Below are 115,343 nucleotides of genomic sequence, written 5' to 3' on the forward strand. Positions count from 1 at the left end.
TCCTCTCTGCCATGATCCTTGCCCCTACGCGGCCGCCCCCTTCGGGCCCGCCCTCGGACAAGGATTCTCGGACTCAACCGTACGCGTTCGGCTAACTTCAAGAGGAAAGGCAAAGTGTTCGGATCAACTTGCTAATCAACTCTCCCCTCATACGGCTTCTCAAAGCCTTTAAAAGCCGTTGAAATTGTTGGTGCCGTACCGTGGTTATGGTACAATTTTCCAGTTGCCGTCCCGCCATCCGGCCGTCGCTAAGCGACCTTGGCCGAGGCGGCCCGCGACGGCTGCGCCGCCCGTGCCCGTCCCGCGCGGGACCGCGGCGCGTCCTCACGAAAATACGCACTGAAAAAGGAGCATGTCAGTGGCAAACAAACCTGACCATTACGACGGTTCCGACATCCAGGTCCTCGAGGGCCTGGAGGCGGTCCGCAAGCGTCCGGGCATGTACATCGGCTCGACGGGCCCACGCGGCCTGCATCACCTGGTGTACGAGGTCGTGGACAACGCAGTCGACGAGGCGCTCGCCGGCTACTGCGACACCATCGAGGTGTGGATCCACCCCGACAACTCCATCACGGTCGACGACAACGGGCGCGGCATCCCCGTGGACAAGCACCCCAAGGAGAAGATCCCCACGGTGGAGGTCGTCCTCACCATCCTGCATGCCGGCGGCAAGTTCGGCGGCGAGGGCTACAAGGTGTCCGGCGGCCTGCACGGCGTGGGCGTGTCGGTGGTGAACGCGCTGTCCTCGCGCGTGGAGGTGAGCGTGTTCAAGGAGGGCGTGCAGTACGACATCTCCTTCGACCACGGCAAGACGGCCGAGAAGCTGCGCGAGGTGGGCAAGGTGCGCCGCGGCAACGGCACCACGGTGACGTTCTGGCCCGACCCCACCATCTTCACCGACACCACGGTGTACGACTACGACACGCTGGCCAGCCGCTTCCGCGAGATGGCGTTCTTGAACAAGGGCCTGAAGATCATCCTGCACGACGAGCGCGCGAACCCCGGCAGCACGCTGTCCGACCTCGCGCCCGAGCCGCGCACCGAGGTGTTCCAGTACGCCGGCGGCATCGTGGACTTCGTGAAGTTCCTGAACGAGGGCAAGGAGACGCTGAACAAGCCCATCTACTTCGAGGCCGAGAACGACGACGGCACGGTGGAGGTGGCCATGCAGTGGTCGTCTTCCTATTCCACGAACTCCGTCATGGCCTTCGCTAACAACATCAACACGCACGAGGGCGGCACGCACCTCGACGGCTTCAAGCAGGCCGTCACGCGCACCATCAACGAGTACGCCCGCGCGAAGGGCATCCTCAAGGAGAAGGACTCGAACCTCTCCGGCGACGACACGCGCGAGGGCTGCGCGGCCATCATCTCGGTAAAGCTGCACGACCCGCAGTTCGAGGGCCAGACGAAGACGAAGCTCGGCAACACCGAGATCCGCCCGCTCGTGCAGAACGCGGTGACCCAGGGGCTCGCCGAGTACCTTGAGGAGAACCCGAAGCCGGCCAAGCGCATCATCGACAAGGCCACACAGGCGCTCAAGGCCCGCGAGGCCGCCCGCAAGGCCCGCGAGATGACGCGCCGCAAGGGAGTGCTCGACTCGTTCGCGCTGCCGGGCAAGCTGGCCGACTGCTCGTCCAAGACCCCGGCCGATTCCGAGATATTCATCGTAGAGGGCGACTCCGCAGGCGGCTCGGCCAAGCAGGCCCGCGACCGCAAGACGCAGGCCATCTTGCCCCTGCGCGGCAAGATCTTGAACGTGGAGCGCGCCGGCCTGCACCGCTCGCTCTCCAGCGACACCATCAGCTCGCTCATCACGGCCATCGGCACGAACATCGGCGACGACTTCGACGCCGACCAAGCGCGTTACCACCGCATCATCATCATGACCGATGCCGACGTCGACGGTGCGCATATCCGCTGCCTTCTGCTCACGTTCTTCTACCGCTACATGCCGGAGCTCATCAACCGCGGCTACATCTACATCGCGCAGCCGCCCATCTTCGGCTTGAAGAAGAAGAACTCGCGCAGCCCCAAGATCGAGCGCTACATCTATGACGAGAGCGCGCTCGGATCGGTGCTCGTCGAGTACGACAATCCGGACAAGTTCGACGTCCAGCGCTACAAGGGCCTTGGCGAGATGGACCCCGACCAGCTGTGGGAGACCACGATGGAGCCCGAGACGCGCACGCTTCTGCAGGTGAACATCGACGATGCGGCCGAGGCCGAGCGTGTGGTGAGCGAGCTCATGGGCGACCAGGTGGAGCCCCGCAAGGAGTTCATCCAGAAGCACGCCCGCGACGTCCGGTTCCTGGACATTTAAGGAGAATCTAAGTGGCAGACAACAACGATTCTTTCGACGAGTTCCTCAACCGCGCCGAGGAGGACTTCGACGCGGCGAACGGCGGCGGGGAAGAGGACGACCTGGAAGGCGCCCTCGCCGACGCGGAGGACGCCGAGGCCGACGACGATGCCCCGCGCGGCCCCGGCTCGGTGATCTCCGACGAGATGCGCGCCAAGGCGCTCATCAAGGACGACCTGCCGAGCGCCCATGGCGAGATCGTGGAGGGAGCCAACGGCGGCAACGGCACCATCGTGCGCACGGCGTACCTGGGCAAGGAGATGCAGACGTCGTTCCTGGAGTATTCCATGAGCGTCATCGTGGCCCGCGCCCTGCCGGACGTGCGCGACGGCCTGAAGCCGGTGCACCGCCGCATCCTCTACGCCATGAACGAGAGCGGTTACACGCCCTCGCGCCCGCACATGAAGTCGGCCCGTACCGTGGGCGACGTCATCGGCAAGTACCACCCGCACGGCGACTCGGCGGTGTACGACACCATGGTGCGCCTGGCCCAGCCGTTCTCTATGCGCGTGCCCCTGATCGACGGCCATGGCAACTTCGGCTCCATCGACGGCGACGGCGCGGCGGCCATGCGCTACACCGAGGCGCGCCTCGACAAGGCGGCCATGGAACTGCTCTCTGACCTGGACAAGGAGACGGTCGACTTCCAGCCGAACTACGACGAGAGCCTGGAAGAGCCCGTCGTGCTGCCGGCCCGCTTCCCGAACCTGCTGGTGAACGGCTCGCAGGGCATCGCCGTGGGTATGGCCACGAACATCCCGCCGCACAACCTGCGGGAGACCATCGACGCCACGTGCCTCATGCTCGACAACCCCGACGTCACCACCGAGGAGCTCATGAAGGCGCTCCCCGGCCCCGACTTCCCCACGGGCGGCATCATCATGGGCAAGAAGGGCATCATCGACGCCTACGAGACGGGCCGCGGCTCGCTCACCGTGCGCGCCCGCTGCGAGGTTGAGGAGAAGAAGAACGGCCGCAGCTCCATCATCGTGAAGGAAATCCCCTACATGGTGAACCGCCAGCGCCTGCTTGAGAAGCTGGGCGAGCTCGTGCGCGACAAGAAGCTGCCCGAGATCTCGAACATCCACGACGGCGCCGACCGCCACGGCATCGACATCATCATCGACCTCAAGCAGAACGCCATTCCGCAGGTGGTGCTCAACAAGCTGTACAAGCACACGCAGCTGCAGGTGGGCTTCGGCGCCATCATGCTGTCGCTCGTGGACGGCGTGCCGCGCGTGCTCTCGCTCAAGGAGATGCTGCACTACTACATCGCGCACCAGGAAGACGTCATCGTGCGCCGGACGCGCTACGAGCTGGCGAAGGCCGAGGAACGCGCGCACATCCTCGAGGGCTTGGTGGTCGCACTCGACAATATCGACGAGGTCATCACCATCATTCGCTCCTCGCAGACCGACGCCGAGGCGGCCTCTCGCCTCACCGAGCGCTTCGGGCTGTCGAAGAAGCAGACCGACGCCATCTTGGAGATGAAGCTGCGCCGCCTGACCGGCTTGGAGCGCGGCAAGATCGAGGACGAGCTGGCCGCCCTGCGCGAGAAGATCGACTACTACAAGCGCGTCCTGGGCGACATGACGCTCGTGCGCGAGATCATCAAGGACGAGCTGCAGGAGATCAAGAAGAAGTTCGGCACGCCGCGCAAGACGCTTCTCTCGGCCGACGCCAAGGACATCGACGTGGAGGACCTCATCGCCGACGAGAACATGGTGGTGACGGTGACGAAGGCCGGCTACGTGAAGCGCCTGCCCGTGGCCACCTACCGCCAGCAGAAGCGCGGCGGCAAGGGAATGCAGGGCGTGAACCTGAAGGACAACGACTACGTGGAGCACCTGTTCGTGGCGTCGACGCACGCGTACATGCTGTTCTTCTCCACGGCCGGCAAGGTGTACCGCCTGAAGGTGTACGAGCTTCCCGAGGCATCGCGCCACGCACGCGGCACGGCCATCGTGAACCTGTTGCCGCTGGCGAAGGGGGAGACCATCTCCGCCGTCATTGCCACGAAGGACTTCCCGGCTGACGAGTTCCTCATGTTCGCCACGTCGCACGGCATGGTGAAGAAGACGTCCATGGAGCTGTACGACCGCACGCGCCGCGACGGCCTCATCGCCATCAACCTGAAGGATAACGACGAGCTCATCTCGGTGAAGCGCGTCGCGCCCGGCGAGAAGGTCATCATGGTGTCGAGCGCCGGCAAGGCCATCAAGTGGGACGAGGGCGAGGTGCGCGGCATGGGCCGTGACACCATGGGCGTGCGCGGCATGAACGTGCCGCCTATCGCGCGGGTGCTGGGCATGGAGATTGCCAAGCCCAGGACCGAGTTGTTCGTCATCACCGAGAAGGGCTTCGGCAAGCGCACCCCCGTGAGCGACTACCCCGACCACCATCGCGGCGGCCAGGGCGTGTTCACCATCACCATGACGGAGAAGAAGGGCCTCTTGGCCGCCATGAAGATCGTGGCGCCCGACGAGGAGATCATGATCATGTCCGAGGAGGGCGTGGTCGTGCGCACCCCGGTGTCCGGCATCTCCGAGCTCGGCCGCTCCACGCAGGGCGTCTGCGTGATGAAGGTGGGCGACGGCGACCGTGTGACGGCCGTGGCCATCTCGAGCCGCGCCAAGAAGAAGCGTCCCTCCGGCGAGAAGCCCGGCAACGAGGACGAGGCGACGCTCGACTTGCTGGAAGAGGAGTCCGAGGAGGGCGGCCTCTCCGAGAACGAGATCGACGAGGCTTAAAACCGAGCGATTGATCGTCCGGCGACCTGCAGCCGCGCCCCGCGCGCTTGCAGGCGCCGACCCAGCCGACGGGCCCGCAAGGGCCCGTCGGTCGTTCTTGCTCTGCGGTTCCCCGTTTCCTTCGCTACTCGATTATACTGTCGCTCCATTCCTCATCCTCTTGATCATCCCCTCCCTCCCCCTCCGAATCGTTTTTTCATTCCCCTTATCAGTTCGTCCTCCTAGCAACGCGATTCAATTTATCGAGCACCAACTCCAACTCTCTATTTCGCTTCCCGTATTCTCATCCGTTTCTTTTGTCGCTCATGTTTCAGTCCTTCCTTCCTTCGCGAGGCTCCTCGCTGATCAGGTTCTCGATTTTTCGTTCTCCGCCCTCCCTTTCTGCCTTTTTGCAAAATGTTTCACGTGAAACATTTGGTTATTAATTCAATCAACAAATAACTTTTTGAACTTCGTGAATTAGCGAACGTTCGTACTCATGAATGCGGAAATAATGGATGGGTCAAGTGCCCGTCATGCGGGTGTTGACGTGCCGTATACTGCACGCCTCGTGAATGTGAACACGTCTGCTGGAAGGCAGGCGCTTCGTATGAAAGGGGGGCGGAGAAGCCCATGTCCATTACCGCATTGGCCCAAGGGGCGCGTGGTCGCGCACAGGGAGCCTGGGGGAACGCACAGAACGCGCGACGGCGTGCCGGGGATGCGCGGAGGGCCCGCGCTGGGCGCGCACCGGCCGAGAAGACCTCGTCGGCCGACGTGTTCGTGCTGTCCGTCCCGCTGTTCATCGAGCTGTTCATGCAGATCATGGTAGGCAACGTGAACCAGATGATGCTGGCCCCGCACGGCACCGACCCGGTCGCCGCCGTGGGCAACGCGCTGCAGATACTCAACATCATCACGATCGCGCTGTCGGCCATGGGCACGGCGTCCACCGTGCTGGTCACGCGCGTGCTGGGGAACGCCTCGTCCAAGCGCACGATATCGGAGATCGCCACCGTCGCGCTCGTGGTGAACATGGCCTTGGGCGCCCTCATGACGGCGGTGCTGTTCGCGTTCTGGCCGCAGTTCTTCAGCTGGCTGCACATCGATGCCACGCTGTGGGGCATGGGCTCGTCGTTTTTGCTTATCGTGGGCTCCACCACCATCCTGCAGGGCGCGTTCTTCGCCATCACGGCGCTTCTGCGCAGCTTTGCGCGCGTGGGCGACGTCATGGGGGCCAGCCTGGCCATGAACGCGGTGAACGTCGGCGTGGGCCTTGTGCTGGTGAACGGCCTGGGCGGCGTGCCGGCGCTCGGCGTAGAGGGCACTGCGGCCGCCAACGTGGCGGCACGCGTCGTGGGCCTGGGGCTGGCGGCGTTCATGCTGCTGCGCCACACCGACGTCCGACCGTCGCCGCGGCTGCTGCGCCCGTTCCCGAAAAAGACGCTCAAGAACATGCTGGGCGTGGGCATCCCCTCGTCGGGCGAGCAGATGAACTACGACCTGGCTCAGATCGTCATCCTGTCGTTCATCAACGTGCTCGGTACGACGGTGGTCACGGTGAAGGTGTACTGCTCCATGCTGGCGAGCATCGCCTACCTGTACTCCATAGCGCTGTCGCAGGCGACGCAGATCGTGCTGGGCTACCTGTTCGGCGCAGGTAAGTTCGACATCGTGCGCAGGCGCGTGTGGATGGCCGACCTCATAGCCGCCGTGCTCACCACGGCCGTGTCGCTCACGCTGTGGTGGAACTTCGACGCTGTGGTGGGGCTGCTCACCGCCGACCCGGTCGTGCACGAGCTGGGCCGCCAGATCATGCTGGTGGAAGTGTTTCTGGGAATAGGCCGCAGCCTGAACATTGTCATGGTGCGCGCCCTCATCGCGCTCGGCGACGTGCGCACGCCGGTGACGGTGAACGTGGCGTTCTCGTGGGTGTTCGCAGTGGGCGGCGGCTGGCTGCTGGGCATCGGCTGGGGCTGGGGCCTCGTGGGCATGTGGATAGCCATGTGCATCGACGAGTGGCTGCGCGCCGGCTTCCTCATTGCCACGTTCGCACGCGGCGGTTGGAAGCGGCGGGCGCTCGGCTCCGTCGAAGGGGGAGGGGTAGAGCATACGGGCCCCCGTCGGGAGCGTCCGGCGCCGATCGGTTCCAGCGAGGTTGGCGCGCGCGTGTCTGCGGCTTCCGAGAAGCCCGAACTGCCCCCGACCGAGCCAACGTTCGGCCCTTTCGCGCCGACGCGGGTGAAGCAGGGCGAGATCGTGGGGGTAAACGTCCCGTCGTTCGTGGTGACCACGGCGCTCGACGGCAGCAACTCGGCGTCCGTTCTCGATGACATCGCCTCGTCGTTCTGGTAGGCGAGGCGATGTCGGGTCCCTCCGCCCGCCGTCGGACTGCTACCGCTCGCCCCTTCGGGGCAGCCGTCGGCAGGTCGGCGTTGGGGAGCTACCCTTCGAAATCCTCCGGGGCCAGCTCTTCCAGGAACGTGCGGAAATCGGCGAGCTCGTCTTCCGCGTCCGGCGCGTTCTTGAACACGTAGGGGAACGACGCCCGTTCGAGCACGTCCTCCTCGATGAAGATGGGCGCCTGCTGGCGCAGCGCGAGGGCGATGGCATCGGACGGGCGCGCATCCAGGTCGATCAGACGGTCGTGCTGCTTGAGCGTGAGCCGCGCGAAGAACATGGCGCCCTTCACGTCGTTGATGACCACGTGGTCGACGCGCGCGTCGAGGTTCGTGAGCGCATCGAGGAACAGGTCGTGCGTCATGGGCCGTGCCAAGCGGGCTTTCTCCAAGGCTATCCCCAGTTGGGTGGCCTCGTTCATGCCAACCCAGATGGGAACGATGCGGTACTTTCCGGGCTGCGACGGCTCTTCGATGGGCTGCAGCACGAGAATGGAGGGAGCCGGCGCGGCCGACACGATCAGGGTTTGCACGTTGACGGGTTTCATCGCAGCTCCTCGTTGGCTCGGGTTCGCCGGTACGTCGATCGCCCTCGATTATACCGCGCGCTTGCGATATCGACGGTTGACGAGGAAGGCGTTTTCCTCGCGTGACGGGCCCGTGGCAAACCGTCCGCACGCCGTCGATGCAAGCTGCGTCGACCCTGGCGCCCCGATGGTCTGGACGGGCAGGGAAGATAGCGCCGCCGTGGGCTCCTTCGGCTTTCGGGAAGTTCAAACGAGCGCATCGCCAGGGCAACCTTTTGAAATTCCTTGCGAAAAGTGCTTGACCAAACCGTTGATTCTGGGTTACAGTATCCAGGCACTTTTTTACGGGCCCGTAGCTCAGTTGGTTAGAGCGCACGCCTGATAAGCGTGAGGTCGCTGGTTCAAATCCATTCGGGCCCACCACTTTTTGCGATAAACGCTCCACCGTGAGCCGAGTTAGCCGGTGGAGCGTTTATTATTTTCCGAAGAAAGTGCCGTTTCCCTTTTCGCCAAGGCTCGTTCCGAGGCGGCAGGCGCGAGACGAAGAACGGGGCATTAGCTCAGCTGGGAGAGCGACGGCTTTGCAAGCCGTAGGTCAGGGGTTCGATCCCCCTATGCTCCACCATAACATCCAACGGCCGCGAGGCCGTTTCTTTTTTTTCCTCAACCGAACACCAGCAGGTGGACCATGCCCAGCACGGCGATATGGGCCGGGTAGTAGGCGTAGAAGAACCATTTCATGGGAAGGCCGCGCCGTCCGCGGTAAGAGTAGAGCAGCGGGATGGTTGCAGGACAGCCAACGAGCGGGTAGAGGACGAAGGGGAGCAGCGACCAGTCGCCGCCTGCCGCAACGGCGCTCGCAAGCTTGCCGAGCAGGGGAAGGCCCTCGGCCACGGCAACCAGCAGAACCGGTGCGGCAACGGCGCCGAGCGGCGTGCGCAGCAAGGCGGGCACCGCGTCGTCGGCAGTCTGGTAGGTCGCGCGGGAGGAACCTGCATCGGCAGGTGCGGCCGCGCTGGGAGCTGCACCGGGTGCCGAGTCCGCCTGGGCGGATCGGCACCCGCGCAGGCACGGGCCGGCGCCGAGCTTCTTGAACAGCACGATCACAACCACGCCGACGAAGCCCCAATCGCACGCCAGGCTGGCCAGCGCTCCCGCTGCGGTTACGGCCCAGAACGCGCCGCGACTGCGCACATGCTCGTCGGCGTACAGCACGCCCAGGCCTATGAGCAGCGTGAACAGCACGTTGATGTTGTCATCGAGGAACAGGCCGTAGGGGATCTGGGATACCAATGCGAACGCCCCGAGCCGGAACGCGTACCGCTTGACGTTGGACGTGCGGCGGTATCCCTCGACCAGCAGGAAGGCCATGACGGGAAACGTGAGGCCGCCCAATCCGATGAGCACGCATGACGCCCAGAAAGGAAGCTCGTTGGCGAAGAGATAGCCCGCATGGTTCGCGGTCATGCCGACGATGGCAACCGCCTTGAGCGCGAACGACGACAACCCGCCGGTTCCGGCACATGCCGCCCCTCGTTCGCTGCCTGCCATCGGTTCGCCTCCGTCTCCGCGGCTGTTTCGCGCACCTGCCGGTGCAGGGCATCGATTATACTGCATCCCATGAACCTGCCCGCCTTACGCCGCCGTCATCTTCTTGCGTACATCGTCGTCTCCTGTGCGTTGGCCGTCGCGTGCCTGAACGTCGTGCCCGGCGGCTCGTTGGGCGCCGTTGTCGTGCAGACGGCCGCAGCCGGAGTCGCCGTTATCGTGGTGCTCGCGCTGTTCGATCCGGCGGCCTTGAAAAGCAGGCATCCCGTACCGAGAAACGCTCGCGGCGCCTTCCTCATGTGCGCCGGTGTACTGGCCATCGCCCTTGCGGCGGGGCTTGCGACGGTCGGCCTTGCAGGGGCGGAGGCCGGGATAAAGCCTCCCGGTTCTGCGGATATCGCCTTGTTCCTGATCCTTTGCCTGCTCACCGGTGTGTTCGAGGAGGCGTTGTTCCGTGGCGTCCTGTTCCGCAGCTTCGCGGAGGTGCTGGAAGGGACGGGAACCTACCGCCCGCTGCTCGTCGCAGCAGCGGCATCGGCGGCGATTTTCGGCATCCTGCATGTTTCAGGAACCGCCGCTCCGCCAGTCGATGCCGTCTCCCTCGTCCAGCTTGCGGGCAAACCGGTGCAGGCGGCCTTGTTCGGCGTCATCATGGCGGGCGTGTACGCGCAGTCGGGAAACCTGTGGTTGGCCGTAGGCGCGCATGCGGCGCTCAATGCCCTGTCCGAGCTGCCGTCGTTCGCGACGAGCGGCCTGCTGGTGGAAACCTATGTGACGGGCAGCCCCGCCGACCTGGCCGTGCTGCTGGGAACGATCGCACTGTTCGTTCCGCTTGCCGCCGTTGCAGCGCGCGGCCTGGCACGAGCCGGTCGGCTGGCTTGACCCTGCCGCAAACCTTCGCCCGCGTGCATTCTGTGACGCCCCTTGCCGCGCCCCGGCTTCTCATGCCGACGTGGTACTATACTTCTTCGGCAAACGAACGCGCGAGCAGCGCGCCATCACGATTCTGCGGGGAGTTATGAACCGGACGGAAGCACTGCGCATCTTGGGACTCGACGAGGATGCCACCCTCGCCGACATCAAGACGGCATACAAGGAGACGGCGCAGATCCTGCATCCCGACCGCTTCGCCACGAACAAGAAGCTCCAGGACCGCGCCACCGAGCAGTTCAAGAACCTCCAAGAGGCATACGAGTACCTGACCAGCGGGAAAGGCTCGCGAACGAAGGCCGGTCGCGCCGCCTCCGCAACGCGCGCCTATGGGCCGGGCGGCCAGGCCGAGGCGCGCCTCGCCGGCATCGCCGCAGCCCGCACGCAGCTGGTGCACCAGCGCGACGTCGTGTACGACGAGCGCCGCAACGGTCTGGTCATGGCGGGGATCGGCGCGGTGGTGGCCATCCTCTTCCGCAAACCGGGGCCGCTGCTCATCTTGGCCACGGCAGGCGTGACGGCCGTGATGTGGGGAATCATCCAGGCTGTCGGCGCCCAGCGCACCATCGGCACGCTCAACGAGCACATCGACGAGCTCAAGGCAGAGCAGCGCCGCCTGGAAAGCGAGCTTGAGGACTTGGAGTAGCCTCGCCGCCTGCCTGCTCTGCGTCGATACGTCGTCGCTCGGCGCACCTGCAAGGGAACCATCGCGGCCCCGCGCCGCGCAACCGATACCGAGAGAAGAAGGAACAGCGTGAAACAAGAGAACCTCCGCAACATCGCCATCATCGCCCACGTCGACCACGGCAAGACCACGCTCGTGGACCGGCTGCTGTACACGAGCGGCGTTTTCCGCGAGAACCAGCAGGTGGACGAGCGCGTGCTCGACAGCAACGACCAGGAGCGCGAGCGCGGCATCACCATCCTGTCGAAGAACATCTCCGTCACCTACAACGGCGTGAAGATCAACGTCATCGACACGCCGGGCCACGCCGACTTCGGCGGCGAGGTGGAGCGCGTGCTCAACATGGCCGACGGTGCCCTGCTCATCGTGGACGCGTTCGAGGGCCCCATGCCCCAGACGCGGTTCGTGCTGAAGCACGCGCTGTCGCTCGGCCTGCGCATCGTGCTCGTGGTGAACAAGATCGACCGCCCCGGCGCCCGTCCCGAGGAAGTGGTGGACGAGGTGTTCGACCTCATGGTGGAGCTCGAGGCGTCCGACGAGCAGCTCGACTTCCCCATCATCTACGCCAGCGCCGTGAACGGCTACGCGCGCTTCGCCCCTGACGACGACAACATGGACATGCTGCCCTTGCTGGAGACCATCCTGAAGGAGATCCCGGCACCCGACTGCGAGCCGAACGGCCCGGTGGCGCTGCAGATCTGCACGGTCGACCACTCGAGCTTCGTCGGCCGCATCGGCGTGGGCCGCCTGTTCAGCGGCACTATCCACAAGAACGAGCAGGCGCTGGTCATCAAGAACGACAACACGCGCTACAACACCGTCATCAAGGACGTGTTCACGTTCGAGGAGCTGGGCAAGAAGAAACAGCAGGAAGTGCACGCGGGCGACATCGTGGCCGTGGTGGGCGTGGAGGACGCCGACATCGGCGACATGGTCACGAGCCGCGAGAACCCGGTGCGCCTCGACCCCATCGAGGTCGAGGAGCCCACGATGGCCGTCGTGTTCGAGGCGTCCACCAGCCCGCTCATCGGCCGCGAGGGAGACATCGTGGGCGCGCGCCAGCTGAAGGAGCGCCTCATGCGCGAGGCGGAGAGCAACATCTCCATGCGCATCGAGGAGCTGGAGGACAAGTCCGGCGTGGAGGTGGCCGGGCGCGGCGTGCTGCACCTGTCCGTGCTCATGGAGACGATGCGCCGCGAGGGCTTCGAGTTCCAGGTGGGTCGCCCGCGCGTGCTCATCAAGAAGGACGAGCAGGGCCGCAAGCTCGAGCCCATCGAGGAGGCCACGGTCGACGTGCCCAGCGAGTACGCGGGCAAGGCCATCGAGGTGTTCGGCAGCGCCGGCGGCGAGATGGCCGACATGTTCCAGCGCGGCGACCAGACGCACCTCGTGTTCAAGATCCCCACGCGCGGCACCATGGGCCTGCGCACCCGCCTTTTGAACGTCACGCGTGGCGAGGCAACCATGTTCCACCACTTCAGCGAGTACGGCGCCTACCGCGGCGACTTCAACGGCCGCAAGAACGGCTCCATGATCAGCATGTCCACCGAAAAATCGGTGGCCTATGCGCTCGACACGCTGCAGGAGCGCGGCAAGCTGTTCGTGGGCCCGGGCGAGGACTGCTACGAGGGCATGATCGTGGGCGAGAGCGCGAAGGAAGGCGACATGGTCGTCAACATCGCGAAGTCGAAGCAGCTGGGCAACCAGCGCTCGAGCGGCGCCGACAAGGCCATCCAGCTCACGCCGCCGCAGACGTTCACCTTGGAGGAGGCGCTGGAGTACATCGAGGACGACGAGCTGGTGGAGGTCACGCCGAAGAGCATCCGCCTGCGCAAGCGCATCCTGAGCTCCATCGAGCGCAAGAAGGCCAACAAGAACTAGCAGGCTTCCGCAGGTTCTGTATTTGCCTCGGCAAGAAGCACCTCCGCGTCAGCGTCGGGGGTGCTTCTTCATATAGAGCCTCGTCCATGCTTCGTGAAGCGAAAGTGGGTATATTGTGCATCGCTGCGGTGGCAATTGCCGCGTGTGCGAAAATACCGCTCAGTAACTTACATCATGCACGGCAGCAGCGGCAGCCGGCATGTCGAGGGAAGGGTCCTATGAAGACTGCTAACATCATGAAGGCCGTGTGCGTTGCCGGGTTGGCAGCCACGTGCGTATGGGGCCTGGCGGCCTGTGCGGACGGCGCCTCCGCTTCCGGCACGAAGACCTACACCGGCGGCGTGGCGGCCACGGTCAACGGCACGGAGATTCCCGAGGACGAGGTCACGGGCATGGTCGAGAGCATCCGCTCCCAGATGAGCATGACCGATGCCGATACCTGGGGCCAGTGGCTCGCCGACAACGCCATGACGCCCGAGTCCGTCCGCGAGGAGATGATCGATTCGTTCGCGCAGCAGGAGCTCATCAAGCAGGGCGCGAAGGAGAAGAACATCAGCGTCGAGAGCTCCGAGATCGACGACATCGTGAACAAGACGAAGGCGAACTACGAGGACGACGAGAAGTGGAAGGCCGCCCTCGAGCAGGCCGGCTTCACCGAGGAGAAGTACCGCGAGAACGTTGAGAGCCAGCTCTTGCAGAAGAAGCTGACCGAGTCGTTTGCCTCCGACGAGGAGCCCAGCCAGGAGGACCTGCTGAAGTACGCGCAGATGTACGCCTCCGCCTACGACGGAGCGAAGCGTTCCTCGCACATCCTGTTCGACAGCGGCGACGAGGCCACGGCCCAGAGCGTGCTCGACCAGATCAACAGCGGCCAGCTGGACTTCGCCGAGGCTGCCAAGCAGTACTCCAAGGACAACGCGGAAGGCACCGGCGGCAGCGCCGCGAAGGGCGGCGACGTGGGCTGGGACAAGCTGAGCAGCTTCGTGACCGAGTACACGGATGCCTTGGCCGGCCTTGAGAAGGATCAGGTCAGCGGCTTGGTTACGAGCCAGTACGGCATCCATATCATCAAGTGCACCGACGTGTTCAACGCGCCGAAGGTCGTCGGCGAGGACGGCACCGAGACGGTGGAGCTCACGAGCACCGACCAGATCCCCGTCGAGTTCCTTGACAGCGTGAAGGAATCCCTCAAGCAGCAGAACCAGAGCACGGCGGTCCAGGAGTGGTTCAACGAGTACAAGGAGAATGCCGACATCCAGATCAACCCGATGCCGGAGGGCCTGCCCTACGCCGTCGACATGTCGAAGTACACGCCGGCCGAGGGGTCGACGGGCGCCGAGCAGAACGCTGCCGGCGACAATGCCGACGGCAGCGCCGAGGGCACGACGGACGGTTCCGCCGACAACGGCAGTTCGGCCGATGCTGCCGATGGGAGCGATGCGGCGGGCAACGCCGACGGCTCTGCCGACAATGCGGCCGGCGACCAGCCCGCAGAAGGCGGTGACGGCGCGAGCCAGCAGCCTGCCGAGGCGGCATAGCAGCCCGGCTGCACGGTGCAGGTGCGCAAACCATTATCAACGGCGGGAGCCCTGCGGGGCGCCCGCCGTTTCTCTTTCCCGGTCCCATCTTCCTTGCGTGGTATTCGCGGTATTCCCGCCTCGAGCGCCCCTCCGGTTGCCCCACCGGATATCCACCCTCGGCCACTTCGGCAGTGTTTCACGTGAAACACTGCTTCTGAACAGGAGCGATAAAACGAACATGAGCCTCACCCCGCCCCCTTTCCTTCAACTGCGCAACGCCGTCGTGCGCCGAGCCGGGCGCGTCATCCTGACGGTCGACGCGTTCGAGCTCGCGTGCGGCGAGAACATCGCCCTGCTCGGGCCGAACGGGTCGGGCAAGTCGACGTTCGTGAAGCTTGTCACGCGCGAGATGCTGCCGCTGCACCGCGACGAGCCGCCCGTGCTCTTCAAAGGTTGCGACCGCGCAACGCTCGCCGAAGTAAAGCGCAGCCTGGGCGTGGTGTCGTCTACCATGCAGGAGCAGATGACCGTGCACCTGCCGGCCGTGGACATCGTGGCCGGCGGCCTGTACGGCGCCCTCGGCATCCCGCAGGCCGTTGTCGCTGCCGACGCCGACGCCGCCCGCGACCGGGCGCTCGCTACCATGGGGCTGCTCGGCATCGCCGACCTTGCCGCCCGCGACGCCATGACGCTCTCCACCGGCCAGGCGCGCCGCGCGCTCATCGCCCGCGCGCTCGTGCGCGATCCCGAGGCCCTCGTTCTCGACGAGCCCTGCACCGGCCTCGACCCCGAGGGCATGTTCTACGTGCGCCGCAGCATGCGCGCGCTGGCCCAGGCGGGGAAGTCCATCGTTCTGGTGACGCACTATCCCGAGGACGTCATCCCCGAGATCACCCGCCTCGTGCTCGTGAAGGACGGCGCCGTGTTCGCCGATGGCCCGAAGGAGCACCTGCTCTCCGACGATACTATGAGCGCGCTGTTCGGCGTTCCCCTGCGCGTGAAGCGCACGGCGGTCCCCGCCCTCGCGAAAAATGCCGAAGAGGATGCCTATTTCTCGCTTGTGAGCGCCTATTAGCTGTTGTATACTACGTAGCTGCTGCACGTCCGCGCCCAGCGCGAGCATGCATGTTTCGGACGAGCGGAGAGATGACCGAGAGGCCGAAGGTGCACGATTGGAAATCGTGTGTGCGCCAAAAGCGTACCTAGGGTTCGAATCCCTATCTCTCCGCCAGCTTATTCCCGCGCCCCTGAGGCGCGTTTCATACGGGGCCAGGCCCCGCACCCCAAAGCGGAGGGGTGGCAGAGTGGTTGAATGCGGCGGTCTCGAAAACCGTTTTACCCGTAACCCGGGTAACGAGGGTTCGAATCCCTCCTCCTCCGCCAGTTTTCCAGATGAAGCGCCTCCGGGCGCTTTTTTCATCTCCTCGTGCACGTCCCCCTTAACGTCTTCTTAACGTTGCGCGCCGCTCCTTAACGGCGCGCTAATCCGCGCAACCTTATCGTTTTCCTAGTTTGCAAAGGTGCCGCTGCGGCGGCCTGGAAACGAGGAAGGAAGACGATGGACTACGTAACCGCCGTCGTTGGAGGGTTGAGCGTCATCGTGGCGTTCTACCTGTTCTACGTTCTGCTTCGAGGGGGTGACGAGCGGTGATGGACGAGTTGCTGGAATACGGCATCTACCTTGCCCTGCTCGTGGCGCTCGCCATCCCGCTGTCGGGCTATATCAACAAGGTCATGGCCGGCGAGAGGGTGGCCGTGCTCTCGCGCGTGCTCGTGCCGGTGGAGAACGTGGTGTACCGGTGCATCCGCGTCGACCGTGCCGACGTCATGGGCTGGAAACGCTACCTGATAAGCGCCCTGGTGTTCTCGGCGCTCTCGTTGGCAGGCCTGTTCGCCATCCTCATGCTGCAGGGCGTGCTGCCGGGCAATCCCGAGGGGTTGCCCGGCCTCACATGGGATCTCGCGTTCAACACGGCGGCCAGCTTCGTGACGAACACGAACTGGCAGGCCTATAGCGGCGAGAGCGCACTCAGCTACTTCTCCCAGGCCATCGGCCTGACCGTGCAGAACTTCGTCACGCCGGCCGTGGGCATGGCCGTGCTGTTCGCGTTGTTCCGCGGGTTGGTGAGCGAAGGAGGCCCTGGCTTGGGCAACTTCTTCGTCGACGCGACGCGCGCCGTGCTGTTCGTGCTCATCCCGCTCGCGCTCGTCGTGACCGTGGTGGACGTGTGGCAGGGCTCGCCGCAGAACGTGTCCGAGTATCAGGAGGTTCAGCTGCTGGAACCGGTTGGCATCGATTCGGAGGGCGAGGTGGTAGAAGCCGACGATCCGGCAGCCGTGCAGGTGATCGACGAGGGCGTGGTTCCCATGGGCCCGCAGGCCAGCCAGGTTGCCATCAAGCAGCTCGGCACGAACGGCGGAGGCTATAACGGCGTGAACTCGGCAAGCGCCCTGGAGAACCCCACGCCCCTCACGAACCTGGTGCAGTGCATCTCGCTTTTGCTCATCCCGTTCGCGCTCGTGTTCAGCTTCGGCCGTTTCGTGGCCGATCGGCGGCAGGGGCGGGCTATCTTCGCGGCCATGTTCATAGTGCTGGTGGCAAGCTTGGCGGTGATAGCCTTCTTCGAGCAGGTTGGAACGCCTCAGCTTGCGGCCGACGGCTCGGTGTACATGGGCACGTACGACCAGTCCGGCGGCAACATGGAGGGCAAGGAGGCACGTTTCGGCGTGACCGATTCCTCCCTCTGGGCCGCATTCACCACAGCCGCATCGAACGGCTCGGTCAACTCCATGCATGACAGCTACACGCCCATCGGCGGCATGGTGCCCATCATCCTCATGGGATTGGGCGAGATCATCGGCGGCGGTATCGGCTGCGGCTTGTACGGCATGATCGGTTTCGTCATCCTCACCGTGTTCATCGCGGGGCTGATGGTGGGCCGCACGCCCGAGTACCTGGGCAAGAAGATCGGGCCCAGGGAAATGCGCATGGCCACCATCCTGTGCATCACCACGCCCATGGTCCTTCTTATAGGTGCGGCCGTCATGTGCCTCGATCCGGCGACGGTGGATAGCCTGAACAACTCGGGCGCCCATGGGTTCTCTGAAGTTCTTTACGCCGCCACGTCGGCGGGCGGAAACAACGGATCGGCTTTCGCGGGCTTCAACGGCAACACGCCGATGATCAACGTCGTGCTGGGTTTTGAAATGCTGGCGAACCGCTTCATCCCGCTTGCGGCCACGCTCGTGCTGGCCGGCAGCTTGTGCACGCGGCCGAAGGTGGCGGTGAGCGCGGGCACGCTCTCCACGAGCAATGCGATGTTCGTGTTCCTGCTGATTCTCATCGTGCTGCTGGTCGGCGCCCTGTCGATGTTCCCGGCGCTGGCGCTGGGTCCGATAGCCGAGCAGCTTCACATGGTGCTTTAGGGAAGGCGGGCGAAAAAGAAATGACAACGGCAACTATGAGGAACAATGAAATGAACCATTTGGCGAAGCGCGCCGTGCGCGACTCCTTCGTGAAGCTTGCCCCCCGCGAGCAGGCGAAGAACCCCGTTATGCTCATGGTGTACCTGTCGGCCATCCTGACGCTCGCCCTGTTCGTGCTGTCGCTGTTCGGCATCACGGACTCGCAGCCCGGCTTCATCATTTCCATCTCGGCGGTGCTCTGGCTCACGGTGCTGTTCGCGAACTTCGCGGAGGCGCTCGCCGAGGGCCGCGGCAAGGCGCAGGCCGACTCGCTGCGCGCCGCCAAGCGCGATGTGCCCGCGCACAAGCTCAACGAGGGCCTGGTGGCGAAGGGCCATCACGTGGACGATCCGGCTGAGTTCTTCCGCCTGCAGGCCGACGAGGTGAGTTCGGCGGTTCTGAAGAAGAAGGACCTGTTCTACGTGGCGGCAGGCGAGCAGATCCCCGCCGATGGCGAGATCGTCATGGGCGCCGCATCGGTGGACGAGAGCGCCATCACCGGCGAGTCGGCCCCGGTCATCCGCGAGTCCGGCGGCGACCGCTCCGCCGTCACGGGAGGCACCACCGTGCTTTCCGACTGGCTGGTGGTGCGCGTGACCGCCGACGCGGGCCATAGCTTCCTCGACCAGATGATCGCCATGGTGGAGTCGGCCACCCGCAAGAAGACCCCGAACGAGATCGCGCTCGAGATACTGCTCGTGGCGCTGACCATCGTGTTCCTGATCGTGTCGGTGTCGCTGTTCGCGTTCAGCGGCTTCAGCGCCAACCAGGAGGGCATTGCGAACCCCACCACCATCACCTCGCTCGTGGCGCTGTTCGTGTGCCTGGCGCCCACCACCATCGGCGCGCTGCTGTCGGCTATCGGCATAGCCGGCATGAGCCGCCTGAACCGGGCGAACGTGCTGGCCATGAGCGGCCGCGCCGTGGAGGCCGCGGGTGACGTGGACGTGCTTTTGCTGGACAAGACGGGCACCATCACGCTGGGCAACCGGCAGGCCGCCGAGTTCATACCGGTGGACGGTGCCGCCGAGCACGACCTGGCCGATGCCGCGCAGCTGGCCAGCCTTACCGACGAGACGCCCGAGGGCCGCAGCGTCGTGGTGCTGGCGAAGGAGCGCTTCGGCATCCGCGGCCGCGAGCTCGAGGGCTCGGGCATGGTCAGCATCCCGTTCACCGCGCAGACGCGCATGAGCGGCGTAGATTTCGAGGGCCACGAGATCCGGAAGGGGGCGGCCGATGCCGTCAAGGATTATGTGGAGTCGCACGGCGGCACGTACAGCAGCGAATGCGCCGCAGTCGTTGCGGATGTCTCGCGCGCAGGCGGCACTCCGCTACTTGTTGCTCGCGATCATCGTATTCTGGGCGTCATCCATCTGAAGGACATCGTGAAGCAGGGCATCAAGGAGAACTTCGCCGACCTGCGCACCATGGGCATCAAGACCGTCATGATAACGGGCGACAACCCCATGACGGCCGCCGCCATCGCGGCCGAGGCCGGCGTGGACGACTTCATCGCCGAGGCCACGCCCGAGACGAAGCTGGCCGCCATCCGCCAGTACCAGGCCGAGGGGCATATGGTGGCCATGACGGGCGACGGCACGAACGACGCGCCGGCGCTCGCGCAGGCCGATGTGGCCGTGGCCATGAACAGCGGCACCCAGGCGGCGAAGGAGGCCGGCAACATGGTCGACCTTGATTCCTCGCCCACGAAGCTCATCGACGTCGTGCGCATCGGCAAGCAGCTGCTCATGACGCGCGGTTCGTTGACCACGTTTTCTATAGCGAACGACCTGGCGAAGTACTTCGCCATCGTGCCCGCGCTGTTCGTGCCGCTGTATCCTCAGCTCGAGGCGCTGAACATCATGCACCTCACGAACCCCTACACGGCTATCATGGCGGCCATCATCTACAACGCTCTCATCATCGTGGCGCTCATCCCGTTGGCGCTCAAGGGGGTGAAGTACCGCGAGGCATCGTCGCAAAGCCTGCTTTCCCGCAACCTGCTGGTATACGGACTGGGCGGCATCGTCCTCCCCTTCGTTGCTATCAAGCTGCTCGACATGATGTTGACGGCTTTGGGCGTGGCGTAAGGCAACGAATGCCCGGCCGCGTTTCGAGCGCAATGAAAAAACGGTTGCCGTTATTGAGATGCACTCTCGGTAACGGCAACCAAAAAACGACTGAACGACCATGCGAAAAACGAGCTTCGGAATGAAGAAAGGATGCGAAGCAATGAGGCAAGCGAAAATCTGGGGAAGCGCAGCGCTCTTCTTCCTCGTAACAACCATATTGTGCGGCGTGGTTTACACGGCTGTGTGCACGGGTGTCGCGCAGCTCTTCTTCCCTTATCAGGCAAACGGTTCCATCATAGAAGTCGATGGGACGAAATACGGCAGCGAGCTTGTTGGCCAGGAGTTCCATGACCAGAATCATATGTGGGGCCGGCTCACGAACGCGAACGTCTCCACGTTTACCGACGACGAGGGAAACCCCGTCATGTGGTACGGCCCGTCGAGCCTTAGTCCCGCGAGCGACGATTTCGCCGCTACGGTGCAGGCCCGCATCGACGAGATCCACGCAGCCCATCCCGAGAAGGGCGACGAGCCCATCCCCAGCGACCTCGTCACGAACTCCGGCAGCGGCTTCGACCCCCATATCTCCCCGGCTGCCGCCGAGTACCAGGTGGAGCGGTTGGCGAAGAACACCGGCAAGACGCCTTCCGAGATCCGCGCCATCATCGAGCAGTGCACCGAGCAGCCCCAGTTCGGCATTCTCGGCGATGCCCGCGTGAACGTCCTCAAGGTGAACCTCATGCTCGACGGCATCCTGCAGTAGCCGCTTTCCCCGCCCTGCAACCGGCCAAGTTGTCCGGATGTTTCACGTGAAACATCCGGAGGCGGGAAACGTCCTGAATAACGGCCGCGTATCAATATTTGAAGATACGCCGAATAACCCGCCGTCCGCGAGCGAGGGCTCGTCGGGAAGCCCTACACTGGACGGCAACGGAAAAAGCAAGGGCCGTAAGCGGGCCGCCTGCACGAGCAGGCAGGCAGCGGCGGCCGGTTGAAAGGACGAGGCCATGCCCGATCGCGTAGTGGAGAGCTCGGACGTAGAAGTGCCCGAGATTCCCGAGATCCTGGAAAAGGTGCTGCTCTTCTCGCTGGAAGAGGCGAAGGAGAAGATGACGCAGGGAGCCGACGTGGTGCCGTTCACCGCGCTCGTGGTGAAGGAGAACCTGTTCTTGGAGAACCACCCGGGCGAGTCGGCGGACGAATGCTTCGCCTTCGCGCGCCACACGGTGGAGAATGCCCGCGGCGCCGAGGCGTACGCGCTGTGCTATGACGGCTACGTCGAGGTCGACGACGAGACGAAGGACGCGCTCATCGCCGAGGGCGGCATTCCCGGCGAGGACGAGGGCATGGCCGTTGGCTTCCTCTACACGATGAGCGAAGACGGCGAGCCCACGTTCGAGGAGGAGCCGGCCTACATCGGCGAGGCGCCTAACTTCATGAGCGGCCTCAAGGAGGCCGACCAGTACGACGAGGACGAGATCGACGAGAAGTATCTCGACGACGAAGAGGACCTCGAGGAAGAGGCCGAGTAACTCTGCAGGGCCAAGCAGCTGCGGCCGCTAGAGAAACGCCGCAAAAGAGACGGAAAACGAGCCGGCTGTGTTCCACGTGGAACGTAGCCGGCTCTCAATTTTTTCATTCGGCCATTTCCCAACGTTGCAGTCACTTCCAAGAAAGAAGCGGTTGCCTGTATTCGCGAACTTCCATCCCTTAAGCTTGTGGCCAGGGCTTTCGAATTTCGGCGGCAGTCGTGTCAGATGCGCGCGGCATCCGTGCAAGGGTTGCGCGGCGAGCGTGCAAGGTCCGTGCGGCATCCGGGCCAGATCCGCATCAGCTTCCGGCGACTCCGTGACGGTGGAATTACGGTCGGCCGGCAAGGTCGCGTTGCTATACTTCCCCCAGAGAAGTTCAGCGGACAAGCGGGAGGCATGCCGCGCAAACATGGTGAAAGCATGTGCGCGCTGGTAAGGAAGAAAGTTTTCCTTGTGGCCCATGAGGCCCTTTGCTAGAATAGGCAAGCTAATCCTGCTCCGGGTTAACTGCCTTCACCAGCCCCGGAGCCGCTAAAGACCAAAGGAGGTGAGCTGATGAAGGCTTATGAATTGCTGTTTTTTGTCGCTCCGTCTATCGACGAAGAATCCCGTGCCGCTGTTATGAAGCGTATTGAGACCACGATCGCCGAGGGCGAGGGTACGGTTGACAACGTCGACAACTGGGGCAAGCGCAAACTCGCTTACGAGATCGACGGTCTGACCGACGGTGACTACACTCTCATCGATTTCCATGCCGATCCCGCTAACGTTGCTGAACTCGATCGCGTTCTTCGCATCAATGACGCCGTTGTGCGCCATATGATCGTCAAGCGTACCGATCGCGATTAAGAGCACGTGGCGTTGGGCGCCCCCGGCGCCCCAGCATGAGAAGAAGAGGTGGGTATCATGAGCATCAACCGAGTTATCATCAGCGGAAACCTGACGCGCGACCCCGAGCTGCGCTCCACGGCGAGCGGTTTGCCGGTGCTCGGCTTCGGCGTTGCCGTGAACGACCGCCGGAAGAACCAGCAGACGGGCGAGTGGGAGGACTATCCCAACTTCATCGACTGCACCATGTTCGGTGCGCGCGCCGAGAGCCTGAACCGCTACCTCAACAAGGGCACGAAGGTGTCCATTGAGGGAAAGCTCCGCTGGAGCCAGTGGGAGCGCGACGGCCAGAAGCGCAGCAAGATCGAGGTGATCGTCGACGAGCTCGAGTTCATGTCGAGCCGCAACAGCGATTCGTCCTCATACGGCGGAAACCAGTCGTATGGCGGCAACGCAGGCGGCTATTCCCCGGCTCCGGCCGCAGCCCCCATGGCTGCCCCGGTGGTCGATGCCTCTTCTTCGGTCTACGATGAAGACATCCCGTTTTAAGCGAAACGAAAGAGGTTTGTGAAATGTCCGATTACGCGAAGCAGCCGCGTCGCAAGTTCTGCCAGTTCTGCAAGGACGAGGCGAACTACGTCGACTACAAAGACACGCAAATGCTGCGCAAATACGTTACCGATCGCGGAAAGATCAAGCCGCGCCGGGTGACGGGTGCCTGCACCCAGCACCAGCGCGACATCGCGAACGCCGTCAAGCGTGCCCGCGAGATGGCTTTGATGCCGTACGCGGTGCCCGCCGTCAGCGGTCGCGGCGATCGTCGCAGCCGCTAGGCGCAAGGAGGGTTCCATGAAAGTCATCCTGCTTCAAGAATTGAAGGGCAAGGGCGGTGAAGGCGACGTCGTAGACGTGGCCCCCGGCTTCGCCAACAACTACCTGCTTCCCCAGAAGCTCGCCATCCTGGCGACGAAGGGGAACCTCAAGCAGCTCGAGCAGCGCAAGCACAACATCGCGAAGCGCGAGGAGAACCGCATCGCCGACGCCGAGAAGATGAAGGCCGCCCTCGAGGGCGCCACCGTCAAGGTCGAGGCGAAGGTCGGCGAGGAGGGCCAGCTGTTCGGCTCCGTCACCGCCGTCATGGTCGCCGACGCCATCAAGGCCGCCACCGACCTTGAGGTGGACAAGCGCCGCCTCGAGCTCGGCCACGCCATCAAGACGGCTGGCGAGCATGAAGTGGTCTACGGCATCTACCGCGACATCAAGGTGTCCGTGAAGCTCCTGGTGGGCAATATCGACGAGCAGGCCGAGGCCGAGGTCGTCGAGGAGACCGTGGAGGTTGTCGAGGAGGCCGAGGCTCCCGCCGAGGCTGCCGAGACGGCTACCGAGGAATAAATACTTTTCCACAGGATTGATTTGTGGAAACGGGGGAAAACCCCCTTTGCCCCGATGACGGGTGAAGGGGGTTTTCCGTTGCATGTGGATAACGCATTCCGTGGTTTTTCGGGAAGAAAAATACACATGACCTGCGGCAATCATGCGGTACTATAGCGGGAAACAAGGCAGCGGACACCCGAAGGAGCGAGAAGGACCACCATGTCGGAAGCGTACCAAGCCAGCGCAAGGAACAGCGACTTCAACGAGGGGTCGGCTCCCAAGAACAAGCCGATGCCGCAGAACATCGAGGCCGAGAAGTCGGTTCTGGCGGCCTGCATGCTGAACGCCGAGGCGGTGGAGGAGCTTATCCTGAAGCTCAAGCCGGAGTCGTTCTACCGCCCGGCGCACCGCATCATCTTCGAGTCCATCTGCGAGCTGAATACGCGCCGCATTCCCATCGACCAGATATCGCTCGCCGACAACCTGAACGCCACGGGCCAGCTGGAGGCCGTGGGCGGCAAGCCGTACCTGGTCGATCTGGCCGACAACACGTTTGCGCTCACGAACTGGCAGAACCACGCCGAGATCGTGAAGCGCACGGCCATCCTCCGCGAGCTCATCTACGCCGCCGCCTCCATCAACGCGCTCGCCTACGACGCGCCCGACAACCTGGACGAGGTGGTGGAGGACGCCGAGAAGACGCTCTTCGGCGTGACCGAGAAGCGCGTGTCGTCCACGTTCTCCAAGATGGACTCCCTGCTCACCGAGGCGTTCGAGGAGATCACGAAGCTCGCCGAGCAGCAGAACCACATGGCCGGCGTGCCCACCGGCTTCAAGGACGCCGACGACCTGTTCCACGGCTTCCGCGGAGGCGACCTGGTCATCCTGGCCGCCCGTCCCGGCGTGGGCAAGACGTCGTTCGCGCTGAACCTGGCCGTGAACGCCGCCAAGTCGGGCGCGGCCGTGGCCTTCTTCTCGCTGGAAATGAGCGCGGGCCAGCTGGTCCAGCGTATCCTGTGCGCCGAGGCGCGCGTCAGCCTGTCGAAGATCCGCGCGGGCTTCATATCGGAAGGCGACTGGGGCGCCATCGCCGACGCGTCGAACACGCTTTCGAAGCTGGAACTGTACATCGACGACTCGCCGGGCCTGTCCATCTTGGAGGCGCGCGCCAAGGCACGCCGCGAGCTGCGCCGCACCGAGGGCAAGGGTCTCATCATCGTGGACTACCTGCAGCTCATGCAGCCGCCCTCCACGCGCCGCGACGGCAACCGCGCCGTGGAGGTGGGCGAGATCTCGCGAGGCCTGAAGGTGCTCGCGAAGGAGATGGACATGCCCGTGATCGCGCTGTCGCAGCTGTCCCGTGCCGTGGAGATGCGAGGAAAGAAGCGCCCGATGCTCTCCGACCTGCGCGAATCCGGCTCTATCGAGCAGGACGCCGACATCGTCATGTTCATCGACCGAAGCATGGACGAGACGGAGGCGGAGAGCGAGGACCGCCCCGACTTGGGCACGGCGCAGCTCATCGTGGCGAAGCACCGCAACGGCCCCACCCGCGACATCGACCTGGCGTTCAACCCGGAGTACACGCGCTTCATGGATTTCATCGACGATTCGCGCGCGGGCGGCTTCTAACCGGCCCGCGCAGGCCGCGCACGCGCTACACTGGTGCCCATGCGAAAGCGAATCACATTCATCCATGCGGCCGACCTGCATCTCGGCGCGCCGTTCCGCGGCCTGAGGGCGCTCTCGGAAGCGTGGGCGAACCGCCTGCTCACGGCTATCCCCGAAGCCTACGACCGCGTGGTGGACGCCGCGCTGGCCCGCCAGGTCGACTTCGTGGTCATCGCGGGCGATATCTTCGACAGCGCTCGCGCGTCTTACGGCGATTACCTGCATTTCTTCGAGGGCCTGCGCCGACTGGACAAGGCTGGCATCCCCGTGTACCTGTGCACCGGCAACCACGACCCGTTCACGTCATGGAGCCGCGACTTCTTCGCGTTCCCGCCGAACGCCGTCATGCTGCCGGCCGACAAGCCTGGCTTCGCGGCCTATCGGAAAGGCGGCGAGACGCTGGCCCTTATCGGCGGGCGCGGCTACTACAACCAAACGTGGCCGTCCGACGAGGATATCGCTGCCGGCGTGACGCGTGCAGCGGCCGAGCAGGCATTGGCCGATGCCGTGCCCGATGCCGCGCAGGCGCCCTTCGCCGTGGGCCTTCTGCACACGGGATTGGACCTCGACCCGGTGAAGGCTCCCACGAACCCGGCCCGCCTCCTGCGGGCGGGCATGGACTACTGGGCGCTCGGGCATATACATATGAAGTACGCCCATCCCTCTTTCGACGATCCGCGGCTCGTGTTCTCGGGCTGCATCCAAGGCCGCGACATCAAGGAGACGGGCGAGCGCGGCTGCTTCGCCGTGACGTTGGAGGAAGGCGCGCGCCCTGCGCTCGAGTTCGTTCCCACGGCCAGCGTGGTATGGCAGCGCATGGACGTGGACGTGGCCGACTGCGCGAACGTGGCCGAGGTCACCGACAAGATCATGCGCGAGCTGTTCCGCGTGAACGGGAAGGCCCACTGCGAGGAGATGTGCGTGCGCATCACGCTCACGGGCACCACGCCGCTGCATGCGGTGTTCGCGCGCCCCGGCGTGCTGGAGGATCTGCGCAAGCACATCAACGACGGCTACCCGTCGTTTTACTGCGACGCGCTCGTCGATGCCACGCTGCGACCGTACGACAAGGAAGCGCTGCGCCGCGAGGGCCTGTTCCCAGCCGTGTTCCTGCAAGTGGCCGACGCCCTGCGCGCCGACCGCGAAGACGAGATAGCCTATATCCAGGAGGAGTTCCTGCTCAAGAACATCCAGCTGCCCAGCGCCTACACGCGCCGCATCGACGAGCTGGCGGCCGACGCCGAGGACCTGGTGCTCGACCTGCTGAACCGAGGCGACGAATGACGGCCGAGCGTGGCGGCGCGCCGTACCTCAAGCGCATGAAGATCACGAGCTTCGGCGCGTTCGCCAACAAGGTGGCGGGCCCGTTCACGCCGCACCTCAACGTGGTGTTCGGCGAGAACGAGGCCGGCAAGTCCACGCTGGCCTCGTTCGCAGGCGGCGTGCTGTTCGGGTGGGAGGAGGCGCGCGGCGTCCGCAACACCTACAAGCCGCGCAATGCCGAGCGCGCCGGCTCGCTGTTCTTCGCCCCGCGTCCGGAAGAGGGGGACGCGTTGCCCGACGAAGGCGCTCCCGTGCCCGCACCCGCCTCGGGGGCCGAATCCGGCGCGCCCGCATCCGAGCCCGCATCCGACCCCGACAACGAGCTCGTGCTCTCGCGCGTGCGCAACGCCGACGGCCTGCAAGGCCCCGCCGAGCTCGTGGACGACATCGACCGCGAGACGTTCCAGACCATGTTCTCCCTCACGGCCGACGAGCTGCGCAGCCTGCGCAACACCACCGACATGACCGCGAAGCTGCTCACGGCCGGCTCCGGCACGGGCGCGAGCCCCGCCCATGCGCTCGTCGAGGTGCAGGCCCGCCTAGCCGAATACACCTCGAAGGCCGCCGGCATCGAGCACTCCATCACGCGCCTGACCGCCGAGCAGGACGACCTGCGCGCCCAGATGGCCCAAGCCGCGGACGAGACGGAGCGCTATAAGGCCCAGGACAAGGAATTCCACGAGCTGGCGCCGCAGCGCGCGCAGCTGCTGGCGCGCCTGGACGCGCTCAACGCATCCATCGAGGAGCTTGCCGCGCAGCGCGCCAGCCTGGAGAAGCTGGACGCCCAGCGCGACCAGCTGCGCCGCCAACGCGACTCCCTGCGCGAGGACGAGGCCGCCCTGGCCGCCGAGCATCGTGTGCGCGAGCAGGCCTTGGACCCGGCGCTCGTGGCCCTGGGCGCCGCCGACGAGCGCGCCCTGCGCGACCGCATCGACGCGCTGGCCGAGGAGCAGGCGAAATGCGCGCACAGCGTGGACCTGGCCAAGGAGAACTGCGCAACGTCCACCGCCGCCTACGAGGCGCTGCTCGAAACCGAGGACGTGCATCAGGTGCACGAGAGGCGCCGTCGCCAGCGCAGCGTGCAGGTGGGGCTGTCCATCGCGCTGCCCCTCGTGTTCGTGGCGGCCGGCGTGCCGCTGTTCATGCACGGCCGCGAGATCACGAGCCTGTCGTTCACCGCGCTCGGCATAGGCCTGGTGGTGTTCGCCCTCATGCTGGCCGCCGCCGCGCTGGTCATGCTGTTCCGCCCCGACAAGGCCGCCGAGGCACAGGAAGCCCGCAAGCAGGATGCCCAGTGGGTCATGCTGCAAGACAAGAAGAAGCTCGAGGCGTGCCTGTCCGCGCAGGAGCAGCTGGCTGCGCGCATCCGTGCCCAGTTTGACGCCGCGGGCCTCTCGGCAGCGCAGGGCTCCCTCCGCAGCGCGCGCTCGCTTCTGTCCGAGGCGAAGGACGCCCGCGCCGAGGCGGGCTTGTTCCAGCAGCGCCAGCAGGCGCTGGTCTCGCGCCTGTCCGCCGTGGAGGATAACCTGGCCGACATCGAGCGCCAGCGCGCCCGCGCCGTCGAGCGCGCCGGCCTGCGCGACGGCGCCACCGTGGAGGACGTGGACGCCGCCATCGACCAGCGCACCAGGCAGCGCGTCGGCCTGTTGGAGACCAGCGAGAGCCTGAACCGCCGCTACGGCGAGCTGAAGCAAGAGCTCTCCCAAGCCAAGCACGCGCACCGATTCGACGAGCTGAAGCTGCGCTACCAACAGGTGCGCACGCGCCAAGACGAGAGCGCCCAGGACTACGCCCGCCTGCTCCTGGCGAAGCGCATGCTGGAGGCCGCCATCGCCGCATGGGAATCGAAGAGCCAGCCCGAGGTGTACCGCCAGGCCAGCCGCCTGCTCTCGCTCATGACCGACGGGCGCTGGGTCAAGGTGGCCATGACGCCCGAGGGCCGGCTGCAGGTGATGGATGCGGTGAAGACGGAACGCGAGCCCGTGCACCTGTCGCTGGGAACGTGCCAGCAGCTCTACCTGGCGCTGCGCATCGCCCTGCTCATAACGGCCGACAACGTGGGCCGCTCCATCCCCATTCTGGCCGACGATATCCTGGTGAACTTCGATGCCCGGCGCCGCGTCGGCGCCGCCCGCGCGCTCGCCGAGCTGGCCCGCACGCGCCAGGTGATCCTGTTCACCTGCCATGAAGAAATAGTAGAGTCCATGCGCTCGGCCGATCCGGCGCTGAACGTTGTGGAACTGTAATATAATCATGAATCTGCGGATAGGTTGACGGCCCGGCGCGCAGGCGCGGGCGCGAAAGGATGCGAACCATATGCCCAGCACGGTACTCGTCGGCGCCCAATGGGGAGACGAAGGCAAAGGCAAGATAACCGACCTGATCGCACGCGAATACGATTTCGTCGTGCGCTACCAAGGCGGCAACAACGCCGGCCACACGGTCATCCACGGCGATAAGAAGCTCGCGCTGCACCTCATGCCCTCCGGCGTCATGTACGACCACGCGGTGCCGGTCATCGGCAACGGCGTGGTGGTGGACCCCGGCGTGCTCATCAAGGAGATGGCCATGCTGGAGGCCGAGGGCATCTCCTGCAAGAACCTCAAGATCAGCTGCGACGCGCACGTCATCATGCCCTACCACAAGGATTTCGACGGCGCGGACGAGAAGCGCCTGGGCGAGAACAAGATCGGCACCACGAAGCGCGGCATCGGCCCGTGCTACCAGGACAAGGCCGCCCGCAAGGGCATCCGCATCCAGGATCTGCTGGACGAGAAGATCTTCCGCCTGAAGCTGGAGACGGCGCTGGCGCAGAAGAACCCCGTGCTGCAGAAGATCTACGGCCTGCACACCTACACGGTCGACGAGATCTGCGAGGAGTACCTGCCCTACGCGCGCATCCTCAAGCCCTACATGGCCGAGACGGCCCAGCTGCTGAACGAGGGCCTGCGCGCCGGCAAGTCGATACTCTTCGAGGGCGCGCAGGGCACGCTCTTGGACATCGACCACGGCACATACCCCTACGTCACCAGCTCGTCGTGCTGCGCCGGCGGCGCCGCTACGGGCTCGGGCGTGGGGCCCACGGCCATCGAGCGCGTGCTGGGCATCCAGAAGGCCTACATCACGCGCGTGGGCGAGGGCCCGTTCCCCACGGAGCAGCGCTTCCCCGAGGACGGGGGCGTTGACGAGGAGGCCGAGGTCGGCGAGACGCTGTGCGCGGTGGGCCACGAGTTCGGCGTGACCACGGGGCGCAAGCGCCGCTGCGGCTGGTTCGACGCCGTCATCGCGCGTTACGCCGCCGAGGTCAACGGCCTCACCGACGTGGCGCTCACGAAGCTCGACGTGCTCTCCGCCTTCGACACCATCAAGGTGTGCACGGCCTACGAGTGCGAGGGCAAGGTGTACGACTACTTCCCCATGCAGCAGAGCGTGCTGTTCCACGCGAAGCCCGTGTACGAGGAGCTGCCCGGCTGGAAGGGCGTCGACATCACCGAATGCCGCACCTTCGAGGAGCTGCCCGAGAACGCGCAGCGCTACGTGGAGTATCTGGAGAAGATCACCGGCGTGCCGGTCAGCATCATCGCCGTGGGCCCCGATCGCGATCAAACCATCATGCGAGGGTGGGATCGCTAGCGCGCAACCGAATCGACGGAAAAATGTTTCACGTGAAACAACGCTGGTTTTGAAAGGAACGGCAATGAACATCTTGGTGTTGGGCGGCGGCGGCCGCGAGCATGCCATCGCGTGGTCGCTTGCGAAGTCCCCGCGCACGGACAAGCTCTACGTGGCCCCCGGCAACGGCGGCACGGCGGATATCGCGCGCAACGTGCCCGATCTTGCCGTCGAGGACGGCCGCGCGGTGCTGGCGTTCGTGGAGGAGCACGACGTGCAGCTCGTGGTCATCGGCCCCGAGGCGCCGCTCGTCGCGGGCGTGGCCGACGAGCTGCGCGAGGCCGGCATCGCCGTGTTCGGCCCCGATGCCCAGGGCGCCCAGCTTGAGGGAAGCAAGACGTTCAGCAAGCGCTTCATGGATGCCCACGGCATTCCCACCGCGCGCTACGGCAGCTTCGACGACCTCGAGGCGGCGCTGGGCTACCTGTCCGCGCTGGAGGCCCCGGTCGTGGTGAAGGCCGATGGCCTGGCGGCGGGCAAGGGCGTCATCGTGGCCGAGGACAAGGAGACGGCGGAAGAAGCCGTGCGCTCCTGCTTCGATGGCGCGTTCGGCCAGGCCGGCTCCACCGTGGTCATAGAGGAATGCCTCACCGGCCCCGAGTGCTCGCTGCTCGCGTTCGTGAGCGGCGGCAAGGCCCACTGCATGGCCACGGCCCAAGACCACAAGCGCGCCTTCGACGGCGACCGCGGCCCGAACACGGGCGGCATGGGCGTGTACTCGCCGGTGCCCATCGTGACGGCCGACGAGCTGGCCGCCATGCATGAGATCATGGAGCAGTCCGCGGCCGCCACGGCCACCGACTTCGCCAACGATTACCGCGGCGTGCTGTACGGAGGCTTCATGCTCACGCCCGAAGGCCCGAAGGTGCTGGAGTTCAACGCGCGCTTCGGCGATCCCGAGACGCAGGTCGTGCTGCCGCGCCTGGAGGCCGACCTCGTGGACATCGTGCTGGCCGTTGCGGAAGGCCGCCCCGACGACATCGAGCTGCGCTGGAGCGAGCAGTGGGCCGTGTGCGTGGTGCTGGCCAGCGAGGGCTACCCCGGCGCTTACGAGAAGGGCAAGGTCATCCTCGGCATCGAGGAGGCCGAGGAGCTGGAGGGCGTGACGGTGTTCCATGCCGGCACGGCCCGCAACGCCGACGGCGAGCTGGTCACGGCCGGCGGCCGCGTGCTCAACGTGGTGGCGCTGGGCGACTCGTTCGACGACGCCCGGGAGAAGGCCTACGAGGCCTGCAACCTCATCAACTTCGAGGGCAAGCAGTACCGCACCGACATCGGCAAGAAGGCCGCCGCCGGCCGCGAGGCTTGGAACTAACGACATCGGGGGTGTCCTTCGGGTCGCCCCCGCGTTTTTTGCGTCAAACGAGAAGAGGTCTTCGCATTGCTATCTGAACGTATGCTCACGGCGGTCGTCCGCCAGTGCACGAAAAGCTATCTGAAGCTGAACCCCACCGACGACGCACGGGTTCCCGCGCCGAAGCCGGGGCAGAAGTACATGCTGTACATGCACGTGCCGTTCTGCGAGCGGCTGTGCCCGTACTGCTCGTTCAACCGCTTCCCGTTCGCGGAGGATCGTGCGCGGCCGTACTTCGCCAGCATGCGCAAAGAGATGATGATGCTGAAGGAGCTGGGCTACGATTTCGAGAGCCTGTACGTGGGCGGCGGCACGCCCACCATCATGATCGACGAGCTGTGCGACACCATCGATCTGGCGAAGGAGACATTCTCCATCGCGGAAGTCTCGAGCGAGACGAACCCGAACCACCTCATACCGGCGTATCTTGACAAGCTGCAGGGCCGCGTGCAGCGCCTCTCCGTGGGCGTGCAGAGCTTCGACGACGGCCTGCTCAAGCAGATGGATCGCTACGACAAGTACGGCAGCGGCGCGGAGATCCTCGAGCGCATCGGCGAGGCCAGCCCCTATTTCACCTCGCTGAACGTGGATATGATCTTCAACTTCCCCGCGCAGACCGAGGACATCCTCATCAACGACATCGAGCGCGTGGTGGAGAGCGGCACGAGCCAGACGACGTTCTACCCGCTCATGGCCTCACCCAGCGTGGCGCGCCAGCTCGCCCGCACCGTGGGCCGCGTGGACTACACCCGCGAGCGCACGTACTACGAGATCATCAGCGAGCTCTTGGCCGGCGGCCCCGACCCCCTGTTCGAGCACGGCAGCGCCTGGACGTTCAACAAGCGCGGCACCGGCGCGGCCGGCGAGGACGCCATGATCGACGAGTACGTGGTGGACTACGAGGAGTACCCTGCCATCGGAAGCGGCGGCATCACGTACCTGGGCGACAACCTGTTCGTGAACACGTTCTCCGTGAACGACTACAACGCAGCCATCGCGGCCGGCCGCATGTCGCTCATGGGGAAGACCACGTTCAGCTTGCGCGATCGCATGCGCTACCGCTTCATGATGCAGCTGTTCGGCCTGCGCCTGGACAAGCGCCAGTTCGAGCGCGATTTCGGCTGCACCGTGGAGGCCGGCCTGCCCGTGGAGATGGCCTTCATGAAGGCATCGGGCGCCTTCGACCGCGACACTCGCGACGAGCTCACCCTCACCCCCAAGGGCCGCTACCTCATGGTGGTCATGATGCGCCAGTTCTTCATCGGCGTGAACAACCTGCGCGACCAAGCCCGCGCCGCCCTGGTAGGCGAGGAGAGGGAGCTGATATTCGGGTAGGCTCCTTCGTCCGCCGCTGCCTTTTCTCAATCGTGAATTGACCGTTTAGGAAACTTCCATTGATGGTAAGATGAAAGTTATCTTGCGGATCTGGCAAAAGCGGAAGCGAGGAAGAATCGGCAGATGGCGCGCCAGAAGCATACCGAGGGGTTCACGGTAGCCGAGCTGCTGACCGTCGTGGCTATCCTCGCCATCCTCGCGGCTATCGTGGGAGTGTCGGTGGCCAACTATCTGCGCAACCTCACGCTCACCGAATACGACAATGCCGCGAAGTCGATCTATATTGCCGCGCAGAACAACCTTGCCGACCTGCAGGCGTCGGGCGAATGGGACGCGAACAAGAACGGTGTGTATACCGGTAAGGCAGAGGTTGCCGGCGAGAAGGCCGCCGAGCCAACGGCGCAGCGCACCGATGACAATAATGAAACCCAAGATGACGGATTGCATTATTTCTACGTGACTGCCGAGTTCGCCCGAGAAAGCGGGATGCTCCCTCAAGGAACCGTTGATGCCGATGTTTGGAATCAGGATTTCATCATCGAATATTGCTACGAAACCGCCACGGTTTACGGCGTGTTCTATACCGAGGAGTCCCCGACGTCTCTGAACGGGTTTTACGAAAAGGGCAAGCAGGATATCGATATTCGCAGCAAAGAAGAACGTAAGAAATCGGGAAGTGTTCTTGTCGGCTACTACGGAGGAGCCGCGGCTCGCAATCTCGATCACGTCGAGCTGAAAGCTCCCTCGCTTGCCGTGATGAACGGCCATATTCTGGTTACCGATTCCAATTTGGACAAACACCTTCTCGACTGGGGCACTTATCAGATTCTCACCATAGTTGGGGAGAAGGAAACGATTATGCTGCGTCTGTCGGCCCCTACTTTCAACGAAGCCAAAGTCGACGTCTACCGCAAAGCGGGCAGCACCTTCACTCGGGTTGAGGTAGCCGCTGACGCAAGCTTCTGCACGTTGAGGGAGAGCCCTTCGAACGAGGGTTTTCTTCCGAAGAACACCTACAGCGTTGATATCGCTGCCTTGCAAGCTGCGATTGAGGGCGTGGTTGGTCAAGATCCTTTGGGGTTCGCATCCAACGAGATCGTCGATTTGAAGTCGAAAGGCAGCAGCAACAAGGTGCTTTGCCGTTCGGTATACGGCTATGCCCAAGGCACCTGGGCCGCCGCATCGGAGGACCTTATCTTCACTTCGAACATCATGGCCGATTGGCAGACGGAAGCGACTATCGACGCGTATGTGACCGACGATGATTACAAAGTGTCCGACCAGAAAGGCAACAAAACCGGGTGCGATGTGGAGATATCTCTAAGCAACTTCTACGATGACGATACCGTGTCCGACAATAAGCTTTGCTACTCCCTATTGATGTGGGGCAGCGGCACATGGGGGTATGTCCCCGAGGTCGCCGTACATGAAGGAAACAACGGCCAAGGCGAGGGACAGGGAAGCCCGGTAAACCCCCAGGATGGTTACTATTATTTTAAAAACACGTCCGACACCCAGTACCTCACTTTGACGCTCCCTTGGGCAGATCTTGCAAAAGCGAAAGAAGGAGTAACGTACAAAGTTCTTATAACGGCGTATAAGGTGGATAGTCGTGGCCAGATGGCCACGCCTAAAAAGACGCTATCCATAACCATCAACGTTCACAAAAGCGATTATTCCAACTACTACTACGTGACCGATTCCCCCGGTTCGCTCTACGCGGAAGTGACCATGCTCGTTGGCGTTGTCTCTTCTCCGGACATTACCTGTCCGGCTGGGGTATACCCTGACGCCTCGAGCCTTTTGAAGATTGAGAAGAAAAGCACGAATACCTATCACATAGCTGATCGGCTCCCTGATCAGAGCAGTTATTCCATCAAGTTCTTCAAAGCCAACCCCTCTGAAGATTATTCTAAAGACAAGAATGCTTTTGACAGTTCGGCATCAGGCATCGCAGTTCATGAAGGTGCTCTCTGACATGTCAGCCGAGAGAACATACTCAAACTATTTCCGGCCAGCCTTGTTGGTTGTGCTTATCCTCGGAGCCGTCTTTGCCCTTGCTTCTACCCTGGCGTTTTCTAGCGTTTCTGCCCGTGCCGATGACGGCCGGTTTGCTGGTGGAACCGGCACGGCAAACGATCCGTACCAGATAGCCACGGCGGCCCAACTTGAGAATCTGGCTAATTGGGTCAACGATGGGAAATCGTCAAACAAAGATCACTATGTGCTCGTTGCCAATATTGATCTAAAGGGAAGTTCATATTCGGCAAACAATACCGTCATTGGCTATGCGGACTCGTTCAAGGATGCAAGCACGCATGGCTTCAAGGGAACGTTCGATGGCAATGGCTACACCATCAAGAACCTGAATGTGGACCTGTCGAAGGTGACGGCCAAGGGCGGAACGGTGACCGTGGGGCTTTTCGGAGCGGTTCAAAACGCCACCATCAAGAACCTCAATCTCCAGGATGTCGTATTCGTGGGTGCGGTGCCCAACGCGGTGTCTTACGATATTGCGGTAGGGTGCTTGGCGGGCGCGGTTTTCGGTAAGACCGTCATAGATCATTGCAGCGTCATGAACGGCTCCATAACCGAGAACACAACCGGAGCAGGAACGGCCACGAAGCTCTACTCGTTCGGCGGCTTGTTGGGCGATGCCTACACGACGGGCGAGACGGCTTTCGCTTCGGTGACGAACTGTAGCATCGATTGCGAAATCACAGCGTTCGGTGGGCACAGTAGCCAGTCCTATGTGGGCGGCATTGTCGGTCGGGGGCGCGTGAACAGCAACGACAACCGATGGCGTGCAGTCGAAGTCGGATTGAGTGCCTTCACGGGAACACTAAAAGGCAACGGTTACAATGCCCCGATAATCGCAGGTGTACGCCGCGGAGCAAGCGAGAGCGCCGCGACGGGGACGGCTATCGCCCGAGCGGTAGACTTCAACAAGTGCTTCTATCGGTTCTCCGCTTACGACCTTGAGGGCAAGAGCCCCAATCCTGCCTACAACCCAACCGAAAGCGACGCCCCCGACGCAAAGAACGTTGTCCAGGCAGACCCTGGCGACTCGGGCGAAGACACTTCGCCGGCGTTTGGGAACTCGACCGAAGGCGGCGAATCCGTATCCGTCGATCCCGAAGCAGAAAACCCAGCCTCCGAGGATGCCATGGCCGACGGCCTTCAATCCGGCAATCAATCACCGGATGCCGAGGCGGGCAGTTCTCCGTCCGGGGCCTCCAACGGCGATGCTCGAAGTGCCGACGGCGGCACGGCTTCCGGAAACGCCGCCGCCAGCCCATCTTCCAGTGATTCGTCAGCCGGCAGTCGTGCGCTGACCGGCGGTGCGGCAGAGGAATTCGTGTACAACAAGGATGGTTCTTACGTATGGGGAGACGCGCGTGAAAGCGCCTACTACGATGACGCCTCCCACGAATCTGCCCGCGCCGCACTTGAAGACAGTGGAAAGGCAAAATGGCGTTCGGTGTCCAAAAACAACAGCCAAGTGCTCGTGCTCGATATGAGAACCCCCGGGATCTCGCTCGGTGAGCCGCACGATGGCTATTACTACCTTGTTGAAGGATTCTTCGGGCTTTACAACGGAGAGACGAACGGTGCGTTGGAAAACCCTGTTTGGAGCTCCAACGTTATTAAAGAGCCAAGTCCGCACGTTGGCCTTTCGACTGCCGAGAGCGTGGTGACGCTCACCTACGGTCCGGTAGACAGTCGCAAAATGGTATCGTGCACCATACCTGCCCTGAGCGGAGTATCTGTATCCGTTCACCGGGTTGAGGACGATCAGGGAAAGGTGATCCGTCTTAACGCAAGCGTAGAAGGCGGGGAGAGCTGGGGTCTTGCGGAAGGCGATTTTGCCTACACGTGGTATAAGGGCGATTCGGCTGAAGGGAAGAGCGTCGGCCAGGGAAGCTCGTTGGATGTCGCGGGTTTCACTGACAAGGCGAACTTCACCGTGAAGGCGGTTCTTACGGCGAACAACGAGGTTGCCTATACGGCCACCGGCTCGAACTACGGACGTACCGTATACGTCGACGAGAACAAGGGGGACGATATCGCCAACGGCAAAACCCCGGGTACTGCCGTAAAAACCATCTCGCAAGCCTACGAGCTGCTTGACGAACAGGGCACTGCCGAATCGAACGTCATCGTTGTCATCGGCAAGTATACCGACAATAGCTACGGCGTTGAGCCAGCGCACAATGGACAGCCGAATGCCTTCTACAAGCCGGCCACCATCACCGGATACGACGCGCTCAACCCAACCCTCAACACAGGTCAGAGTGCTTTCAGTGGCGATGACGCCCGATTCAACGATTATGCTGTCTTGTCTTGGGGAAACAGCGAAACGGTTGGCCAAAGGGGCAAGTTCCTTTACGCAGAGACTATCGTGAAGGATATTGTTTTGTCAGGTGGCACTTATGAGCTCGGTTACGTGTACTGCCAGGGAAACGACCTCACTATCGAGCAGAACGTCAAGATGTCTGGCTATGGCGAGGCAAGCATAGAAGGTTTCGGTCTCCTTTCCAAAACCAAAGTGCCAAACTTTCATGTGGTCGGCGGTTATCTTGACAAGAAAGATCGGGCTACCGGGCAGAACCCCGACGATGTGTGCGATATCACCATCAGGGGCGGTTGCTATGCCCGCATCCTTGCCGGTAGCCGCAACACCCAGGTAAACGAAGGCAGCCGCAACACGTTCGGGACCGAAGGCGACTACTTCAAGTCGAATATCGTCGTCGATATCCAGCAAACGTCACGCGGTACGTACAATTGCGATGTGGGCATGCTGTGCGGAGGGCAGACGGACGGTTCGCTGTACGCGGCGTCGAAGGTCACTTTGAATGCCGGCTATGCAAAGCTGCTCCTTGGGTCGAGCATCGGCTTCAACCGTTCGACCGGCGATGCGGCCTTCCCCAACAACGACTTCATCGGCTTGGTCGATGTCACGGTCAACGGGGGTTCGGTCGACCAGCTGTACGGAGGTTGCCTCGGGCGCTGGCGCGATACGGCGGATCAAAAGCTGGGCATCGACTCTGCATTCAAGCGCTCCGACGCCATCCGCAGAACCGAGCACCTGTCCGAGACGCAGGCCGATATTCGCATCACCGTAAACGGCGGTGTGATCAACCCTGGTGCAGGTGCGGCTGGGGCGGTGTTCGCTTGCGGCGCGGGAGGCACAACAGGCACCCTTCTCGACCCGGTTGCAACAGCGATCGAGGTCAACGGTGGCACTGTCAAGGGCTCGGTGTACGGCGGTGGCGACGGCAAAACCACCACAGGCGACCAATACAAAGCCTCTGCAACGGCAGGGACCCTTTTCGGGGAAACGCGCGTGGCAGTCAACGGCGGTGTTATCGAAGGAAGCGTCTACGGCGGAGGGGCCGGCACGTCGGCATATCTCGGCAATGCCGAGAAACGTGCCCTCGCCCAGGTTTTCGGAAACACCGAGGTTGCGGTGTCCGGAGGAACCGTGACGGACAGCGTGTTCGGCGGCGGCAGCGGTATCGAAAGCGAGGATGCGCCTCATATGGCGCGCGTCACTGGCACTACCCGCGTGCTGGTATCAGGGGGCTCCATAGGGGGAGACGTGTACGGCGGAGGCAGCCTGGGCGCCGTGGGCGAAGGATCGGCAACCGGCACCGGAATGCTTCCCTACGCCGTTACCTCCCCTGGTTCCACCACGGTCATAGTAAGCGACGGCTCGGTGTCGGGCAGCGTCTTCGGCGGCGGAAAGGGCTTCGGGCAAGGAACACTCGATCAGGCTTTGGTCAAAGGCGCCCTGTTCGGCTGGTCGACCGTCAAGGTGTACGGTGGTTCCATAGGCAATGACGTGTTCGGCGGCGGCAACGAGAGCAGGACCTATGCTCCCATCTCCAACGGAGTGGCGCAGCGAGCCGCCACGGTTATCGTCAACAGCACCAATGGGAAGATCATTGTGCAAGGGGAGTCGGACGAGGCGAACGCTGGCAAGGTTGTAGCGGAAGAGGGCGAGGGCACTCGCGTCGAAGACGACCTCGTGGGCATCGATACGTCTTCCCATACCATGCGTACGGTCGATTTGGGCGGATCGGTGTTCGGCGGCGGCAACCGCAGCAAGCTTTCCGGTTCCCAGCAGGCAAACGATTACACGGTGTACGGCGATACCAACGTGTTCATCAAAGGCTCGGGTGTGGGTTTCGTCGGGGAGAGCGGCGGTGTGTACGGCGACGGTAACGTGAGCAAGACTTACGGCACGCGGCGCATCACGCTCATCGACTTCAAGAACGAGGGCGCGAATGCCGACCCTCTGAAAGTGTTCTATTCGCTGCAACGTGCCGACCGGGTTGTTATGAGCAATTCCAAGGTGTATACAAGGGGTGCGCTCGATAGGGTGAACGCCGTCGATACAGCCCAGTATGCCGTTAACCGCGTACAGGCCCTCAAACTCTATGATGGGTCGACCGTCCAGCTCGATACTGTGGTCAACGGCTTGGGTTCGATATGGAGCGATGTCGAGAGCGGGCGCAATTTCCGCAGCGAGAGCTGGAGGAAGGACGAGCTGGAGGAGTATCGCAAAGCCTGTGAAAACGGGGAACCGTGGACCAGCCGCAACCCCGACGGGTCTGGCGGTACCACCTACCCGTCCCTGAACGCGATAGTCTTGAACAACGGAAAACAGCTCGATGTTGCCTATACCGACGACGAGTTGCCTTCAACTGGGAAGTATGGCCAGGTAACCGGCCTGTTTACGCTGTCGTTGCTGACACCTGCCTTTGACGAGGGCGGAGCATTCGTGCTGGGCGCAACCGGTTCGGAAACGCGGTACACCAGCTCCGATAGCACCGGTCACTTCGCTTGCGTGACGAAAGATGCCGAAAACGGCTCCTACCTCGATTTGCTCACCGAGCAGAAGAAAGATTATCGCCTCTGGTATATAAAGGGACACGATTATCAGTACGACGTCACCCTCAAAGGATACACCACCGGCAACACCACGGTATCGGCGCAGGTGTGGTTGCCGGTAGATCGCGTCGAGGATGATGATGAGGCGTATCTGATGTTCGACACAAGCGACGGTCGGCAGATCAGCATTCCCGATACTCTGAACCTCAGAGAAGAAGGGGCTATACTCGACAAGAATCAGATGCAATTGCGTGTGGACGTGAATGCCGATACGGACGATTCGGATAATTCTCCTTACTACTTTACCAAGGCAGGCGAAGCTCCTAACAGCGAGTTCGAATATGAGAACGATGACACGCTCGTGCCGGTGACGTTGAGCATGACCCTGGGCCCCACTATGAAGGCTTCCAACGGAAGCGTGGTTTCGTTCTGGCTCAAAGACGCGAACGATGAGGGGAACAGCTACAAGTTCACGGTTCGCATCATCATTGAGCTCCCCGCCTCGGACGGCTATGCCATCAAGCGCTACGATAAGATCTACGGCGATGTTCCGTTTGGGAGCGACGTGGCTATTACGAGCCGAAGCGCGTACACCACCGAATTCGTCAGCACCTACAGCCCCGCAGCCTATTCGGACAAGTCCTGGTCGATCATCCCGTATTGGGACGGACGCATTGCCGAGAAGGCAGTGGCCCAAGATCAGCGTACCTTCCGAAAGGGCCTCAAGATAACCATGGTCGATTTGACTAACGCGGGCGCCCCGCAATATTACTATTATCAGTGCACCAACAACGTGAAAGAGATCAACCTTGATGACTTCATCAAGATGGACGAAAGTGGCGGAAAGTTCAGTGCCACCAAAACCGGCAATACCGTGGTACGCGAGAAACTCGTATTCATCGTCGATTATGAAGAAGCGAATACAGACTGGGATAACAAGGTCCAGCATCTCATGCTCAAGCACTCCTACAACCACGGTGCAAACGACATCCTCCGCTACACCGAATACAACGACGACGGCAACGTGTCCGCCGAGCACTATGCACCTGCCGTGCAGCAGGAGATTGTGACAGAGGAAAATGGCGCAGCAACGGGCATAGCGCAGGGAGCTTCCCTTAAGCTCTTGGACAAGGGGACGTCATCTGACTATCTCTATGATGTCTATCGCTTCAAGTTCACTTTCTCTCTCCGCACCGATGTCGTGAACACCCGCCTCGAGGCAAACGATTACTCCTTGCTTCTTTGGCTTCAGAAAGAGATCAATTTCCCGTTGGGCAGCAGCATTGTTGTCTCCGATGTTCAAGGTAATCAGGTTGAAACACGATATGTGCGTCTAAAGCCCGCTGAAGAAAAAGAACGTGCCTGCGTGATTGCAAATATTCAATCGAGTGGCAGCTATACAATCCAGCTGAATCTTTCTCGCTATCTCTCATATGGTCGTATGCTTGACAGCCAAAACTACGAGGCTTTGCGCGCCAGCCTGTATTCTTCAAGCGACGGGCTCTCAAAACCGAGTACAATCTCAAACTGGACAGTATTGATGCCCAAGGTAACGTGGTCACCGTCAGCTTGACTGCTTCCAAGGAAAGCGCAAAACACTCAGAAGACCTCGCGCCAAACAACGGCCTTGTTGCGATGCGTCAGGTCAAGGGCGATCCCTCCAGTTCTGTTGAGGTAAGCGATAAAGTGAGTCCAAGCAAGGGCAACGAGAGCAAGGCAACCACCTTCACGCTCACCGACACCGTTCCGGCGCCGGGGACCTATGAGTACACGTTCCTCTATGGAACTACCTTCGAGACCAAGACGGTGACGGTTAGCTAGCATGAGGTCGTATGCGTCTACATACCGTGCTTTGGACGAACGCGGCGCGTCCATCCTCATTGCGCTGCTGTTCTTCCTCGTGTGCGCCTTGGTGGGCGGCGTGGTGCTCACGGCTGCCTCGGTGGGCACGGGGCAGCTGGTGGACTATGAGAAAAGCCAGCAGGCCTATTACTCCACCACGTCGGCGGCGGAGCTGCTGCGCGACGAGATCGTCGATGGCACCTGCACCATCTCGGGCGACGTTTACGAGTGCTCGCTTGCCGACGGGAACGCTAGCATGCAAGAGTACCTTGCCGGAGCGGTGAAGGCGGTCAACATTGCATTGCCCGCAGCTGCTCTGTCGACGCCCCAGCCTTCGGCCTCTGCGCAGTTCAAGGTGAACGCCCCCGTTGGTGCGGCCGATATGGTTGCCGTGTCCGCCCAGTTCACCATGGGGGGCGAAAAGGCCAACAACCCCTTCGACATCCGCATAGCGTTCTCGCCCGCTTCCTATGATGGTGCCGTGGGCAACTACCAAGTGGTGCTCACCATTCCCGCGTCGTGCCTTTACGATGAAACAGGCACCACGCTCCAAAAAGTTACCTGGAAAGACGCCATGATAACCAAGACCGAGCGCACCAAGGTGGACGGGTAACATGGGCTGCCGCAAGCGCATAATCGCCACCCTACGCTCCACTGCCGGCGAAACCATCACCGAGGTGCTGGTGGGCGTTCTGATAGTGGGCCTGGCAACCGTGGTTCTGGCAACGATGATAAACGTTGCCACGCAGGTGTCGCTCACCAGCACCGCCGCGCTGCAAGGTGCCTATGAGCAGACGGGCGGCATCGACGCCGCCACGGGCTCCGCTTCGGCGGCTTCCCGGGCGCAGGTGGTCGGCACGAGTTCCAGCTGGGACGGGTCGCTCTCTTGGGAGCCGCAGGTGCAGCTGATCACTTCCAACGACAGCGACGCCAACGGTTATTCGTTCCAGCGCTACGAGCTGCCCGAACCGGCCCAAGGAGGGAACTAGCATGCGCGCGCCGCGTACCGCGAGGGCGCTGCGGGCAGACGATGGCTTCACCCTCGGCGAGGTGCTGGTCACGGTGCTGCTGGTGGGGCTGCTTACCTTGGCCGTGGCGGCGGGCATCGGCGTGGCCGTGAAAGCATGCGGCAGCATCAAGCAGGCCACCGAGGCGAACGCGCTCATGGGCAATGCCGTCACGGCCGTGCAGGACGAGTTGCGCTTCGCCTACGATGTTGAGGCAGTGAGCGGCGCGAGCTCGGGCGTCGGCCCTGTCTACGCTTTCGACAGCTCGGTGCGCGGATACCGCCTCTACTTGGCGAACGACGCGAACACCATAACGGTGAATGGCGTGAATGCCGCCAACCCTGAAGGCACGGCAGACCCCTTACCTGGCACCGTGGATACCGTAGCCGCTCTGCCCCTCTTGAACACCGACACCTCCGGCACGGGCGCATCAGTCCAGCTCGATTCGCTCACTTGGAACCCCGACCCGGCAGGCGGAGGCCTCTGGGCGTTCTCCCTCACCGTCTCCAACGGCGACTACGAAGCTCAATCGAAAACGATAACCGTGCGAACCGTCAACAACTGGTAGGAAAGGACCCACCTGCATGGCGTACAAGCGACTGGGGGACATGCTCCTCGACAGCGGCTACATCACCACCGATCAGCTCACCACGGCCCTGTCGCTGCAGAAGGACAGCGGCATGCGCCTGGGCGAGACGCTCATCGACGCGGGCTACATCACCGAGAAGGAGCTCATCGACGTCCTGTGCATGCAGCTGGGCATCGACTTCATCGACCTCACGAACGTCATCCTTCCCACCGACCTCACGCAGACCATCCCCAAGAACATGGCGAAGAAGTACAACATGGTACCGGTGAAGGCCACGCCCGACGAGGTGTTCGTGGCCATGAGCGACCCCATGAACTTCATCGCCCAGGAGGAGGCGCGCACGGCCACGCGGCGGCGTATCGTGCCCATGGTGTCCACGAAGCTCGCCATCGAACGTGCCATCATGCAGCTCTACGGCAACGAGGGCGCCGCCCGCGCCATCGAGGACATGCGCACCGAGGCTGCCAACTCCACGGCCACCGGCACCGATGCCACCGACGTGCGCTTCGCCGGCACCACGCTCGACGCCGAGGACGAGGCGCAGAGCGCGCCCACCATCCGCCTGGTGAACTCCATCATCGAGCGCGCCGCCACCGAGCGCGCCTCCGACGTGCACTTGGAGCCGCGCGAAGGCGACCTGCAGGTGCGTATGCGCATCGACGGCATCATGCGCAACGTGCTCACCGTGCCGCGCGACCTGCAAAGCAGCGTCATCTCGCGCCTGAAGATCATGGGCGGCATGAACATAGCCGAACGCCGCGTGCCGCAGGACGGCCGTGCCAACGTGCGCATCAAGAGCCGCGACATCGACCTGCGCCTGTCCACCTTGCCCACCATCTACGGTGAATCGGTGGTCGTGCGCCTGTTGGACAAGAGCTCGCAGCTGCTCGACCCGAAGGGCATCGGCCTCTACGGCGAGAACCTGGACAAGTACCATCGCCTCATCCACTCCAACAACGGCGTGCTGCTCATCGCGGGCCCCACGGGCTCGGGCAAATCGTCCACCATGTACACCATGATCCGCGAGCTCAACACCGAGCAGGTGAAGCTCATCACCTTGGAAGACCCGGTTGAGTACAACATCGACGGCATCAACCAGGTGCAGATCAACGAGAAGACGGGCCTCACGTTCTCCAGCGGCCTGCGCTCCATCCTGCGCCAGGACCCTGATATCGTGGCCGTGGGCGAGATCCGCGACGGCGAGACGGCCGAGATAGCCATGCGCGCCGCCATCACCGGCCACCTGGTGCTGTCCACCATCCACACCTACGACTCGCTGTCCACCATCGACCGTCTGCTGGACATCGGTGTGGAGCCGTACCTCATCTCGTCCGGCCTGCGCGGCATCGTGAGCCAGCGCCTCGTGCGCCGCATCTGCCCGCACTGCCGCGAGGAATACCAGCCCTCCGCTGACGACCTGGACCTGCTGGGCCTTTCCGCAGCCAGCGGCGAGAAGTTCTACCACGGCAAGGGCTGCCCGCTGTGTTTCCACACCGGCTATCGCGGCCGCACGGGCGTGTTCGAGATTTTGGTGATCGACCGCGAGCTGCGCCGCGCCATCGCCGAGAATGCCGGCCGCGATGCCATTCGCATGCTGCTGGAGCGCGCCGACTTCGCCACGCTTTCCGCCAGTGTTATAAAGCTCGTGCATGATGGCGTGACCACCGTCGAGGAAGCCACCCGCACCATCAACACCTTGGAGTAGGAGAACCGCCCATGTTGAAATCGGCCGAAGAACTGGTAGCGCAGGCTCACGAGGCTGGAGCTTCCGACATCCACCTGGTGTGCGACCTGCCGCCCAAGTACCGCATCGACGGCAGGCTCGAAACCATGCCGGGCTGCGAGCCCCTCACGCACAAGCAGTGCGAGATGTACGCGCAGGAGCTGTCCGGCAAAGGATACGACTCCATCAAGGATTGCGGCGAGCTCGACCTGGCGCACACCATCGCCGGCGTGCGCGTGCGCATCAACCTCTTCCGCCAGAAGGGGAGCGTGAGCGCGGCGCTGCGCCTGTTGTCCGACGTCATCCCGCCGCTCGACGAGCTGGGCCTTTCCCCGGCGGTGTTGGACTTCCCCCGCCTGCAGCGCGGCATCATCCTGGTGACGGGCGAGACGGGCTCCGGCAAGTCCACCACCATGGCGGCGCTGCTCGACCAGATCAACCACACGCGCACCGACCATATCATCACGCTGGAAGATCCCGTGGAGTACGTGCACACGCCCGACCAGTGCGTCATCAACCAGCGCGAGATAGGCACCGACACCGCCAGCTATGCCGATGCCCTGCGTGCCGTGCTGCGCGAGGACCCCGATGTCATCCTCATCGGCGAGATGCGCGACCTGAACACCATCGAGACCGCGCTCACTGCCGCCGAGACCGGCCACCTGGTGCTGGCCACGTTGCATACGAACTCGGCGGCCGACTCCATCGACCGCATGGTGGACGTGTTCCCCGAGGGCCTTCAGCGCCAGATTCGCATGCAGGTGTCCACGTGCCTTCATGCCGTGCTGAGCCAGCAGCTGGTGCGCAGGCGCGGCGGCGGGCGCGTGCTGGCGGCGGAACTCATGATCGTGACGCCTGCCATCCGCAACCTCATCCGCGAGGGCAAAACGCCCCAGATAGCCAACGCGCTGGCCACGTCGGCATCGGTGGGGTCCATCACCATGGACAACGCGCTGATCAACCTGTTCAAGCGCAATTTTATCGATGCTCAAACCGCCATTGACGCGGCGCACGACGTGGAGTACGTCACCAAGAGCACGAGCCGTTTCTAGGAAGGCAGAACCGTGGCCGTTTTCAAATACGAGGGGATGTCGGCGTCCGGGCAACGTGTTTCCGGCGTGGTGGAGGCGTTCGACGAGTTCGAGGCGCTGGAGAAGGCGAAGGCGTCGTGCCGCGTGGTGAGCAAGGTGGCGCAGGTGAAGGAGCGCCCGAACTTCCTGACGATGGAACTAGGCTCCGGCAAGATCAAGCCGAAGGTCATCGCCATCATGTGCTCGCAGTTCTCCATCATCGTCGGCACCGGCATGGGCATGGCCAAGAGCGTGAGCTTGGTGGCCGAGCAGACGTCCGACAAGGGGCTGAAGGCCATCCTGCAGGAGGTGGCCGAGGATGTGGCGGCCGGCCACAGCCTGGCGAACAGCTTCGAGAGCAAGGGCGGCGCCAAGCTGCCCGTCCTGTTCTACGAGACCATCCGCGCCGGCGAGCAGGCGGGCACGCTCGACCGGAGCTTCGACACGCTGCACAAATACTACGACAAGCACAGCAAGACGAAGGCGAAGGTGGCCCAGGCCGTCACCTATCCTATTTTCGTCATCATCATAGCCATCGTGGTGGTGGCGGTGCTCATGGTTATGGTCATCCCCACGTTCAAGGATATCCTGTCCAGCTACGACACGGAAATGCCGTTGGCAACGCAGATACTCATCAACGCGAGCGACTTCATGGCGGCGAACATCCTGTGGATCATCCTGGTGCTGGCGGCGGCGGTCATCGGCGTGAAGCTGTGGACCAAGACGGAAAAGGGCCGCGCGATGTGGGCCACGTTCAAGCTGAAGCTGCCGGCCGTGGGCAAGGTGGCGCAGCTGTCGAACGCCGCGCAGTACGCCAACACCATGTCCACGCTGCTCACGTCCGGCCTGCAGATGACCCATGCCGTTGATATCACGGCGAAGGTGTTGGACAACTACGTGATAAGCCAAGGTGTTGGTAAGATGACGGCGAAGCTGGAGGAGGGCAAGCAGCTGGGCGAGTGCATGGAGGACGTGCCGTTCATGCCGCGTCCGCTGGTTGAGATGGCGGTGGTGGGCGAGGAGACGGGCGCGCTGGAGGAGACGCTGGCCACCATGGGCGCGTTCTACGACGACGAGACCGACCGCGCCACGCAGAAAGCGCTCTCGAAGCTGGAGCCGGGCATCCTGATATTCATCGCGTTATTTGCAGGTTACATAGTCATTGCGCTATACTTGGCGATGTTCTCGATCTACTCGGGAATGTAGGTTTGAAATGGGATTTCATAGTGTTTTCGTGGGGTAATGGGCGCCGAGAAGTCGCCGCTGGGGCAGTGAGGACGGCCGCAAAGAGCGGCCTCAACAAGAAGCTCGAACGAGCTTCGAGAAGGAGAGAATTATGAAGCAGATGATTCAACGCATGCGGGAGGAGAAAGGCGGCTTCACCCTCGCCGAGCTGCTCATCGTAGTCGCCATCGTGGCCGTGCTGGTCGCTATTGCGATCCCGGTGTTTACTGGGCAATTAGCTGAGGCTCAAAAGCAGACGGATGCTGCCAATATACGAGGCGGGTATGCAACAGTATCGGTTGAGGTTTTGGACGATAACCTTACTGCGGACACTTGGTATGGATTGAACGCAGATGGCTCCGTGGTTGAGAAAGCTGATGGCGACTTTGCGTGTCAAGGCGAAAGTGGCACAGGTGGAATGAGCGTGGGCGGCTCGACTGTGACTTGGGAAAAAGGCAACAAGATTTATTACACTTACAGTGCTGCAAATGAAAAAATCACCCCTTCGACCAGTCATTCTTAGGCATAATTTTAATATTTATACATTTTTGCAATAAATAAAGGGCCGTTTTCTAAGCGGCCCTTTATTTCATTAAGGATCTCGTTGAGTTGCTTATTTCACCATGACCCCCCTCACCAACACCCAAGGCCTCTCTCGTATCGAAACCGTCTCCATCGTCGGTATCGCTTGCTTCGCCGTGGTGCTGCTACTGGCGCTCGGCTCGTACATGCTCTCGCTCATGCAGCAGGGCAACGATGCCAACGCGCTCAACACGGCCCAGGGAGTTGCCGCCGTCGAGGCGGCCGGCGGCTGCCTCGTGCCCGGGTGTTCCGGCGGAAATGACGCCGCCCATCGCAAGCATCTGCAACCCGACGGCGCCAACGTCGCCTACTACGCCAAGGGTGCGAACACGCTCGTGGCCGACCCGCCCGCCGGCTACAACGAGGGCGACACCCTCGTGGTCGACGGCAAGGAGCAGCACGTCGAGCGCGGCACCATGATCATCGAGGCCACCGCAAGGGACGGCCAGGCCGTCTGTGCCTGGGTTGCCGCCCCCGAGCGCGGCTAGCGTGGCGAAAGGCCCTCCATGCAACTAACCGACCTCGCAATTCTCTCTCCCGTATGGCCTATCTTCTTCCTGCTGGTAGCTGGGCTGCTGGGCGCGTGCCTGGGCAGTTTCGTCAACTGCCTGGCGTGGCGGCTCGTGCACGGCGAGAGCGTGTGGAAGGGCCGCAGCCACTGCGCCGTGTGCAACCACCCCCTTGCACCGCTCGACTTGGTGCCCGTGCTCAGCTGGCTCTTCCTCAGGGGCCGCTGCCGTTACTGCGGCGAGCGCATCGCGGCGCGCTATATGGCGGCCGAGCTCCTCTGCGGCCTCTTCTTCATGAGCATGGTGGCCGTCTACGGACTGACCGTCCACGCGCTCGCGTTGTGCGCGCTCGGCTGCATCCTTCTGGGCCTGTCGCTCGTGGACCTGGAGACCTACACCATTCCCAACGGCTTCATCATCGCCGGCATCGCGGCGTGGGCCGTCTCGTTCGCCTTTTACGGCGTGGACCTCTCCGCCATGGGCTTGGGCTCGCTCATGCTGGCGTTCGCCGGCTCGCCGCTTGCGGCCGTGCTGCTGGACGGCTTGCTGGGCGCGTTCGTGGTGGCCGGCTGCCTGCTTGCGCTGTCGCTCGTGTTCGACAAGGTCATGGGGCGGCGCAGCCTGGGCGGCGGCGATGTCAAGCTCGTGTTCATGGTGGGGCTGTTCCTGGGCCTTGCGGGCAGCGTGCTCAACCTCATCGTCGCCTGCGTGGTGGGCATCGTGTTCGCCTACGCCACCCAGAAGCGCCGCCAAGATACCAACGACCCGCAGGCGTTCCCCTTCGGCCCCTCCATCGCGCTGGCCACCTGGTTCACCCTCGCCCTCGGCCCGCAGCTTATCGCATGGTACCTGGGGCTGTTTTAACGTCTATCTGGTTTGATAACTTGCCCTTACCCGCTTATTGCGCTCGCTGTGCGGTGCCCCCTGCTTTATAATGGGCCATCGAGGGAAAGAGGCGCGCATGGCTAAGGCATACACCGGTGTCGACATCGGAACCGGGCACTTGAAGCTGGCGGTCTGCGACGGCAAGGCGGTTTCGCAGATAGCCATCGAGGAAGTGCCTGACAACCTGGTGAAAGACGGGCGTATAACGTCGCTTGAAACCATGTCCGAGCTGCTGCGCGATGCGGTGCGCAAGCATAGGATAACCGCCAAGAACTGCGCGCTCGTCTTGCACGCGCGCGACGTGTATACGCGCCGGATATCCCTGCCCGCCATGACGGTGGACGAGTTGAAGCTCAACCTGCCATTCGAGTTCAGAGATTACATCGCCGACGGCAAGGACAAGTACCGGTTCGACTACGCCATCTTGGGCACGAGCAGCGACGAGGCGGGCAACCTGCAGGATATGGACGTGCTGGCCGTGGCAACCCCTGTCGAGACGATCGATGCCTACGGCGACATGCTGCGCCGCGCGGGGCTCAAGCTGCGGATTGCAGCTCCAGACATCATGGCCTATGCCAACATCATCTCGCAGTATGTGCGCCGCCATGCGGCGGGAGGCGACGGTATGCCGGCGGTGTCGGCAGATCAGGATTTCTGCTTCTTGGACATCGGCAGCGCAAACACGAAGGTGTACCTGTTCCCCGAGGGGAAGTACGAGGTCACGCGCTCTATCGAGTTCGGAGCGCTCTCGCTGGCGTCTGCGGTGGCAGACCACTTCGGCGTCGATTTCAACCTGGCGAAGGCTTACTTGGCCAACGACTACGAGGGGGCGCAGACTATTCAGCCATGCCTCGACCTGTACGAGCGCATTGGCATCGAGCTGGCCCGTATCGTCAGCTTCTTCAATTTCAACTATCCGAACAGCCAGCTGAACACGGTGCATTACTGCGGAAGCGGGTCGGGTATCGCCCCCTTGCTTCATGCTCTCGACGAGCACCTTGCCATCGATTTGGTGGATATCGGCGCGATGATGCCCTATTCGCCTGCCGTGGCCGATCAGGTGCGCATCTGTCCTGCTGCCGTTGGCATCGCGCTGCAGTAAGGAGAAGCAATGGCCCTCGAGATGACGCTCAAGCGGAGCAAGAAGCCTGTTTATCCCACGAAGACCACCATCAACTTGGCGGTAGATGACAAGGGCGAGAACAAGATGGCGCGCAACCTCGTGTTGTTCGCCGTGGCGTTGGTGCTGATAGCGCTGTTCGCGAAATTCGCGGTTGTCGATGTCATGGCAGCCGCCTCGGCGGCCTCGGGGAAGGTCGCTGCCGCCCAATCCCAGCTGTCCGCTCTCGAGGCGGCGAACGCCGACTACGACGAGCTACAGGAGCGGTACGCCGCTTTCACGGTGAACAGCCTGTCCGATGTGGAGAAGGCCCTGGCCGATCGCGGGGCGATACTCGACTTGCTGCAGGGAACGGTGGCCAACATGGCCGAGCTCCAGTCGGTTAACGTGACGGGCAACACCGTTATGCTGCAATTCGCGAACACCTCGCTGCAGGACGTGTCGCGCGTGGTGGCGTCGCTCGAGGGCAGCGACCTCGTGGCGAACGTTTCGATGAGCACGGCGAAAACAGACCGAAACGACGAGGTTGTTTCAACGATCACCGTGACGCTGGCCGGGGCTGATATGTTGGCGGCCGCCAAGGAAGCTGCCGCTTCGAATGCCTCGTCTGGCGCCAACGGGACGGGGGCGTAGGATGAACCGTTCTTTTACCACGTGCGAGAAGGCCCTGATGCTCATCTTGGCAGTGCTCCTTCTTGGCTGCTGCTACTATCTGCTGGTGCTGAAACCCTCTTTGGACTCTATTGCAGCGTCCGAGGCGAAATTGAGCGAGCTGGATAGCGAGATTACCATCCAACAGGCAGTTTCCGCCAAGAAAACCCAGCTGGAGCAGCAGATTGCTGAAGTGGAGGCGTCTGGCACCCCGCAGAAGACGCTGCCGGCCTACGACAACACGAAGAACGAGATCAACGAGTTGAATGCCATCCTGGCCGATGCGACCAGCTACAACATCAACTTCTCGGAAGCCGATCTGACCGACGCGGTTGTGCGCAGAGTGGTGGACATCTCGTTTACCTGCGACTCGTACCATGCAGCGCACCGCGTGCTTGTGAGCTTGGTCAACTGCAAGTACTCGTGCCTCGTCACCGATATCGCCATAACCGGCAGCGGACTGGGACAGTCCTCTTCGTCCGGCAAGGTATCGGCCAGTGCATCCATCACGTTCTTCGAGAAGCTGGGCTAGCTAATCGGGCTCTGGCCTTCCTTTGCCTTCTCCAGCACGAAGCGGTCCTTGCCGTCGGCTTTGGCGCGGTAGAGGATGCTGTCTGCTTGCTGGTAGGCATCGCGGTACGACAGGGGAGTGCCGGATATCTCGATGCCGCCTATGCTCAAGGTGATGAGGCGCTTGATGCCGTCCTGGTCGCTGAATTCCACTCCCTGCTCAACAAGGAGGCTGCAACGCTCGACCAGCTGGCTGTGCTCGATGGACCCGCAGATGCACACGGCGAACTCGTCGCCCCCCAAGCGGTCGATAAGGTCATGCGAGCGGAATGCGTTGCGCAGCACCGTTGCCGTTTGGCGCAGCGCGGCGTCTCCTGCCAAGTGCCCGTAGGTGTCGTTGACGCTTTTGAAGTCGTCCGTGTCGATGACGAGCAAGGCGCCGCAGGTGCCCGTTTCCAGCTGCTGCTCGGCCCGCTCGCGGAACGTCGCCCAATTCAGCAAGCCGGTGAGGCCGTCGTGCTGGGCGCGCTTCGACAGGTCCATCTTCTCGCGCACCTCTTCGTCTACGCGGGTGATCTTCCCAATGACCGATATGGGTCGGCCCTCGTCGTTCGTTACCAGATGGGACACGATGCGAATCCAGTGCGCATCCCCCGGATCAGGTTCGTACTGCAGCTCGCTGAAGGGCTTGCTGGGCGAGGTGAGCGCATCGAGAAGCTCGGGGTCGGATTTCTCCGCTATCAAGGCGTGGGCGTGGTGGATGATGTAGTGCGACCGGTCCTCGGACAGCTCTCCCGCTTCGACGTCCACCAGGTTCTTGAGGCCGGAGGGGTTCGACATGATGAGCGTGTCGGTTCCCATGGAGTACTCGAAAAGCTGCTCGTTCGTCAGGCTGTACAGCTTTTGGAAACGCAGGTTTTCCTCGCGCACACGCCGGTTCGACAGCACACGGGTGCGCAGGTAAAGCACCAGCAGCATGATGATCAGCATGAGCACCGCAATGGCGCCGATGGCGAACTCCAGCAAGTGGCTTGAGATGAACGCGCCCACATGCTCGTCGGGGTCGATGAGCGCGTTTTCGTAGACGATGGAGTCGAGCTCTTCGGTGGACAGGCCGCGGATGGTCTTGTCTATCACGGAGAGCAGTTCGGGCTCTACCGGCTGCACGATGCCGAAGCTGATTCCGATGGTTTGCGTGGAGGTGGGCAAGGTGAGCAGGTTGCTTAGCCCGTCGATGTTCGAATAGTACGGGGTGGTGTACGACGTGCCGTACGTGTAATCCGCGCGCCCCTCGTTTACGGCTTTGAAGCAGTCCTCTATGGAGTCGCAGATGATGAAGTCGCTCCCGGCGGGGGCGGTGTTCGTCATGTCCCACGGTAGGGCCAGCGTGCGGCTCTCGAGGTTGTCGGGATCGACGTGGCGGTTGTACACAAGCAGCAGGCTCGTCGTCATATAGGGTGCGGTCAGCGAAAGATCGAGCGTCGAGGCTGCCGCATCGTTGGACTCAACGCCGGCCACGATCTCAACGTCGGCCGTGCGAACGGCGTCGAGCAGGTTGTCGCTGCGATCGATGGGCACTATCTCGAACGTGAGGCCCGTCTGCTTCTCCACGTAGTCCAGCATGCCGCGCGATACGCCTTTGAGCTCGCCGGTTTTCTTGTCGAACGACTGAAGGGGCGCTTTTTCGGAAATAACCCCCACGCGCAGCGTGTCGTGATTGCGGGCGAACGCAAGCTCCTCGGCGTTAAGCGCAAAACTCGCGCTGGTCTTGCCGAAATATTTCTCGTACAAGTTGCTCTGCAGCTGGGGGTTGCTTTCGTTGATGCGCTCGATGGTCCGGTCGATCTCGTCGATGATCGTGCGGTCGCCCTTCGGCGCCGCGAAGAAGAACGGCCGCCCGGCGAACGAGGTGACCACGTGGAACCCTTCGACAGGGCTGATGTCGATGCTGAGGAAGGCGTCGGCCTCCCCCGATCTCACCTTCTGCGCCAGCTCGCTGTTGGAGGCGCATTCGACGGTGGTGTAGGCGAGGTTGTTCTTCTCGCAGAAATAGTCGAGCTCTTCACGGCGCTGCTTCGCCGAGCTTAGGATGGCAATGTGCAGCGGTCCTTCGGTGAAAAGGTTGGTCGCGGTTATCCCGGCATTCTCGTTGGGGACGAACAGCGAGGTGTGCGCGGTGCCGTAGCTGTTCCGGGGGTACTCGTACGTGTCGTCGAGCGCCGGGCTGTACGTCATGCCGCTTTCGAGGTCTATCCGCCCGTCCTCGAGCATGTTCATCAGGTCGATAGCCTGCTCGTTGGAGGTTTCGCCCTCGGCTTTCACGAACTCGTACGTCCAGCCGGTGAACTGGGCGATGCGCTGCAGGTAATCGTAGGTGTAGCCTTCGAGGCTGCCGTCGGCGTTGCGGCTGATCATGCCAGGGATATCCATGTACCCTACCCTGACCACGCGTTGGCCGGAGTCGGTGGAAGAAGAGCTCGATGCCTTCGGTGCCGTTTCGGCGAACGCCTTGCCCGCCGAGACGCCGGCGTCAAAAGGCGAGAGAGGTACGAGCGCGCAGGCGAGCAGCACAACGAGGGCAACTTTCGCTGCAATGGCGAATCGCGCTATCCGTGATGCTCCCACGTCAACATTCCCCTCTCTGCATGTGCTGCCATTGTAACCCCAATGGGACGTTTGAGCGTGCGAGAACGACAACCGGTAAGAAGGGTTCACCATGAGGTTTCGGCTTCGGTGTTGGTCATGGGTTCACGTTTCGAAAATCCGGAAGGAAATGCCTCGTGATCGCTTGACCCGGGAACGTGCGACCGGTACAATATCGTTCCACGTCCTCACGGACGCTGTATGTGGTCGGGTAGCTCAGTTGGTAGAGCAGCGGACTGAAAATCCGCGTGCCGAGGGTTCAAGTCCCCCTCCGACCACCACGATGATGACAGTGCCCCGAATCCTCGCGATTCGGGGCACTTTTTGGTGTGCGGCTAAAAAACGAGCACCTTTGCTCCGCTGTCCAGAGGGGAGGCTATGCCGTCTGGGTGTCGTCTTCCACGCGGCCGCGGATCTTCTTGACGGTGCGGCCCAGCATGCCGCCCAGCTTGGGCAGGTTCTTGGGGCCGAAGATGACGAGCACGACCACGAGGATCAGGATCAGCTCGGGCAGTCCCATGCCGAATATTTTCATTGTCCGCCCCTTTCGCGGTCTGGCTTGCCGATGCATCGGCCAGTATAGCAGCCTTAATTTTATAGTGACTATAAAATTGTGGTAAATAAAGAAAGGCCTCGCAAAACTTCCGTATAATGCAAGGCGTCGAGCGGGCAAAACGGTAGGGAGGAGCGGACATGGAGAAGCCGAGTGCCGAGGGCTTGCGTGAGCGCAAGCGCCGCGAGACGCGCGCGGCTATCGAGCGTGCGGCTATCTCGCTGGTAGACGAGCTGGGCTACGACAACGTGACCGTGGCCATGATCAGCGAGCGAGCCGTGGTGTCGCAAGGCACGTTCTTCAACTACTTTCCCACGAAAGACGCCGCCATCGTAGGGCTGGGCCGGGTCGACCTCGATGCCGGAGTCGTCCACGCCGCCTACGACCGCATCGAGGGCACGCCGTACCACGCCACGCTCACGCTGTTCCTGAAGGTGGTGCGCGACCTGGACTGGACGAGCGAGATCGCCGCCATGCGGGCGCGGTTGGTGGCCCAGACGCCGGCACTCATGAAGCTGTTCTTGGACGGCACGTTCGGCTTCGTATCCGACTTCCGCGGCATTTTGGCCGCCTACCTGGAGCGGCATCCCGAGCGGCGCAGCTGTCCGGACGAGCTGACGCCCTCCGAGGAGGCGGGTCTCGTGGTGGCCGAGGCGCTTGAGGCGGCGAAGTTCGCGCTGGCCCGCGCCACGGCCGATCCCGACGCGTCGCTTCCCGATGCGGCCGAGGTGGAGGCCGTCGTCAGGCGGATCGTCGGGTAAGGGCGCGCCGCCCGCCGTCTGCCCCGCGCTGCGCGCGAGGGCGGGGCCGGTCGATGGAAAAGCGGCGCATGAGCGGGCGCGCGCTTTCCGAAACCCCTACAATAGCAGGTGCGAACAACACGAGCGCCGCCGCGTCAGGCGGCGCCGAACGAAGGAGGCCACATGTCCTGCGAGAACAACAATCCGGTCGTCGGCATCATCATGGGTTCCGAGAGCGACATGCCCGCCATGGAGCCGTGCATGAAGCAGCTCGACGAGTTCGGCATCCCCTACGAGGTGAAGGTGGCAAGCGCCCACCGCAAGCCGGCCGAGGTGCACGAGTGGGCCAGCACGGCGCACGAGCGCGGCATCCGCGTGATCGTGGCGGCCGCCGGCAAGGCCGCGCACCTGGGAGGCGTCGTTGCGGCCTACACGCCGAACCCGGTGATCACCGTGCCCATGAAGACGAGCGACCTGGGCGGCCTCGACTCGCTGCTGTCCATGGTGCAGATGCCCTCCGGCGTGCCGGTGGCCTGCGTGGCCATCAACGGCGCGAAGAACGCGGCCATCCTGGCCGTGCAGATCCTCGGCACCGGTTGCGACACCGCCCGTCAGAAGATCATCGACTTCAAGCAGGGCATGGCCGAGGCCTAGGCGGCAGCGCCTGCCGGCTTGCAGAGGCGATCCTCGGGCGGGGGGGGCTGCGAGGGAGTGCGCTGTGCCGGCTGGGTCTGATCCGGTGAATGAAAAAACGAGTTGCGAGGGATGGGTCCATGGGCGCATCCCTTCTCTTTTTAGGACGTCGGCGGCGCCTCGCCCGGATGCGCGCGCAGGGGGGCCTCCGGTTTGCTATCATGGGATTCGTGAAAGTCCAGGCATGGGACGCCGAATGTTTCACGTGAAACATTTGTACGGATAGTCGGCGGCGCATCCCTTCCGTTGCCGTCCTGGCAGCGACCAACGAGTACCGAAGCAGGCGAAACGCATATGACGAAGAAACTTCTGATGGGGAACGAGGCGTTCGCGCACGCGGCGCTCGAGGCGGGCGTGCGCGTGGTGGCGGGGTATCCCGGCACGCCGTCGTCCGAGCTGATAGAGACGGTGGCGAAGCTGCACGCGTCCGGCGCGGCGCGAGGCGTGCACGTGGAATGGTCCACGAACGAGAAAGCGGCGCTCGAACTGCTGGCCGGCGCCTCCTATGCCGGCGCGCGCTGCCTGTTCACCTGCAAGCAGGTGGGGCTCAACGTGGCGTCCGACCCGCTCATGAGCCTGAACTACGTGGGCGTGAAGGGCGGCCTCGTGCTGTTCGTGGCCGACGACCCCGGCCCCATCTCGTCGCAGACCGAGCAGGACACGCGCCGCTTCGCCGCCTTCGCGAAGATGCCCGTGCTCGATCCGTCCACGCCCGACGAGGGCTTCGCCATGATGAAGGAGGCGTTCGACCTGTCCGAGCGCTACCATACGCCCGTCATCGTGCGGCCCACCACGCGCATCAACCACGCATCCACGTTCTTCGACGTGGCCGACGCCACCGACGCGCGCTCCGTGCCCCCCGAGGGTTTCGAGCGCGACCCCAAGTGGATCATCTTCCCGCGCCGCGCCTACGAGGCGCATGGCGAGATCAACGAGCGCCTGCGCGCCATCGTCTGCGACTTCGCCGCCGAGCCCGCGCTCGCCGCGTTCAATCCGATATTCGACGCCGGAAAAGGGCCGAAGGAAACGGAGAAGGCCTGCGCAGCTTCTGCCCCCGCCCTCGGAGGCTCCCTCGCGGGGGATTCAAAAAAGCAAACAAGTGTTTCACGTGAAACATTTGATGACGGAAACGGTAATGCTTGTACCCCGCTCCGCGGCATCGTGGCGGGCGGCGTGTCGGCGGCCTATGCGCGCGAGGCGTTGCGCATGCTGGAGCAGCGCGCTGCCGAGCAGGGCTCCGAGTTGCCCGCCTATCGTTTCTGGCAGGTAGGGACGCCTTACCCGTTCCCCGAGAAAACGGCCGCACGGTTCACGGAAGGCCTCGACGAGGTGCTCGTCGTGGAGGAGCTCGACCACGTGCTGGAAGACGAGCTCCTGCGCTTTGCCGGCCGCACGCATGCGGCTTTCGCGGTGCGCGGCAAGCTCACCGGCGACGCGCGCGACCGCGGCGAGAACGACGTGGACGACCTTGCCGCCCGCATTGCAAGATTCCTCGACATCGCCGAAAAACAAACAGATGTTTCACGTGAAACATCTTCGCCCGAATCCCCATCTGCTCCCGCGACGGCCCCGGCGAGTACCCCGCTCTCCTACGATGCTCCCGCCGACGACCCGCTGCCCGTGCGCCCGCCCGTGCTCTGCGCCGGTTGCCCGCACCGCGGCAGCTTCTACGCCGTGAAGCGTGCGCTGGGGAAGGCACCGGCCGTGCTGTGCGGCGACATCGGCTGCTACACGCTGGGAAACGCCAAGCCGCTCGATGCCGTGGACACGTGCCTGTGCATGGGCGCGGGCATCACCATGGCGCAGGGCTTCGCCGTGGCCGAACCGGGCAAGAAACACGTGGCGTTCGTGGGCGATTCCACGTTTTTCGCCAGCGGCCTGCCCGGCATCGTGAACGCCGTCTACAACGGCCACGACGTGACCGTGTGTGTGCTCGACAACGCCACCACCGCCATGACCGGCTCGCAGCCGCACCCCGGCACGGGCGTCACGCTCATGGGGCCGAAGCGCACGCCCGTCTCCATCGAGCGCGTGCTCCAGGCCGTGGGCTTCGAGTGCATCGTGCACGCCGACCCGCTCGACCTGGACGCCTCCGTTGCCGCCTCGGCCGAGGCGCTGGCGTTCGAGGGCCCCAGCGCCATCCTGTTCGAATCGCCGTGCGTCCAGCTGGTGAGGCCGGGCGCGCCCGCGGCGGTGGATGCGGATGCGTGCACCGGCTGCAAGAAGTGCATCACCGAGATAGGATGTCCCGGCATCGGCTTCGACGGCGACGCGCGCGGCCCGAAGAGCAAGGAGCGCGGCCAGGCGTTCGTTGATGCGAGCCTCTGCAACGGCTGCGGCCTGTGCACGCAGGTGTGCCCCTTCGGCGCGCTGGGCGTTCCTCCGGCTGGTCAGTTGGCGGATGCGGATGCGGCTGAAAATCCTGCCGCAGTGTCACATGAAACAGAGGCTCCGGCGGAAGGAGGCCCCCATGCGTAACGTTCTGTTGGCGGGCGTGGGCGGCCAGGGCACGGTGCTGGCCGCGAAGGTGCTGGCCCAGGCCGCGCAGGAGAAGGGCTGGCAGGTGCGCACGGCCGAGACCATCGGCATGGCGCAGCGCGGCGGCAACGTGGTGTCGCACGTGCGCATGGGCGATGGTGGGGAAGAGGTGCTGGCGCCACTGCTGGCGCACGGCACGGCCGACCTCGTGGTGGCGTTCGAGCCGGCGGAGGCCGCGCGCGTGGTACCGTTCCTGGCTCCCGGCGGCACGCTGGTCACGGCCACGACAGCGCTCCAGCCCGTCACGGCGGCGCTGTCGAAGACCCCCTACCGTGCGGCTGCCGTGGTCGCGCGCCTGCAGGAGCAGCTGGCCGATGCGGCCACGTTCGTGGCCGTGGACGATGCGGCGCTGTGCGCGCAGGCGGGCAGCCGCAAGGTGCTGAACACGCTGCTTCTGGCCAGCGCGCTGAAGACGGGCTGCCTCCCGCTCGATGTGGACGACTTGCGCCGCGCCATCTCCTCCTGCGTGAAGCCGCGCTTCGTCGACCTCAACCTGGCCGCCATCGACGCGGTGGCGGCCAGGTAGGCCCGTCGCCCGCCGCCTGGTTTTCGGCCCTCTTCCGGTCTGGGCGCTGCCTCCCCGGCGCGTCCGACACGCCCCGGCACGGCCGGCTTCGCTCGCTGGCCGCGCATTCTTTTTCGGCCGCTCTTCCTCGTGAAAAAACAAGGGGGTGTCGAGTACCCTGCTATACTAAAAGTTGAAGCGCGCGACCACGCCGCTTTCAAACCGTACCGGAACGAGGGCGAAATGGGCGAGACGATGGAACGGGTATGGCTTGACGAGGCCATCGAGCTGGCCAAGGCGCTCTGGCGCGCCTATGTTCTGGAACCCACCGAAGAAGGGGGCCGGTTCATCTTCGACTCGCTCTTCCAAAGCGATTTCTCGCTCATCGGCACGGGCAAGCACGAGATGTATCCCAATCTGCCGGCGTTCATGGGCGGCCTCGGGCGCGACCAGGAAGAGGCCGAGGGCATAACCTTCGAGATACTCGACGACTATTACGAGGCCCGGCCGTTCGGCGAGGGCTGCTGCCTCGTATTCGGCACGTTGTGGGTGCGCGAGAGGCCGAGCGAGCCCAAGTCGCTCCTGGTGGAGATGGACACGCGTTTCAGCATGGTGTTCCGGCGCGAGGGCGACCGCTGGCTCCTCGCCCACCTGCACCACTCCACGCCCAACGTCGACCAGCACCGCGACGAATACTATCCCAAAACGGTGACGGAGCAGGCGAACGCCGCGCTCGCGTACTCCAAGGCACTTGAGCGCCGCGCCGAACTCGACCCGATGACCGGCCTGTTCAACCATGTGGCCTTCGAGGGCCACGTGTGCGAGGCCCTGGCGCGCGGCGCCTCGGGCGGCACGTTCTTCATGATCGATCTGGACGACTTCAAGCTGGTGAACGACACGCTCGGGCATCCCGAGGGCGACCGCGTCATCGTGGAGTTCGCCGATGTGCTCTCCGACGTTTTCGCGCAGGACGCCTACGTTGGGCGCATGGGCGGCGACGAGTTCGCCGCGTTCGTCGAATGCCCGCTCTCTGTCGCGCAGGCCGAGGCGAAGGCGCGTACGCTCGTCGAGCGCTGGACGGCGTGCTCGGACGGGCGCGTGAGGCTGGGGTGCTCCGTCGGCCTGGCGTCCGTTGCGCGCGACCAGACGTTCTTCGACCTGTACCATGCCGCCGACAAGGCGCTCTATGCCAGCAAGCGCAACGGCAAGGGACGCTTCAGCTGGTAGGGAAAGGGAGCACGCCGCACCCGGCCCGCACACCCGGTCCCGCACGAAAAAACGGCTTTGCATTCCGCGGCCGTTCGCCTAGAATACCAAGCATGGTAATCGCGAACGACATCTTCTCCCTCCCAGCCGTGGTTTCGGCTGGTCGATGGCTCTAGCTTCAAGCACCGCCGTGGGCGGGCTTGAAGCGACCCCTGCGACCCCGCAAGCCATCCAACGAAACGAGGACCTCCCATGCAGTTGACCACCGACCAGTTCGCGCTCGTCAAGGAGCAGTTCAAGACCCTGAAGGCGCGCTCGCCGTTCTACGCCATGAAGTTCGAGGGCATTGACCTGTCCGACGTGCAATCCCAGGAAGATTTCGAGAAGCTGCCGTTCTCCGAGAAGGACGATCTGCGCCGCGTGTACCCGCTGGGCCTGCAGGCCGTGCCCGACGAGGAGGTCGTGCGCATCCATTCGTCGTCCGGCACCACGGGCACGCCCGTCATCGTGCCCTACACGCAGCAGGACGTGACCGACTGGGCCATCCAGTTCGCGCGCTGCTACGAGACGGCGGGCATCACGAACACCGACCGCATCCAGATCACCCCCGGCTACGGCCTGTGGACGGCTGGCATCGGCTTCCAGCTGGGCGCCGAGCACCTGGGCGCCATGGCCATCCCCATGGGCCCCGGCAACACCGAGAAGCAGCTGCGCATGATGCAGGACTTGAAGTCCACCGTACTCTGCGCCACCAGTTCCTACGCGCTCCTGCTGGCGGAGGAGATTGCCGAGCGCGGCATCCGCGACAAGCTCTGCCTGCGCAAGGGCGTCATCGGCTCCGAGCGCTGGGGCGACAAGATGCGCGCGCGCATCGCCAGCGAGCTGGGCGTGGAGATCTACGACATATACGGCCTGACCGAGGTGTACGGCCCCGGCATCGGCATCTCGTGCGACGCGCACCACGGCATGCACGTGTGGGACGACTACGTGTACGTGGAGATCGTCGACCCTGCGACGGGCGCCCCCGTGCCCGACGGCGAGGTGGGCGAGCTGGTGCTCACCACGCTGCGCAAGCAGGGCGCGCCGCTCATCCGCTACCGCACGCACGACCTCACGCGCATCATCCCCGGCGACTGCACCTGCGGCTTCGGGCATCGTCACCCGCGCATCGACACGTTGACCGGCCGCACCGACGACATGTTCAAGGTGAAGGGGTGCAACATCTTCCCCGCGCAGGTGGAGGAGGTCATCGCCGCCACCGACGGCACGAGCTCGGAGTACCAGGTGATGATAGAGAACATCAGCGGCAAGGACGTGCTCACCGTGCTGTTCGAGACCCCGCTCGACGGCGAGGCAAAACAGCGTGCCGAGGAGGAGCTGGCCCTCATCTTCAAGGCGAAGTGCGGCTGCACCCCCGACGCGAAGGGCGTCCCCATGGGCGAGCTGCCCCGCTCGGAGAAGAAGACCAAGCGCATCTTCGACAGCCGCTATTAGTTCCGTTTGCCTCCGGCAAACGGAACCAGCCGACGCTGCGGCCGGCTGAGGCACCCGATCTTCGCGCGATCCCGGAGGCGACGCGTACCAAAGTACGCGTCGCCTCCGCGATCCCACGAATCTCGGGCACCTCAGCCGCCCTCGCTGACTCACTACGCCAACCTGCGCGGCCGTTATGCGGCCTCCGGCCGCATGGCCGGGGCACGCCCCGGCCAACCAACCTGCGCGGCCGTTTTCGCGCCTGCGGCGCGAAGGCCGCCCTGCGGGCGGCCGGCGGCGGCTCTCCCGTGGTTTTCGCGCCTGCCGGCGCGAAAGGGCGCTCTGGCGAGCGCCCTGCCCAACCTGCGAGCCCGTTATGTGCCCTCCGGGCGCATGGGCGGATCGCTTCGCTCCCGCCCGATCAACCCGTGCGCCCCGAATGTTTCACGTGAAACATTTGTTCGCTAGCGAGAGAATCGAGGCGGCCCGTTCACTTTTTCGCTCGCCGAGGCGCTCCACTGTGGTAGAGTATGCGCATGCATTCTGCGAGGGGACATATCGTCGTCGACGAACGCTGGCGTTTCGAGCTGGCCGTCGCGGCTGCATGCCGCGCCTTCGCACCGCGCGCTTCCGAATGCCTCGCACCGTCTGCCTTGCAGCGCACGGTGGCTCAGCAGGACGACGGAGCCTACCGCGCCCTTCCTTATTATTCCTATCGATACCTCTAGCACATGGGTTTGCCCGTGGTGCTGCGACGTGTCGGAACCCGGCGCGGCGCGCCCGCAGCCGGCAAGGTCATGTGCGCCACTGCGCGGGCTCCTTTCCAGCGCGCTGTTTCACGTGAAACATTTGTACGATCATCTGATGATGCGGCAAGGGTCTCCCGTGAAACAAGCTGGAGCAACGGCCCGCACTCCAACGGAAAGCGAACGCGGGCGGGGCAGCCCGCATGAGACGATAGGGAACTACCAATGATCGAAAAGATATGCATGGTGCTCATTTTCGTGGGCGTGGCAGTGGGCGTGGGCATCTACTGCCGACGCCACGCCGGCACCGTCGACGGGTTCATCCTGGGCGGGCGCAACGTGGGGCCGTGGCTCTCGGCGTTCGCGTTCGGCACGAGCTACTTCTCCGCCGTCATCTTCGTGGGCTACGCGGGGCAGTTCGGCTGGAAGTACGGCATCGCCGCCACGTGGATCGGCATCGGCAACGCCATCCTGGGCAGCCTTTTGGCCTGGTGGGTGCTCGGCCCGCGCACGCGCGAGATGACGCACCGCCTGGGCGCGTCCACGATGCCCGAGTTCTTCGGCGCTCGCTTCCAGTCGAAGGGTTTGCGCATCGCGGCCGCGGCCATCATCTTCGTGTTCCTCATCCCGTACACGGCGAGCGTCTACAACGGCCTGTCGCGGCTGTTCGGCATGGCGTTCGGCCTGCCGTATGAGTGGTGCGTCATCGGCATGGCGGTTATCACCTGCATCTACGTGGTGCTGGGCGGCTACATGGCCACCGTCATGAACGACTTCATCCAGGGCATCGTCATGCTGCTGGGCATCGTGGCGGTCATCGTGGCGGTGTTGGTGAACAACGGCGGTTTCACCGAGGCCATCACCACGCTCTCTCTCATCCCGGCCGAGGGCAGCGAAATGGCCGGCCCGTTCGTCAGCTTCTTCGGGCCGAATCTGCCCGACCTCATCGGCGTCATCATCCTCACCAGCCTGGGCACGTGGGGCCTGCCGCAGATGGTGCAGAAGTTCTACGCCATCAAGAGCGGCCCGGCCATCAAGCAGGGCGCCATCATTTCCACGGTGTTCGCCATGATCGTGGCGGGCGGCAGCTACTTCCTGGGCGGGTTCGGCCGCCTGTACGGCGGGCAGGTGGAGATGACGGCCGCCGGCACGCCGGTGTACGACTCCATCATCCCCACCATGCTGTCCACGTTGCCCGACCTGCTCATCGGCATCGTAATCGTGCTGGTGCTGAGCGCGTCCATGTCCACGCTGTCGTCGCTCGTGCTCACCTCGTCGTCCACGCTCACGCTCGACCTCATCAAGGACAACCTGGTGAAGAACATGAGCGAGAAGAAGCAGCTGTCGTACATGCGCGTGCTGCTGGTGGTGTTCATCGTCATCTCGGCGGTGCTGGCGCTCGTGCAGTACAACTCGTCCATCACGTTCATCGCGCAGCTCATGTCCATCAGCTGGGGCGCGCTGGCCGGATCGTTCCTCGGCCCGTTCTTCTGGGGGCTGTTCTCCAAGCGCATCTCGCGCCCGGCCGTGTGGGCCAGCTTCATCGTGGGCGTGGGCCTGACCACGGGCAACATGATCGCCGGGTTCGTGGGCACGGCGTTCATCGCCAGCCCCATCAACTGCGGCGCCATCGCCATGGTGCTGTCGCTGATCATCGTGCCGCTGGTAAGCCTGTTCACGAAGCGCGTGGACTTCGAGGTGGACCCGCCGCGCGTGGAAGGCGCCATCGACCGCGAGTACGAGCAGGAGCTGGAAGGGGAAGGGGAGTAGCGCCGCCGGAAACCGAGCGTACGGAATTCCGCTTGCGTTTCACTTGCTCGCCATTTGCTTCGCGGGGCCCGTTTTGGGCCCCGCAGCTGCTTTCGAAGGCTGTCCAACGAATCGATACTCATCTGATCAGGCAATTCAGTTAAACTTCATCAGGCCTCTTTTCAAAATCTCATTTGCTTCTCACTTGCTCGTCATTTGCTTTTCATTTGCTTCGCTGATATAGTGCAGTTTGATAACACGGCTGAAGGAACACTCATGCAAAACATCGGCGCGCTCATCGAGAATCTCAGGCAGCTTTCCAACGAAACCGAGTACGTGGAATTCAAGAAGGACTTCTCCGAGCCGGAGAAAGAGGCGAAAGACATCTGCGCGCTTGCCAATGCCGCTGCGTTTCATGACGCATCGGCGGCTTACAAAGTATGGGGTATCGAAGACAAGACCCATGAAGTAGTCGGCACATCATTCAATCCCAAAGCTTGCAAGAAGGGTAACCAGGAACTTGAGATATGGCTGCGCCAGCATTTGAGCGCCAACGCACATTTCGAATTTATCGAACATGTCCACCAGGGTGCTTCCGTTGTCGTGCTGAAGATCTGGCCTGCCTACCACCAGCCGGTGCAGTACGACAACGTTGTCTACATCCGCACGGGAAGCTGTACCCAGAAGCTTGCACACGGCTCGACGCGCGAGTCGGAGCTATGGAAGAAGATACAGAAAGAGGTGTTCGAAGATCAACTTGCTATTGAAGATTTGTCTGGTCAGGAAGTCTTCGAGCTTCTGGACATAAACGCGTATTTCCGGCTGTCTGGAACCACTGCGCCGGAAAGCCTCGAAGCGCAGCTGCACTACTTTCTCGAAGAGGGCATGCTTGAGCGGCAGGACAACGGCATGCTTGCCATTACGAACCTGGGTGCAGTCCTCTTCTCGAAAAGTCTCGAAGCCTTTCCTACCGTCAAGCGGAAGGCGGTGCGCGTTATGCTCTACAGCGGCCGAGGGCGAATCGATATGCTGAAGGAAAGGACTTTCGACCAAGGATATGCCGTGTGCATGGAAGCATTGTTCGACTACGTCATGACGCTCGTTCCTGCTCGTGAGACTATCCAAGGAGCGCTTCGGACAACGGTTACGGCGTATCCTGCCATTGCCGTTCGTGAGCTCGTTGCCAATGCGCTCATCCATCAAGACTTCACGGTGACAGGGGCGGCGCCGCTCATCGAGCTTTTCGACCATCGCATCGAGTTCACGAATCCGGGTAGCCCGCTTGTTGAAGTGGATCGCATTGTGAATGATCCTCCACGTTCCCGCAACGAGAAGCTGGCCTCCCTCATGCGACGTCTGCATATGTGCGAGGAAGCGGGAAGCGGTTGGGACAAGATCATCAGCGCATGCGAACACTTCCGCATGCCGGCCCCGAAAATTGAGATCAGGGAGGAACGGAGTATGCGCGTATCGCTGCGACAGGCCGTTCCGTACAAAAACCTCAGCCCACAAGAACGATTGGAAGCGTGCTACTGGCATGCGTGCATCTGCTATGCACAGGGTGATTACGCTACGAATCAAAGCCTTCGCGAACGTTTCGATTTAAAGCCTTCGAACGCTTCGCAGATATCGCGCTTGATCAAAGAGGCGGCGGAAGGAGGGCTTATCAAGCCTGTGGACCCCAATACCTCGCCGCGGTACATGAAGTACGAACCGGCATGGGCATAAGCTTCACTTGCTCGCCATTTGCTTCGCGGGGCCCGTTTTGGGCCCCGCAGCTGCTTTCGAAGGCCGTCCAACGAATCGACACTCGTCTGATCAGGCAATTCTATTAGGCGCCGTCACGCCCCCTTGCTAAATCTCACTTGCTTCTCACTTGCTCGCCATTTGCTTTTCGCTGGTCGCGCTCGGTTAGCCATGCCCGAAAAGAACAATTTGGCGACGGCGGCGCAACGAACGCTATACTATCGAGTACTCGTGCTGTCCCTCCGCAACCGACGAAGGTCCCTCCATGCTGCTCACGCTGCTGCTCATATACTTCCCCGCGCTGGTGTTCGGGTTCCTGTTCGTCAAGAACTACCGCAAGGAGCCGCGCCAGTTCCGCAACGCCTTGTACTTCCTGCTGCTGTGCCTGTTCTCATTCTACGGCTTGTCCATCCAATTCGAGCTGCCGTGGCTCGTGCTCATCGGGTTCGCCGCTATCCCTTTCGGCACGGTGGCGCTCGTCGTGTTTCTGACGGCGAACACGTTCGTGGTGGTCAAGCGGGAGGGGCTTAGCCTGTCGCACCTGCTGCCGGGGCTGCTGGCGTTCGGTATCGTGGCGGCCTGCGTCGGCGGGCCGGTGCTGCTGCTTGTCCAGGCGCCTCCGCTGCTGTTGGCGCTCTATCTGCTCGTGCTGATGGAGGGCTCGTACGTGGCATTCACGTTCGCGGCGCTGCTGCTGTATTCGTGGCTGTACCGACGGCTGCCGAAGCGCCGCGATTACGACTACATCGTCGTGCACGGCGCGGGCTTGTCGGGCACGAAGCCCACGCCGCTCCTGGCCGCGCGCCTCGACAAGGGCGTGGAGCTGTGGGAGGCCGGCGCCCGCCGCGCCATCATCATTGCTTCGGGCGGGCAAGGAGCCGACGAGGAGGTTCCCGAAGCCCAGGCCATGCGCGCGTACCTCATGGAGGAGCGCGGCGTGCCCGTCGACGCCATCATCGAGGAGGACCGCTCGACCACCACGATGGAGAACCTGCGCAACTCGAAGGCCATCATGGACGCGCGCTCGGGCGCCGGCCAGTACCGCGCTGCCGTGGTGACCAGCGACTATCATGTGTTTCGCACCGCCGAGTACGCACACAAGATTGGGCTTGCCGCCGACGGCGTGGGCAGCAAGACGGCGCGTTACTTCTGGCCCACGGCGTTCATCCGCGAGTTCGTGGCCGTGAGCAACGCCCACCGCTGGCCCTTCGTCGTCATCTTCGCGCTCTGGCTCCCCTTCGCGGCCATCGTGCTGCTCCAGCTCTAAGCCGTCCCAGCCGCCCCCCCAAGCCGCCGCAAGCCGCCGCGATCGATCGCCGCCGTGCGGGCGTGAAAGCGGTATTCGCGCTGCTCGCGGCGCTTTCATATCGTATACTAGGGCGCATCGTTGCGCATCCGCGCGGGCGTCCGCAGCACGACCTTCGCGCGAATGCGTTCCGCCTAGGAGAAGGGGACGCATATGGAAGGCTTCGACCTTATCAGCACAGGGGTGTGGTCCATCATCCCGCCCATCTTGGCGCTGGCGCTGGCGCTCATCACGAAGGAGGTGTACTCCTCGCTCGCCATCGGCGTGTTCACCGGCATGGTGATCTACCAGTTCAGCCTGAACGGCGCCGGGTTCGAGCAGCTCGTGGACTCGTTCACCATGGTTCCGCAGATGATGGCCGAGCAGATAGCCGGCAACGGGGCGCTGCTCTTGTTCCTCGCGTTGCTGGGCGCGCTCGTGGTGGTCATAGCCGGCGCGGGCGGCTCGCGCGCGTACGGCGAGTGGGTGGCCACGCATATCAAAAACGCGAAGATGGCGCAGATTCTCACGGCGGTGCTGGGCATCATCATCTTCGTGGACGACTACTTCAACTGCCTCACGGTGGGCGCCGTCATGCGTCCCGTCACCGACCGCTTCAAGATCAGCCACGAGAAGCTGGCCTGGATCATCGATTCCACGGCAGCGCCCATCTGCATCATCGCACCGGTGTCGTCGTGGGCGGTGGCCGTGGGCGGCTACCTGGGCGAGGGCGGCTTCACCACGTTCGTGCAGTCCATCCCGTACAACTTCTACGCGCTGCTCACCATCGTGTTCGTGTTCTTCATGTGCGCCACGAACAAGGACTTCGGCCCCATGCGCGTGGCCGAGGCCGAGTACCAGCACGAGGGTTCCAAGCAGGATATCCCGCCGAAGGACAGCGCGCTCGAGGCCATGGCGACCGTCGGCCTGTCCGACCGCGAGGCCGCCGACACGCTGCCTCCGTTCAACATGGAGACGGTGGTGGCCGAGCGCGACGAGCTGGACGAGGCGGCGCAGACGGCGGTGGAGGAGTTCAAGGGAATCGCCATCTCCGAGAAGGGCCGCGTGTTCGACCTCATCGTGCCCATCGTGGTGCTCATCATCTTCTCCATCTTGGGCATGCTGTACGCGGGCGGGTTCTTCAAGGGCGTCGACTTCGCCACCGCCGTGGGCGAGAACCCCGTGTTCGGCCTGTGCATCGGCGTGTGCGTGTCGCTGGTGGTGGCCGCCATCATGTTCCTGCCGCGCAAGCTCATGACGCTGTCGGGCTACATGGAGGGCATCTCCGAGGGTGTGCGCTCCATGGTGGGCGCCATCATGATCCTCGTGCTGGCATGGAGCCTGGGCGGCACGTGCCGCTACCTCTTGGGCACGGGCGAGTTCGTGAGCGGCTTTTTGAACAGCATCGGCGTGGGGCTCGCGCTGCTGCCGGCCGTCATCTTCGTGGTGGCCGCGTTCATCGGCTTCGCCATGGGCACGTCGTGGGGCACCATCGCGCTCATCCTGCCCATAGTGATCGGCGTGTTCCCCGCCGACAACCCGCTGTTCCTGGTGGCCATCGGCGCGACGCTCGGCGGCGCGGTGTATGGCGACCATGTGTCGCCCATATCGGACACCACCATCCTGTCGTCGGCCGGCGCGCAGTGCAACCACCTGCGCCACGTGGCCACGCAGCTGCCGTACGCGTCGGTGGTGGCCGTGATCTGCCTGGTAGGCTATCTCATCGCCGGCTTTTCGGGCAACCCGTGGATCTCGCTCGTCGTGGGCGCCGTGCTCATGGTGGCGGCCGTGCTGGTGCTGAACAAGTCCCGGTACGGGGCTTTGAAGGACTAGCGCGCTCCTGCCGCGCGCTTGCTTTTGTCGGGCCGTGCGCCGCGAACGGGGGCGCACGGCCCGTTTTCCGCATGCCGCCCGTCTACGCGCCCCGTCTAGGCGTGGACGATGCGCGCGAGGGGGCGGTCGTGCGGTTCGCAGGGCACGGCCGGCACCCGCTGCTCGTCGAAGGCCACGCCCACGACGAGCGCGTCGGCGCGGAGCCGGGGGAGCAGGCGGTCGTAGTTGCCGCCGCCGTAGCCCAGCCGGTTGCCCTCGTCGTCGAACGCCACGAGCGGTACCGCCACCGCGTCGAGGTCGGCCGGGGCCGCTTCCTCGTAGCCCGCATCGGCCAGCGCGGCGCAGGGCAAACAGCGCAGCGGGTGGTCCAGGAACGCTGCACGCGCATGGTCAAGACGCGCGCCGGGCACGCGGTAGAACGCCATGCGGCCCGGCCCCTGCCCGTCCGCCTCGTCGCGCACCATGCAGGGGAAGCACACGTCCCACCCGCGCGCGAAGGCGCTTTCCGCGAACGCCTGCAGGTCCACCTCGCTGCGCATGGCGGCGTACACGGCAACGCACGGCGGGCGGCCGAGGTTCCGATATGCCCGAACCCCATGCGCCGGTCCCAGCCGGTCCGCTTCCGCGGAATTCCCGTCGGGCGAGCATGCTCCGCACGCACCGGCGTCCGGCGCGCAGGCTTCCTCAACCAACCGTTCAAGCTCGCGGCAAATCGCCGCGGACTTGCGTGCCCGCGTTTCCGCATCCAGCGCGTCGCGCCTTCCGAGCACGTCCGCGCGCATGTTTTTCTTCTCGTCCATGTCGCCAGTATAACACCGCGGCAACGCCGGTAAGGGAGGCGCGCATTCGATGGCCCAGATAGTTAACGATAGTCGATAACTGCAGGTCAAGATTGCGTAGACGTAACCGTTTCCATTCGATTTGCTATGCAATCGGCTCAATGACCTTGCTATAATCGTTCTGCATTCGGTACACTCGAATCGTCCCGGATCGCCCTGTTGGTCTTCGGAGCGGAAATGCCTGAAAGACGCTGTTTTACGGCGTCTTTTGTGTTATTCGGGACATGTTTGAGCATTTAGCGTATATATATGAAAGTCGCTTATAGCAGGCACCTCAGCCTACCGAAAGCAGCGGCGAGTTAGGAGACATCGTGCAATTCAAGGCATCGACGGACTATGGCATGCGCGCCATCCTGTACCTGGCCGCACAGGGTACCACGTGCTCCTCCAAAGATATCGCGCAGGACATGTCCATACCGCGGGACTATCTCATCCAACTGGCCCAGCTGCTGCGCAACGCGGGCCTCATCGAGGCGCGGCCGGGCAAGCACGGCGGCTACCGGCTGGCCAAGGAGCCGTCCGACATCACCGTGCTGCAGATCATGAAGGCGCTCGAGGAGGATGCGAAGGCCTCCACCCGCGCCAAGCGCTCGTCGCGCAAGGGCGGCGCCATGGTGCAGGGCGTGAAGCAGACCTACCAGCTTATCGAAGAGAGCTTCGACGCTTATCTGGACAGCCTGACCATCGAGATGCTGCTCGAAAGCGTGAAGAACGGCGACAACCGCCGCCTCTTCCTGGCCGAGCGCCTTGAGGACGAGGGCAAGCGCCTCGCCGAGAACGCCTAGCACCTAAGAGACGCGCTCCGCACCTGCCGGCCGTCCGCGCCGCCTGCCAGCGTGCCCCCAGGCTACCCGATGCCCAGCACCTGCATGACCAGCAGCGCCGCCGTGAGCACGGTGACGATGCCCACGGTCAGCCAGATGAGCACGCGCGAAACCAGGCGCGTGCGGTACGCGCCCATAACGCGCTTGTCGGCGGAGATGATGGCCATGAACACCAGCAGCACCGGTAGGATGAGGCCGTTCACGAACTGCGCCGTGAGCATAACGCCCATGAGGTCGATCCCCGGGATGAGCACCACGATGGCCGAGAACGCGATCACGAACGTGAAGATGCTCTTGAACAGCGGCGCCTCCCGCCACTTGAACGACACGCCCGCCTCCCAGCCGAACGCCTCGCAGATAACGAACGACGTGGTGAGCGGCAACACGCACGCAGCCAGAAACGACGCGGCGATGAGCCCGATGGCGAACAGCGCCTCGGCGTAGTGCCCCGCGAACGGCGCCAGCGCGGACGCGGCGTCGGCGGCCGACTCTATCTCGATCCCCTGCGGGAACAGCACGGCGCCCGTGGTCACGATGATGAACCACGCCACGAGGCACGCGGCGATGGTTCCGGCGATCACGTCCACCTTCTGCGAGAAGAAGTCCTTCACGCCCACGCCCTTCTCCACCACGTTGCTCTGGGCGAAGAACATCATCCACGGCGCTATGGTCGTGCCGATCATGGCGATGACGAGCGAGACGAAGCTCGTGTCGTTCACCACATGCGGCACCACGGTGCTGGCCAGCGCGTCGTCCCAGTTGGGCTGCGCCATGAACGCCGCCACGATGTACGTGACGAACACCAGCGACAGCACGAGGAACACCTTCTCCACGCGCTTGTAGCTGCCGCCCACCACCAAGAGCCACACGGCCACGGCCGCCACCGGCACGGCCAGGTACTTCGACACGCCGAACATCTCCATGCCGCTTGCGATGCCCGCGAACTCGGAGAACGTGGTGGCCACGTTGCCCACGAGCAGCGCCAGCATGGCCAGCGCCGTGAGGCGGATGCCGAACCGCTCGCGGATGAGCGCGGCGAAGCCCTTGCCCGTGACGGCGCCCATGCGCGCCGCCGTCATCTGAACCACGATGAGCAGCACGCACATGATGGGTATGACCCAGAGCGTCGCGTAGCCGAACTTCGCCCCAACGGTCGAGTACGTGGAGATGCCGCCGGCATCGTTGCCGGCCATGGCCGTGACCACGCCGGGGCCCAGGGCTGCCAGCAGCAGCCACAGCTTGTTCGGCTTCTTCTCGGCCAGCTCCTCGCCGTCTGCGGCGTCCTGCGCGGTCGCGAGGGCGGCGTCCGCCGCTCCGGTCGTGGGAGCCTTCCCCGCGCGCTCGGCCTTCCGGTCTCGTTTCACCATCATGGCCTTACCTCCCGGTGTAGCCGATGACCTGCAGCAGCACCAGCGTGTACAGCCCCAGGAACAGCAGGGAGGCCAGCACGATGCCCACGACCTTGAGGGCCGTGGCCTTCGTCTTGTCGCCGCTCACGTCCTCCTCGATGGCATCCCAGGCGTCGTCGACGGTGACGATGCCCAGCAGCATGTTGTGCTCGTCCACCACGGGCATGGCGGGCAGCTCGTACTTGAAGATGTCGGCCGCCACGTCCTCCTCCGTCTCGTCGGGCGGCACGGAGATCACGTCCTCGTACATGACGTCGCCCACGGGCTTGGCGTCGTCGGTGAGCACGAGGGTGCGCAGGCTGAGCACGCCCTCGAACTCGTCGTACTCGTCGAGCACGTACACGTAGTGGACGGTGGGGTGGTCCTCGGGAAGCTCGCGCAGCACCTCGATGACCTCGCCGACGGTGTCGGTGGCGTGCACGGACACGAACTGCGTGGTCATCATGCCGCCGGCGGTGCCGTCCTTGTAGCCCAGCAGGCGGCGGATCTCGGTGGCGTCCTCCACGCCCATGAGGCGCAGCAGTGTCTCGGCCTTCTCGTAGGACAGGTCGCGCACGATGTCGGCCGCGTCGTCCGGGTCCATGCTGCCCAAGAGGCCGGCGGCGCGGGCGTCGTCCAGATCCTCGATGAAGTCGGCCTGGTACTCGTCCTCCATCTCGGAGATGGCCTCGGTGGCCTGCGCGTCGTCCAGGTGCTGGAAGACGTTCGCGCGCTGCTGGGGGTCCAGCTGCTCAAGGATGTCGGCCACGTCGGCGGGATGCAGCTCGTCCAGGCGCTTGTGCGTCACGGACAGCTGCACCTCGGACAGGTCGCGGTCGAGCAGGTCCATGTAGTTCCAGGCGATGATCTGCTCGTCGATGCGGCGGCCGAACACCTTCGCCACGGCCACCACGGCGCGTTCGAGCCATGGTGCCAGGCCGCGCAGGATGCCGCGCGCGCCCACCTCGGCGCCCAAAAGGCGCAGCTGCGTGCCCGAGATGGAGAGCTTCAGGTCGTTCACGCGCACGACCTTCATGCCCTGCGTGTCCACGATCTGGCGGTTCAACAGGTCGCGCGCCAGCAGGATCTCCTCGGGCTGCAGGTAGCTGAAGCGGATGTCGTGCGCCGGCACGGACAGCCTGATGCCGTCCTCGTCGAACTCCTCGACGTACTTGCGCCACGAGATCATGAACGGGACCTTGCCCGGCCCCTGGAAGGCCAGGCTGGTGATGCGGGGGAACACCTCGCCGGTGGAGATGGCCAGGTCGGAGATCGTGCCGATCTTCTCGCCGGTCGCATCGACGACGGGCTTTCCCATCATTTGAGAGAGATAGAGCATGTGAATTCCCTTACGTGTTTGCTCGCAGGCAGTCGTCCTTCGACCGCCGATGTAAGGGAATCGAAGGAGGACTACTTACTGTGAGGTTTCGATTTTCGAACCTTCAACAAAGTCCCTTTCGCTCGACCAATAAAAAAACCGCACGTGCTGCTGCCAGTCGTTGCGGAATGAAAGTGCTGAAATGGTGCGCCGTGAGGGATTCGAACCCCCGACGTACTGATTCGTAGTCAGTCCCTCTATCCAGCTGAGGTAACGGCGCACGTCGAAACAGCAAAAGCTATTATGGCGGTAACGACCATCTCTGTCAACGGCTATTTTCAAGAAGTTTGAGAAATATTTCTCGTACCGCGCCGGCCGCCCGGCGTGGGCACGGCGCTGCCCGCATCAGGCGTGCGCGATGCGGGCAGCGGGAATGCAGGGCGTGCCTTGGCTGCCTACCTGGCTTCGGGCCAGTCCTCGATGATCTTGGCGGATTCCTTGTTGCCCACATCGATGACATCGATCTCGTCGGGCGTCTCGATGACTTCCAAGACCTCCTCGTTGCTGGGGAGGACGATCTTTTCCTCGGAGCCGTTTTCCTCGGTCGCTTCGGGCGTCTTCTTGTCGGACATGGTTTTCCCATCTTTCGGACGAACGGTACGCTGCCCCCAATCGTAAGGCGCCGGCGCGGCGAGCAAGCTCGGCAGGGGCATCGTTTACGCGCGCGTAGCGGAATGTTTGGGGGCGTGACAAAGGGACGGGGATAATGTCACACTCTCGGGATACTGCCTTCGAGCACAGCGGGGAGTGTGACATTATCCCCGTCCCTTTGTCACGCTAGCGGGCGTACACGCTCTGCTTGCGCGAGACCAGCCGGTTGACGAACTCGGTGGCGGGGGCGCGCAGGATCTCCTCGGGCGGGGCGAACTGCACGGCGCGGCCGGCTTCCATGACCAGCACCCGGTCGCCCAAATCAAGCGCCTCGTCGATGTCGTGCGTCACGAACAGCACGGTGATGCCCGTCTGTTCATGGATGCGCTTGATCTCGTCCTGCAGGCTTGCGCGCGTGATGGCGTCCACGGCGCTGAACGGCTCGTCGGCCAGCAGGATGTCGGGGCTCGCCGCCAGCGCGCGGGCGATGCCCACGCGCTGCGCCTGGCCGCCCGACAGCTCGGCGGGGTAGCGGTCCATGATGTCGCGCGGCAGCCCGATGATGTCCATCCACTTCTTTACGGCCGCCTCGGTGCGGTCCTCGTCGCCGCTGTTCAGCAGCGTGGGCACGTACGCGATGTTCTGCTCCACGGTGAGATGGGGGAACAGCACGCTGCCCTGGATGGCGTAGCCGATGTTGCGGCGCAGCCCGATGGGGTCGGCGTTCGACGTGGCGCGCCCGTGCACGAGCACTTCGCCCTCGTCGGGCATCACGAGCGCGTTCACCATCTTCAACAGCGTGGTCTTGCCGCAGCCGGAGCTGCCGATGATGGTAACGAACATACCCTCCGCGATGGCGAGGTTCACGTCGTCCACGGCGTTGGCGTCCCCGAACCGCTTGGACACGTGCTCGAACGCCACGGCGGCCGCGCCGCCCTTCTCCCTGCCGTCCATGCTACATCAGCCCCTTCTCGGCCAGGAACGCGTCGGCCACCGCTTTCGGTTCCTGCCCCTGCGTTTCCACGGCATTGTTCATGCGCGCCATGTCGATATCGGTGATGGTGCCTTGCAGCTTCAACAGCTCGTCGCGCAGCTCGGGGTGCCTTTCCAGCGCATCCTGGCGCACCACGTTCCCGCAGAGGTACGAAGGGTAGAAGTGCCGGTCGTCCTCGAGCACCGCAAGGCGCTCGTCGGCCACCTGCCCGTCGGTGGTCGACACCACGATGGCATCCACCTGGCCCTCGAAAAGCGCCTGGTACTTCAAGCTGATGTCCATGTCCCGCGTGGCGCCGAAGGCCATGCCGTAGGCATCTTGCAGACCGGGGTAGCCGTCCTGCCGATCGTAGAAGTCGGGCTCCGCGCCAAGCGTGAGCTCGCTCGCAACCCCGGCCAGGTCCGAATACGTGCGCAGGTCGTAACGTTCGGCCACGTCCTTGCTCACGGCCAGTCCGTACGTGTTGTTGAAGCCGTACATCCCCACCCAGGTGAGGCCAAGCTGTGACTCGTATTCCTGCTGCATCGCGTCGAACATCGACTCGTCGTAGGTGTCATCGTGCTTCAGCACGGCGTTCCATCCCGTTCCCGTGTACTCGGGATAGAGGTCGAAGTCACCCTTCTCCATGCCCGGCTCGATGTTCGACGTGCCGCCGCCCACACCCTGCGTCAGCTCCACGTTGAGGTCGGTGTCGTGCTCGATCAGCGTGTTCAGCATCTCGCCGAGGATGTACTGCTCGGTCATGGGCTTCGTTGCGATGTTCACCACGTTGTCGCCGCCGTCGCGGTTCGCGAACGCGAAGGCTCCGCCCGCGATCAGGACCACGGCCGCGCCAACGGCTGCGACGGTGCCTGCGCGCCGCTGCATGCCCCGCCTCCGCCCTGCGCCCCTCCGCGTTCCCGCCCGCTTCCGGCGCCGTGCGTCCGACGGCTCGAGGTGGCGCCGCGTCGACTTCTCGGCCAGGCCCAGCAGCAGGTCCACCGCGATGGCCAAGAGCGCGATGAGCACGCTGCCCGCCAGCGTCATGGCCATGTTGTTCGTGGTGATGCCGCGGTAGATGGCCACGCCCAGGCCGCCTGCGCCGATGAACGATGCGATGCCGGCCAGCGCGATGGTCATGGTGGCCATGTTGCGGATGCCGCTCATGATGACGGGCGCGGCCAGCGGCAGCTCTATGCGGTAGAGCAGTTGGCGGTCCGTGGAGCCCATGCCGCGCGCCGCCTCGATGATGGCGGGGTCGATGGTGGTGAGGCCGGTGTACGTGTTGCGCACCATGGGAAGCAGCGCGTACACGGTGAGCGCCACGACGGCCGTGAGGTCGCCGATGCCCGTGACGGGGATGAGGAAGCCGAACAGCGCGATGGACGGGATGGTGTACACGAAGTTCACCAGCGCGAGCACGGGTTTCGCCCCGCGCCGCCATGCGGCGATGGCAATGCCCAGCGACAGCCCGATGAGGGCCGCCAGCGCGATGGATATGAACGAGATGCCGATATGCTGGAGGAGCAGGTCGAAAAACCAAGCGCGCTTCTCGACGAGCAGCTGGAACAGGGAGGAGAGCATGGACGCCTCGTTTCCACTGGATGGGCACCGTGTCGTGCCGGCCATTCTAAGCGTTCCGCCCCGGCGCCAGCGCCTGCCCTGCCGTCCGCATACGAACCGTCACTCGCCCGTCACCGCCATACCGTGCGCGCACCCATCGCTTCCAGCCGGATGGCGGCGGGTCCTTTTCGTGCTCCGCTGACCTTCCGCATGAAGATTCCCTCTGTTATTCGCCGGAAAGTGCTGTGAAGGCGCATCCTAAGGCTTTATCATACTAAAGCACGAACGGACGACCATCCGATTTCCCCGCCATTCGCTTCGCATTGCGCCCGGTTTCGCCGGGTCTCGGGCAATGCACGGCGGGAGCGGGGCCGTCCATGACGCAGGGAGGTTTGCATGCAAGAAGAAGAGAAGAAGATCGCTCTCTACGAGAATTTCAAGACCATCAACTCCATCGACCCCGCCTACTACGAGCAGTACGACGTGAAGCGCGGCCTGCGCAATGCGGACGGCACCGGCGTGGTGGCCGGCCTTACGAACATCGCGAACGTGCATGGCTACGTGGTGTCGGACAACGAGAAGATCGCCGACGAGGGCCATCTGCGCTATCGTGGCTACGATGTGTACGACCTTCTGGGCGACCAGTCCGCCGAGCACCGTTTCAACTTCGAGGAGGTCTCGTACCTGCTGCTCATGGGCGAGCTGCCCACGCGCGAGCAGCTCGACCGCTTCATCGAGGTCCTCGACGGCCAGCGCGAGCTGCCGGACGGGTTCACCGCGTCCATGATCATGCGCGACACGCCGCCCGACATCATGAATGTGCTGGCGCGCACCATCCTGCTGCTGTACGCCTACGACCCCGACGCGGAGGACCGTTCGGCGCACCATGAGATCCACACGGCCATCTCGCTCATCTCGCGCCTGCCGCGCATCATGGTGCTCACGTACTACGCCAAGCGCGCCCGCTACAACAACGAGTCCATGATCATGCACCGCTTCATTCCCGGCCAGTCCACGGCCGAGACCATCCTGTCCATGCTGCGCCCCGACCGCCAGTTCACGCTGGAAGAGGCGCGTATGCTCGACGTCATGCTGTGCCTGCATGCCGAGCACGGCGGCGGCAACAACTCCACGTTCACCACGCGCGTGCTGACCTCGGCCGACACCGACCCGTACTCCACGTACGCCGGTGCCATCGGCTCGCTGAAGGGCTGGAAGCACGGCGGCGCGAACCACCAGGTGCTGGCCATGCAGCAGGAGATCAAGGAGCACGTGGCCGACTGGTCCGACGAGGGCCAGGTGGCTGACTACCTGGCGAAGATCGTGCGCAAGGAGGCCTTCGACAAAACGGGCCTCGTGTACGGCATGGGCCACGCGGTGTACACGAAGAGCGACCCGCGCGCCATCATCTGCAAGCAGTTCGCCGAGGGCCTGGCCGTGGGCACGGAGTTCGAGGCCGAGTTCAACCTGCTGAAGTCCATCGAGCGCTTGGCTCCCGAGGTCATCCTGCGCGAGAAGGGCACGGCCAAGGACATGTGCGCGAACATCGACATGTACTCCGGCTTCGTGTACTCTATGATGGGCATCCCCGAGGACCTGTTCACGCCGCTGTTCGCGTGCGCGCGCATGTCCGGTTGGGCCGCGCACCGCTTCGAGGAGATCGTGAGCGGCAAGCGCATCATCCGCCCCGCCTACAAGTCCACCCGCAGCGGCAAGCGCGATTACGTGACCATGGACGAGCGGTAGGCAGGAGGTAGGCAGCCGGGAGCTTTTCGTAGAGGGCAATGCCGAGCCGCAGTAAAAGCGCCCGGAGCCGCTGGCTTCCGGGCGCGTTTCGTTCTGGCGGAGGAAGTAGGATTCGAACCCACGGACGCGTGAACGTCAACAGTTTTCAAGACTGCCGCCTTCAACCACTCGGCCATTCCTCCGCGATAGGGTGATGCGGCGCATGCTGCCCGCAAGCGTCGCACGCTCCGCACGGCGATGTTTCACGTGAAACATTCGTTCGCCGCATGCGCTTTTCGGAAAGAGGTTCCGAAAAGCAAGCAAAGGATACCATATAATAATCCGCATGAACGACGAAGACAACAGAGCCGATGCCCCTCGCCGCGAACCTGCGGCCCCTGCGTCCCGAACGCGCAGGTTGGAGGATGCGCTGGCGCCGAGCGGCTTGACGGCAGGGGAGGCGGCCCGCGTTTCCGCTCATTGGCAGCCGCGCCTTTCCGACGAGGGCTATATGCGCCTGGCTATCGACGAGGCGCGCCGCGCCGAAGAGCTGGGCGAGGTGCCCATCGGGGCCGTGGTGGTGTACGAGCCCATCGATCCCGCAACCCGCCGCCCCCTGGCCGAGCCGCAGGTGATCGCGCGCGCCGGCAACCTGCGCGAGACGACGCAGGACCCGGCGGGACACGCCGAGTTCCTGGCCATGAAGCAGGCGTCGGCCGCCCTCGGCGCGTGGCGGCTTGCCGGCTGCACCGTGTACGTGACGCTGGAGCCGTGCATCATGTGCGCTGGCCTCATGCACCAGGCGCGCGTCGACCGTTGCGTGTACGGCGCACCCGATCCGAAGGCCGGAGCGCTGGGAACGCTGTACCGCATCAACGAGGACGAGCGCCTCAACCACAACTTCACCGCAACGCCCGGCGTGCTCGGCAACGAGTGCGCGGAGATGCTGCGCGCGTTCTTCGCGCGCAGGAGAAGGAAATGAACGGAGCCCGTGATGGCCAAGCCAAATGAAGAGAACCTGATCGCCGCCCAAGAGCCCGACGCTCCCGAAGAGACAGCATCTAGCTGCTCTGACCTGCGCGGGCGGTCTGCCGGTGCAGGTCCGCAGCATCCTGCAGCCGGCGCACGCGCACGCGACCCGCACGCGGTTGACATGCTGGCGGCGGCGCGTGCCGCGCAGAAGGTCGACGAGGCGGCGTTCGGCGGTCCGGGAGCCGTCAAGGTCATCGCGCCTGCCAAGGTGAACCTGTTCCTGGGCATCGGGGATCGGCGCCCCGACGGCTACCACGAGGCCTTGAGCGTCATGCACGCGCTCACCATGCACGACGTGCTGCGCATGCGCCTTGCGCCCGCAGGGTCCGACGGCTCCGGCAGCCTCTCCGTCGCCCTCGACTGCCGCGTGGCCGAGGGGCTTCCCCCGCTTGACGTGCCGCCCGAGGACAACATCGTGAGCAGGGCGATCCGCCGGCTCGCAGAGGCCGTCGGTCGCAACGAGGACGAGCAGGTGTCCGTGCTGCTGGAGAAGCGCATCCCCGCCGAGGCGGGGCTGGGCGGCGGCTCGTCCGACGCCGCGGCCGCGCTCGTGGGCTTGGCGCAGCTGTGGGGGTTGCCCGCCGACGACCCGCGCATCGAGGAGGTTGCGCGCACGCTGGGCGCCGACGTGCCGTTCTTCCTGCACGGGGGATGCGCCGTCCTGGACGGCGCGGGCGACGCGCTCGTGCGCGAGCTTGCGCCCATGGGCTCGCCCGTGGTGCTGGTGAAGCCTGCGGGAGGCGTGTCGACGGCCGCCGCGTACCGGGCGTTCGACGAGCACCCGGTGCCCGTGGACCCGCGCGACCGCGATGCGGCGCTTGCGGCCGCGAGCGCCCAGGACGTGCCCCTCTGCAACAACCTGGCAGCGGCGTCCGAATCGCTGCTGCCCGCCCTGGCCGACGTGCGCGCATGGGCCGAGGTCTGTCCCGAGGTGCGGCAGGCCCTCATGTCGGGCAGCGGGTCGGCCGTGTTCGCGCTTTGCGATACGTTCGAGGCTGCCGGCCGCGCTGCCGCCCAGGCCCGCATGCGCGGCTGGTGGGCCCATGCCACGATGTTCGGCCGTGCTCGCGCTGCCGCCGTCCCCTCCCGTTGAGGGCGGGCGCGGGGAATCGCGTCATCAGACCCGCTTCGCCGGTCCTCGCCGCGTCCCGCCGACGTCGCCGACGCAATATGGCGACGGGGCAAGGACCGCACGCGCGCTAAAGGAGAACTTGCTGGGTTACAGATTCAATCTGTATCGTCCGCTCACGCTGGGAGATGTTAAAATCCCAGTTACGTAATAGCAAAGGAGGGCTTATGAGCATCGCACTGATCGTCATCCTCGTCATAGTCGTTGTTCTGGTCGTTGCGGTTATCGGCCTGTACAACAACCTGGTGAAGCTGCGCAACATGGTGGACAACGCCTGGGCGCAGATCGACGTGCAGCTGCAGCGCCGCCTGGATCTCATCCCGAACCTCGTGGAGACGGTCAAGGGCTACGCCTCGCACGAGCGCGGGACGCTCGAGGAGGTCACGCAGGCGCGCACCGCTGTGATGAACGCGCCCACGCCCGAGGGTAAGATGCAGGCCGACGGCATTCTCACCGGCGCCCTGAAGAACCTGTTCGCCGTAGCCGAGGCGTACCCCGACCTCAAGGCCAATGCGAACTTCCAGCAGCTCCAGGCCGAACTGTCCAACACGGAGGACAAGATCAGCTACATGCGCCAGAGCTACAACGACACGGTCATGAAGTTCAACACGGCCATCCAGACGTTCCCGGCGGTGCTGTTCGCCGGGATGATGGGCTTCAAGCAGCGCGACAGCTTCGATGCCGCTGCCGGGGCGGACGTCGCCCCCAAGGTCCAATTCTAACAGCGATCATCGCGCCCGCCCGAACCAACGAGGCGGGCGTTCCCTTTCTAGTCAAGATTCGTCCGCGTGCCCACGTCGACGGCGCCCACGTCGAACGGCGCGGTTGCGCGGACGGGTACGCCCGAGGGGCCCTGACCCCATGGGGCGCGCTTGTCGGAGACAACAGGTCGGAAGTGGTTGTATGACGCATGATTTCCGCTGCCATCGGATGCTCGGCCTCGATCGGCTCGCGCGGGCGCTCGACACCCGCATGCTTTCGTTCGCAATGACGCTCGTCCTTGTTGCGCTGCTGATCGTGTTCTATACGGTGACGATGGTGAACATGAGCGCCATCTCCGGCCGCATCGATGAGATAAACGCGCATCCCTACCCGGTGACCGTGGCCGCAGGCGAGGTGGAAACCAACCTGGTGCAGCTGCGCACACTGTCGGACCGACTCGTGTACGTGAGGACGCCGGAGGCCGTGGATGCCGTCGAGGACGAGTACGCGAGCATCGACCAGGCGATAGCGGATCCGCTGGCCACCATTGCCAGCCAATGCCGGTCGTCCCCCGAGAAGGCGGCCGCGCTCTCGGCCGACTATGAAACGCTGAAAGCCGAGCAGCGGCAGCTCATCGACGAGTGCCGCGATCCTGCCGCCACCGACGCCGAGGTGCAGCGTCTGGTCAGCGAGCAGGTGGACCCGCTGATCGGGGCGATGCTCGCACGCAATTCCGAGATCATCGGGAGCTCGCACCAATCGTTCGGCGCCCTGTTCGAGCTGGCGGTCAAGGCCTGTGCGGAAACCGCGCTGTATGCCACCGTGCTCATGGCGGGCGTGTTGGCCGTGCTCGCCATCTTCCTGATTACGCTCAAGCGCCGCAACGCCGAGCGCGACCGGCTCCAGAAGAACCTCGAGGCAGCGCTCGAGACGGCTCGCCACGCCAGCCAGGCGAAGTCTCAGTTCCTTGCCAGCGTGTCGCACGACATACGCACGCCGTGCTCGGCCATCGTCGGGCTGACGGAGATCGCCGAGCGCCATGTGGGCGAGACGGACTGGGTTGAGGAGTGCCTGTCGAAGATCACGCTTTCGTCACACCACCTGATAAGCCTGATCAACGATGTTCTGGAGATGAGCAAGATCGAAAGCGGGCGCTTCCTGCTGAATGACGAAACGTTCAGCCTGGAAGAGCTCGTGTCCCTGGTCGACGTTATCGCCCAGCAGCAGGCGCGCACGAAGCAGCTCGCGTTCCGCATGGAGGCGGGCGACGTTTCCGGCGTCTACGTGCGCGGCGATTCACTGCGCTTGCGACAGGTGCTGCTGAACCTAATCGGCAATGCCGTGAAGTACACCGAGCCCGGCGGGGAAGTTCGTCTGCGCGTGCGGTTGGAGCGTGCGGGTTGCGTGTCGCCCGAGCAGGCGCCCTGCGCCGACGAGACCCTGATGCTGGGTGAGTGCCGACGCGGCGTCGACTTCCCCGAAACGCCCTGCGGTGGAGAAGGGGCGTGCGGCTGCGCGCTGTACCGGTTCGAGATCGAGGACAACGGCATAGGCATGACGCCCGAGTTCGTGGGGCGTATCTTCGAGCCCTTCGAGCGGGAGCGCACCAGCGAGACGCGCGGTATCGAGGGAACCGGGCTGGGCATGTCCATCACGAAAAGCATCGTCGACCAGATGGGCGGCACCATCACCGTGAAGAGCGAGCGCCATCATGGCACGACGTTCACGGTCGACCTCCCGCTCTGCCTGGAGAACGCCGATGTCGCCAAACCCCTGCCTGCCGAAGACGCGGCGCCCACGCTGCCAAAGCGCGTGGATTTCTCGGGCGTGCGCGTGCTGGTGGCGGAAGACGATGAGATCAACGCCGAGATAGCCTGCGACATCGTGGGCCGCACGCATGCCGAGGTCGTCTGGGCGCACGATGGCGCCGAGGCGGTAGAGACGGTGCTGCAGGCACCCGACGGCTGGTTCGACCTCGTGTTCATGGACGTGGAGATGCCGAACATGGACGGCTTGGAGGCTTCGCGCACCCTGCGGGACGCCTGCCGTCGCGAGGGGCGGACTCAGCTCGTTATCGTGGCCATGACGGCGAACGCGTACGTGGAGGACCGTCGCCGTGCGTTCGATGCCGGCATGGACGACTATCTGGTGAAGCCTTTCGGCTTCGCCGACGTATGCGACGTGATGGATCTGCGCCTGCCGGCCCGCAGCGAATCGGATGGGCAGCATGAGGCAAACGAGTCGGCGGAGCCCGCCTTGTCTTTGGTATGATGGTGGCAAAGGAACGTTGGCGGGAACGGCGTCGAAGGGAGTGGACCGATGGTAGCAAGGCTTTCGCGTATCGTGCCGCTGCTCATCGTGTTGGCCGTTATCGCGGGCATCGTGTACCTGGTGGCCGCATGGCGCTACTCGCCGAACCGCGGCAAGGAGATACTCATCAAGCTGTTCACGTGGCTGACGGGGATTCTCTTGGTCGCGTTCCTGCTCATAAGCCTGTACGCGCTGCTTGACGGCAATGCCCTCATCCTGGACTTGGGCTTGAGCTTCCTCGTGGCCGCGCTCATCGGCCTGGGCGTTACGCGCATCTGCCGCGCCGTCTTCGTGCGCAATCACCCCGGCTGGAAGCAGAAGCCCGTGCGGACGACGCGCCCGGACGACCATCCGCGGCGCCCGTTCACGCCGCCGTGGAAGCGGTAGGGAATCCGTGCAAAGCTGCCGGAAAAGAAAGCATCCCCGAGCGGGGATGCGGAAAGTGCTTCGGTGGCGGAGAAGCAGGGATTCGAACCCTGGATACCCTTGTGGGGTATACTCACTTAGCAGGCGAGCACCTTCGGCCTCTCGGTCACTTCTCCGCGCTATAATAGGTGCGATTCGCTATGATACCGTGACCATCTCGAACTTGCAAGGAGATTAACCGTGCAAACCACGAGTGATCCTCATAATAACGGGGTGCGCACTGCAATAGCCGCCCTAAACCCCGCTGCAACAGCCGCCCCTGCACGTCCTGTGGGCCCCGCCGTTGCCGACGCCCGGGCCGTGCGCCGTCCTGTTGCGGCGCGTCTCGCACTGCTGGCGGCCGCGCTCGTCCTGGCCGCCGTCGCGCTGCTGGCCGTCGCGCCGGGCGAGGCGTTCGCGAAGTCCTACGACATGACGAAGGTCGACATAACGGCGCAAGCCGAGACGGACGGGTCGCTGCATGCGGTGGAGCAGCGCACGTTTGACTTCAACGGCTACTTCACGGCGGTGTGGTGGACGTTCGAGGGGCTGCCTTCGAACGCGGAGCTGAAGGTGAACTCCATGCGCATGGCGCGCGTGGACGGGGACGGCAACGTGGTGGGCGAGTGGGAGACGCTGCCCAGCGTGCCGTTCGTGCTGGGCTGGCGCGATGCGGGCGGCCCTGGAACGGATGCGTATTCGGTCGATGCGCCGATGAACACGGTGTACGCCTTCTTCGACGTCTCGGATGAGAAGGCGGTCATCGAGCTGGACTACACCGTGGTGAACGGCGTGCAGGCCTACAAGGACGTGGCCGAAGTGAACTGGAAGTACGTGGGCGACCAGTGGGAGGAATCGTCCGCCGACGTCACCATGACGCTGGCGCTGCCGGTGCCGCAGGGCGTGGCGGTGGAGCCCGGCGAGAACGTGCGCGCGTGGGGCCATGGCCCGCTTGACGGGTCGCTGGCCATCAACGCGGACGGCAGCGTCGCGTACACGGTGCCGAAGGTGAACGCCGGCCAGTACGCCGAGGCGCGCGTGGTGTTCCCCGTGACATGGCTTACGAACCTCTCGCCCGATGCGGCGAAGCTCCATGCGGACGAGGCGCGTCTCGACAAGGTGCTGGCCGAGGAGGAGGACTGGGCCGACCAGGCCAACCGCAACCGCATGCAGTCGCTGGCCTTCGTCATCGGCTGCGGTGTTCTGTGTGTGCTGCTCATCGCCTGGGCGCTGTGGTCCTACTTCCGCTACGGCAAGGAGCACGCCCCGAGCTTCACCGACGAGTACTGGCGCGACGTTCCCGATCCGCGCGTGCACCCGGCCGTGATCGGCCGCCTGTGGCGCTGGGATCGCGAGAGCCAGGACGACTTCACGGCTACGCTCATGCACCTGTCGCACAGCGGCGCCATCCGCATCGACCGCGGCACCTATCAGGACCAGAAGTCCTTCGGCCGCACGGAGACGGTGGAGGACTACTACCTCACGCGCGTGCCCGCCGTGGCCGACGCGGTGGAGAACCCCATCGATCGTCAGGCGCTCGACCTCCTGTTCGGCACCATTGCCGCCGGGGGCGACTCGCTGTGGTTCGGCACCATCGAGCAGTACGGCAAGGACCACCCCGAGGAGTTCCTGGATGCCATGAAGAGCTGGCAGGGCATCGTGTCGGCCGAGACGAACCGCTGGGACTTCTTCGAGGTCAAGGGCAAGCGCTACCAGGGGTATCTCGTCACGCTCGCCATTCTGGTGGGAGTGGCTGGTCTGGGTATCGGGCTGGTCATGGACAACTTCATCCCGCTCATCTTCATGCTGCCCACGGCCATTGCGCTGGGCGTGATCGGCAACTACATGCCGCGGCGCAGCGTGGAGGGCAACAACCTGGTGGCGAAGTGCAAGGCGCTGCGCAACTGGCTGCGCGACTTCTCGTCGCTCGATGAGCGCCCGCCCACCGACGTCAAGGTGTGGGGCGAGTTCATGGTGTACGCCTACGTGTTCGGCATTGCGAAGCAGGTCATGCACGAGCTGCAGACAAGCGTGCCCGAGCTGTTCGAGCCCGCGGCCGGCACGGCGTACGGCTACGGTTACGTGCCCTGGTGGTTCTGGTACGCGCCCACCCACGGCGCCGGCGGCGCGGTCATGCCGGCAGCGGGCGATCTGCTGCACACGGCCGTTTCGAACACCGTGAGCACGGCTCAGGCTGCTATCTCGGGCGCGAGCGGCAACTTCTCCAGCGGCGGCGGCTTCGGCGGCGGTTTCTCCGGCGGCGGAGGCGGCGGCTTCGGCGGAGGCGGCGGCGCCCGGTAGCGAGAGGCGCGGGCCGCGGTTGCGGTCGGCGGTCCCATGGGGCGTGAGCGGCGGGCCGCGAGCGCAAGGTGGTGCGCGACACCGCTTGCGACGGGCGCTCTCGCCCGCGCTTCGGCGTGCCGCGAAGAGCCGTTTCGCCGGTTTCCGCGAACCGTATGAGACACCTTCCTGCCTCGGAGCGTGTTAAGGGCAGGAGGTGAAACCGTGAGGAGAAGAAATCAAAGCGCCGACGAGCGCCCCCTTAGGCCGGACGCGTTCATCCGTCAGGCCATGGGCGCCTGGGGCGGCTCGGTCTGGCGGCTTGCCCTGGCGCAGACGGGCTCCAAGGAGGATGCCGAGGACGTCTACCAGGACGTGTTCCTGCGGCTCGCACAGAGCGCGACGGAGTTCTCCAGCCAGGAGCACCTGAAGGCCTGGCTTTTGCGCGTGGCGGTGAACCGGTGCCACGACGTGGCCCGCCTGCGCAGCCGCCGCCCGGCGGTTCCCCTCGACAGCATGCCCTTCGAGCCGTCCGATGCGGGCCCGCTCTCGCCCGACGAGGTGCGCGCCCTCTGGGAGGCGGTGGGGGAGCTGCCCGAGAGCATGCGCGTCGTTATCCATCTGTATTACCAAGAGGGTTATTCCGGAAAAGAGATCGCGGGCCTGCTCGGCCTCGAGCCGTCCACCGTGCGCACGCGTCTGCAGCGGGCACGTGCGCAGCTGAAAATATCCCTGGGAGGTGTCGACTATGACCAAAGCGAACCAGTACAAAGCGATGATGGACCAAGCGGAGCCACCTGCCCATCTGCAGGATGACGTGATCGCGCGCCTTGACGAGCTACGCGGGGAGAAGGCCGCCGGAAGCGAGGGGGCAGCGTGCGGGTCGCAGGCGCTCGCGGCCGGCTCCGGGGGAAAGCGCCGGACGATGCCGAGGGCGGCGAAGGTGCTGGTCGGGGCGCTGGCCGCCGCGGTGATGGCGGGCGCTATTGTCGCTGTGCCCGCGCTGCTGCCCGGGACGCTGGGCGGATGGGGAGGCTCGGGGGCCGGGGCTCCTGCGTCCTCGCTGGCCGACCAGTTCGGCCTGGCGCTCTATGCCGATGCCGACGAGGGCGGTCAGACGGTGAGCATCGCCACGGCGGATGAAGGTATCGTGCCGGTAGGTAGCGAAGGGGGGCCGCGGCCGAGCGCTCTCTCGTACCAGCTGAACCTCGCGTGCGTGGGCGAGGGCATCGAGTCTGTGACCTACGCCATCGACGGTGAGGATGTGTCGTTCGAGCTGATAGAAATGAAAACGCTGGAAGATGGGACGTTCGTGCCGTCGACGTATGCGCCCTCGCAGGAATTCACCCTTGACTACGCCAACCAACAACCTGAGAACCTCCGTCGATCGATCAAGGTCGATCTGCGCACACCGGAAGAGCGCGATTGGCGTGCTCGCCTTGATGACGTCCTCGCGCGTCGGGAAGCAGCGACCGACCCCGCCGAGCTGGAGGCGCTGAACAACGAGGTGATCGAGCTCTCAAACGAACAAAACGATCGTATTAACGGCGAGTTCGATGCACTTCCTCAAGGCGATGATGCGCGCTACGCCGCCATGGACGAGCTCTTCTTCGAAGCATCCTGCGAGGCTGCCCAGAAGATCGGCCGGGCGACGCTTTCGGCCACCGCCACGTTCACCGACGGCACCACCCTCACGCGCCGATACCGCATCGCGCCCGTCGAGAACTTCGAGCAGGTGTTCGCCGACCGTATGGCCGCCAATCGCGAGCAAGGTTGTCCTGACGACGACCCCCGCCTTACCGCTCCGCTGTTCGAGATCACCGAGCTGGCGTAACGTAAGGGTTATAGGACAGAATGTGTGTCCGCAATCATATGCTTTCCCCAGGTAGAGACATATAAATCACGTCGATAAGTTGGCTCGCTCCAACTTTTCACTCGGACAGAATGTGTGTCCACTTTCCTATTGACGCGCCTGTTCGGGCAAGCTTTCTCGAAGAAGAAGTTGTTCGAGGACAGGAAGAGCGAGTGGATAATCCGATCTGCAGCGCATGCGGCTCAACGATGAAGCGTAACGGACACACGAGTTCAGGGGCCACCAGATGGCGATGCAAGGGATGCGGCGCATCCCTGACGCACAGGATCGATAACGCTGCGAAGCGCCTCGCGGAGTTCCTCGACTGGCTCATGGGGAAGGGCGCGCAGGCCGATCTCCCCGGCGAGGGCCGCACGTTCAGGAGGCGCACCTCTGAGTTCTGGAGCATATGGCCCATCGCCCCCTATACCGGTGAGGTCTTCGACGTCGTGTTCCTGGACGGACTTTGGGTCGGACGCGACGCGGTCGTGCTCATGGCGTGCACCAAAGAGCATGTGGTCGCATGGCATCTGGCGCAGAGCGAATGTGCCGAGGCATGGGCGGCCCTCATGATGCGCATGCCCGCGCCCGTCATGGCGGTGACAGACGGCGCCCCCGGGTTCGCCAAGGCAGCCCGTGCGATATGGCCTGCCACGCGCATCCAGAGACGCGTCTTCCATGCCTTCTGCCAGGTTAGGAGGTGCACCACAAGCAGGCCGAAGCTGGATTGCGGAATCGAGCTCTACGGCATCGCCCGCCGCCTCCTCAAGGCCAAGGACGCCGATTCTGCGGCTGCATGGCTTGCCGACTATGCCGGATGGTGCGCGAAGTGGGACCGGTTCTTGCGGGAGTTCACGCTGAAGGACGGTCGCAGGCAATACGTCCACGAGCGCCTGCGAAAGGCGCGCCATGGTCTGAGCAAGCTCGTGCGCTCAGGCGAACTGTTCACCTTCGTGGAGATGGCAGAGGAGCGGGACGGCCTATGGGATTCCACTAACAACATGATCGAAGGCGGGGTGAACGCGCGCCTTCGCGAGATGCTGCGGGTGCATCGAGGACTCTCGACGATAAGGCGCATCAAGGCGATCTTCTGGTGGTGCTACCTGCACACAGAGAAACCCCTGCCTCCAGCTGAGATCCTGCGCGTCATGCCGACAGATGATCAAGTGGACGGATTATTCGCATCGGCCTCCAGCAAGCGCAATCGAAACGACAGAGCACCTGAGGAATACGGTTCGGGAATCGTCTGGAGCGAGTTCCACATGCCCGCTGAGCACCGACAGTGAATAATCGGAGCGGACACACATTCTGTCCTATAACCCTAACGTAATCCAACAAAGCTGCCTTCGCCGACAACGAAAAGAGCCCCGGATTCCAGGGCTCTTCCAAGTTCAAATGGTGCGGGTGAAAGGACTTGAACCTTCATGGGGTTGCCCCCATACGGACCTGAACCGTACGCGTCTGCCAATTCCGCCACACCCGCATCTGCTCTCCGACCTCGGTCGAAAGCAAGAACAGATGATACAGGACTTCATCCGGCTATGCAAGACCGAAATTTGCTCCTGCGGAGAAAAACGGCCGATAGCGAGCAATCGCAGAGCTTTCACGCGTCTCCCGCGCTGCGCTCTCCGGGTACGCGCCGCGGAGGCTCCTTACAGGGCGGTGCCGCGCTTCGGCACGTAGAGGCCGGTCAGATCGACGCCCTCGTGCTCCAGCAGCCAGACCTTGCGTGTGATGCCGCCGGCGTAGCCGGTCAGGCTGCCGTCCGAGCCGACCACGCGATGGCAGGGCAGGATGATGGAGATGGGGTTGCGCCCGTTCGCCGTGCCGACGGCGCGCGCCGAGGTCTTCTTCCCGTCGCACTCGCGTGCGATCTGCGCGGCGAGGTCGGCATAAGTGCGCAGCTCGCCGTAGGGGATGCTGGCCAGCAGCTTCCACACGCGCTGCTGGAACGGGGTGCCGCCTGGTTTGAGGGGCAGCGTCGTTACGGGAAGGGGATCGCCGGCGAAGTAGCGGTCGAGCCAGGCGTGCGCCTGAGCGAACACGGGAAGGTCGTCTTGGCGCTCCAAGTTTCCCGCCACCTTGCCGGCGAAGTATTTCTGCCCCTCTATCCACAGGCCGACGATCGCCTCGCCATCGCTCGCTATGATGAGGTCGCCCAGCTCGGCGTGGGGGTACACGGTCGAGTAAAGCATGAGGTCGCGATTCCCTTCCCTGTGCTAAAGCGCCGTGCCCTTCTCGGGGACGAACAGGCCCTCCATGTCCACGCCTTCGTGCTCCAGCAGCCATATCTTGCGCGCCAGGCCGCCGGCGTAGCCGGTCAAGCTGCCGCCCGAGCCCACCACGCGGTGGCACGGGATGATGATGGAGATGGGGTTGTGCCCCACGGCTCCGCCCACGGCCTGGGAAGACATCTTCTCCTTGCCATCCTCCTGCGCGATCTCCCGTGCCAGGTCGCCGTAGGTGCGCACCTGCCCGTAGGGGATCTCCGCCAGCTTGCGCCACACGCGCTGGCGGAACGAGCTGCCGTTGGGCGCCAGCGGCAGCTCGTCTATCGCGGGCCGCTCGCCGGCGAAGTAGCGGTCGAGCCAGCCTTTCGCCTGGGTGAAAACGGGCAGGTCGTCGGCCGGCTCCATCTCGCCGTCCACCGTGCCGCCGAAGTGCTTCTGTCCGGCCATCCACAGCCCCACGATATTCTGGCCGTCGCTCGCGATCGTGATCTCTCCGAATCCGGGGTGGGTGTAGTTAGTCCGATAAACCATGCGCGTTCCTTCCTATTCGGCCAGCGAGTTCCACAGGCACAGCACCGCGTAGCTGCGCCACGGGCGCCACTGCTCGGCCAGCTCCAGCCGTTCCTTCGGTTCCAGGTGGGGCAGGGCGTGCTTCACGCCGGCATCGGTCTCCATGAAGGCGTCGGGATGATTGAGCACCCTCATGGCCAGGTAGTTCGCCGACCACGGGCCGATGCCCTTCACCGCCAGCAGGCGTTCCATCTGCTCCGCCACCACGGCGCCGGCATCGAAGCGCAGGTCGCCGGCCTCCAGCAGCCGCGCGATCTCGGCGATGGTGCGCGAGCGCGTCTTGATGACGCCCAGCACGCCGAGCGCATCCTCGATGGGTTCGAGCGCGGCGACCTCCGCCGCTGTGGGGAACGCGTGCGTGAGCCCCGGGATGCCGGTGTCCATGGGCTTGCCGTAGCGCTCTACGATGCGCGCCGCCAGCCGGTTCGCGGCCACCACCGTCACCTGCTGGCCGAGGACGGCCCGCACGGCCGTCTCGAAGGGGTCGAAACAGCCGGGCACCCGCGTTCCCAGGACCGCCGCGCCCGGAACCGCGTCATCCAGCGAGGCGATGCCCTCGTGCACCGCCTGTGGGTCGCAGTCGACGTCGAACTGGCGGCGCACGCGGGCGATGACCTGCGACGTCACCGGCAGTAGCGACGCGCTCATCGTGACGGCAAGCGCGCCTCGCCGCTCGTCGTCGGCCACGCGCACCCAGCCGAGCACCTCCTCGTCGCCGTGCTGCATGCGCACGACGCGCGCGTAGGCGTGCTCGTCCACCGCTTCCACGCCTTCCAGCTGGCGGGCGCGGAAGAACGCGAGCAGTTCGGCGAAGCGGTACGGCGGACGGTAGCTCAGCGAGAAGGCCACCCGGTCGCCCGACGGCGTGCGCCGTCGGGCGCTCTTGCGCACGGCGGTGGGGGTGAGCCGATAGCGCTCCTTGAACAGGTCGTTGAAGCGCCGCACGCTCTTGAACCCGGCGGCCGCGGCCACCTGGCTTACCGGAAGGTCCGAGTCGGTGAGCAGGCTCTTCGCCAGAAGGAGGCGGCAGGTTTGCAGGTACTGCACCGGCGTCACCTCGAACTCGCGTTGGAAGGCCCGTCGCAGGTGGCGGTCGGTGTAGCCCAGCCGCTCCGCCATGCGCTCGAGGCTCTCGCCGCTCGTGCAGCCCTCGCGCAGCAGCGAGGCCGCCCGCCGCGCGAGGTTCGCGGACGCGTCGGCGATGGAGTGGCCGGGCGCGAGCTCCGGGCGGCACACGAGGCACGGGCGGTATCCGGCAGCCTCCGCCTCGGCCGCTGTCTCGTAGAACGTGCAGTTCTCGTACTTCGGCATGTGCACGTGGCAGACGGGGCGGCAGTACACGCCCGTGGAGGACACGCCCACGAACGCCTGGCCGTCGAATCGCGCATCTTTCGACGCGAACGCCGCGTACAGCGCCCGCTTGCGCGATTCAGGATGGTTGAGGTCCTGCCGCAGGGTGCTCTCCTGTGCTTCTGCCATGGGGTGCCTCCCTCCTTCCGAGTGATCCGCACTGCGAGAGGCGGTGCAGCTGCCGAGCCGCCTCTAAAGTCGCCGTATCATGCAGCGCCGCGCCGCCAGTTGCGGCACCGAACTGCCTCTCCGACAAGAGTCTAGCGCGAAAGGCTGGAGGGAACTAGCCGTTTTCGGACGTCAAGTTGAAACCTCTGTGGAACAACGCCGCATTCGCGCGTCCGGCGCTGTTTCCTGAAGCCTCGCGTTTGCGGCCCGTTCGCCCGGTTCGTCATCTGACGCCGAAAACGCCTGCTGCTGTCAAAAAAGAGCCGGTTTGGCAATCTGGATGTCGGCCTTGGAAGGTCTTCCCTGCGAGGAGCTGGAGAAAGGCCAGGTCGCGTTCAACACTGCACGAGCTTCGGAGTGGCAGCGGTTGCCAAACCGGCTCTTTTTTGACAGTAGCAGGCGTTTTTGCCGACAGGCAGGGAACTGCGGTCAGGCAGGGAACTGCGGTCCGGAAACAGGTCCAGCTAGACCAGAAGCATGACCGCTGGTTTCGAGGAGTACCGCCGCTCGTCCATTCGGCGCTTCTGGGTGGGGAGCATGCAGCGGAGGGGCGAAATGCGCTATCATGATCGGTGCAGGCGCTCGTGTCGCCTGTCGCTTTCTGGAACGAACCCGCAACGACCGCAGAGAAGGCGCATGGCATGCAACCAGCTCATATTGGATCGGTACCGACCCATCGGGGAGTCGCGCTCGGGCGGCTTCGGCACGGTGCGCGTTGCGTGGGACACGCGCATTCAGCGTAAGGTGGCCATCAAGTGCATTGAGCTCGACGAAGTGGATGCCGCGCGCGCGGCGCTGCCGGGTGCCGATGCGGTGCGGCGGCAGCCCTCTGCCCCCGCTCCCGCTCCCGAGCCCGTTGACGCTCGCAGCTATTCCGAACAGGCGGGCACCGGCGCGATGCCGCGCTTCGACGAGGTCGACTGGGACGACGCGCCTTCGTGGGACGAAGCCGAAGACCTGCTCCCTTGGGAAACGCCCGGCGATCTGCCGCCACGGGAAGAGGCCGGTGCCGCCGCTCCGGTGCGCAATCCCGACGACGTTCCGCCCTGGGAGGACCTGCCCGCCGCCCCGCCGCCGCCCCCCGACTTCGAGAGCCCCTTCCGCAAGCGGGACGAGGCCGCCGCAGCCGCCGCCACGCGCCGCCCCTCTCTCGCCGGGAGCCATGGCTCGCCGGCCGCCCCGGCCTATCGCGACCCCGCCGCCGACCTGGACGACGACCTGCCGCCGGTGCGCTCGCTCGCGCGCATCCCCGGCTTGGACGAGGCGCGCACGGCCGCCATGCTCACGGACCCGAACATCGTCACGGTGTACGATTTCGAGGTGCAGGGCCAGACGGCCTACCTCATTATGGAGTACATCGAGGGCATCACCCTCACGGAGCTGCTGCGCGACTATGCGGACTACCTCACGCTCGACATGGCGGCCGCCGTGTTCGGCTCCGTCGCGCACGCGTTGGAGGTGGCCCACGAGAACCAGGTGCTCCACCTGGACATCAAGCCGGACAACGTGCTCGTCAATCGCCAGGGGCAGGTGAAGGTGACGGACTTCGGCCTGGCCACGCTCGCGGATGCGGGCGGGTTCGGCGCGGCAGGCGGCGGCACTATCGGCTACATGCCGCTCGAGCAGATGCGCGGCATGAGCTTGGACGCGCGCTGCGACGAATGGGCGCTCGCCGCCGTCACCTACGAGATGCTGGCCGGCGAGAACCCGTTCCTCGCGCCCGACCTGGCCCGCGCGGAGTCCGCCATCGAGGATGCGGAGCTCGTGCTGCCCTCGCTGTGCTGGGACGAGCTCGACCCAGCCGCCGACGACGTGGTGTTCTACGCGCTCGACCCCGACCGCGAGCAGCGCTACGACAACGTGACCGACTTCGCCGAGGAGATGGAGAAGTTCCTGGGCGACCCCCGGACAGGCCATCGCGAGCTGGCCGTCATCGTGGGCGATGCGCAGGGCGACAACGACGGGGAAGAGGAAGAGGAAGCCCCGCGCCCGCCCCGTGCCCCGCGCGTGCCGCTGCGCGAGCGCATCACGCGACGGCAGGCGGCCGTGGCGGCGCGCGTCGTGGGCGCGGCGGGCAGCGGAGCCGTGGCCTTCGTGGCGCTGGCGAACCTGCCGCAGGTAGGCGGCCTGGACGGCATCTTCGGCCTGGCGGGGCCGGCTGCGCTGCTGTTCTGGGGGCTGTTCGCGCTCATTGCGCTGGCCGGCGCGCTCAAACCTCACCTGGGTGCGCTGTTGGCCTACTTCTCGCTGGCCGCGGCGCTCATCGCGCAGGGCGCGCCGGCCGCCGGCGTGGTGCTGCTGGCAGCGACGGCGGTGTGGTGGTACTTCGCCGGCCGGCTGGGCAACGCGCCGGCGAATGCCACGTTCGCCGTGCCCCTCGCCGGCGCCGTGGGCGGCAACCAGCTGGCCCCCGTGGCGGCGGGGTTCTTCCTGCCGCCCGCCCGCGCGCTCGGCACCACGGCGTTCGCGCTGCTCGTGGCCGCGCTGCTGGCATCGTTCGGTTCCGGCAACCTGCTGGGTTGGGACGCGCTCGCCCGCTGGGACTTCGCCGGAATCGACGTACAGGCGAACCTGGGCGCGCTGCTCTTGCAGCCCGCTACCTGGTGCGTGGCCGTCAGCTGGCTGGCTGCCGCTGCGGTTCTCTCCGCTTGTCGGCGCCGTCCGTCGCGCATCCTCGAGGTGCTCGGCATCGTGCTGGCCGCAGCCGCGCTCGTGGCCGGCATCTGCGCCGCGGCCTGGCTCGCCTCGGGCCAGCACACCTGGATGCCCTCGGCCGCGGCCATCGCGTCCACGGCCGTGGCCGTCGCCGGCCTCGCCATCGCCAGCTACCTGGAGCCGCCCGCGCCCGAGCTGTGGGAAGAAGGGGAGGAAGCCGAGCCGAGCGAAGGCTGACCGGCATTTCCTTCCAAATACCTCGTGCGTTCGCGTTCCTTCTGGAGTATCGTGTGATGCGCCGAAGGCAGAGCGCTCTACTGCGCAAGAGCGCTCCGGCCAAGGCAGCAGACGAGCACGAGACAAGCGAGACGAAGGAAGGGGAGACCCATGCATCAGCTAGGAGACGAGCGCGTGCTGTTCGCGTTCGCGCGCGACCTCGAGCCGGCGCTCAGGGTAGCGTCGGGCGACACGGTGCGCATCCGCACGCAGGACTGCTTCGGCAACCAGGTGCAGACGCCCGAGGACGAGCTGGACGAGATCGACTGGGACGCCATCAATCCGGCCACGGGGCCTGTGTACGTGGAGGACGCCGTGCCCGGCGGCGCGCTGAAGGTGACGATCGACGACATCGAGCTGGACGCCCAGACGGCTTCGTGCACCGGCAAGGACGAGGGCGTGTGCGGCGACCGCTTCGACGCATGGAGCACGCGCCTGTGCGCCATCGAGGACGGCGAGCTCAGGTGGAGCGACAAGCTGTCTATCCCGCTCAACCCCATGATCGGTGTTATCGGCGTTGCCCCGGAGGGCGAGCCTGTGAACTGCGGCACGCCGGGCAGCCACGGCGGCAACATGGACAACACCGCCATCACCACGGGGGCCACGCTGTACTTCCCGGTGGCCGTGGAGGGCGCGCTCTTCGGCTGCGGCGACATGCACGCGGCCATGGGCGACGGCGAGATCAGCGTCTCGGGCGCGGAAGTGGCCGGCTGGGCCACGGTCACGCTCACGGCGCTGCCGGACCTGCACCTCTCCGACCCGCTCATCGAGAACGACACGCACTTCGGCGTGATCGCCTCGGCCGAGACGCTCGATGCGGCGGCCGACCGCGCCGTGCACGAGATGGTGGACCTGCTGCACGACCGCACCGGCGTAGCCCAGGACGAGCTCGTCATGCTGCTGTCGCTTGTGGCAGACGTGCGGGTGTGCCAGATGGTCGACCCGGAGAAGACCGTGCGCTTCATGGTGCCGAAGTACGTGCTGGATGCGCTCGGCTTCGCGCTGTAGGGCAAAGACAAACCAAGGAAACAGGGGGATTTTCAATGACTGAAGAGCAGAAGGCGGTCTCGTCCGCCAACGATGCGGCCCAATCCCAAAGCGCCGCCTCCGAGGCCGCGCTGGAGGCCATGGGCTACAAGCAGGAGCTCAAGCGCGCCATGTCCGTGCCCGACATGCTGGTGTACGGGCTCATCTTCATGGTGCCCATCGCACCGTTCGGCATCTACGGCGGCGTGTTCGGCGATTCGGGCGGCATGCCCGCGCTCGTGTACCTGGTGGGCATGATAGCCATGGTGTTCACGGCGTTCTCCTACGCCACCCTCTCGCAGGCGTTTCCCGTGTCCGGCTCGGTGTACGGCTACACCAGCCGCGGTATCAACAAGCCGGTGGGCTTCGTGACCGGTTGGACCATGCTGCTGGACTACCTGCTGGTGCCCACGCTGCTGTACGTGGTGGCCGCGCAGGCCATGAGCGGCATCGTGCCCGAGGTGCCCGCGCTCATCTGGGGCATCCTGTTCGTGGCCATCAACACGTTCGTGAACATCCGCGGCATCGAGCTCACCGTCATCGTCGACCGCGTGGCCGTGGTGCTGGAGATACTGTGCCTGGGCGTGTTCGTGGTGATGGGCGCGCTGTGGATCGCCACCGACCCGCTGTCAAACGGCTTCACCATCCAGCCGTTCTACAACCCCGAGACGTTCAACCCCGGCCTGGTGATGAGCGCCGTTTCGCTGGGCGTGCTGTCGTTCCTCGGCTTCGACGGCATCGCCACGCTGTCCGAGGAGGCGAAGGACGCGAAGAAGGGCCCGTCGAAGGCCATGGTGGGGTCGCTCCTGATCGTGGGCTTCCTGTTCATGCTGCAAACCTACATCGCGGGCTGCATCAGCCCCGACGGCGCCGTGTTCGCGAACGATCCCGACAACGCGTTCTACCTGGTGGCCGAGGTTGCCGGCGGCAAGTTCCTCTACGTGCTGTGCGCGCTGGCCACGGCCATCGCCTGGGGCATCTTCAACTCGCTGGCCGCGCAGACGGCCATCAGCCGCATCCTGTTCGCCATGAGCCGCGACGGCAACCTGCCGAAGGCGTTGGCGAAGGTGCACCGGAAGTACCAGACGCCCTACGTGGCGGCCGCGTTCGTGGGCGCGCTGTCGCTCGTGCTGGTCATCGTGTTCGAGCAGCTGGGCATCGACGCCATCTCGCGTCTCGTGAACTTCGGCGCGCTCACGTCGTTCTGCGTGCTGCACGTGACGGTGGTGTGGCACTTCTTCATCAAGGAGCGCGACGGCAAGGTGTTCACACACCTCATCCTGCCGCTTCTGGGCTTCATCATCGTGGGCTACACGTGGATCAGCCTCGACCCAGCGTCCAAGACCATGGGCATCATCTGGGTCGTCGCCGGCATCGCGTACTATTTCGTGCTGCACAAGGTGATGAAGAAGAACGTCGACCTGGAAGTGTAGCGCCCCGACCGCTCGCTGGAGCATCACGCAAAAACGCCCTCGGGAACCCAATCCCGAGGGCGTCGCATGTCAGCTGCGTGGTGCGATTGCGTCCCTCTACAGCAGTCCGCACACCTTGCCGAGCAGGGGCTCGAAGCTCACGCCGCGGTCGCGGAACTCGGGCTGCTTGGCGCTCACGATCATGGCGTCGTGCACGAAGTCGCCGGCGAAGCGCACGGCCTCCTCCAGCGTGCGACCCGCCATGACGGCCGCCATCAGGCATGACGCGTACAGGTCGCCCGTGCCGTGCAGCATGTAGGGCAAATACTCGTTGTGCACCTCCACCGTCTCCATACCTAAGCCGCCCACGAAGTTGCGGATGCATGTCTCGCCCTCGCGCTGGATGCCCTTGAGCACCACGTGCTTTGCGCCCTTCGCCACCAGGGCGTCCACCAGACGGTGCGCCTCCTCGTCGGAGATGTCGGTGCCGGCCCACTCGTCGCCGATGGGCTCGCTCAGGATGATGGCGGCCTCCGTCAGGTTCGGCGTGAGGATGTCGGCCCCGCAGGCCAGCTCGGCCATCGCGTCGCACAGTTCCGGCGTGTAGGTGGGGTACACCTTGCCGTGGTCGGCCATCACCGGATCCACCACGCGCAGCGCCGCGGGGTACATCGCGTACAGGTCGCGGATGCGGTCCACCTGCTCGGGCGCGCCCAGGAAGCCGGAGTACACCGCGTCGATCTCCACGCCTATGTTCTTCCACGCCGTCAGGTAGTCCTTCAGCATGGCGGTGGTGTCGTGCATGTACCAGCCGGGGAACGCCGTGTGCGACGAGAACAGGCCGGTGGGAACGGGGCACACGTCGCAGCCGGCGGCCGAGAGCACCGGGATGGCCACGCCCAGCGAGCACTTGCCGTAGCCGCACAGGTCGTGCACGGCGGCAACGCGCGGGATGTAGTCGCCATTGCGGGTGTACAGGGTGGTTTCGCTCATGGTTCGCTCTTTCTCGAAGGGGTTGAAGCCTGGCTCGTTATCTGGCAATGGTACGGTGCGGTGGATGAGCGGTCCGAATCGTTGCCAAGTTGAAAACGGGCGCCGTGGGCGCCCGTGGGGTCCTCTGCTCAAGCCGATGCGGCGGGAGCTTCCGCTACTTGCCCTTCTCCTCGTCGTCATCGTCGTCGAAGAACGACCAGTCGTCCTCGTCGGCCTCGCGGCTCACGAAGCGCTTGCGCGTGCGCCTCTCCATGATAATGCAGGCGATTATGCTGATGACCAGCCCGATGGCGATCAGGCATCCGATGCCTTCGAACGTCTCGAACAGGAAATGGTACAGTTGACCGAAGTCCATGGCAGTCTCTTCGTCCTATCTATGCAAAGTCCGCCCGCAGGCGGCACTCCTCCGATTTAGTTTTGCGGGTAGAGTATACTATGCCCGTGCAAATTCGGGATACCTCCACGACGAGAATCCTTTATATACGTGAACGCACCAACTGAAGACTGCAAAGGTGGGCGCATGCGCGCTGGAAACCAGGCGGGACGCGGCAGGCGGCTCGCTCTCTATATCGTCGCCGCCTTGGCTGCGGTGGTCGTCTTGGGCACCTCGCTCGGGCTTATGGGCTACATCGACCAGAAGCTCAAGCAGGGAGCCGAGCAGCAGGTGGTCACGTTCACGCAGCAAGCTGCCTCCAACGTTACGGACCGCATCTTCATCGTGCAGAACGCCATCGGCGCGTTCGAGGTGCAATCGGCCGACCCGGCTGCCGTCGTGCCGGCGCTGCAGGGCCTGCGCGACCGGTTCGGCTTCGCGGAGGTCGCGTTCTCGGACAAGGACGGCCGCGGGGTCCTCTCGGACGGCACGCCGTTCTCCGTGGAGGAGATGGCCCAGCCTGAAACGGCCCTCTCCCAAGGCAAGGACTCGTATTCCTCCACGTTCGAGCTGGACGACGGCCGTCGTGTGCGCCTGGCGCAACGTCCCCTCTACCTCGATGGGCAGCAGATAGGCGCGCTGTACGTGCAGATTCCCCTGTCCCTGTTCTCCATGGACGAGCAGCTGGACATGTTCGACGGCCGCGACTACTTCATGCTGTTCCAGGGAACCACAGGTGAGATACTCGTGCCTCCCATCGAGGACACGAAAACGCCGGTGAACAGCGGCATGACGGTCTACTCGTTCCTCGACCAGGCAGCGGACTACGAGCGACCTCCCGACCAGGGCGGCATGGCCGAGGTGATGGCCCTGTCGTTCGGCGAAGATGCGGAGAACCTGCCCTCGCTGGACGAGACGGTGGCGGCGGGCGAGACGGGGCTTGCCGTCGGGTACGTCGACGGCAAGGACAGCTACGTGTGCGTGGCGCCGGTGGGCGAGGGCAGCTGGTACGTGTGCAACGTCATACCCGTGGAGAACGTGCGCGCCGAGGCATCCGTCGTGCTCACCGCGTTCCAGGTGGTGTTCGCCGTGGTGGTGCTGTGCTTCGTCGCCGTCATCGCGCTCATGTTCTCCTCGTATCGCAAGCGCATACTCGAGCGCAACGTGGCCATGAAGTCGCACCTGTACAAGGCCCTGTCCGACAGCCTGGACATGGCGGTGAACCTGTACTGCCCCGTGGACGGCACCGTCACGCCCATCGTGGCGAAGGCCGTGCGCATCCTGGGCTTCACCATGCCCGAGATCATCGCAGACCCCCGTGTTGCCGACGAGCTGCAGCTGTCGGAGCAGGGCCGCACGCTGCTGGACCGCCTGCGCGAAGGCGCGGTGCAGGCCCCGCAGCAGGGCCAGTTCTCGTTCGTGCACCTGCAGACAGGCAAGGTGAGGTGGATAGCGTATTCTGCCAGCCCCTTGAGCTACGAGGACAAGCAGCGCATCCTGGTGGTGCTTCGCGACGTGACCACCGAGAAGGAGCTGCAGCTGTCCATGAAGGACGCCATGACGGCCGCCGAGGCCGCCAACCAGGCGAAATCCGAGTTTCTCTCGCGTATGAGCCACGAGATACGCACGCCTATGAACGCCATCATCGGCATGCTGCAGATAGCGAAGCTGCATACCGACAATGCCGAGAGGACCGAGGAGAGCCTGCGGAAGATCGGCGCGGCGTCCGACCATCTGCTCAACCTCATCAACGACGTGCTGGACATCTCGAAGATCGAGAGCGGGAAGATGGTGCTCACGAGCGAGCCGTTCCGCCTGTCGGTGCTTTTGGAGCGCGCGGCCGCCGTCATCGGCCCGCAATGCGAGCAGAAGGCCCAGGCCTTCGAGGTGGTCATGCCGGAGGAGGACGAGGTGTTCGTGGGCGATGCCGTGCGCCTGCGCCAGCTCCTCATCAACCTGCTGACGAACTCCGTGAAGTACACGCGGCCGGGCGGCCATGTGCGGCTGGAGGCCTCCATCGGCGCCGACTCGATCGTGGCCTACCGCTGCGTGACGTTCGTGGTGGCCGACGACGGCATCGGCATGACCGACGAGTTCCGCGAGCACCTGTTCGAGCCGTTCGTTATGGAAGGGCGGGCGAACGTGCAGGGCACGGGCCTCGGCATGCCCATCGTGAAGAACATCGTCACCATGATGGGCGGCGACATACACGTGCGCACCGCGGTCGACCAGGGCACGACGTTCACCATCACGGTGAACCTGCGGCTGGCGTTCGAGCCCGAGCGCCGCGCGCTGGCGGCGGCCGAGCGGGCGGGCGACGCATGGGAGAGCTCGCTCGATGTTTCGGGCCGGCCGCAGAAGCAGCCGCAATCGAACTTCACCGAGGTGGCTTTCGATGGCCTGTACGGAACGGCATCGCGCGTGCCGGCGCTCACGTCGATGCCGCTTCCGTCGGCCACGAAGGCGCCTCTGCTGCGGCCCGACGGCCCCGCGACGGCTCCGCTGCCCACGGCGGCGAGCCTGGCGGGCGCACGCGTGCTGCTGGCCGAGGACAACGACTTGAACGCCGAGATAGCCTGCGAGCTTCTGGGCGAGTCCGGCCTGGTGGTGGAGTGGGCCGAGAACGGCGAGGAGGCGTGCCGCCTGTTCGCCGAGTCCGAGCCGGGCTACTACGACGTGGTGCTCATGGACGTGCAGATGCCGGTGATGGACGGCTACGAGGCCACCCGTTGCATTCGAGAGCTCCCGCGCGCCGATGCCGCCGATGTGCCCATCATCGCCATGTCGGCGAACGCCTTCGCCGAGGACGTGCGCGCCTCGCTGGAGTGCGGCATGGACGCCCACCTGTCCAAGCCCATCGACATGCGCCGCGTGCTGAGGGAGATAGCCATCCACCTCCAAAAGCGCAGCAGCTAGCGGGCGTGCAGCCGGAAGAGCCGCTGCCAACGGGGCTGCGCGGGAACATGCCGAGCGAGTGAAGGATTGCGGGAGGCGCTCGTGGGTGCGATATACTGAAGTTATACTGAAACGATAACCGGTTCCTACCGAGAAGGAGCGCGTCATGCTAGACATCAAGTACGTCCGCGATAACCAGGCAGCCGTCGCCGAGGCGATGGAAAACCGCCATGCTTCGTGGGATGCCGCTCGCTTCTCCGAACTGGACGAGACCCGCCGTGCCGCCATCGCGAAGGAGGAGGCGCTGCAGGCCGAGCGCAACGCCGCCTCGAAGTCCATCGGCGCCATGATGGGCGCCGGCCAGAAAGACGAGGCCGAGGCTGCGAAGGAGCGCGTGCGCGCCATCAACGACGAGCTGGCCGTGATCGGCAAGGAGCGCGAAGCCGCCGACGAGGCCCTGCGCGACCTGCTGTTGGCCACGCCGAACATGCCGGCCGACTCCACGCCCGTGGGCGCGAGCGAGGACGACAATCCCGAGGTGCGCCGCTGGGGCACGCCGCGCGATTTCGCCGCCGAGGGCTTCGAGATGAAACCGCACTGGGACCTGGGCCCGGAGCTCGGCATCATCGACTTCGAGCGCGCGGTGAAGCTCGCGCGCAGCCGCTTCATCCTGCTGGGCGGCCTCGGCGCCCGCCTCGAGCGCGCGCTCATCAACTTCATGGCCGACACGCATGCGTCGCGCGGCTACAAGGAGTGGTGGTGCCCGGCCATGGCCAACGCCGAGACGCTCACCGGCACGGGCCAGCTGCCGAAGTTCGAGGAAGACCTGTTCCATACCACCGAGGGCCTGTACCTCATTCCCACGGCCGAGGTGCAGCTCACCAACATCCACGCCGGCGAGGTGCTCGACGCCGGCCAGCTGCCGCTCAAATACTGCGCGTTCACGCCGTGCTTCCGCGAGGAGGCGGGCAGCGCCGGCCGCGACACGCGCGGGCTCATCCGCGTGCACCAGTTCGACAAGGTGGAGATGGTGAAGTACGCCAAGCCCGAGGAGAGCTTCGACGACCTGGAGGCCATGGTGGCCGACGCCGAGAATATCCTGCAGCTGCTGGGCCTGCCGTACCGCGTGATCAGCCTGTGCACGGGCGACATCGGGTTCTCGGCCGCCAAGACGTACGACCTCGAGGTGTGGCTGCCCAGCTACAACGGCTACAAGGAGATATCGTCCTGCTCCAACTGCACGGACTTCCAGGCGCGCCGCGCGAACATCAAGTACCGCGACCCCGCCGCCTTCAAGGGCTCGCGCTACGTGCACACCCTCAACGGCTCCGGCCTGGCGGTGGGTCGCACGATGGCCGCCGTCATCGAGAACTACCAGCAGCCCGACGGCACCGTGCGCGTGCCCGACGTGCTGGTTCCCTACATGGGCGGCGTCGAGGTCATCGCGCCGGAATAGGCGCGGCGGGCTCGGTCAGGGGCGAAGCGCGTGGTAACGAAACGCAAGTCGGTAAAGAACGCCAAGAAGATCTCCAGCGCACCGGGCGCGGCGAAGGCCGCGTCCGAGGCCCCGGCGAAGGCTGCTGCCGCAAGCCCGGTTAAGGCCGCGCCCAAAAGCCCGGCGAAGGGCGCGGAGAAGGAGCCTGCCGAGGCCCCGGCGAAGGCAGCCTCGGCGGATGCGGCCAGAAGCTCGGCGAAGGCCGCGTCCGAGGTCCCGGCGAAGGGTCCTGCCAAGGGTTCCGCCGAGGGCGCGGCCAAGGCGGGCGGCGCGAAGCCCAAGCCGTCCGTTGCCTCTGCGCGCAAGGTTGCCGTTCCGCCGGCGCCGGCGCCGGCGGCAGCCTCGGCATCGACTGGCGCGCGGTCGAAGAAGGCGGCGAAGCGGAAGGCCTCGCCAAGCCAGAGCGGGCGTCTCGAGGAGCAGGCGAGCGCCGCGGCTGGAACTGGCGAGGACGCGGAGGCGGCCCCGTCCCGCGAGGGCGCGCCGCGCAAGCACGCAGGAGGCCGGCGCCGCTGGCCCTGGTACGTGGCGCTCGGCGTGCTTGCGGTGCTGCTGGTTGCCGCGGCCGGGTTCTCGTGGGACCGTTGGCTGCGCTACGACGATGCGCGCGAGCTGCAAGGGGAGTGGCAGGTCGACGGCACGACGCGGGTGGTCGTGGTGGACGGCGCGTCCATCAAGCTCACCGACGACGTGGCCTACGCCTACACCATCGACCCCACGGCCAAGACCATCGAGTTCACGTTCGGGGGCATGGAAGGATCGGGTCGCTACCGCTTCTCGGCCGACCGGTCGCAGCTCGTGGTGATGGAAGGGTCCTCGTACTCCGCCCTGTCCACGCTGTTCGAGGATATCGGCTGGATGTGGGACGGGCTCGTGCGCCTCGTGCAGGGGCAGGCCCCGGTGCAGCCGGAGGCAGGAGAAGGCGTCACCGTGCTCGCGCGCGTCTCGCACGACGCCGCGGCGCAGCCGCGCAACGACGAGGGGCTTGCCGCAGGGGCCGGTAACGCAACGGACGGCGCCTCCGGGGCCGGTTCGAACGGCGGCTCCTCCGCGGATGCGGGAGGCACGGGTGCCAATGCGCCCGCCGGCGATGCGGGTTCCAGCGGGGACGCCGGCAGCGGCGCCAACGCGGATGGCGGCAACGCGGCCGCCTCCGGCAACGCGAGCGGTTCCGACAGCGCCGCCGGCGCCGGCGCTTCGGGGACGAACGCCTCCCCGTCCGGCGGCTCGGGCTCGAACTCCCCCGCGCCGGACAATCGGTTCGACTTGGACGACGTGAACGACGCGGGGGCCTGATTGGACGCCCTCGCCATCGAGCGCCTCGTGGTGGGCGAGGGCCGCATCGGCTGCGACGTGGCCCTCGCCCCGCATGCGCCGCGCACCACCGATCCCGCGCTCGCTGCCCGCGTAGGCGCCGCGTTCCCCAACCTGCCGCGCCATGCCTGCGTGAACGGCGCGGGCGACACGTTCGGCGCCGTCATGGGCGCCACGTCGCTGCCGCACCTGCTGGAACACCTCGTCATCGACCTGCAGACGCAGGCGGCGCCACCCGATGCTCCCCCCGACACCGCTTACGTGGGCGTCACCAGGTGGACGGACGAAAACGCCGGGAGGGCGCACATCGAGGTGAGTTTCACCGACGATTTGGTCGCTTTGCGGGCTTTTCGCGATGCTGTGCGCTTTCTGAACGTTGCGGTGGTACTCTAACGCAATGACTACGGCACACCTCACATTCGACCAGACGGGCGACAAGATTGCCGAACGCGTCGTGAAGATGCGCTCTTCCGCCGTGCGCGACCTGTTCGCCGCCGCGTCGAACCCTAACATCATCTCGCTGTCGGGCGGCATGCCCGACGTGTCGCTGCTGCCCCACTCCGCCATCCGCACGGCCACCCGCGCCGCCTGCGACGACGAGCGCGCCGTGGCGCTGCAGTACGGCTCGACCGACGGCCGCGTGGAGACGAAGCAGGTGTTCTGCGACCTCATGCGCGACATCGGCGTGCGCGCCAAGCCCGAGAACGTCATGATCACCACGGGCGCTCAGGAAGCGCTCGACCTCATTGCCAAGACGTTTTTGAACCCCGGCGACATCGTGCTGGCGGAAGGCCCCACCTACCTGGGCGCGCTCCAGGCGTTCAGCGCCTACGAGCCCGACATCCGCTGCATCCCGTTCGACGACGAGGGCATGCGCGTGGACCTCCTGGAAGAGGAGCTCGCGCGCATCGGCAAGGGCAACCCGCGCCTCAAGTTCCTCTACACCATCCCGAACTTCCAGAACCCCGGCGGCGTGACCATGGTGCCCGCCCGCCGCAAGCGCCTGCTGGAGCTTTCGGAGGAGTACGGCTTCATGGTGGTGGAGGACGACCCCTACGGCCGCCTGCGCTACGGCGGCGGCCACGTGCTGCCGCTCAAGGCGCTCTCGGACGACGTCGTGTACCTGGGCACCGTGTCGAAGGTGTTCGCGCCCGGCCTGCGCACCGGCTGGATCGTGGCGCCTAAGAGCGTGCTGGCGAAGATAAACCTGGTGAAGCAGGGCACCGACCTCTGCGGCAGCGCCTTCAACCAGGTGGTGGTGGAGCACTACTTCACCGACACCCCGTGGCAGAAGACGCTGCAGAAGTTCGTGAAGACCTATCGCACGCGCCGCGACGCCATGCTGGCCGCGCTGGACGAGCACTTCCCGGCCGAGGCCACCTGGACGCGCCCCGAGGGCGGGTTTTTCGTGTGGGTGACGCTGCCGAGCTACGTGGATACCGGCTCCATGCTGTCCGTGGCGCTGGAAAACGGCGTGACGTACACCCCGGGCGACGGGTTCTATCCCGGCGGCTCCGCCGGCAAGAACTGCATGCGCATCGCGTTCTGCTACGAGAGCCCGGAGAACCTTGCCGAGGCCGTCAAGCGCCTCGCCGCCGTGATCAACGACCGGCTGGAGCTGTACCGCGCGTTCATCGACGCCGGTGCCATCAAGGCCGAATAAGGAGCTACCGAAATGGGCATGAAAGTTGCAGTGTTGATGGGCGGCGCTTCGTTCGAGCGCGAGTTTTCCCTGGCCAGTGGCAAGAACGTGTGCGCGGCGCTCGAGGAGGCCGGCCACAAGGTGGTGCCGCTGGACACCACGGCCGACCTCGTTCCCACGCTGCGCACCGAGCGTCCCGACGTGTGCTACAGCGCCCTGCACGGCAAGCACGGCGAGGACGGCACCATCCAGAGCCTGCTGGAGTTCCTGGACATCCCGTTCGTCGGCTCGCCGTCGCACGTGTGCCACCGCACGTGGAACAAGGACTCCATGCACTACGAGCTGGCTACGTACCGCGCCATTACCGGCGATGCCCCCATCGCCTCGTGGCCGCAGGGCATCTACCTGGCGCGCGACGCCTTCAAGGACATGGGCGCCGCCACGGCGCTCGACCTGGTGCAGGAACGCGTGATTGGCGGCTACCCCGTGGCGGTGAAGCCCGCGCACGGCGGAAGCGCCATGGGAGTGCACCGCGTGGATTCCGTCGACGAGCTGGGCGAGGCCATCCTCGATGCGCTCTCGTTCGACGAGGCCGTGGTCATCGAGCAGTGGGTGGAAGGCGTGGAGATGGCCGTGTCGGTGCTCGGCACCGGCTGGGACGCCTACGCGCTGCCGCCGGTCGAGATCGTGCCCAAGCAGGGCTTCTTCGGCACCGAGGCGCGCATGGAGCCCGGCGCCGTGCAGTACATCGCGCCCGTGCGCCCCGCCTCGCTGTCCGACGACGAGGGCGACGCCCAGGCCATCCGCGCCGAGATCGAGCGCGCCGCGCTGGAGGTCTACCGGGCCTACAACGCCCGCGACCTCGCCCGCGTCGACCTCATCTGGGATGGCGCCCAGGCCCGCGTCTTCGAGGTGAACGTGTCGCCCGGCATGGCCGAGCGCTCCCTGTTCCCCGCCGCCTGCGAGGCCGCCGGCCTCTCCCTCTCCAGCGTATTGAACGAGCTGGTAACGCAGTACGCGAAGTAACCCCTCGAATGCAGGCGCGCGCCTGCATTCGCTTTTGCCAGCAAACGTCAGCTTCGGCAAAACCTATCACGTCCCGTTTCCGCTCACAGCGGGCGGGGCGTTTGCTTTTTCGACACCCAGCTGTTGCTCAACGCTTCTGTGCTACACTTCTGCCGAGAGGGCCCGAGCGTGCGGCGCCGGCGGGGGCGCCAGACGGGAGATCGATAGGCTATGGGCATACTTGACCGCTTTTCCGATATCGCTAAGGCGAACATCAATGACGCGCTGGATCGGTGCGAGGATCCTTCCAAGATGATCGAGCAGTACCTGCGCGAGCTGACCGACGATCTGATAGAGGTGAAGCGGGAGACTGCGGGCATCATGGCGGAGGAGACGCGCGCGAAGCGCCTCGTGGACGAGAACGCCGCCCAGATAGCGCGCTTCGCGGGGCTGGCCCGCAAGGCGCTCGCGGCAGGCAACGAGGACGACGCACGCGTGTTCCTGACCAAGAAGCAGGAGCTGGAGGCCGAAGGCGCCGACCTGGCGGAAATCTACGGCGTGGCGCACGGCAACGCGAGCAAGATGCGCCAGCTGCACGACAAGCTGGTGGACGACATCGAGGAGCTCAACGGCCGGCGTGCCCTGATCGAGGCGAAGGTCGCCGTGGCGAAGACGCAGGATATCGTGAACGAGTACGAACCTCGCACGGAAGCGAGCACGGTTGCCCGAGGCGCGATCGACCGCATGGAGGATGCCGCCGACGCGCTGCTCGACCAGGCCAACGCTGCAGCCGAGCTGGGCCGGGCACCGCTCGACGCGGCAGCGGCCCTGGAGGAGAAGTGCGCCGCGGCGCGCGGCAACGCGGCCGTGGAGGACGAGCTGGCCAAGCTCAAGAGAGATATGGGACTGTAGCGGCGTCGGCCGCAAGGGAGGAGGTGCTATGGGAAGGTCAGGCGGCTCGGGCGGCGGCCGTTCCAGCGGCTTCTCGGGGGGCGGACGCTCGTCGGGAGGGTTCTCCGGCGGCGGGAGGTCGTCCGGCGGCTTCTCGGGAGGTCGCTCGTCCCGAGGATCGGGAGGCCGGTCGCAGTCCCCAGGCGGAGGACGGCCTGGCGGGGGCGGCGGGTTCCGCATGCCCTCCTTCATGCACATCTTCATCAACAGCACGAGAGGCGAGCGCCGTCCCGAGGACGACCCGCGCTACCATGCCCCGCAAGCCCAGCCGGCGCCGGCGCAATATGCCGACCCGCGTTACGAAACATCCGGGAGCCCCTTATCGCCTGAAGGCCAGATAGCAACTCCGGCCGCCCCGGCCAAGAAGGGCTGCGGCTGTTCCACCGTCCTCCTCGTGCTCGGCGTCCTCATCGTCATCTCCTCGATCCTAAGCCTGGCATTCTCCTGTGCGGGCACGAAGATCGACGGCACGCCGCTCGTCGAGCGCGAGCCGCTTGCCGCCTCGGCGGTGGTGCAGACCGGCTATTTCACCGACGAGGACGGCGACTGGGTGCACGATGCATCCAAGCTGGAGCAGGGGTTGAAGGAGTTCTACCAGAAGACGGGCGTGCAGCCGTACGTGTACCTCCTGCCGAACGGCACGACGACGTCCATGCAGGAGCTGGGCGCGCTCGCCGAGCAGCGCTACGACGAGCTCTTCGCCGACGAAGGGCACTTCCTGCTCGTGTTCTGCGACGACGGCGACGGCGGCTTCAACTGCGGCTACGCGGTGGGCTCCCAGGCGCGCACGGTCATGGACGATGCGGCTGTCGACGTGCTGGCCGACAATCTGGACCGATGCTACCGCAACTACTCGCTCGACGAGGAGGAGATATTCTCCCAGGCGTTCGCCGATACGGCCGACACGATCATGGCGAAGGACGAGACCGTCGGCAACGCCGTCATATCGTTGGTGACGGTGCTGGTCATCGTCTTGGTGTACGTGGCCTACCGCATCGTCCGCACGAAAAGGCAGGAGAGGGAGCGGGCGCGCCGGCTGCAAGAGGAGATTTTGAGGACGCCGCTGGAGAAGTTCGGCGACCATGAGGTGGAAGAGCTGTCGAAGAAGTACGAGCAGGGGCCCGCAGAGGCGCCCACGATCGCAGCAACCGTCCCGACTGCAGCCGCGTCGGCCTATGCGCCGCCGTCCGGCCTGCAGGTCGGCCAAACCGGGAACGACCCCGCCGAGGGCGCGGGGAGACCATAGGAACCGTCAGACAAGGAGGCCCCTCATGGGCATGCTCGACCGTTTCGCCGACATCATCAAGGCGAACATCAACGACCTTTTGGACAAGTGCGAGGACCCTGCCAAGATGATCGACCAGTACCTGCGCGATCTTACCGAGGACCTGGCCGAGGTGAAGCAGGAGACCGCCGGCGTCATGGCGGAGGAGACGCGCACGAAGCGCCTGGTGGACGAGAACGCGGCCGAGGTGGCGAAGTACGACGACTTGGCGCGCAAGGCCCTCGCAGCCGGCAACGAGGACGATGCCCGCACGTTCTTGGCGAAGAAGCAGCAGCTGGACGCCAGGTCGGCCAGCTTGCGCGAGTCCTACGAGGCGGCGTGCGCGAATGCGGCGAAGATGCGCCAGATGTACGACAAGCTGGTGAGCGACATAGAGGAGCTGAACAGCCGCCGCGAGGCCGTGAAGGCCAAGGTGGCCGTGGCCCGTACGCAGGATCGGGTGAACAGCATCGCTTCCGGCGCCGACAAGGCTGCCGACGCCATGGGGGCGTTCGCGCGCATGGAGGCCAAGGCCGACGGCATGCTCGACCGTTCCAACGCCTTGAGCGAGTTGAATGCTAAGCCGGTGGACGACGCGGCTGCGCTCGAGGCGAAGTACGCCGCCGCCGGCAACGACGCTGCCGTGGACGACGAGCTGGCCAGGTTGAAGGCCGAGATGGGCCTGTAAACGGAAAGGCCGTCCCAACAGGATGGGCACCTTCTCGATCGGCAACGAAACGGCAACTGAATCATAGAGCGCTCGTGTTTTCCCTACTGGCGGTTGGCGGGTGCCCCTATAATGGGCTGATCGACAAACGTCCAGGACATTCCTTTAGGAGGCAGATATGGGCAACAAGGTAGGAACCTTCCTCATCGGCGGTTTGGTCGGCGCCGCCGTCGCACTGCTGTACGCTCCCCGCTCGGGTTATGAGACGCGCGCCATGGTCACCGACAAGATGAACGCGGCGTGGGGCGAGGCCCAGGAGCTGGGCGCGCAGGCGTCTGACAAGGCGCAGCAGGTGTACCAGGACGCCACGTCCAAGGGCCAGGAGGTCGTGCACGACGTGGCCGCCAAGGGCCAGCAGGCCGTCCAGGACGCCCAGAGCAAGGGCCAGGAGCTCTACGGCGCTGCCAGCGCGCGCGTGCAGGAGGCTGCCGACAACATCAAGCCGGTGTTCTCCGAGAAGAACGACGACCTGCGCGAGAAGATCGAGGCCGCTCGCCAGCGCATCGCGGCCCAGGTGGCCAAGAACGCCGAGCAGGCGCACGATGCCGTGAGCGACAAGATCCCCGTGGCCGCCGACAACGCGCACGAGGCCGTGGACAACGTGGCCGACAAGGCCAAGGAAGCCGCCGATACCGCGACGAACGCCGCCGAGTCGGCCGCCGGCAAGATCGCCGGCGACACGGAGGTCCCGGTTGACAAGGGCCCTGCCGAGAGCAAAGAGAACTAAGTAGCCTGCACGGATGAAGGGTGCACCGCGCCAAGCCGGACGGAGATGACCGTCCGGCTTCCGCATGCCCCCTTCGCGTCATCGGCGCGCAGGAAGACATCGGCCGACGCGGCCTGAGAGAGCCGCGCCGTTCCGCCGCTGCGCGCTGGGGGGAAGATCGAACATGGCCAACAAACTTACCACGACCGACGAGCTCACCGGGGTGCGCGTCATCGGTGGGAAGAAGGGCACGAAGCGCATCGGCAAGGTGCGTCGTTTCGTGTTCCACCCCAAGGAGAAGCGCGTCGTGGGCTTCGTGGTGAAGCGCCCCGACCTGCTGTGGATGTTCCGCCGCAAAGACCTGTTCGTGGCCGTGAGCGGCTACGAGATCGAGGACGGCCGCATTGTGGTGAGCAACGACCCTGCCGCCACCAACCGTGCCGCCTGCAAGGCGCTCGGCGTGGATTGGGATGCCTGCGTGCTGTGGGTGGGGCTGCCCGTCATGACCGAGGACGGGGACGCGCTCGGCGTGGTGGGTTCCGTGACGTTCGACCGCAAGACGGGCGTCGTCGACTCCGTCACTACCGACAGCGGCGCGACGGCCAACGCGCTTTTGGGCAAGCGCGAGATCCCCGCCAACCTTGTGAAGGGCTTCAGGCGCGGCATGGGCGCGGCCCTCGCCCAAACGGGCGCGGAGGGCGAGGAGTCCGAGGAGGTGGTGCTCGGCGCCATCCTCGTGGCCGAAGAGGCGCGCGACATTGCCGTAGAGGGCGGTTTGGCCGAGAAGGCCGGCGAGGCCACGGCCGTGGTGGTGGACAAGGCCCACACCGCCGTCGACAAGGCGAAGCCGGTCGCCAGTGCCGCCGCCAAGAAGACCGGCGAGGTGGTGAACAAGGGAGCCTACGCCACGGGCAAGCAGATCGCCGCCACGAAGGGCATGTTCTCCGGCTTCAAGGAGGAATACGACAAGGCGCGCGGTCCGAAGCCCTCTCAGGAAAAAGCCCTGGAAAAGGCGGCCGAACCCAAGGCGGAGGAGCTGCCTGCGCCCACCGCGCAGGCCAAGAAGGCTCCCGCCAAGCAGGGCGCGGCGAAACAAGGCGCGGCGAAGAAGCAGGCCGCCAAGAAGCCGGCGCCCAAGAAGAACATGTTCTCCGCATTCAAAGAAGAGTACGATAAAGCGCGCCACGACGATTAGGCATACCATTGACGCAGAAACCATCGCATGAATTCGATACCGGCAAGCTGAAGCAGAAGGCGGCCCGGCGCACGCACGAGCTGCACGAGAAGGCGCAGCAGGAGACGGTCGTGCACGGCCACAAGATGGAGAAGGGCGACATCTTCAAGTTCGTCGGCCTGATCGCGTTCTTCGCCATCATGGTGCTTATCTGCCTGCTCATCTGGCCGTATGTAGCCGATATCTTCGAGCCGGGCGGCATCGACCGCGTCATCGCCGACGTGCGCGGCGCGGGGCCGGTGGGCTTCCTTATCTTGCTGGGGCTCCAGTTCCTGCAGATCGTGGTGGCGTTCATCCCGGGCGAGGTCGTGCAGATAGCAGCCGGCATGCTGTACGGTCCGTGGCTGGGCGCGCTCATCATCCTGCTGGGCTGCGTCGTTTCCAGCGCGTTCATCTTCGCGCTCGTGCACAAGCTGGGCGCGCCCTTCGTGCAGAGCATGGTGCCCACGAAGTACCTGGACAAGTTCCGCGCCTTCGAGAAGACGGGGAAGCTGAACATCGTGGTGTTCATCCTGTTCCTTATCCCCGGGTTGCCGAAGGATACGTTCACCTACCTGGTGCCCCTCACGGACATGAACATGCGCACGTTCTTGCTGCTGTCGAACATCGGGCGCATCCCCGGCATCCTCGTGTCGACGTATGCGGCCGATGGGCTCATCGACGGGCGCTTTGCGGAGAGCGCCATCCTGTTCGCCGTGGCCGCGGTCATCGCGGTGCTGGGCATCGTGTTCCAGAAGCGCATCATGAAGTTCCTGGAGATGCGGTCGCACCGCGACAAGTAGGGATGTTGCCCGCCGTGCGAGATAGGGCGCGCGTTTCGAAACATACGGCAACGGAAACCTTAACGATGGTATACAGCGGGCAACGACACGGTGACGGTTTGCCGTCAGGACCGTACGGCCGGATACCATGGCGCTATTACCTCAAGAACCACACGATAAGAGAGGCATGCTATGAACCTCAACGAACAGAACAGTAGCGCATCGGACGAGGTCGCCGCTGCTGAAGCCGAGCTCCGCGCTGCACAGGAAACGCTCAAGGCCGCCCGCGCGCGCCTTTCCGAGCTCAAGGGCGAGCACCCTGCCGTCGAGCCCGGCGCAGCGTCGTCTGATGTCGTCGGCGACGGGGAGCCCGTCGAGGCTTTCGGCGTGGCCGCCGTCGTCGTGGACGAGGACACGGCCGAGGTAGAGGCCGTCATCTTCGAGGCCGAGGCGGTTTCTGCTGACGATGGCTCGCAGGGTGATCTTGCGGCCGACGAGGCGGATGCGGACGATGCGGCCGAGCCTGGCGACGCGCCCGCGTGCGAAGCCGGCGAGACAGACGAGCCTGTGGCCAGCGACGAAACCGGGTCTTTGACCGACGACGAGCCCGGGTCCGCGAACGACGGTGCGCCCGCAGCTGGCGATGCGTCCGAGCCCGCGGCGGCTTCCCCGGCTGACACGGCAGCCATCCCGGTTCAGGGCGAGCCGACGCCCGACTGGGTGCCCTACACGACGGCTCCCGCCACGGACCCGACGTTCGGCTCGCAGCCGACGCCACCCGCGGGCGCATCCTATGACGCGCCGTACGTGCCGCCCGCCGTCTCTGCTGCACCTGGCCCCGTGCCTCCCGCTCCCGGTCAGGGTTCTTATCAGCAGCCCCAGCAGCCGCCGCAACCCCAGCAGCCGTACGGTGGCTATGCCGCGCCCTACGGCCAGACGCCCCATGCGGGCCCCGGAGCCGTGCCGCCGCAGCAGCCGTACTATGGCTACCAGCAACCGTACTACCAGCAGCCGTACCAGCAGCCTGTCATCGCGACGAAGGACCACGTGGCCGCCGGCCTGCTCGCCATCTTCTTGGGCGCGCTGGGCATCCACAAGTTCTACCTGGGCTACAACACCGCCGGCTTCATCATGCTGGCCGTCACCATCCTGGGCAGCTTGTTCACGTTCGGCCTGGCAGGCGGTGTCATGTGGGTCATCGGCGTCATCGAGGGCATCCTCTACCTGACGAAGTCCCAGTCCGAGTTCGAGCAGACGTACGTGGTCAACAAGCGCGAGTGGTTTTAAGGTTCCGACGCTGCGGCCGCTCGGGTGAGACAGGGGGACGGTTCTCTTGTCCCCGTTCGTCCCCGCTCGGGCGGCCTCGCTGACTTACAACGCCAACCGGGGAGATGGCTTTCATGTCTCCTGCGCGAAAGGGCGCCCGCAGGGCGTCCCATCGTCCAACTGCCAAACGCCCGCTCACCTGATAGTTCCCGGGTTTTTCGGTGGAGCAACGCGGGCGGTTCCGTCCATTGGCTAGAATAACTTCATCGATTAAGGCAGCGTTGCCTTGCGACTGAGATCCTATAAGGAGGAAATCATGCCCCAAATTACTCGTGACCAGGTGAGGGTGCCGGCCGACGTCATGCCGGAGTCCCGCGACGAGTACATCGCGAACTACCTGAAGGCCACGCGCGGCACGGGCCGCCTCATGCTGTTCGCGTGCGACCAGAAGATCGAGCACCTCAACAAGGACTTCTACGGCGAGGGCATCGACATCGCCGACGCCAAGCCGG

General features: G+C 64.6%; 90 protein-coding genes, 9 tRNA genes and 1 pseudogene (1 of these 100 running past the window's edge). 80 read left to right on the forward strand and 20 right to left on the reverse strand.

The window, feature by feature from the left end; translation table 11 throughout:
• Positions 1-352 precede the first annotated feature (352 nt).
• From gyrB to C1877_RS00015, 3 genes are all read left to right on the forward strand, one after another.
• Complete coding sequence (gyrB, locus tag C1877_RS00005) at positions 353-2,323, forward strand: DNA topoisomerase (ATP-hydrolyzing) subunit B (RefSeq protein ID WP_220149878.1); 1,971 nt, start codon at positions 353-355, stop codon at positions 2,321-2,323.
• 11 nt (positions 2,324-2,334) lie between these two features.
• Complete coding sequence (gyrA, locus tag C1877_RS00010; RefSeq protein ID WP_041239168.1) at positions 2,335-5,112, forward strand: DNA gyrase subunit A; 2,778 nt, start codon at positions 2,335-2,337, stop codon at positions 5,110-5,112.
• Between the two features lie 612 nt (positions 5,113-5,724).
• Entirely contained in the window at positions 5,725-7,446 is a 1,722-nt protein-coding gene (locus C1877_RS00015) for an MATE family efflux transporter (protein WP_114568050.1), read from the forward strand.
• A gap of 88 nt (positions 7,447-7,534) precedes the next feature.
• Here C1877_RS00015 and C1877_RS00020 read toward each other — a convergent pair whose 3' ends face one another.
• On the reverse strand, positions 7,535-8,038 hold the full coding sequence (locus C1877_RS00020) for a bifunctional nuclease family protein (protein ID WP_015539272.1): 504 nt from the start codon (positions 8,036-8,038) through the stop codon (positions 7,535-7,537).
• A 325-nt stretch (positions 8,039-8,363) separates the two neighbouring features.
• Between C1877_RS00020 and C1877_RS00025 the strand changes: the two genes are divergently transcribed.
• A tRNA-Ile gene (locus tag C1877_RS00025) sits at positions 8,364-8,440 on the forward strand.
• Positions 8,441-8,566: 126 nt separating this feature from the next.
• Positions 8,567-8,642: transfer RNA gene (locus tag C1877_RS00030), tRNA-Ala, on the forward strand.
• A 38-nt stretch (positions 8,643-8,680) separates the two neighbouring features.
• On the opposite strand, the gene C1877_RS15530 is transcribed toward C1877_RS00030, so the two are convergent.
• Positions 8,681-9,568 carry a TraX family protein gene (locus tag C1877_RS15530; RefSeq protein ID WP_049784029.1) on the reverse strand — a complete coding sequence of 296 codons (888 nt, stop codon included), beginning with the start codon at positions 9,566-9,568 and terminating at the stop codon, positions 8,681-8,683.
• A 69-nt stretch (positions 9,569-9,637) separates the two neighbouring features.
• Here C1877_RS15530 and C1877_RS00040 point away from each other — a divergent pair, with 69 nt between their 5' ends.
• The 11 genes from C1877_RS00040 to C1877_RS00090 all read left to right on the forward strand — a co-directional run bounded on the left by C1877_RS00040 (position 9,638) and on the right by C1877_RS00090 (position 21,650).
• Entirely contained in the window at positions 9,638-10,447 is an 810-nt protein-coding gene (locus C1877_RS00040) for a CPBP family intramembrane glutamic endopeptidase (protein ID WP_015539271.1), read from the forward strand.
• Positions 10,448-10,583: 136 nt separating this feature from the next.
• The gene (locus C1877_RS00045; RefSeq protein WP_114568051.1) at positions 10,584-11,141 is read left to right on the forward strand and encodes a J domain-containing protein; all 558 of its coding nucleotides are present in this window, start codon (positions 10,584-10,586) and stop codon (positions 11,139-11,141) included.
• Positions 11,142-11,249: 108 nt separating this feature from the next.
• Complete coding sequence (gene typA, locus C1877_RS00050) at positions 11,250-13,061, forward strand: translational GTPase TypA (protein ID WP_041239166.1); 1,812 nt, start codon at positions 11,250-11,252, stop codon at positions 13,059-13,061.
• Between the two features lie 218 nt (positions 13,062-13,279).
• On the forward strand, positions 13,280-14,599 hold the full coding sequence (locus C1877_RS00055) for a peptidylprolyl isomerase (protein WP_015539270.1): 1,320 nt from the start codon (positions 13,280-13,282) through the stop codon (positions 14,597-14,599).
• Positions 14,600-14,819: 220 nt separating this feature from the next.
• Positions 14,820-15,656: an ABC transporter ATP-binding protein gene (locus tag C1877_RS00060; RefSeq protein ID WP_114568052.1), complete on the forward strand. Its 837-nt coding sequence runs from the start codon at positions 14,820-14,822 to the stop codon at positions 15,654-15,656.
• A gap of 65 nt (positions 15,657-15,721) precedes the next feature.
• Positions 15,722-15,812, forward strand: a tRNA-Ser gene (locus tag C1877_RS00065).
• A 59-nt stretch (positions 15,813-15,871) separates the two neighbouring features.
• Positions 15,872-15,964 (forward strand) — tRNA-Ser (locus tag C1877_RS00070).
• Between the two features lie 267 nt (positions 15,965-16,231).
• Entirely contained in the window at positions 16,232-18,007 is a 1,776-nt protein-coding gene (gene kdpA / locus C1877_RS00075; RefSeq protein WP_015539268.1) for a potassium-transporting ATPase subunit KdpA, read from the forward strand.
• Between the two features lie 50 nt (positions 18,008-18,057).
• Entirely contained in the window at positions 18,058-20,136 is a 2,079-nt protein-coding gene (gene kdpB / locus C1877_RS00080) for a potassium-transporting ATPase subunit KdpB (RefSeq protein ID WP_173014800.1), read from the forward strand.
• A gap of 142 nt (positions 20,137-20,278) precedes the next feature.
• The gene (locus C1877_RS00085) at positions 20,279-20,881 is read left to right on the forward strand and encodes a potassium-transporting ATPase subunit C (protein ID WP_041240156.1); all 603 of its coding nucleotides are present in this window, start codon (positions 20,279-20,281) and stop codon (positions 20,879-20,881) included.
• Between the two features lie 244 nt (positions 20,882-21,125).
• Entirely contained in the window at positions 21,126-21,650 is a 525-nt protein-coding gene (locus tag C1877_RS00090; protein ID WP_015539265.1) for a hypothetical protein, read from the forward strand.
• A gap of 27 nt (positions 21,651-21,677) precedes the next feature.
• On the opposite strand, the gene C1877_RS15085 is transcribed toward C1877_RS00090, so the two are convergent.
• Positions 21,678-22,112, reverse strand: a complete 435-nt coding sequence (locus tag C1877_RS15085; protein WP_147274481.1) for a hypothetical protein — start codon at positions 22,110-22,112, stop codon at positions 21,678-21,680.
• Between the two features lie 93 nt (positions 22,113-22,205).
• Here C1877_RS15085 and rpsF point away from each other — a divergent pair, with 93 nt between their 5' ends.
• The 25 genes from rpsF to C1877_RS00215 all read left to right on the forward strand — a co-directional run bounded on the left by rpsF (position 22,206) and on the right by C1877_RS00215 (position 51,838).
• On the forward strand, positions 22,206-22,499 hold the full coding sequence (gene rpsF / locus C1877_RS00095; RefSeq protein WP_015539264.1) for a 30S ribosomal protein S6: 294 nt from the start codon (positions 22,206-22,208) through the stop codon (positions 22,497-22,499).
• 57 nt (positions 22,500-22,556) lie between these two features.
• Positions 22,557-23,027: a single-stranded DNA-binding protein gene (locus tag C1877_RS00100; protein ID WP_015539263.1), complete on the forward strand. Its 471-nt coding sequence runs from the start codon at positions 22,557-22,559 to the stop codon at positions 23,025-23,027.
• Between the two features lie 23 nt (positions 23,028-23,050).
• Entirely contained in the window at positions 23,051-23,311 is a 261-nt protein-coding gene (rpsR, locus tag C1877_RS00105) for a 30S ribosomal protein S18 (protein ID WP_015539262.1), read from the forward strand.
• Between the two features lie 16 nt (positions 23,312-23,327).
• Positions 23,328-23,870, forward strand: a complete 543-nt coding sequence (rplI, locus tag C1877_RS00110) for a 50S ribosomal protein L9 (RefSeq protein ID WP_015539261.1) — start codon at positions 23,328-23,330, stop codon at positions 23,868-23,870.
• Between the two features lie 201 nt (positions 23,871-24,071).
• Positions 24,072-25,484 carry a replicative DNA helicase gene (dnaB, locus tag C1877_RS00115; protein ID WP_015539260.1) on the forward strand — a complete coding sequence of 471 codons (1,413 nt, stop codon included), beginning with the start codon at positions 24,072-24,074 and terminating at the stop codon, positions 25,482-25,484.
• Positions 25,485-25,523: 39 nt separating this feature from the next.
• Positions 25,524-26,807 carry a metallophosphoesterase family protein gene (locus tag C1877_RS00120; protein ID WP_015539259.1) on the forward strand — a complete coding sequence of 428 codons (1,284 nt, stop codon included), beginning with the start codon at positions 25,524-25,526 and terminating at the stop codon, positions 26,805-26,807.
• Positions 26,804-29,092, forward strand: coding sequence for an AAA family ATPase (locus C1877_RS00125; RefSeq protein WP_114568054.1), 2,289 nt, complete (start codon positions 26,804-26,806; stop codon positions 29,090-29,092). Before C1877_RS00120 ends, C1877_RS00125 begins: the two co-directional genes overlap by 4 nt.
• A gap of 70 nt (positions 29,093-29,162) precedes the next feature.
• On the forward strand, positions 29,163-30,479 hold the full coding sequence (locus C1877_RS00130) for an adenylosuccinate synthase (RefSeq protein WP_114568055.1): 1,317 nt from the start codon (positions 29,163-29,165) through the stop codon (positions 30,477-30,479).
• A 64-nt stretch (positions 30,480-30,543) separates the two neighbouring features.
• On the forward strand, positions 30,544-31,833 hold the full coding sequence (purD, locus tag C1877_RS00135; protein ID WP_015539257.1) for a phosphoribosylamine--glycine ligase: 1,290 nt from the start codon (positions 30,544-30,546) through the stop codon (positions 31,831-31,833).
• 66 nt (positions 31,834-31,899) lie between these two features.
• A complete protein-coding gene (locus C1877_RS00140) occupies positions 31,900-33,207 on the forward strand; it encodes a coproporphyrinogen III oxidase family protein (RefSeq protein ID WP_041239161.1) in 1,308 nt (435 codons plus the stop codon).
• Between the two features lie 123 nt (positions 33,208-33,330).
• Positions 33,331-35,184: a type II secretion system protein gene (locus C1877_RS00145; RefSeq protein ID WP_114568056.1), complete on the forward strand. Its 1,854-nt coding sequence runs from the start codon at positions 33,331-33,333 to the stop codon at positions 35,182-35,184.
• Between the two features lies 1 nt (position 35,185).
• A complete protein-coding gene (locus C1877_RS00150; RefSeq protein WP_114568057.1) occupies positions 35,186-41,677 on the forward strand; it encodes a hypothetical protein in 6,492 nt (2,163 codons plus the stop codon).
• Positions 41,659-41,925: a hypothetical protein gene (locus C1877_RS00155; protein WP_147274482.1), complete on the forward strand. Its 267-nt coding sequence runs from the start codon at positions 41,659-41,661 to the stop codon at positions 41,923-41,925. Before C1877_RS00150 ends, C1877_RS00155 begins: the two co-directional genes overlap by 19 nt.
• Before the next feature lie 31 nt (positions 41,926-41,956).
• Positions 41,957-42,559: a hypothetical protein gene (locus C1877_RS00160; protein WP_041239160.1), complete on the forward strand. Its 603-nt coding sequence runs from the start codon at positions 41,957-41,959 to the stop codon at positions 42,557-42,559.
• 1 nt (position 42,560) lies between these two features.
• On the forward strand, positions 42,561-42,935 hold the full coding sequence (locus C1877_RS00165; protein ID WP_114568059.1) for a hypothetical protein: 375 nt from the start codon (positions 42,561-42,563) through the stop codon (positions 42,933-42,935).
• A gap of 1 nt (position 42,936) precedes the next feature.
• Positions 42,937-43,521 (forward strand): prepilin-type N-terminal cleavage/methylation domain-containing protein, encoded by a 585-nt coding sequence (locus tag C1877_RS00170; protein ID WP_114568060.1) that lies wholly within the window; start codon positions 42,937-42,939, stop codon positions 43,519-43,521.
• A 16-nt stretch (positions 43,522-43,537) separates the two neighbouring features.
• The gene (locus C1877_RS00175; RefSeq protein ID WP_015539251.1) at positions 43,538-45,247 is read left to right on the forward strand and encodes a GspE/PulE family protein; all 1,710 of its coding nucleotides are present in this window, start codon (positions 43,538-43,540) and stop codon (positions 45,245-45,247) included.
• 11 nt (positions 45,248-45,258) lie between these two features.
• Positions 45,259-46,317 (forward strand): type IV pilus twitching motility protein PilT, encoded by a 1,059-nt coding sequence (locus C1877_RS00180; RefSeq protein WP_015539250.1) that lies wholly within the window; start codon positions 45,259-45,261, stop codon positions 46,315-46,317.
• A 12-nt stretch (positions 46,318-46,329) separates the two neighbouring features.
• Positions 46,330-47,541, forward strand: a complete 1,212-nt coding sequence (locus tag C1877_RS00185; protein WP_114568061.1) for a type II secretion system F family protein — start codon at positions 46,330-46,332, stop codon at positions 47,539-47,541.
• A 130-nt stretch (positions 47,542-47,671) separates the two neighbouring features.
• Complete coding sequence (locus C1877_RS00190; protein WP_015539249.1) at positions 47,672-48,082, forward strand: prepilin-type N-terminal cleavage/methylation domain-containing protein; 411 nt, start codon at positions 47,672-47,674, stop codon at positions 48,080-48,082.
• Between the two features lie 100 nt (positions 48,083-48,182).
• Positions 48,183-48,629 (forward strand): hypothetical protein, encoded by a 447-nt coding sequence (locus C1877_RS00195; protein ID WP_015539248.1) that lies wholly within the window; start codon positions 48,183-48,185, stop codon positions 48,627-48,629.
• Between the two features lie 18 nt (positions 48,630-48,647).
• Positions 48,648-49,514 carry a prepilin peptidase gene (locus tag C1877_RS00200; RefSeq protein ID WP_015539247.1) on the forward strand — a complete coding sequence of 289 codons (867 nt, stop codon included), beginning with the start codon at positions 48,648-48,650 and terminating at the stop codon, positions 49,512-49,514.
• 97 nt (positions 49,515-49,611) lie between these two features.
• The gene (gene pilM, locus C1877_RS00205; protein WP_041239159.1) at positions 49,612-50,637 is read left to right on the forward strand and encodes a pilus assembly protein PilM; all 1,026 of its coding nucleotides are present in this window, start codon (positions 49,612-49,614) and stop codon (positions 50,635-50,637) included.
• 9 nt (positions 50,638-50,646) lie between these two features.
• Complete coding sequence (locus C1877_RS00210; protein WP_015539245.1) at positions 50,647-51,288, forward strand: fimbrial assembly protein PilN; 642 nt, start codon at positions 50,647-50,649, stop codon at positions 51,286-51,288.
• A 1-nt stretch (position 51,289) separates the two neighbouring features.
• Positions 51,290-51,838, forward strand: coding sequence for a type II secretion system protein GspM (locus tag C1877_RS00215; RefSeq protein WP_181813758.1), 549 nt, complete (start codon positions 51,290-51,292; stop codon positions 51,836-51,838).
• Here the strand turns inward: C1877_RS00215 and C1877_RS15850 are convergent.
• The gene (locus C1877_RS15850) at positions 51,835-54,246 is read right to left on the reverse strand and encodes a transporter substrate-binding domain-containing diguanylate cyclase (protein ID WP_114568063.1); all 2,412 of its coding nucleotides are present in this window, start codon (positions 54,244-54,246) and stop codon (positions 51,835-51,837) included. The two genes, C1877_RS00215 and C1877_RS15850, sit on opposite strands and share 4 nt — an antisense overlap.
• A 418-nt stretch (positions 54,247-54,664) precedes the next feature.
• On the opposite strand from C1877_RS15850, the gene C1877_RS00225 reads away from it, so the two are divergent.
• Positions 54,665-54,740: transfer RNA gene (locus C1877_RS00225), tRNA-Phe, on the forward strand.
• Positions 54,741-54,850: 110 nt separating this feature from the next.
• Here C1877_RS00225 and C1877_RS00230 read toward each other — a convergent pair.
• Positions 54,851-54,994, reverse strand: a pseudogene (locus C1877_RS00230) (twin-arginine translocase TatA/TatE family subunit); the annotation flags it as partial.
• 158 nt (positions 54,995-55,152) lie between these two features.
• Between C1877_RS00230 and C1877_RS00235 the strand changes: the two are divergent.
• From C1877_RS00235 to C1877_RS00280, 10 genes are all read left to right on the forward strand, one after another.
• On the forward strand, positions 55,153-55,773 hold the full coding sequence (locus C1877_RS00235; RefSeq protein WP_015539242.1) for a TetR/AcrR family transcriptional regulator: 621 nt from the start codon (positions 55,153-55,155) through the stop codon (positions 55,771-55,773).
• Between the two features lie 162 nt (positions 55,774-55,935).
• Positions 55,936-56,406, forward strand: a complete 471-nt coding sequence (gene purE, locus C1877_RS00240; RefSeq protein ID WP_015539241.1) for a 5-(carboxyamino)imidazole ribonucleotide mutase — start codon at positions 55,936-55,938, stop codon at positions 56,404-56,406.
• A 333-nt stretch (positions 56,407-56,739) separates the two neighbouring features.
• Positions 56,740-58,923 carry a thiamine pyrophosphate-dependent enzyme gene (locus C1877_RS00245; protein ID WP_114568064.1) on the forward strand — a complete coding sequence of 728 codons (2,184 nt, stop codon included), beginning with the start codon at positions 56,740-56,742 and terminating at the stop codon, positions 58,921-58,923.
• On the forward strand, positions 58,916-59,509 hold the full coding sequence (locus tag C1877_RS00250; protein WP_015539239.1) for an indolepyruvate oxidoreductase subunit beta: 594 nt from the start codon (positions 58,916-58,918) through the stop codon (positions 59,507-59,509). Before C1877_RS00245 ends, C1877_RS00250 begins: the two co-directional genes overlap by 8 nt.
• A 222-nt stretch (positions 59,510-59,731) precedes the next feature.
• Entirely contained in the window at positions 59,732-60,715 is a 984-nt protein-coding gene (locus C1877_RS00255) for a diguanylate cyclase domain-containing protein (protein ID WP_114568065.1), read from the forward strand.
• Positions 60,716-60,946: 231 nt separating this feature from the next.
• On the forward strand, positions 60,947-62,188 hold the full coding sequence (locus C1877_RS00260) for a phenylacetate--CoA ligase family protein (RefSeq protein ID WP_114568066.1): 1,242 nt from the start codon (positions 60,947-60,949) through the stop codon (positions 62,186-62,188).
• A gap of 950 nt (positions 62,189-63,138) precedes the next feature.
• Complete coding sequence (locus C1877_RS00265) at positions 63,139-64,683, forward strand: sodium:solute symporter family protein (RefSeq protein ID WP_114568067.1); 1,545 nt, start codon at positions 63,139-63,141, stop codon at positions 64,681-64,683.
• A 255-nt stretch (positions 64,684-64,938) separates the two neighbouring features.
• Complete coding sequence (locus C1877_RS00270; protein WP_114568068.1) at positions 64,939-66,390, forward strand: ATP-binding protein; 1,452 nt, start codon at positions 64,939-64,941, stop codon at positions 66,388-66,390.
• Between the two features lie 283 nt (positions 66,391-66,673).
• Positions 66,674-67,675, forward strand: coding sequence for a YdcF family protein (locus tag C1877_RS00275; protein WP_015539235.1), 1,002 nt, complete (start codon positions 66,674-66,676; stop codon positions 67,673-67,675).
• A gap of 192 nt (positions 67,676-67,867) precedes the next feature.
• A complete protein-coding gene (locus C1877_RS00280) occupies positions 67,868-69,526 on the forward strand; it encodes a Na+/H+ antiporter NhaC family protein (protein WP_015539234.1) in 1,659 nt (552 codons plus the stop codon).
• A 95-nt stretch (positions 69,527-69,621) separates the two neighbouring features.
• Here C1877_RS00280 and C1877_RS00285 read toward each other — a convergent pair whose 3' ends face one another.
• A complete protein-coding gene (locus tag C1877_RS00285; protein WP_015539233.1) occupies positions 69,622-70,326 on the reverse strand; it encodes a 5-formyltetrahydrofolate cyclo-ligase in 705 nt (234 codons plus the stop codon).
• A 350-nt stretch (positions 70,327-70,676) separates the two neighbouring features.
• On the opposite strand from C1877_RS00285, the gene C1877_RS00290 reads away from it, so the two are divergent.
• The gene (locus C1877_RS00290; RefSeq protein WP_041239157.1) at positions 70,677-71,150 is read left to right on the forward strand and encodes an RrF2 family transcriptional regulator; all 474 of its coding nucleotides are present in this window, start codon (positions 70,677-70,679) and stop codon (positions 71,148-71,150) included.
• A 62-nt stretch (positions 71,151-71,212) separates the two neighbouring features.
• Here the strand turns inward: C1877_RS00290 and C1877_RS00295 are convergent, their stop codons facing one another.
• From C1877_RS00295 to C1877_RS00315, 6 genes are all read right to left on the reverse strand, one after another.
• The gene (locus tag C1877_RS00295) at positions 71,213-72,559 is read right to left on the reverse strand and encodes an Nramp family divalent metal transporter (RefSeq protein WP_015539232.1); all 1,347 of its coding nucleotides are present in this window, start codon (positions 72,557-72,559) and stop codon (positions 71,213-71,215) included.
• 4 nt (positions 72,560-72,563) lie between these two features.
• Positions 72,564-73,916, reverse strand: a complete 1,353-nt coding sequence (locus tag C1877_RS00300) for a magnesium transporter (protein WP_041239156.1) — start codon at positions 73,914-73,916, stop codon at positions 72,564-72,566.
• Positions 73,917-74,098: 182 nt separating this feature from the next.
• A tRNA-Arg gene (locus C1877_RS00305) sits at positions 74,099-74,175 on the reverse strand.
• Between the two features lie 175 nt (positions 74,176-74,350).
• Positions 74,351-74,527, reverse strand: coding sequence for a hypothetical protein (locus tag C1877_RS15215; RefSeq protein WP_156790940.1), 177 nt, complete (start codon positions 74,525-74,527; stop codon positions 74,351-74,353).
• Between the two features lie 205 nt (positions 74,528-74,732).
• Positions 74,733-75,500 (reverse strand): ATP-binding cassette domain-containing protein, encoded by a 768-nt coding sequence (locus tag C1877_RS00310; protein WP_015539229.1) that lies wholly within the window; start codon positions 75,498-75,500, stop codon positions 74,733-74,735.
• Between the two features lies 1 nt (position 75,501).
• Positions 75,502-77,103 carry an ABC transporter permease/substrate-binding protein gene (locus C1877_RS00315; RefSeq protein WP_114568069.1) on the reverse strand — a complete coding sequence of 534 codons (1,602 nt, stop codon included), beginning with the start codon at positions 77,101-77,103 and terminating at the stop codon, positions 75,502-75,504.
• A gap of 375 nt (positions 77,104-77,478) precedes the next feature.
• Between C1877_RS00315 and C1877_RS00320 the strand changes: the two genes are divergently transcribed.
• Positions 77,479-78,828 (forward strand): citrate/2-methylcitrate synthase, encoded by a 1,350-nt coding sequence (locus C1877_RS00320; RefSeq protein WP_015539227.1) that lies wholly within the window; start codon positions 77,479-77,481, stop codon positions 78,826-78,828.
• A 94-nt stretch (positions 78,829-78,922) separates the two neighbouring features.
• On the opposite strand, the gene C1877_RS00325 is transcribed toward C1877_RS00320, so the two are convergent.
• Positions 78,923-79,010: transfer RNA gene (locus C1877_RS00325), tRNA-Ser, on the reverse strand.
• Positions 79,011-79,225: 215 nt separating this feature from the next.
• Between C1877_RS00325 and C1877_RS00330 the strand changes: the two genes are divergently transcribed.
• The 5 genes from C1877_RS00330 to C1877_RS00350 all read left to right on the forward strand — a co-directional run bounded on the left by C1877_RS00330 (position 79,226) and on the right by C1877_RS00350 (position 84,367).
• The gene (locus C1877_RS00330) at positions 79,226-79,789 is read left to right on the forward strand and encodes a nucleoside deaminase (protein WP_244909756.1); all 564 of its coding nucleotides are present in this window, start codon (positions 79,226-79,228) and stop codon (positions 79,787-79,789) included.
• Between the two features lie 12 nt (positions 79,790-79,801).
• The gene (gene ispE / locus C1877_RS00335; protein ID WP_227154811.1) at positions 79,802-80,932 is read left to right on the forward strand and encodes a 4-(cytidine 5'-diphospho)-2-C-methyl-D-erythritol kinase; all 1,131 of its coding nucleotides are present in this window, start codon (positions 79,802-79,804) and stop codon (positions 80,930-80,932) included.
• 203 nt (positions 80,933-81,135) lie between these two features.
• Positions 81,136-81,690, forward strand: coding sequence for a LemA family protein (locus C1877_RS00340; RefSeq protein ID WP_015539226.1), 555 nt, complete (start codon positions 81,136-81,138; stop codon positions 81,688-81,690).
• A 181-nt stretch (positions 81,691-81,871) separates the two neighbouring features.
• The gene (locus C1877_RS00345; protein WP_049784027.1) at positions 81,872-83,941 is read left to right on the forward strand and encodes an ATP-binding protein; all 2,070 of its coding nucleotides are present in this window, start codon (positions 81,872-81,874) and stop codon (positions 83,939-83,941) included.
• Positions 83,942-83,989: 48 nt separating this feature from the next.
• Positions 83,990-84,367: a hypothetical protein gene (locus C1877_RS00350; protein WP_015539224.1), complete on the forward strand. Its 378-nt coding sequence runs from the start codon at positions 83,990-83,992 to the stop codon at positions 84,365-84,367.
• A gap of 64 nt (positions 84,368-84,431) precedes the next feature.
• Here C1877_RS00350 and C1877_RS00355 read toward each other — a convergent pair.
• Positions 84,432-84,522: transfer RNA gene (locus C1877_RS00355), tRNA-Ser, on the reverse strand.
• A 64-nt stretch (positions 84,523-84,586) separates the two neighbouring features.
• Here C1877_RS00355 and C1877_RS00360 point away from each other — a divergent pair.
• The 4 genes from C1877_RS00360 (at position 84,587) to C1877_RS00375 (ending at position 89,803) form a co-directional block, all read left to right on the forward strand.
• Positions 84,587-86,686, forward strand: a complete 2,100-nt coding sequence (locus C1877_RS00360) for a DUF2207 domain-containing protein (RefSeq protein ID WP_244909757.1) — start codon at positions 84,587-84,589, stop codon at positions 86,684-86,686.
• A gap of 204 nt (positions 86,687-86,890) precedes the next feature.
• Positions 86,891-87,481 (forward strand): RNA polymerase sigma factor, encoded by a 591-nt coding sequence (locus C1877_RS00365; RefSeq protein ID WP_227154814.1) that lies wholly within the window; start codon positions 86,891-86,893, stop codon positions 87,479-87,481.
• The gene (locus C1877_RS00370) at positions 87,414-88,499 is read left to right on the forward strand and encodes a hypothetical protein (protein ID WP_147274483.1); all 1,086 of its coding nucleotides are present in this window, start codon (positions 87,414-87,416) and stop codon (positions 88,497-88,499) included. Before C1877_RS00365 ends, C1877_RS00370 begins: the two co-directional genes overlap by 68 nt.
• A gap of 191 nt (positions 88,500-88,690) precedes the next feature.
• Positions 88,691-89,803 carry an IS1249 family transposase gene (locus C1877_RS00375; RefSeq protein WP_114568072.1) on the forward strand — a complete coding sequence of 371 codons (1,113 nt, stop codon included), beginning with the start codon at positions 88,691-88,693 and terminating at the stop codon, positions 89,801-89,803.
• Between the two features lie 110 nt (positions 89,804-89,913).
• Here the strand turns inward: C1877_RS00375 and C1877_RS00380 are convergent.
• The 4 genes from C1877_RS00380 to C1877_RS00395 form a co-directional block, all read right to left on the reverse strand.
• Positions 89,914-90,000, reverse strand: a tRNA-Leu gene (locus C1877_RS00380).
• Positions 90,001-90,169: 169 nt separating this feature from the next.
• Positions 90,170-90,712, reverse strand: a complete 543-nt coding sequence (locus tag C1877_RS00385; protein WP_015539223.1) for a methylated-DNA--[protein]-cysteine S-methyltransferase — start codon at positions 90,710-90,712, stop codon at positions 90,170-90,172.
• 24 nt (positions 90,713-90,736) lie between these two features.
• Positions 90,737-91,279, reverse strand: a complete 543-nt coding sequence (locus C1877_RS00390) for a methylated-DNA--[protein]-cysteine S-methyltransferase (protein WP_015539222.1) — start codon at positions 91,277-91,279, stop codon at positions 90,737-90,739.
• Between the two features lie 12 nt (positions 91,280-91,291).
• On the reverse strand, positions 91,292-92,797 hold the full coding sequence (locus C1877_RS00395) for an AlkA N-terminal domain-containing protein (RefSeq protein ID WP_015539221.1): 1,506 nt from the start codon (positions 92,795-92,797) through the stop codon (positions 91,292-91,294).
• Between the two features lie 675 nt (positions 92,798-93,472).
• Here C1877_RS00395 and C1877_RS00400 point away from each other — a divergent pair.
• The 3 genes from C1877_RS00400 (at position 93,473) to C1877_RS00410 (ending at position 98,226) form a co-directional block, all read left to right on the forward strand.
• Positions 93,473-95,728 (forward strand): serine/threonine-protein kinase, encoded by a 2,256-nt coding sequence (locus C1877_RS00400; protein ID WP_244909758.1) that lies wholly within the window; start codon positions 93,473-93,475, stop codon positions 95,726-95,728.
• Between the two features lie 150 nt (positions 95,729-95,878).
• On the forward strand, positions 95,879-96,775 hold the full coding sequence (locus C1877_RS00405; RefSeq protein WP_114568073.1) for an acetamidase/formamidase family protein: 897 nt from the start codon (positions 95,879-95,881) through the stop codon (positions 96,773-96,775).
• Positions 96,776-96,810: 35 nt separating this feature from the next.
• Positions 96,811-98,226 carry an APC family permease gene (locus C1877_RS00410; protein ID WP_015539218.1) on the forward strand — a complete coding sequence of 472 codons (1,416 nt, stop codon included), beginning with the start codon at positions 96,811-96,813 and terminating at the stop codon, positions 98,224-98,226.
• A gap of 96 nt (positions 98,227-98,322) precedes the next feature.
• Here the strand turns inward: C1877_RS00410 and C1877_RS00415 are convergent, their stop codons facing one another.
• On the reverse strand, positions 98,323-99,198 hold the full coding sequence (locus C1877_RS00415; protein WP_015539217.1) for a PfkB family carbohydrate kinase: 876 nt from the start codon (positions 99,196-99,198) through the stop codon (positions 98,323-98,325).
• Between the two features lie 154 nt (positions 99,199-99,352).
• Positions 99,353-99,553 (reverse strand): DUF6724 family protein, encoded by a 201-nt coding sequence (locus tag C1877_RS00420; protein ID WP_015539216.1) that lies wholly within the window; start codon positions 99,551-99,553, stop codon positions 99,353-99,355.
• A 165-nt stretch (positions 99,554-99,718) separates the two neighbouring features.
• Between C1877_RS00420 and C1877_RS00425 the strand changes: the two genes are divergently transcribed.
• The 14 genes from C1877_RS00425 to C1877_RS00490 form a co-directional block, all read left to right on the forward strand.
• Positions 99,719-102,487 carry a hybrid sensor histidine kinase/response regulator gene (locus C1877_RS00425; protein ID WP_114568074.1) on the forward strand — a complete coding sequence of 923 codons (2,769 nt, stop codon included), beginning with the start codon at positions 99,719-99,721 and terminating at the stop codon, positions 102,485-102,487.
• 145 nt (positions 102,488-102,632) lie between these two features.
• Complete coding sequence (gene serS, locus C1877_RS00430; protein WP_015539215.1) at positions 102,633-103,922, forward strand: serine--tRNA ligase; 1,290 nt, start codon at positions 102,633-102,635, stop codon at positions 103,920-103,922.
• A gap of 30 nt (positions 103,923-103,952) precedes the next feature.
• Positions 103,953-105,257 (forward strand): hypothetical protein, encoded by a 1,305-nt coding sequence (locus tag C1877_RS00435; RefSeq protein WP_114568075.1) that lies wholly within the window; start codon positions 103,953-103,955, stop codon positions 105,255-105,257.
• The gene (locus C1877_RS00440; protein ID WP_041239149.1) at positions 105,258-105,668 is read left to right on the forward strand and encodes a cyanophycin synthetase family protein; all 411 of its coding nucleotides are present in this window, start codon (positions 105,258-105,260) and stop codon (positions 105,666-105,668) included. It begins immediately after the preceding gene.
• A gap of 4 nt (positions 105,669-105,672) precedes the next feature.
• A complete protein-coding gene (locus tag C1877_RS00445; protein WP_015539214.1) occupies positions 105,673-106,938 on the forward strand; it encodes an aminotransferase-like domain-containing protein in 1,266 nt (421 codons plus the stop codon).
• A 12-nt stretch (positions 106,939-106,950) separates the two neighbouring features.
• Positions 106,951-107,943, forward strand: coding sequence for a D-alanine--D-alanine ligase family protein (locus C1877_RS00450; protein WP_015539213.1), 993 nt, complete (start codon positions 106,951-106,953; stop codon positions 107,941-107,943).
• Between the two features lie 210 nt (positions 107,944-108,153).
• The gene (locus C1877_RS00455; RefSeq protein WP_114568076.1) at positions 108,154-108,834 is read left to right on the forward strand and encodes a PspA/IM30 family protein; all 681 of its coding nucleotides are present in this window, start codon (positions 108,154-108,156) and stop codon (positions 108,832-108,834) included.
• A 217-nt stretch (positions 108,835-109,051) separates the two neighbouring features.
• Complete coding sequence (locus C1877_RS15225) at positions 109,052-110,119, forward strand: hypothetical protein (protein WP_015539211.1); 1,068 nt, start codon at positions 109,052-109,054, stop codon at positions 110,117-110,119.
• A gap of 25 nt (positions 110,120-110,144) precedes the next feature.
• Positions 110,145-110,825: a PspA/IM30 family protein gene (locus tag C1877_RS00465; RefSeq protein ID WP_015539210.1), complete on the forward strand. Its 681-nt coding sequence runs from the start codon at positions 110,145-110,147 to the stop codon at positions 110,823-110,825.
• A gap of 157 nt (positions 110,826-110,982) precedes the next feature.
• Positions 110,983-111,591: a YtxH domain-containing protein gene (locus tag C1877_RS00470; protein WP_015539209.1), complete on the forward strand. Its 609-nt coding sequence runs from the start codon at positions 110,983-110,985 to the stop codon at positions 111,589-111,591.
• A gap of 163 nt (positions 111,592-111,754) precedes the next feature.
• Complete coding sequence (locus C1877_RS00475; RefSeq protein WP_015539208.1) at positions 111,755-112,765, forward strand: PRC-barrel domain-containing protein; 1,011 nt, start codon at positions 111,755-111,757, stop codon at positions 112,763-112,765.
• Between the two features lie 8 nt (positions 112,766-112,773).
• On the forward strand, positions 112,774-113,586 hold the full coding sequence (locus tag C1877_RS00480; RefSeq protein WP_227154819.1) for a TVP38/TMEM64 family protein: 813 nt from the start codon (positions 112,774-112,776) through the stop codon (positions 113,584-113,586).
• A gap of 171 nt (positions 113,587-113,757) precedes the next feature.
• Entirely contained in the window at positions 113,758-114,852 is a 1,095-nt protein-coding gene (locus C1877_RS00485) for a TM2 domain-containing protein (RefSeq protein ID WP_015539207.1), read from the forward strand.
• A gap of 295 nt (positions 114,853-115,147) precedes the next feature.
• On the forward strand, positions 115,148-115,343 hold the start of the coding sequence (locus tag C1877_RS00490; RefSeq protein WP_041239148.1) for a beta/alpha barrel domain-containing protein. The gene runs 743 nt beyond the window's last position; only the first 196 of its 939 coding nucleotides appear in the window; the start codon lies at positions 115,148-115,150; its stop codon lies off the right edge, out of view.

The organism is Gordonibacter pamelaeae, assembly GCF_003340385.1.
Taxonomy (GTDB): Bacteria; Actinomycetota; Coriobacteriia; order Coriobacteriales; family Eggerthellaceae; genus Gordonibacter; species Gordonibacter pamelaeae.

What these genes read in the sequence shown, in the direction of transcription:
- gyrB (WP_220149878.1), top strand. Translation starts at nt 353, where the DNA reads ATGTCAGTGGCAAACAAACCTGACCATTACGACGGTTCCGACATCCAG.
- C1877_RS00015 (WP_114568050.1), top strand. Translation starts at nt 5,725, where the DNA reads ATGTCCATTACCGCATTGGCCCAAGGGGCGCGTGGTCGCGCACAGGGA.
- C1877_RS00020 (WP_015539272.1), bottom strand. Translation starts at nt 8,038, where the DNA reads ATGAAACCCGTCAACGTGCAAACCCTGATCGTGTCGGCCGCGCCGGCT.
- C1877_RS15530 (WP_049784029.1), bottom strand. Translation starts at nt 9,568, where the DNA reads ATGGCAGGCAGCGAACGAGGGGCGGCATGTGCCGGAACCGGCGGGTTG.
- C1877_RS00040 (WP_015539271.1), top strand. Translation starts at nt 9,638, where the DNA reads ATGAACCTGCCCGCCTTACGCCGCCGTCATCTTCTTGCGTACATCGTC.
- C1877_RS00045 (WP_114568051.1), top strand. Translation starts at nt 10,584, where the DNA reads ATGAACCGGACGGAAGCACTGCGCATCTTGGGACTCGACGAGGATGCC.
- C1877_RS00055 (WP_015539270.1), top strand. Translation starts at nt 13,280, where the DNA reads ATGAAGACTGCTAACATCATGAAGGCCGTGTGCGTTGCCGGGTTGGCA.
- C1877_RS00060 (WP_114568052.1), top strand. Translation starts at nt 14,820, where the DNA reads ATGAGCCTCACCCCGCCCCCTTTCCTTCAACTGCGCAACGCCGTCGTG.
- kdpA (WP_015539268.1), top strand. Translation starts at nt 16,232, where the DNA reads ATGGACGAGTTGCTGGAATACGGCATCTACCTTGCCCTGCTCGTGGCG.
- kdpB (WP_173014800.1), top strand. Translation starts at nt 18,058, where the DNA reads ATGAACCATTTGGCGAAGCGCGCCGTGCGCGACTCCTTCGTGAAGCTT.
- C1877_RS00085 (WP_041240156.1), top strand. Translation starts at nt 20,279, where the DNA reads ATGAGGCAAGCGAAAATCTGGGGAAGCGCAGCGCTCTTCTTCCTCGTA.
- C1877_RS00090 (WP_015539265.1), top strand. Translation starts at nt 21,126, where the DNA reads ATGCCCGATCGCGTAGTGGAGAGCTCGGACGTAGAAGTGCCCGAGATT.
- C1877_RS15085 (WP_147274481.1), bottom strand. Translation starts at nt 22,112, where the DNA reads ATGGGCCACAAGGAAAACTTTCTTCCTTACCAGCGCGCACATGCTTTC.
- rpsF (WP_015539264.1), top strand. Translation starts at nt 22,206, where the DNA reads ATGAAGGCTTATGAATTGCTGTTTTTTGTCGCTCCGTCTATCGACGAA.
- C1877_RS00100 (WP_015539263.1), top strand. Translation starts at nt 22,557, where the DNA reads ATGAGCATCAACCGAGTTATCATCAGCGGAAACCTGACGCGCGACCCC.
- rpsR (WP_015539262.1), top strand. Translation starts at nt 23,051, where the DNA reads ATGTCCGATTACGCGAAGCAGCCGCGTCGCAAGTTCTGCCAGTTCTGC.
- rplI (WP_015539261.1), top strand. Translation starts at nt 23,328, where the DNA reads ATGAAAGTCATCCTGCTTCAAGAATTGAAGGGCAAGGGCGGTGAAGGC.
- dnaB (WP_015539260.1), top strand. Translation starts at nt 24,072, where the DNA reads ATGTCGGAAGCGTACCAAGCCAGCGCAAGGAACAGCGACTTCAACGAG.
- C1877_RS00120 (WP_015539259.1), top strand. Translation starts at nt 25,524, where the DNA reads ATGCGAAAGCGAATCACATTCATCCATGCGGCCGACCTGCATCTCGGC.
- C1877_RS00125 (WP_114568054.1), top strand. Translation starts at nt 26,804, where the DNA reads ATGACGGCCGAGCGTGGCGGCGCGCCGTACCTCAAGCGCATGAAGATC.
- C1877_RS00130 (WP_114568055.1), top strand. Translation starts at nt 29,163, where the DNA reads ATGCCCAGCACGGTACTCGTCGGCGCCCAATGGGGAGACGAAGGCAAA.
- purD (WP_015539257.1), top strand. Translation starts at nt 30,544, where the DNA reads ATGAACATCTTGGTGTTGGGCGGCGGCGGCCGCGAGCATGCCATCGCG.
- C1877_RS00145 (WP_114568056.1), top strand. Translation starts at nt 33,331, where the DNA reads ATGGCGCGCCAGAAGCATACCGAGGGGTTCACGGTAGCCGAGCTGCTG.
- C1877_RS00150 (WP_114568057.1), top strand. Translation starts at nt 35,186, where the DNA reads ATGTCAGCCGAGAGAACATACTCAAACTATTTCCGGCCAGCCTTGTTG.
- C1877_RS00165 (WP_114568059.1), top strand. Translation starts at nt 42,561, where the DNA reads ATGGGCTGCCGCAAGCGCATAATCGCCACCCTACGCTCCACTGCCGGC.
- C1877_RS00170 (WP_114568060.1), top strand. Translation starts at nt 42,937, where the DNA reads ATGCGCGCGCCGCGTACCGCGAGGGCGCTGCGGGCAGACGATGGCTTC.
- C1877_RS00175 (WP_015539251.1), top strand. Translation starts at nt 43,538, where the DNA reads ATGGCGTACAAGCGACTGGGGGACATGCTCCTCGACAGCGGCTACATC.
- C1877_RS00180 (WP_015539250.1), top strand. Translation starts at nt 45,259, where the DNA reads ATGTTGAAATCGGCCGAAGAACTGGTAGCGCAGGCTCACGAGGCTGGA.
- C1877_RS00190 (WP_015539249.1), top strand. Translation starts at nt 47,672, where the DNA reads ATGAAGCAGATGATTCAACGCATGCGGGAGGAGAAAGGCGGCTTCACC.
- C1877_RS00195 (WP_015539248.1), top strand. Translation starts at nt 48,183, where the DNA reads ATGACCCCCCTCACCAACACCCAAGGCCTCTCTCGTATCGAAACCGTC.
- C1877_RS00200 (WP_015539247.1), top strand. Translation starts at nt 48,648, where the DNA reads ATGCAACTAACCGACCTCGCAATTCTCTCTCCCGTATGGCCTATCTTC.
- pilM (WP_041239159.1), top strand. Translation starts at nt 49,612, where the DNA reads ATGGCTAAGGCATACACCGGTGTCGACATCGGAACCGGGCACTTGAAG.
- C1877_RS00210 (WP_015539245.1), top strand. Translation starts at nt 50,647, where the DNA reads ATGGCCCTCGAGATGACGCTCAAGCGGAGCAAGAAGCCTGTTTATCCC.
- C1877_RS00215 (WP_181813758.1), top strand. Translation starts at nt 51,290, where the DNA reads ATGAACCGTTCTTTTACCACGTGCGAGAAGGCCCTGATGCTCATCTTG.
- C1877_RS15850 (WP_114568063.1), bottom strand. Translation starts at nt 54,246, where the DNA reads ATGGATATCCCTGGCATGATCAGCCGCAACGCCGACGGCAGCCTCGAA.
- C1877_RS00235 (WP_015539242.1), top strand. Translation starts at nt 55,153, where the DNA reads ATGGAGAAGCCGAGTGCCGAGGGCTTGCGTGAGCGCAAGCGCCGCGAG.
- purE (WP_015539241.1), top strand. Translation starts at nt 55,936, where the DNA reads ATGTCCTGCGAGAACAACAATCCGGTCGTCGGCATCATCATGGGTTCC.
- C1877_RS00245 (WP_114568064.1), top strand. Translation starts at nt 56,740, where the DNA reads ATGACGAAGAAACTTCTGATGGGGAACGAGGCGTTCGCGCACGCGGCG.
- C1877_RS00250 (WP_015539239.1), top strand. Translation starts at nt 58,916, where the DNA reads ATGCGTAACGTTCTGTTGGCGGGCGTGGGCGGCCAGGGCACGGTGCTG.
- C1877_RS00255 (WP_114568065.1), top strand. Translation starts at nt 59,732, where the DNA reads ATGGGCGAGACGATGGAACGGGTATGGCTTGACGAGGCCATCGAGCTG.
- C1877_RS00260 (WP_114568066.1), top strand. Translation starts at nt 60,947, where the DNA reads ATGCAGTTGACCACCGACCAGTTCGCGCTCGTCAAGGAGCAGTTCAAG.
- C1877_RS00265 (WP_114568067.1), top strand. Translation starts at nt 63,139, where the DNA reads ATGATCGAAAAGATATGCATGGTGCTCATTTTCGTGGGCGTGGCAGTG.
- C1877_RS00270 (WP_114568068.1), top strand. Translation starts at nt 64,939, where the DNA reads ATGCAAAACATCGGCGCGCTCATCGAGAATCTCAGGCAGCTTTCCAAC.
- C1877_RS00275 (WP_015539235.1), top strand. Translation starts at nt 66,674, where the DNA reads ATGCTGCTCACGCTGCTGCTCATATACTTCCCCGCGCTGGTGTTCGGG.
- C1877_RS00280 (WP_015539234.1), top strand. Translation starts at nt 67,868, where the DNA reads ATGGAAGGCTTCGACCTTATCAGCACAGGGGTGTGGTCCATCATCCCG.
- C1877_RS00285 (WP_015539233.1), bottom strand. Translation starts at nt 70,326, where the DNA reads ATGGACGAGAAGAAAAACATGCGCGCGGACGTGCTCGGAAGGCGCGAC.
- C1877_RS00295 (WP_015539232.1), bottom strand. Translation starts at nt 72,559, where the DNA reads ATGATGGTGAAACGAGACCGGAAGGCCGAGCGCGCGGGGAAGGCTCCC.
- C1877_RS00300 (WP_041239156.1), bottom strand. Translation starts at nt 73,916, where the DNA reads ATGCTCTATCTCTCTCAAATGATGGGAAAGCCCGTCGTCGATGCGACC.
- C1877_RS15215 (WP_156790940.1), bottom strand. Translation starts at nt 74,527, where the DNA reads ATGTCCGACAAGAAGACGCCCGAAGCGACCGAGGAAAACGGCTCCGAG.
- C1877_RS00310 (WP_015539229.1), bottom strand. Translation starts at nt 75,500, where the DNA reads ATGGACGGCAGGGAGAAGGGCGGCGCGGCCGCCGTGGCGTTCGAGCAC.
- C1877_RS00315 (WP_114568069.1), bottom strand. Translation starts at nt 77,103, where the DNA reads ATGCTCTCCTCCCTGTTCCAGCTGCTCGTCGAGAAGCGCGCTTGGTTT.
- C1877_RS00320 (WP_015539227.1), top strand. Translation starts at nt 77,479, where the DNA reads ATGCAAGAAGAAGAGAAGAAGATCGCTCTCTACGAGAATTTCAAGACC.
- ispE (WP_227154811.1), top strand. Translation starts at nt 79,802, where the DNA reads ATGGCCAAGCCAAATGAAGAGAACCTGATCGCCGCCCAAGAGCCCGAC.
- C1877_RS00340 (WP_015539226.1), top strand. Translation starts at nt 81,136, where the DNA reads ATGAGCATCGCACTGATCGTCATCCTCGTCATAGTCGTTGTTCTGGTC.
- C1877_RS00345 (WP_049784027.1), top strand. Translation starts at nt 81,872, where the DNA reads ATGACGCATGATTTCCGCTGCCATCGGATGCTCGGCCTCGATCGGCTC.
- C1877_RS00350 (WP_015539224.1), top strand. Translation starts at nt 83,990, where the DNA reads ATGGTAGCAAGGCTTTCGCGTATCGTGCCGCTGCTCATCGTGTTGGCC.
- C1877_RS00370 (WP_147274483.1), top strand. Translation starts at nt 87,414, where the DNA reads ATGACCAAAGCGAACCAGTACAAAGCGATGATGGACCAAGCGGAGCCA.
- C1877_RS00385 (WP_015539223.1), bottom strand. Translation starts at nt 90,712, where the DNA reads ATGCTTTACTCGACCGTGTACCCCCACGCCGAGCTGGGCGACCTCATC.
- C1877_RS00390 (WP_015539222.1), bottom strand. Translation starts at nt 91,279, where the DNA reads ATGGTTTATCGGACTAACTACACCCACCCCGGATTCGGAGAGATCACG.
- C1877_RS00395 (WP_015539221.1), bottom strand. Translation starts at nt 92,797, where the DNA reads ATGGCAGAAGCACAGGAGAGCACCCTGCGGCAGGACCTCAACCATCCT.
- C1877_RS00400 (WP_244909758.1), top strand. Translation starts at nt 93,473, where the DNA reads ATGGCATGCAACCAGCTCATATTGGATCGGTACCGACCCATCGGGGAG.
- C1877_RS00405 (WP_114568073.1), top strand. Translation starts at nt 95,879, where the DNA reads ATGCATCAGCTAGGAGACGAGCGCGTGCTGTTCGCGTTCGCGCGCGAC.
- C1877_RS00410 (WP_015539218.1), top strand. Translation starts at nt 96,811, where the DNA reads ATGACTGAAGAGCAGAAGGCGGTCTCGTCCGCCAACGATGCGGCCCAA.
- C1877_RS00415 (WP_015539217.1), bottom strand. Translation starts at nt 99,198, where the DNA reads ATGAGCGAAACCACCCTGTACACCCGCAATGGCGACTACATCCCGCGC.
- C1877_RS00420 (WP_015539216.1), bottom strand. Translation starts at nt 99,553, where the DNA reads ATGGACTTCGGTCAACTGTACCATTTCCTGTTCGAGACGTTCGAAGGC.
- C1877_RS00425 (WP_114568074.1), top strand. Translation starts at nt 99,719, where the DNA reads ATGCGCGCTGGAAACCAGGCGGGACGCGGCAGGCGGCTCGCTCTCTAT.
- serS (WP_015539215.1), top strand. Translation starts at nt 102,633, where the DNA reads ATGCTAGACATCAAGTACGTCCGCGATAACCAGGCAGCCGTCGCCGAG.
- C1877_RS00445 (WP_015539214.1), top strand. Translation starts at nt 105,673, where the DNA reads ATGACTACGGCACACCTCACATTCGACCAGACGGGCGACAAGATTGCC.
- C1877_RS00450 (WP_015539213.1), top strand. Translation starts at nt 106,951, where the DNA reads ATGGGCATGAAAGTTGCAGTGTTGATGGGCGGCGCTTCGTTCGAGCGC.
- C1877_RS00455 (WP_114568076.1), top strand. Translation starts at nt 108,154, where the DNA reads ATGGGCATACTTGACCGCTTTTCCGATATCGCTAAGGCGAACATCAAT.
- C1877_RS15225 (WP_015539211.1), top strand. Translation starts at nt 109,052, where the DNA reads ATGCCCTCCTTCATGCACATCTTCATCAACAGCACGAGAGGCGAGCGC.
- C1877_RS00465 (WP_015539210.1), top strand. Translation starts at nt 110,145, where the DNA reads ATGGGCATGCTCGACCGTTTCGCCGACATCATCAAGGCGAACATCAAC.
- C1877_RS00470 (WP_015539209.1), top strand. Translation starts at nt 110,983, where the DNA reads ATGGGCAACAAGGTAGGAACCTTCCTCATCGGCGGTTTGGTCGGCGCC.
- C1877_RS00475 (WP_015539208.1), top strand. Translation starts at nt 111,755, where the DNA reads ATGGCCAACAAACTTACCACGACCGACGAGCTCACCGGGGTGCGCGTC.
- C1877_RS00485 (WP_015539207.1), top strand. Translation starts at nt 113,758, where the DNA reads ATGAACCTCAACGAACAGAACAGTAGCGCATCGGACGAGGTCGCCGCT.